The sequence below is a fragment of the Spirosoma utsteinense genome, from assembly GCF_014282275.1.
Taxonomy (GTDB): Bacteria; Bacteroidota; Bacteroidia; order Cytophagales; family Spirosomataceae; genus Spirosoma; species Spirosoma utsteinense.
The window spans coordinates 115343-205898 of record NZ_VFIA01000007.1 but is presented as its reverse complement, the minus strand read 5'-3'; the positions used below and the strand labels follow the sequence as shown (position 1 = coordinate 205898).

54 protein-coding genes and 1 pseudogene (1 of these 55 only partly in view) are annotated in these 90556 nt (G+C 52.7%); 44 read left to right on the top strand and 11 right to left on the bottom strand.

Annotated features, from left to right (window positions below; genetic code table 11):
• Positions 1-273: 273 nt before the first annotated feature.
• On the bottom strand, positions 274-1503 hold the full coding sequence (locus FH603_RS07880) for a multidrug effflux MFS transporter (RefSeq protein WP_186736915.1): 1230 nt from the start codon (positions 1501-1503) through the stop codon (positions 274-276).
• A 754-nt stretch (positions 1504-2257) separates the two neighbouring features.
• On the opposite strand from FH603_RS07880, the gene FH603_RS07875 reads away from it, so the two are divergent.
• The 7 genes from FH603_RS07875 (at position 2258) to FH603_RS07845 (ending at position 12441) form a co-directional block, all read left to right on the top strand.
• On the top strand, positions 2258-2488 hold the full coding sequence (locus FH603_RS07875; protein WP_186736914.1) for a hypothetical protein: 231 nt from the start codon (positions 2258-2260) through the stop codon (positions 2486-2488).
• Positions 2489-2904: 416 nt separating this feature from the next.
• Entirely contained in the window at positions 2905-4092 is a 1188-nt protein-coding gene (locus FH603_RS07870; RefSeq protein ID WP_235985619.1) for a DUF4249 domain-containing protein, read from the top strand.
• 194 nt (positions 4093-4286) lie between these two features.
• On the top strand, positions 4287-4676 hold the full coding sequence (locus FH603_RS07865) for a peptidase associated/transthyretin-like domain-containing protein (protein ID WP_186736913.1): 390 nt from the start codon (positions 4287-4289) through the stop codon (positions 4674-4676).
• Positions 4677-4684: 8 nt separating this feature from the next.
• Positions 4685-8107, top strand: coding sequence for a TonB-dependent receptor domain-containing protein (locus tag FH603_RS07860; protein WP_186736912.1), 3423 nt, complete (start codon positions 4685-4687; stop codon positions 8105-8107).
• Between the two features lie 469 nt (positions 8108-8576).
• Positions 8577-9992 carry a tetratricopeptide repeat protein gene (locus FH603_RS07855; RefSeq protein ID WP_186736911.1) on the top strand — a complete coding sequence of 472 codons (1416 nt, stop codon included), beginning with the start codon at positions 8577-8579 and terminating at the stop codon, positions 9990-9992.
• 271 nt (positions 9993-10263) lie between these two features.
• Positions 10264-11049 carry a bestrophin-like domain gene (locus FH603_RS07850; RefSeq protein ID WP_186736910.1) on the top strand — a complete coding sequence of 262 codons (786 nt, stop codon included), beginning with the start codon at positions 10264-10266 and terminating at the stop codon, positions 11047-11049.
• 288 nt (positions 11050-11337) lie between these two features.
• Positions 11338-12441: a class I SAM-dependent methyltransferase gene (locus tag FH603_RS07845; protein ID WP_186736909.1), complete on the top strand. Its 1104-nt coding sequence runs from the start codon at positions 11338-11340 to the stop codon at positions 12439-12441.
• Positions 12442-12688: 247 nt separating this feature from the next.
• Here FH603_RS07845 and FH603_RS07840 read toward each other — a convergent pair whose 3' ends face one another.
• Positions 12689-13609, bottom strand: a complete 921-nt coding sequence (locus FH603_RS07840) for a helix-turn-helix domain-containing protein (RefSeq protein ID WP_186736908.1) — start codon at positions 13607-13609, stop codon at positions 12689-12691.
• A 12-nt stretch (positions 13610-13621) separates the two neighbouring features.
• A complete protein-coding gene (locus FH603_RS07835) occupies positions 13622-14518 on the bottom strand; it encodes an NmrA family NAD(P)-binding protein (protein ID WP_186736907.1) in 897 nt (298 codons plus the stop codon).
• A 262-nt stretch (positions 14519-14780) separates the two neighbouring features.
• Between FH603_RS07835 and FH603_RS07830 the strand changes: the two genes are divergently transcribed.
• The 29 genes and pseudogenes from FH603_RS07830 to FH603_RS07690 all read left to right on the top strand — a co-directional run bounded on the left by FH603_RS07830 (position 14781) and on the right by FH603_RS07690 (position 68528).
• Positions 14781-15395, top strand: a complete 615-nt coding sequence (locus tag FH603_RS07830) for a Crp/Fnr family transcriptional regulator (protein ID WP_186736906.1) — start codon at positions 14781-14783, stop codon at positions 15393-15395.
• A gap of 57 nt (positions 15396-15452) precedes the next feature.
• Positions 15453-16376 (top strand): DUF4267 domain-containing protein, encoded by a 924-nt coding sequence (locus tag FH603_RS07825; RefSeq protein ID WP_186736905.1) that lies wholly within the window; start codon positions 15453-15455, stop codon positions 16374-16376.
• 811 nt (positions 16377-17187) lie between these two features.
• Positions 17188-17757 (top strand): RNA polymerase sigma factor, encoded by a 570-nt coding sequence (locus tag FH603_RS07820; RefSeq protein ID WP_208493165.1) that lies wholly within the window; start codon positions 17188-17190, stop codon positions 17755-17757.
• Between the two features lie 58 nt (positions 17758-17815).
• The gene (locus FH603_RS07815; protein WP_186736903.1) at positions 17816-18895 is read left to right on the top strand and encodes a FecR family protein; all 1080 of its coding nucleotides are present in this window, start codon (positions 17816-17818) and stop codon (positions 18893-18895) included.
• 194 nt (positions 18896-19089) lie between these two features.
• Positions 19090-22566, top strand: coding sequence for a SusC/RagA family TonB-linked outer membrane protein (locus tag FH603_RS07810; RefSeq protein WP_186736902.1), 3477 nt, complete (start codon positions 19090-19092; stop codon positions 22564-22566).
• Positions 22567-22612: 46 nt separating this feature from the next.
• Positions 22613-24136 carry a RagB/SusD family nutrient uptake outer membrane protein gene (locus FH603_RS07805; protein ID WP_186736901.1) on the top strand — a complete coding sequence of 508 codons (1524 nt, stop codon included), beginning with the start codon at positions 22613-22615 and terminating at the stop codon, positions 24134-24136.
• An 85-nt stretch (positions 24137-24221) separates the two neighbouring features.
• Positions 24222-27752: a VCBS repeat-containing protein gene (locus FH603_RS07800; RefSeq protein WP_186736900.1), complete on the top strand. Its 3531-nt coding sequence runs from the start codon at positions 24222-24224 to the stop codon at positions 27750-27752.
• A gap of 86 nt (positions 27753-27838) precedes the next feature.
• Positions 27839-30304, top strand: a complete 2466-nt coding sequence (locus FH603_RS07795; protein ID WP_186736899.1) for a glycoside hydrolase family 95 protein — start codon at positions 27839-27841, stop codon at positions 30302-30304.
• A 159-nt stretch (positions 30305-30463) separates the two neighbouring features.
• Positions 30464-30766, top strand: coding sequence for a GIY-YIG nuclease family protein (locus FH603_RS07790; protein WP_186736898.1), 303 nt, complete (start codon positions 30464-30466; stop codon positions 30764-30766).
• Between the two features lie 200 nt (positions 30767-30966).
• On the top strand, positions 30967-32649 hold the full coding sequence (locus tag FH603_RS07785) for a glycoside hydrolase family 43 protein (RefSeq protein ID WP_186736897.1): 1683 nt from the start codon (positions 30967-30969) through the stop codon (positions 32647-32649).
• Positions 32650-32808: 159 nt separating this feature from the next.
• Entirely contained in the window at positions 32809-35091 is a 2283-nt protein-coding gene (locus tag FH603_RS07780) for a glycoside hydrolase family 127 protein (protein WP_208493164.1), read from the top strand.
• Positions 35092-35109: 18 nt separating this feature from the next.
• Positions 35110-35643, top strand: a complete 534-nt coding sequence (locus FH603_RS07775) for a VOC family protein (RefSeq protein ID WP_186736895.1) — start codon at positions 35110-35112, stop codon at positions 35641-35643.
• 193 nt (positions 35644-35836) lie between these two features.
• Entirely contained in the window at positions 35837-37432 is a 1596-nt protein-coding gene (locus FH603_RS07770; RefSeq protein ID WP_186736894.1) for a glycoside hydrolase family 43 protein, read from the top strand.
• Between the two features lie 25 nt (positions 37433-37457).
• Positions 37458-39404 carry a glycoside hydrolase family 97 protein gene (locus tag FH603_RS07765; protein WP_186736893.1) on the top strand — a complete coding sequence of 649 codons (1947 nt, stop codon included), beginning with the start codon at positions 37458-37460 and terminating at the stop codon, positions 39402-39404.
• A gap of 92 nt (positions 39405-39496) precedes the next feature.
• A pseudogene (locus FH603_RS07760) lies at positions 39497-40350 on the top strand (sialate O-acetylesterase).
• Positions 40351-40613: 263 nt separating this feature from the next.
• Positions 40614-41507: an alpha/beta hydrolase gene (locus FH603_RS07755; RefSeq protein ID WP_208493166.1), complete on the top strand. Its 894-nt coding sequence runs from the start codon at positions 40614-40616 to the stop codon at positions 41505-41507.
• 43 nt (positions 41508-41550) lie between these two features.
• Positions 41551-43224 (top strand): GH39 family glycosyl hydrolase, encoded by a 1674-nt coding sequence (locus FH603_RS07750; RefSeq protein WP_186736892.1) that lies wholly within the window; start codon positions 41551-41553, stop codon positions 43222-43224.
• 69 nt (positions 43225-43293) lie between these two features.
• Entirely contained in the window at positions 43294-44460 is a 1167-nt protein-coding gene (locus FH603_RS07745) for an esterase (protein WP_186736891.1), read from the top strand.
• Positions 44461-44627: 167 nt separating this feature from the next.
• Positions 44628-46589 (top strand): alpha-L-fucosidase, encoded by a 1962-nt coding sequence (locus tag FH603_RS07740; RefSeq protein ID WP_235985568.1) that lies wholly within the window; start codon positions 44628-44630, stop codon positions 46587-46589.
• 196 nt (positions 46590-46785) lie between these two features.
• Entirely contained in the window at positions 46786-47949 is a 1164-nt protein-coding gene (locus FH603_RS07735) for an esterase (protein ID WP_186736889.1), read from the top strand.
• Between the two features lie 11 nt (positions 47950-47960).
• On the top strand, positions 47961-49040 hold the full coding sequence (locus FH603_RS07730; protein WP_186736888.1) for an esterase: 1080 nt from the start codon (positions 47961-47963) through the stop codon (positions 49038-49040).
• A gap of 171 nt (positions 49041-49211) precedes the next feature.
• On the top strand, positions 49212-50318 hold the full coding sequence (locus tag FH603_RS07725) for an alpha/beta hydrolase-fold protein (RefSeq protein ID WP_186736887.1): 1107 nt from the start codon (positions 49212-49214) through the stop codon (positions 50316-50318).
• Positions 50319-50472: 154 nt separating this feature from the next.
• Positions 50473-51750 (top strand): family 8 glycosyl hydrolase, encoded by a 1278-nt coding sequence (locus FH603_RS07720; protein ID WP_186736886.1) that lies wholly within the window; start codon positions 50473-50475, stop codon positions 51748-51750.
• A gap of 30 nt (positions 51751-51780) precedes the next feature.
• Entirely contained in the window at positions 51781-52923 is a 1143-nt protein-coding gene (locus tag FH603_RS07715) for an alpha/beta hydrolase-fold protein (RefSeq protein WP_186736885.1), read from the top strand.
• A 193-nt stretch (positions 52924-53116) separates the two neighbouring features.
• Entirely contained in the window at positions 53117-55042 is a 1926-nt protein-coding gene (locus tag FH603_RS07710; protein WP_186736884.1) for an alpha/beta hydrolase-fold protein, read from the top strand.
• A 200-nt stretch (positions 55043-55242) separates the two neighbouring features.
• A complete protein-coding gene (locus FH603_RS07705; RefSeq protein ID WP_186736883.1) occupies positions 55243-56355 on the top strand; it encodes an endo-1,4-beta-xylanase in 1113 nt (370 codons plus the stop codon).
• Between the two features lie 32 nt (positions 56356-56387).
• Positions 56388-57044, top strand: a complete 657-nt coding sequence (locus tag FH603_RS07700) for a DUF6624 domain-containing protein (RefSeq protein ID WP_235985567.1) — start codon at positions 56388-56390, stop codon at positions 57042-57044.
• A gap of 401 nt (positions 57045-57445) precedes the next feature.
• Positions 57446-60286 (top strand): ATP-binding protein, encoded by a 2841-nt coding sequence (locus tag FH603_RS07695; protein ID WP_342355213.1) that lies wholly within the window; start codon positions 57446-57448, stop codon positions 60284-60286.
• Between the two features lie 427 nt (positions 60287-60713).
• Positions 60714-68528: a putative Ig domain-containing protein gene (locus FH603_RS07690; protein WP_186736881.1), complete on the top strand. Its 7815-nt coding sequence runs from the start codon at positions 60714-60716 to the stop codon at positions 68526-68528.
• A 198-nt stretch (positions 68529-68726) separates the two neighbouring features.
• On the opposite strand, the gene FH603_RS07685 is transcribed toward FH603_RS07690, so the two are convergent.
• The 4 genes from FH603_RS07685 to kduI are packed head-to-tail and all read right to left on the bottom strand — an operon-like array spanning position 68727 to position 75448.
• Positions 68727-70175 carry a RagB/SusD family nutrient uptake outer membrane protein gene (locus FH603_RS07685; RefSeq protein ID WP_208493099.1) on the bottom strand — a complete coding sequence of 483 codons (1449 nt, stop codon included), beginning with the start codon at positions 70173-70175 and terminating at the stop codon, positions 68727-68729.
• 20 nt (positions 70176-70195) lie between these two features.
• Positions 70196-73279 carry a SusC/RagA family TonB-linked outer membrane protein gene (locus tag FH603_RS07680; RefSeq protein WP_235985442.1) on the bottom strand — a complete coding sequence of 1028 codons (3084 nt, stop codon included), beginning with the start codon at positions 73277-73279 and terminating at the stop codon, positions 70196-70198.
• Between the two features lie 34 nt (positions 73280-73313).
• The gene (locus FH603_RS07675) at positions 73314-74516 is read right to left on the bottom strand and encodes a YyaL domain-containing protein (protein ID WP_186736880.1); all 1203 of its coding nucleotides are present in this window, start codon (positions 74514-74516) and stop codon (positions 73314-73316) included.
• A 38-nt stretch (positions 74517-74554) separates the two neighbouring features.
• Complete coding sequence (gene kduI / locus FH603_RS07670; protein ID WP_186736879.1) at positions 74555-75448, bottom strand: 5-dehydro-4-deoxy-D-glucuronate isomerase; 894 nt, start codon at positions 75446-75448, stop codon at positions 74555-74557.
• 373 nt (positions 75449-75821) lie between these two features.
• On the opposite strand from kduI, the gene FH603_RS07665 reads away from it, so the two are divergent.
• Positions 75822-76856 (top strand): LacI family DNA-binding transcriptional regulator, encoded by a 1035-nt coding sequence (locus FH603_RS07665; RefSeq protein WP_186736878.1) that lies wholly within the window; start codon positions 75822-75824, stop codon positions 76854-76856.
• On the opposite strand, the gene FH603_RS07660 is transcribed toward FH603_RS07665, so the two are convergent.
• Entirely contained in the window at positions 76846-77418 is a 573-nt protein-coding gene (locus FH603_RS07660) for a DUF2911 domain-containing protein (protein ID WP_186736877.1), read from the bottom strand. The two genes, FH603_RS07665 and FH603_RS07660, sit on opposite strands and share 11 nt — an antisense overlap.
• A 63-nt stretch (positions 77419-77481) precedes the next feature.
• Positions 77482-80424, bottom strand: coding sequence for a S9 family peptidase (locus FH603_RS07655; protein WP_186736876.1), 2943 nt, complete (start codon positions 80422-80424; stop codon positions 77482-77484).
• 178 nt (positions 80425-80602) lie between these two features.
• Here FH603_RS07655 and FH603_RS07650 point away from each other — a divergent pair, with 178 nt between their 5' ends.
• The 6 genes from FH603_RS07650 (at position 80603) to FH603_RS07625 (ending at position 87568) form a co-directional block, all read left to right on the top strand.
• Entirely contained in the window at positions 80603-82057 is a 1455-nt protein-coding gene (locus FH603_RS07650; protein ID WP_186736875.1) for a glycoside hydrolase family 88 protein, read from the top strand.
• Positions 82047-83492, top strand: coding sequence for an oxidoreductase (locus FH603_RS07645; protein WP_186736921.1), 1446 nt, complete (start codon positions 82047-82049; stop codon positions 83490-83492). The genes FH603_RS07650 and FH603_RS07645 overlap by 11 nt, the downstream gene beginning before the upstream one ends.
• Positions 83489-84259: a 3-ketoacyl-ACP reductase gene (locus FH603_RS07640; RefSeq protein WP_186736874.1), complete on the top strand. Its 771-nt coding sequence runs from the start codon at positions 83489-83491 to the stop codon at positions 84257-84259. The genes FH603_RS07645 and FH603_RS07640 overlap by 4 nt, the downstream gene beginning before the upstream one ends.
• A gap of 74 nt (positions 84260-84333) precedes the next feature.
• On the top strand, positions 84334-85635 hold the full coding sequence (locus FH603_RS07635; RefSeq protein ID WP_186736873.1) for a Gfo/Idh/MocA family protein: 1302 nt from the start codon (positions 84334-84336) through the stop codon (positions 85633-85635).
• Between the two features lie 48 nt (positions 85636-85683).
• A complete protein-coding gene (locus FH603_RS07630; protein ID WP_186736872.1) occupies positions 85684-86916 on the top strand; it encodes an MFS transporter in 1233 nt (410 codons plus the stop codon).
• A 187-nt stretch (positions 86917-87103) separates the two neighbouring features.
• Entirely contained in the window at positions 87104-87568 is a 465-nt protein-coding gene (locus FH603_RS07625) for a hypothetical protein (RefSeq protein ID WP_186736871.1), read from the top strand.
• 127 nt (positions 87569-87695) lie between these two features.
• Here FH603_RS07625 and FH603_RS07620 read toward each other — a convergent pair whose 3' ends face one another.
• Entirely contained in the window at positions 87696-88721 is a 1026-nt protein-coding gene (locus tag FH603_RS07620; RefSeq protein WP_186736870.1) for an aldose 1-epimerase, read from the bottom strand.
• A gap of 152 nt (positions 88722-88873) precedes the next feature.
• Between FH603_RS07620 and FH603_RS07615 the strand changes: the two genes are divergently transcribed.
• A complete protein-coding gene (locus FH603_RS07615) occupies positions 88874-90232 on the top strand; it encodes a cation:dicarboxylate symporter family transporter (RefSeq protein WP_186736869.1) in 1359 nt (452 codons plus the stop codon).
• Here FH603_RS07615 and FH603_RS07610 read toward each other — a convergent pair.
• Positions 90187-90556, bottom strand: partial view of a TIGR02757 family protein gene (locus FH603_RS07610; protein ID WP_186736868.1) — the 3' end only. Its footprint extends 458 nt past the window's final position; 370 of the gene's 828 nt are visible here — the last part of the coding sequence; its start codon lies beyond the right edge, outside the window — the gene reads right to left on this strand; its stop codon occupies positions 90187-90189. The genes FH603_RS07615 and FH603_RS07610 overlap by 46 nt on opposite strands.

Sequence of the window (90556 nt, the reverse complement as noted above, 5' to 3'; positions counted from 1 at the left end):
TTGGAGTTTCACGGTGGCTACGGCTGAAGATAAACTCAAACGATGGTATGAGCAGGTCAATCCTATGAATAAATCAGATTATTCTAATAATTAAATTGGACAAGTACTAGTAGTATTTGCTCATGGTGACACGATCTAAATTAGACGGTTAAGTGAGCAATTTTGAGCAGGAGAGAGCAATAGCTGTTAGTGGAACAGTTTCATTAAGTGTCAACTTTAATCCATAGCGTATAGATTTTGACAAAAGCTGCTTTTCGTTCTGCTATAGAGCAACTAATGAAATAAGGGGGTATCTGCGTCCTGTTGAACGTCAACCGGAATGGCTATCCTCCTTCGCCCTGTCCATAATACCAGCAGGGCTATTGTGGCAGTGCCAGCCATGCCCATTACCATCGGGAGTGCGGAAGGAACTTCGAACATACTTATGAAAACAGAAATCAACGTTCCCATTCCCATTTGTAAAGCACCCATCAGTGCCGAAGCGCTTCCGGCATTTTTGGTAAAAGGAGCCAGCGATAACGCAGCAGCATTGGGGTTTGTAAAACCGATGCAACAAAGAAACAGGAATAGGAAAACAATGGTGGTAGAAAGCGTCAGCCAACCATTTATGGCTACCGTCAAAAAAGTCAAGGCAATGATTACCTGACAAATCAACGCAACATTAATAATTTGCTCGCTCTTATAGGTTCGAAGCAGGGCTGTATTTACCTGACTTGATCCGATGAAACCGACGGAAAGAAATGCGAATATCCATCCATATACTTTTTCATCGGTATGAAATACGTCCATAAACAAAATCGGCGAGCCGGAAACATAGGCAAAGAGTCCGGAAAAGGCGATGGCGCTGGTAAACGCATAAGTGTAAAATTGGGGTTCACGCAATACAGCCCAGAAGTTGAGCAAAATCGGTTTCGGCCTCAGCGAAATTGATTCGTCTGGTTTGTAGCTGGTAGGCAACCAGAAGAAAACGGCGATCAAAATAGCTATACCTATTCCTGTGAGAATGACAAATACAGTTTGCCATCCAAAGGCAGCGGTGACATAGCCACCAATTGTTGGCGCGATCATTGGTGAAGCACCCACGACCAGCAGTAGAAGAGAGAACACCTTTGCGTTGTCCTTCACCGGAAACAAATCGCGCACCATGGCAACTGATGCTACCGCTGCCGCACAACTTCCAATGGCCTGTATGACACGCATTAAGATCAGTCCATTGATACTGGCCGTAAACGCGCAGCCAGCAGATGCAAGTATGTATAGGATCAGCCCAATATACAATGGGTTTTTTCGCCCAAATCGATCGAGCAATGGCCCATAAAGTAGCTGGCCCAGCGAAATTCCAACGAAAAATCCGGATAGGGAAAGAGAGACTTTCGCAGCGGTTGTATGCAAATCTTTGGCAATGGCGGGAAACCCCGGTAGGTACATATCAATTGAAAACGGCCCTAGAGCCGTTAAACCCCCTAAAATTAGGATAAGAAAGAAATAATTCTTTTTAGACATCAGGCGTCATTAAGGTGAAAGCAATCAGGGATACTGTGGTATAGGATAGCATGCAAACTTGCTAACTGAAGAACCCAACTCATTCTATCCGGTTCAAACTTGCTATGTATACACAAGTTAAGGCTCAATAATTTCAGAAAGCCCCTGCGATTGTTTTGAAATCAGCATTCGTAGTAAGACATAAATGAGGGGAACCAGAATAATAATAGGATGAAGGCGTATGCTATGGATTACCTTTCACAACTATTAAAATTTGCGCACAGGGTCTAGGTTGGAATCGGACGTTTAACCGAACGGTTATCTCCCAGGAGAGGGGTATTGGTAGGCGAAATCACGTTTAATACCTGTCAACTATACTGAGTAACATACGGATTATGCTGAATGCTACTATGTTTTACAGCCGGGCGTAAGGGCGCCGGTTTATGCCAGGTAGATAGGATAGAATAAGAAGTGGCCCCATCAGGCGTTAAAATTTATGACGCCATTCCAACACCGGCAGGCGGCTTAAAGTCCGGTCAACATTAGCTCACCTGAAGGGGTAAGGACACGCGAGAATAAAGAATTCTTGATAGCACGAAACAGAAACAGGATAGGAGTGCTTTAAAGAGTTGACTCATGGGCCTGAACGGAAACCAGCCATACAGGGCTGTCACGTGTCAGGGATCGGCAATCCACCAATAACTCTCCGCCCGCCCCGGATTGAACCCGTCAAGCCTGCCAAAAATTTCCTATTTCATACTGAAACATCAAAGACATGTACACTATTTACTTACACCATCAGAATTATTTAAATCCTGGTCCTGAGATCTCGATGCCCTTTTTACCCCTTATCAACGACTGGATAGAAATGCCTCTTGATATCCAACAAGCTTTCTGGCCTGGCTGTAAGGATACCCTGTTTGTGGTTGAAAAAGAGCATCTATTTGATGAATTGATGAAGTTCTACGGTACAAGACTATATCTCCAGGACTGGGAAGGTAACTAACCTTCATGGTGTTTCTGGTATCCTACAGTTACGGGATTTTTGGTGAAGCAAAAGCCGCTCCAACTGCCCATAGAAAGGGGGAAGGGATAAGATTACGCTCAATAATTCCTCTATATCCATGGATGAACATAATTTCAAATTTATTTTTAGATTGCCTTAAGCCTTTTACGAGTTTGTGGTGTAGAGTTGATGTAGTCCATGCCAAAAAATCTTGAGGTTGGGCCCAGGGTGCCAACACTACAAACGTGGTGCCCAAGCTGCTAAACGAGGATAAATACGGTGTCTGGCCATGTACGCGCTGGGGTCCTGTTGGGTAATAAAGAAATTTTATTTACAAGTAGTTTACCCAATGCAGGCGCGTATTTCTGAATAAGGTGCCCTTAGACGTGGGGAGACCTTTTATTTTTCTTTGGTAGATGGATCGTTTTTGTCTGGATATGCGCTCATTGGCGGTGAAGGTGGTGATTTGTTTAAGCATGGGCTTCAGCCTGCTTACCTGTGTGGATCCGGTTGACTTACCGATCAATAGTTCGCTGGACGTTTTAATTGTTGATTGCACCCTTACCGATAAGGCAGAGACCCAGGTTATTCGGCTTAATCGCTCCAAAGCGGATGTAATTACCGGTCGATTCGGCTACGTGCCCCTCACCGGGGCCAACGTCCAGATTCTCGTTGATTCCCTGAATGTCGTGATCGCCCAGGAAACAACCGATGGCCGCTATCAACTGCCCGCTGACTTCAAGGGGCTAACCGGCCATGTTTACCAACTCAAGTTCACGTTATCGGATGGTACCCGGTACGAATCAACGCCGGAGCAACTACAGCCCGTGGCGCCCATCGGGCAGGTTCGCGCCCAATTTAATCCCACTAGTTTAAGTGGAATTGAACGATTGAATAATGCCTATTCGGCCGCTCATGATTTCTACGTGGACTTTACCGACCCCGGGGATCAAACCAATTATTATCGCTGGGATTGGATTGATTGGGAGCGCCAGGAATGGTGCCGCAGTTGCAACAAGGGACTCTACCAGATCAGAGATAATCAAGGCAATCTGCTGGAAGATTGTGTAAACAATACCTTAAACGCCTCCTTCCCTAATTATGACTACAATTGTCGAACGGCCTGTTGGGAAATCATCTACAGTAACAATCTGGTTTTATTCAGTGACCAGTTCAGCAACGGCAATCCGGTCAAAAGTCTGCTCATTGGCCAGGTACCGCTGTACTCGAAAGAGGCTAGCCTGGTTGAAGTTAGACAAAGCTCGTTAACCAAAAAAGCGTACGACTACCTCGAACGCCTGAATGACCAGACTCAGGCTACCGGCGGTGTGGCCAGTGGTCAGCCGGCTCTGTTAGTAGGCAACGTGCAAAATGTGGCGCAGAGAAATGAACCCGTGGTGGGTTATTTCGCCGTATCAAGTGTCTCTACCGTTCAATACTGGTTAACCCGACGTGATGCGTCGGGTTCTGCTCCCGGCTTATTTCAAGCCCTCAACGGTCACGACCCAATCAATGAGCCTCCCCTGGGTAATCGTCCTCCCTCCGCCGTTTGTGTCGCCAGTGATACCCGCACCCCTTTTAAGCCTGCTGGCTGGCGAAACTGATTTTTAGTATATAAGGGTGGATAGGCCAGGAAACATCTCCAGGATTAGACCCCATCCGGGGCAACTAGACTGGTAGTAAAGCAAGGGTACTCAATACGTCGTGCATAGAGTTAAGCAACCCAGAGTTTTGTCCCTACCGCATTAATTTTTTGACTTGGCATCCAGTAATAAACCTTGTACTATTCAATGTGCCTATGCTATTACGCCTGCTGGTTGGCCTGGTATTTACTCTTTCCCTGAGCCCCGTCGTTGCTCAACCGACTTATACCCTGTCGGGCATCGTCCGCTATTCGGCCAGTGGACAACCCATTGGGCAGGCCGCGGTGGTGCTCGATTATGATAAGGTGACAACGGGCACCTACACCGACGCGCAGGGCTTTCTCGCCACCGATACCCGATCCTGTCTGCCCATTGTGGTGGTGCGCAGCCTGGGCTACCTGCCTTTCCGAACTACGCTCAATCTGCGGGAGCATATAACCCTGACGGTTAAACTGCCTGCCGTTTCCAGCCAGTTCGAAGAGGTGGTCATAACCAGCAAAGGCCCAGATCGAAACGGAAGAATATATAATGCTGAACCCAGTTAAAACTCGTGATGAAATATATAGTATTCGTTCTAGGGTTAAATCTGCTTGCCAGTCACGTCGTCTGGGCGCAATTCGTGAATCAACTGCCCGGCGGCAAAGCACCGGCTTCCGTTAACCGTATCGGAACCGAAGGTGTAATACCGGGCAGCCTGGTGGAAAATAACGTGTTGACTTTGGCAACTGTACCAAGGCTGGCGGTTTTTTTGCCAGACTCAGCACTGGCAACGGGTACTGCCGTGCTTATTTTTCCGAAGATTGGATGGCCCACTCGGTCCGTGGACCAGGAAAGTATGGCTTTGGCCACCCGACTAACCGCACTAGGTATAACGGTTTTTGTGTTGCCTTACAGACTGGCTCAAGACTCCTCGTTGACCGCAGTGAGGCAGGAGCCAGCGTTGAGTCCACAAGATTCGCTGAATGCACTAGCCATGGCCCTTGCTGACGGCAAACAAGCCCTCGGCTACCTGCGCCAACACGCAGCCGAACTTGGCATCAGACCGGATCAGGTTGGCGTACTGGGCGTATCAACGGGCGGGACGCTGGCGCTGCGGCTGGTTTACGACCGTACTAAAACAACCAGCCCTAACTTTGTGAGCCTTCTTCAGGCTGAGGTGGGTACCATAGCCACCGAGTCGGTTCCAGCCGATGCTCCAGTCCTGTTTATTGCCGCTATGTCAGGGGCGACAAGTGAGAATGCCCGCCAGACCGCTATCCAGACCGCTGAATTATACCAACAGTGGCTACGGGCTGGCCGGTCGGCGGAGTTGCATAGTTATGCCCTGAGCAACCAACCCGCTGGTGTTTCCCCGCCATATACAGTCACTGATGCCTGGCTGGATCAATGGATAGGCTGGTTAAACAGGCAAGGCTATTGGCAAAAGCCGGTTGTGGCTCAATCCCATCAGACTGTAGCCCCGGATAATGTGGCCATACCCAATGGGCCACCAGCTGTTCTGCTTGCGTCTCCTCAGCCAAAAACGACGGTGGCCGTAGGAGCCCCGGCAGGAAGCCAACAGTCACCCGCACCAGTCCGGCCTAACGAAGTGAGAACGGTTTATAAAACACCCGGAGAGTCGACCGGCCGCAACGGGCTACTATCGGTTAGCGGTACCGTCCGTGATTCGGCTACGGGTCGAGGGTTGCCTCGTGCTACCGTACTGATCGATTATGAAAAAATCGGCAAAGGCACCTATACCAATGAGCAGGGGCAGTTTTTGGTTAGCCTGCCTTCGGGAAAGCATATCGTCGTCATTCGAAGCGTGGGCTACCTGCCCTACCGAACTACCCTTTACCTGCGCGAAAACACCGTACTGAACGTCAGTATCCCGTCCGTATCGAGTCAGCTGGAAGAGGTGGTCGTGACCAGCAAAGGCTACGATCAAAACGTTCGTCAGCCCCTGTTGGGGGTTAGTCAGATTAACATTTCGACGCTTAAAAAAATGCCCGCAGCCCTGGGCGAGGTTGATATTCTGCGTAGTCTGCAAATGCTGCCCGGCGTGACCAGTGTGGGCGAAGCGGCCAATGGCCTCAACATCCGGGGGGGCACAACGGATCAAAACCTGATCTTACTGGATGAGACCCCCATTTTTAACCCTACCCACATGTTTGGGCTATTTTCGGTCTTTCCGGCTGATGCCGTTAGTGGGCTGGATCTGTATAAAGGCAATGTGCCAGCCCGCTACGGGGGGCGGGCCGCTTCGGTACTCGATATTAGCCTGCGAAATCCTGATCTGAATCAACTTCATCTCAGTGGAGGGGTAAGTTTAGTAGCGAACCGATTCACGCTTGAGACACCCATCGTAGCCGGTAAGGTAGCCCTGCTGGTTTCGGGCCGGGGGGCGTTCAATGACTTTCTGTTACGGGCGGTTTCCTCCCGCTTTGACAACATTCGGGCCAAGTTCGGTGATGGAACGGCCAAGCTGTTCTGGCGCGTGAATGACCGCAACACCGTGACCGCCATGGGTTATTACAGCCAGGATCTGTTTCAGACTGATCTGGTAGGTAGTCTGGCCAATGTGAATGCGGTCAATACGCAGTACGCCCAGCAAACAGCCAACGGTATGGTGCGCTGGTTTCACGCCGTTAACGACCGGGTAAATGTGCAAACGACCGCCCTGGTCGCTCAGTATATTCCCCGCATCCTGTCCACCGAAGATACGACCAACAATCAAGTGGTACTGAAACAGGCGCTGCTACAACGGCAGATCAAGTCGAACCTCAACTACCAGTTAGCTAAGCAAAAGATCGAAGTTGGCCTTAGTGCTACTCATTATCGACTAAACCCCGGCGAGTTGATTCCGGGTACCAGTCTGGCGGTCAATTACCAGCAGACACCAATTGAAAACGCACTGGAACTGGGTATTCATGCCGAAGATGAGATTAGTTTGTCCGATCAGCTGGCCGTATCGGCTGGACTGCGCTACTCCCATTTTCTAAATCTGGGGCCGTCGGTGGTCCGCCAATACCGTAACCCGGCTACGGGTGAGGTGGCCGATGCGATGATGGTAGTAGATTCAAGTGTGTACGGCGCGGGGCAGGTCAGTAAACAGTACGGTGGCCTGGAACCTCGGTTGGGTCTGCGCTACGCCCTGACGCCTAATTCGTCTGTTAAACTGGGTTATAATCTGATGCGACAGTATTTGCAGGTGATCACCAATACAACCACACCCCTGCCGACGGCCCGCTGGAAAACAGCGGACGCGCACATTCAACCCCAGGTGAGCCAGTTGTGGTCTGGAGGTTATTTTATAAATTCGAAGAATAACATTTTCGAACTCTCGGCGGAGGTCTACTGGCGTAGTACGCAGCATGTCCTGGACTATAAGCCCGGGGCTGATTTTCTACTACAGCCCTACCCCGAAACCCAGTTACTGGCTGGTCGTAGTAAAGCCTACGGTACGGAAGTCATGGTGTCGAAGAAGAAAGGGGAATTGACCGGCTGGATTAATTACACCTATTCTCGTACGTTGAATCAGGTAAATACCGGCGTTAACTTTCAGGAGCAAATCAACGGGGGCAACTGGTACCGAGCCAATTATGACCGGCCCCATAGCCTGAACATGAGCCTGACTCTCAATCAGGGGCAACACCACAGCTTTTCGTTCAACTTTGCCTACAGCACGGGCCGCCCCTATACGGCACCGGAAGGCTTCATTCGTTATCAGCGCCGGACGTATCCCTATTACGATGAGCGGAATCAAAACCGGTTACCTGCTTATCATCGGCTGGATTTTGCCTGGAACATCTACAATCCGAGTATGAAGAACCGGCGCTGGCAGGGGCACTGGACCTTTACGGTTTACAATCTGTACGGACGGAAGAATGTGTATTCGATTTTTTACCAAACGGAGGGGCAGGCCACTAATCCTTACCGGCTAAGCATCTTCGGGGCGCCTATTCCGAGTCTGACCTACAACGTTGACTTCAAGTAAGACGGGTTGCTATACCGTTAGGGTCAGGTCAGTATGTATTTGCCGAATGCAGTTGATTATCAGCAGACCAAAGGCAAGCCAGCGGTTCTAAGTGCGTCCGAACGGGCGGGTCGAACCTTCCAGGCGGATCGGTTACAAGCGGCTCGTTGTTGATTGGCTTTTTAAGCTGCGGCTTACCCCCTGGGGAAGGTGTCGCGAAGGAAACCGCCATCGGGGCAGCTAACTAGCCCTACGCGGAACGGGCCAATCTTCGCTACCAAATGAGCGGGGCTATCGGTTTGCCTAGGCGCTTTACTGGGAGGTGACCAGCACGTCACCCTTGCGGAGTGGTCAGCTGTTTCCGTTGTCGGGACAGACCCTTCCCTTACTTGGCTCAACCAAAAGATTACCCGAGCGTTAAGTGGGAACTGATCGCCATCTATAGGCCTGGCTTGCACCGCTGCTTGCCCGCCTTCTTCGCGTTTGTTCTATGAAAATTTTAGGTATTCTACTTTTCTTGCTGGGTTCAGGCACTATGATGGCAACCGCCCAACAAGCCCGCACCACCAAAGAAGCGGTTCATTTGATTAAACTGGCTAATTCGTTTCGAGCACTCGACCGTAGCCCCCAGGCGATTAATTTACTCCTGCGCGCCTTGCCAGCGGTTAAAACTAAAGATCTATACTGGGAAGCGGTTACTTATGAACTGCTGGGACTGGCTCATAATGAGCAACAGAACCGCCCCGAGGCCTTGCGCTATCTCGAACTGGCCCGTACCCGTTATCGAAAGCTTCGGTATGAAGGCTCTGTCTGGGTAGTGGGCGAGTTAATTCGGGAGATTGCCGACAAGAATCTATACGCCGGTATCCAGTTTGGCACCTCCGGCACCAAGCTAGCCATTTTCCAAACAAAACTGGTGAATGGCTTCTACGAGAAAGATATCAAAGCCCGGATCGATCTACCCAATGAAACCGATCAACTTACGCGGGCCGGTAAAGACGCCTTAACTACCTGTATCGATTCGATTCGCCGTTACAATATTCCCAACGAACGCGTTTTTGTTGTAATCGGCAGCGAGATCGGTCGCAGTGTGGTGAAAATGCCCGATATTAATAACAAGCCCAAGCTATACAAGCAGTTGTCGAGTGCGCTCCCCAAAGGGGTTCAGCAAATCGATACTACCCTGACGCCCACGCGCGAAGCCGAACTCTTTACCCTTGGTGCGATTCCGCGCAACGTATGGCCAACGACCTCAGCGCTGGAGATTAGTGGCGGAGGCACCATGGGGGGTTACTTCGACACTAACCGTAAATTCCATGCTATAACCGTTCCCTTTGGGCCCAAAGCTCTGGTCAGCCAGATTGAAGCAAAGCGATCCTTATCCATAACCGCCTTTAAACGGGAAGCGCAACGAGTTGTTCAGGCCATTGCTGACACGGCCCTGGTACCCAAGTTTTATACCCAGAATAAAGGCTTGCAGCAGCGTAAGACCGTTGGGGTGGGTGGGGACATCACCTGGGCGTTGCTTACCTACCTCTATCCCGAGAAGGCAAACGTTACGGCTTTGCCCATTACCCTGGCCGATGTTGCCCGCTTTAAAGAGTTAGCGCTGACAGATTATCAAGCCTTAACCCATCCTGATCTAAACGGCATTAGCGATCCAGCCCTTAAAAGAATGGCTGAGAAGGATGTAAACACGATGCAGAACCTCCTCGATGAAAAGCAGATCATTGCGGGCGCTCTGTGGCTGGATACTATCTTACGGATCTATTCGACTCAAAGTGTCCCTAAACGGGTGGTATTTATTCGCAACTCAGACATCGGTTGGGTAACGGGTAAATTTCTGGAAACCATTAATCAGGAATCTGCCAAAACCATGAACAAGGAGACGCTATCGGCCCAGTAAGACCGGGCTGAATCGGTAATCGGTTCTGAGCCGCATCCTGTGCCCGGTAAACCTGATCAGCGGCTATCTGATTCGTTTAAAACAACCAGAGCAAGTTAAATTGAGCGCAAAGCCATAGGATTCCGTACCCGATGGTTGTCAGCCAGGTTGCAGGCAATAAGCGCGAGGGGAGCACCATCCCCACCCAACCGAAAGTAAGTCAAGCCCAGCCGCTGGGGGGACGCTTGTCGCTTTGACCAAAGCTTTTTGTTTACACCTCAACACACCTTCTATGCGCTGGCTGTACAACCTACCCACCTGGTTTCTGGGGTTGCTGATTGTGACCTTCTTCCTACTGACTGCCCTCGTGGGGCTGGCTATTATCCACCGACGTCTGCACCGAAGTGGAGCCGCCGATTCGATTGATAATGGGACGGTGGGATGGTTCTTTTCCGCCGTATCTCTGCTGTATGGTCTCTTATTGGGCCTGCTGACAGTGGCCGCCTGGGGCAGCTATAACCAAGCTTCCATCATCGCTTCGCAGGAGGCCTCCGCCACCGCGGTGCTCTACCGGGATCTGGCCGCTTACCCTGACGCAGCGCGTGATGCCCTGCGTAAACAGGTACGGAATTATCTCACCGTGATTATTACCCAATCCTGGCCCGCCCAGCGCCGGGGTCTACAATCCGATTCGGAAACGGTCGTGTTGAACCAGTTTCAAAAACGCTTATTCAGTCAAGAGGGCCTTACAAATGAGCAGTTGGTGGTGTATAGCGAAACGATTCGGGCCTATAACACCCTGATTGACCTCCGCCGGCAGCGGCAGGAGGCCCTCAGAGGTGGCGTTCCGGGTGTCCTCTGGCTGGTGGTCTTATTGGGAGCCGTGGCAACCATCGGCTTTTCATACTGCTTTGTGGTCGTGAGCTATCGGCTTCATGCCTTACTAACGGGGGCACTAGCGGGAATGATTGGGCTATTAGTTTTTCTGCTGGTTGTGCTGGACCACCCCTTTTGGGGAGAAATCAGTGTGTCAGCCGAGCCTTACCAACTCGTGTTGAGCACATTGATAGATAGATGACCCGCTGCTATAGCCACTCAGCAAGCAGGGAAAAAGTAAAACGCATGCCACTGAATATCCTTGACAGTTATTAAAGTGTGCGCATGTCTCCTAATCCGAATCGGAAGGTTTCCTGAAGGCAATAGGGGGTAGGAGAAGGATGATTTTTACTGACTGTCCAAGGCATTTCGTCGCCTACCGTTGGTAACTCATAACTGCCAGGCCACATGCTAACTTTTGGTTCAGCTACGCTAACCCAAATAAATACGGGGCGTTCATGGAACTTGAACAAAGCCCTGTGTTTGACTCATGACCTTGCCCGAACGGATTATCCAAAAAATAAAGCAACAGGGACCAATTCCGTTTCAGGAATTCATGGAAATGTGCCTGTACTATCCTGGCCTGGGCTACTATACCTCACCCGCTACTAAGATAGGCCCCACGGGAGACTTTTACACCAGTTCCTGCCTGACCCCCGTCTTTGGGGCTCTAATCGGTAAACAGTTGGAAGAAATGTGGGTCATACTGGGCAAAGAGCCCTTTACCATTGTCGAATACGGGGCGGGCACCGGTGCCTTATGTGCCGATATCCTGTTGTACCTAAAAAACAATGCCAGCCTGTATGACCAGTTACGCTATTGCATCATTGAGAAAAGTCCAGTCATGCAGGCTATTGAACGAAGCCATTTAACCGAAAAAGTAAGCTGGCATGAGTCGATTGAGGATATACCGGATATCAGTGGATGTATCCTCTCTAATGAGCTGGTCGATACATTTGCGGTTCACCCCGTGCTTATGGACCAGCAGTTGATGGAGGTATTTGTTGATTATACGACGAGCTTCCAGGAGGTTTTACAGCCAGCCTCCAGGGAGCTTACCAATTACCTGAACGAACTGGATGTTCGCCTGTCGCCAGGCTATCGCACCGAGATTAATCTACAAGCGGTGCGTTGGATCCAAACCGTAGCCACCGCCCTAAAGCGGGGCTATGTGATGACCATTGATTACGGGTTTGAATCCGCCGATCTCTATAAACCCGGCCGGAGTCAGGGAACGCTGCGTTGTTACCGCAACCATACGACCAATACCAATCTGTACGAGCAGATTGGTAGCCAGGATATAACCACTTACATCAACTTTTCGGCCTTAGCCCATTGGGGGGCCAAACAAGGTTTAACCAAGTGCGGCTTAACCAATCAAAGCCATTTTCTGTTAGCGATGGGCTTGATCGACTCCATTGAGCAGGCCTATGCCGGAGAAACGGATATCGTTCAGGCCGCCCGAAACGTAGCCCGGATACGGCATACCCTATTGGTGGATATGGGGCCTAAATTCAACGTTTTAATCCAACAAAAAGGCGTCGCGGGACAGTGTCTTTCTGGTCTTAGCCTGCTTCGTGAAGCAACGAGCTAAGCCCGCTACTTTTTTGCCGTGAGTCAAAAATGGATTTGGGTAGCCCTTGTTTAAGTTGACCGTTCATGATGACGATAGATAACTCGATTTTTAGGGTTGAAGCGGACGTTTGATTGACCGAATTCAAGCAGGAGCAAGGTATCATTACCGATAATCGGCTTTTACTACCTGTCAACGTTCATTCGATGTACATGACAGGTACATCGAAGAAATTAAGGGTCACTTTTTGATACGACGTCTCTTTGGGTTAGTTGAACGACTGCCGGAACGCCAGCGGGGACAGATGGGTCTTGGTCTTAAAAAACTTGCTGAACGACTGCGGGTGTTCAAAACCTAAGCTATAGGCAACTTCGCTGACCGATAGATCGGTGGTCGAAAGTTTTTCTTTCGCTATTTCAATCAACCGGTTGTGGATATGCTGCTGGGCATTCAGGCCAGTGAGGGTTCGCAACAGGCTGCTTAAGTAATTGGAGGAGATATTCAGGGCGGATGCCAGATCACCTACCGCCGGCAAACCTTTTTCCATCAACCGGTCACTCTTAAAGTTTGCCGTTAGAATTTCTTCAAATCGATCCAGCAACTGATGACCTTGAATTTTCCGCGTAACGAACTGCCGCTCGTAAAAGCGTTCTGCGTACGTCAGTAAGGTCTCCAGCTGACTGGCGATGAGTTCCTGGCTGAACTTATCAATATTGGACCGGTACTCCTGGTCAATAAGGCCGATGATGCTCCTGATGACAGCTTCTTCTTTGTCCGAAAGAAATAAGGCTTCATGTACGGTATACTCAAAGAATGCATAGTTTTTGATCTTCTTAGCCAGCGGAGTACCCCAGAGGAAATCGGGATGGATGAACAGTAACCATCCCGATTGCTCCAACTCTTTGCCTTCTTCGAGTTCTACACTAAGTAGCTGGCCCGGCGACATAAACGTCAGCACGCCTTCATCGAAATCATACGTTGTTTGCCCGTACTTTACCTTGGCGTTAAAGTTCTTCTTGAGGGCAATCGAATAGAAATCAAACACCATGGCTGTCGGCACTCGGCTACCTGAATGCTTTATATCTTCAGCATTAACCAGGCTGATCAGGGGGTGCTCGGGTCGGGGTAGGCCCCGGAAGTGATGAAATTCGCTTATGGTTTTAAACCGCTGCGGTTTGGTGTGTGCCATAGGCCAAGGTAATTAATTCTGAGAATAGGCGGCCGCAAATTCGCTGGCGAAATCCACTATCTTCACCTTACCCATTACCGCCGGCCGGTTTTGTTCATAGTCTGCTGACAAATCTCCCGTATGCTGGCTGGCATACATTTCCACAAGACTCTTCGAGATCAGCGGTGATAGGCCAGCCGACTCCAGCCCGCTTTGCATCTGCTCATCTGAGATGATGATCCATGGCAGATCAGGTTTTCCAATAGCCTTGCCCAGAATTCGGGCTACTTCGTTACAGCTCAATTCATCACTCGCTACGTAGCGTATCTTTCTTCCCGCAAGCGGGGTTACCAACTCGTCGGCAACCGCAGCCGCAATGTCATTTGGAGATACCCAGGGCACTACGTCGTCTGCCCCATAATTAGCCGCGATATAGCCGACTGTTTTGATCATCCCTGCATAACCATACAGGTTGTAATAGAATGAGGTTGGCCGCATGAAGGTGATGGCAACGTCGGAAAGCTGATTCAGAATTTGCTCCACATCATAATGGCAAAGTATGTTGCCTGTATGTTCACTCAGGTGAGCGCCAACGCTGCTCAGGTGCACGATACGTTTCACGCCAGACTGCTCGATTGCCTGTGCATAGTGGTGGGCAATACGGTTGTAGTATGCCCGCAGGTCGAGTGTTGGGTCAAGGTAGTTGCCCGGTGGCACCATGGTATACACGGCATCGGCGCTGGTAAACAGGCGGGTTAAAAAATCGACGTCTTCCAGGGAGCCGATGGCTGCCTTCGCGCCAAGTGCTTCTATTTCTCGTTGTCTGTCCGTACGGCTGCTTACCACCGTGACGGTGTGTCCTTTTTGGACTAACTCCCGGGCTAAGGGTTTGCTAATGTTACCTACCGAACCGGTTACAATAATTTTCATGTCTTCTAATTGTTTTGTGGATACAAAGGTCCTGACCCATCGCCAAAACAAATTAGCCAAATCCACCGGGGGTGTAGTCAAACCGGTTATCAGGAAACTAGCTAGTGGAAAATAATGGACCCATCGTAGTTTGATGCCGCACTAAAGACCCGTTAATACAGCAGATCAGGTATCTTATAGAGGAGCGGTAGTTGAGAACTTACCGATTAAGTCGAGATTTGGATGATTAGCTGGCATATGGCTTGATTATACAACAGAAATAATGTTGAATTACCCGCTGACTACGCTCATCGAGGAGATACGACTGATAGTACCACTCAGTGAAACGGACATTGCCCTATTACACGCCTTGTTCCAGCCCTTGTCTCTGGAAAAGGGAGATTATTTTGTACAAGCAGGTCAGGTTTGTCAACACGTAGGGTTCATCCAGACAGGCTTAGTACGGTATTTTATCAATCAGGATGGGGACGAGAAGATTTATAGCTTTGGTTTGGAAAACGAGTTTGTCTGTGATTATGAAAGCTTTCTTTCGCAACGGCCCTGCCGGCGGGCTATCCAAGCCATTGAGGATTCAGCGTTAGTCATTATCTCATTCCCTAACCTGCAGCGCTTGTTTGCCGAACTGACCTATGGGGAACGGTTTGGTCGCGTAGTGATCGAACAGGTTTTCGTCAAAACGATTAGGCAGCTTACCTCGCTCTATACCGATTCCCCGGAGATACGTTACCAGGCATTTTTAGATGAATATCCCGCCCTTTCGGCCCGCATTACTCAGTATCATATTGCCTCTTATGTGGGAATTAAGCCTCAGTCGTTGAGCCGTATCCGGGCCCGATGGTCTGGTAAAGACTATACCCGTCTTTCTTCACCTGAGTGAATGCAGGCGTTGTGTTTGCTCATCAATTTTGTGCTGTACTTTCAACTGCACAAGGTTATGACAACGCAACGTATTTCGTTCCCGGTCAGGCTGATCAGCCTGCTGATTGGTTTGGGGCTACTCTTCATCGGCGGTCGTTTTCTGCTGGCCCCTGAGCTAGGGGAACAAGGATTTGGCCTTAACTACAAAGAGCCTAACTACGCCTTTCATTCCATCAAAGGCATCCGCGACATCTTCTCCGGATTAATCATTGTCCTGCTAGCCTGGTCTCAGTACCGACGACCCCTGTTTCTGACCTTACTGGCCGGTTCCCTTATTCCCTTCGCCGATATGCTCATCGTGTGGCATACCCCCGGCAGTAATCTATGGGCCATGCTCATTCATGGGGGCACTGTCGTCACCCTATGGATACTTTGTTATTTTTTAGGGCAGTCAACGCCCGAAATAGGTATGAACCCGCCAGAGAGTTACGGAGCCTACGTTAAGCGGATCTCGTCGGCGTCGGAAGGGGGGGACACTATATTGGAATTCAGTATCCTGCCCGGAGAAAGTACACCCTGGCACTACCATCAGTTGTTTTCGGAAACGTTCGAGGTGCTGAAAGGGGAATTAACCGTTGGCCAGGGTGATCAGACGCTCGTGTTACAGGAAGGTCAGATGGCCACAATTCAAGCGGGGCAAAAGCATTTTTTTAATAACCTGTCCGGTAAGGAAAGCCTGGTCAAAGTGACCGTTTCACCCGGAAACCGGGATTTTGAGGAAGCGCTCCTGATCTCAAGAGGGCTGGCTAAAGATGGGTTAGCCAGTGAGAGCGGAACGCCGAAAAAGCTGTCTGATTTAGCGTTGTTTATTCGTTTGAATGATTCGCACATGGTAGGCCTACAAAAAGTAGCTGAACCCCTATTTAGTTTTTTGGACACTCGTGCCACTAAACGAGGCCGATTGGCCTACTTAAAAGAGAAATATGCTGATCGCTGGTAGGGGTCGATCCGTAAGAAAACCAAAGCCGAAAGTGGCGGATTCAGCTATAGGGCAAAGAATACTATATCGGTTTACTTCCTCAAACAGGCTTTTGTCCAGGTGGTGACCAGCAACGGTTTATCGATATCACGTGCGATCGCATAAGCCTCTCGACCAGTGGGAATCTCCACGTTGATCCAATTTGGCAGCAAGTCGGTCTACTTTACATACTTGGTCATTGTTCCATAAGCGCTGGTTGAATAAGTCACGATGATGCATAGGCTCTAATAATGTTAAAATACAGTCTCTATTTGTTAAAAAAAGTAAATGATCTATGATTATATTGCTGTAAAATTGTATTCTTCTTGAAACAAAAAGGTTAACTTACGCTTATAGTTAGTTGTTGTCTGACGCTAAGTCGATTATACAATCTGTAATTTATTGTCTGTCAGAATGCTTTTGCTTGAACAGCTACTGGTACTAGTAGTTGTGGGGCTACGGTAACAGGTAGCACATGTCCTGAATAGTGTCATATATACACAATAAGGTAAACAATTGATTATGAGACACATAAACGTATGGCTGGTGCGCTGGCAGAAAAGAAGCCATAAAATTTATGTTCGCAGAAGTCTTTCTTTATGAAAACTACAGGCATGAACTATGGGTTGCAGCCCATTGGCTTTGATCATACTGGTTTAGCGCCTGGTTAAAAAAGGACACAACTCTTCAAGGCAGGCTTGCGCTAAATGATTACGACTGAATAGAACTATACAAATTTTCACCAACGTGTATTTAAGTGGACGTCAAGACTTCACAAACCCCGGACCAAGCATTGTGGCACTCATACCGCACGGGCGATAAAGAGGCATTAGGCCAGTTGGTTAATCGCTACTATCGCGTGCTGAGACACTATGGGTTAAAATTTATGATCGATGGGGCGGTGGTTGACGATTGTATCCAGGAGCTTTTTCTACAGCTCTGGCAAAATCGCTTGCAGATCAATCAGACCGATTCCATAAAGCATTACCTCTTAAAGGCATTAAGGCATCATATACTCCAATATGTACGCTCTCAGCACCGGCTACCTTTTCAGGAATTGGACTGGGAAATCGCCGTAGCCGACGACACGGACACCGAAGCGTTGATGATTCAACAGGAGTCCTTATCCATTTTAACAAATACGATACAAGCCCAACTGGCCGCACTACCGGCCCGCGAACGGGAAGCCCTGTATCTCCGCTACTACGAAAACCTGTCCATTCCCGAGATCGCCGAAGTCATGGATGTAAACCGCCAGTCGGTTTCCAATTTTTTACAGAAAGCCCTCAGCAAGCTCCGTACGAAATGGCTGGTGCCCCTCCTTTTGATGATCTGCATTTTTCTTAAAAAAAGTTTGCTTTAAGAAGGGTATCCCAAGCCAGAATCTCCATACTATCAATAAAAATATCCAAAAAGTACCAATGCTGCTTCCACCTGGAAATCTTTCTACTATCGAGGATTTTTTAGAAAATGACGCTTTTCGGACATGGGTCCTGGAAAAGCGTACGGAAGACCAGTTGGTCTGGCAGCAGTGGCTGGCTGAACATCCGGAAAAGTTTGATCTCTATGAGCAAGCCGTGGCGGTATTCCTGACCCTCCATGGAAAGGAGATGTCACTCACGGATCAGCAGATAAACGTAAAAACACAGCAAATTCTGGATCAGCTTCCTGATACCTACACGCCGGTTAAGCCATTGATCAGTTGGCAATGGGGACGTTGGGTAGCTGCAGCCAGCATTCTATCTGTTTTGATCTGGTGGCAACTTGATAAACCAACGATTCAGTCGTTAGCAGGCATAGGTACAGAAAGGCAGGCTACACCCACTGGTGAGTGGAAAGTCGTGAAGAATAAGGCTAACCGGTCGATGACGGTCCTCCTTCCCGAACAATCATCGGTACTGCTGTCGGCTAATAGCCAGATTCGATTTCGGATGGGGCCAACGCATGACCTTCGGGAAGTTTACCTTCAGGGTGAGGGTTTCTTTGAAGTTGCCAAAAATCCGGCTAAACCGTTTCTCGTGTACACAAATCGCCTGACGACCAGGGTAACGGGCACCAGCTTTCAGATTCGCTCATTTGCGAATGAATCGGACGCTTTTGTGAAAGTAAAGACGGGGAATGTAACGGTCACGCCGGTTAACGCTCCGGGTTCTTCTCAAAAGGAAGTCCGGCTGGCCGTTAACCAGCAGCTCAACCTGAACGCTAAGACGGATAAGGTTGAAACAAGGGCAACCCAGCCGCTGGAGACAGGGTCGTCAGCTATTATTAGCCAGCCATTCAAATTTGATTTTACACCAGTTCCCGACGTCCTTACCCAGTTGGAGGCTGCGTATCATATGCCAATTGTCTATGATCGTAAGCTTCTCAAAAACTGCACATTTACGGGCCAGCTAAATGATGTTCCATTCCTTGAAAAGATCCGGCTTATATGCCAGACAATAGAATCCAGCTTTGACGTAGTGAATAACCAGGTCATTATTGAAAGCGCCGGATGTAATTAACTATTCCTGAACCCTTAACAACAAAAGCCCGCTATGGTGCAGCGTTAATCTTCTAACGACAAAAGGCGATAGTGCGTCCAACACTATCGCCTGTAAAGTCCCCCATTTCTGTGCTCGTCTAACACATAACCCTTGATAAGGGTAAGGGATTTTCTTGTCCATTCTTCAAAAAGAACAACAACGTAAACAAACTTATGCATTACATTTTACTTCACCGCAGTGTTTGGGTCAGGATCATGAAAATCACAAGTCTACAACTCTTGTTTGCATTTGCCCTGGTCAACATCAGCTTCGCCTTCGATGGCAGAGCGCAGGATCTTTTAGAGCGACGAATTAGCCTCTCCGCTAAAAATCAGGACGTTGAGTCTGTCTTTAAACGAATTGAAAAACAGGCAAACGTTCAATTCCTGTTCAGCCGGGAAATTATTCAATCGAAGCGGAAAGTCACCTATCAGGCTACTAATGAGCAACTTTCTTTACTGCTGGAGCATATTCTGGCACCCCTCAGCTTAAAATATGAGGTTGTTGGTCAGCAGATTCTGATAAAAAGAGAAGCCGTTCCGGTTACTCTCCCCCAGCAAAATTCAACGACTCAGCGTAGCAACGAGGCAGCGCAGGACGTACAACTTACGGGTCAGGTCACGGGCGACAATGGGGAGGGTTTGCCGGGCGTAAACATCCAGATAAAGTCGACGAACCGAGGGACGACTACAGACGTGAATGGTAATTATAAATTGACTGTTCCGGAAGGTTCAGGTACTACGCTGGTTTTTTCCTTTATCGGCTATGGCACCAAAGAAGTGGCTGTAGGTAATCAGTCTGCGATTAATGTTACCCTTATTGCCGACAATAAGACGCTCAATGAAGTGGTCGTAGTCGGCTATGGAACGCAGCGAAAAACGTCACTGACCGGTGCCATCGCTTCGGTTTCCGACAAAGAGATTGGCGTATTACCTGTTTCCAACATATCACAATCGCTACAGGGCCGGGCTGCCGGGGTAACCGTAACCAACAATGGTGCGCCGGGCGAAGCGCCCATTATCCGAATTCGGGGCGTTGGTACGGTAAACAATGCCAACCCGCTGTATGTCGTGGATGGCGTTCCCGTTGGCGACGGGTCCAATGTTGATCCAAAAGACGTTCAGTCGATTGAAGTATTGAAGGACGCCAGTGCTGCCGCCATTTACGGCTCTCGTGCCGCAAACGGGGTTATTCTTATTACGACCAAACGCTCGAACTCGAAGAAACTGAGCGTTACTATCGATTCCTATGTCGGGGTACAAACGGCATGGAGAAAGTTGCCGCTTCTGAACCGGGATCAATACATCGCCTACGGAACGGATCTGCTGAATAATGGAGATATCTACAATGGTAAACCAGCCGGAACGAGTATACCACCTCGCTGGCAAACCGGCTTAGACCAACCTATTTATACGGGCGCTACCCAGACTTTCCGGCAGACCGACACCGACTGGCAGGATGAGATGTTCCGGAACGCGACCATTCAGCAACACAGACTTGAGCTTTCGGGTGGGAATGATGTGTCAAAATTTTATCTCTCCGGCGGCTTCTTCAGCCAGGATGGGATCATGCTTGGCACGGATTATAAGCGGGGTAATATCCGGCTCAACTCGGACCACAAGCTCGGGAAGCGGGTTACGCTGGGGCAAACCCTGTATCTGGCCTATGACAGCCGGCGCATTGAGCAAAATGGTGGTTCGATCGGTACGCAGATCCGGAATATTATCAATACAATACCGTACCTGCCTGTTTATAACCCCAACAACCTGGGCGGATTTGAAGGGTCGAAAAACGTAGATGGGACCGACCCATCGAACCCCGTGCGCAATGTCCTCCTGAACAGCAATACGACACAATCCAATACGGTTTTCAGTACGTTTTACGTAGATGTAGAAATACTGACTGGTTTAAAATATCGCTTTCAGGGTGGCATCAACATCTACAACTCTATTGGCCGTACCGTTAATCCCAGTTACGATAGCGGACCGGGTGGATTTGCCTCGCTCAGTTATGCAAGTATTTCGCAGGACAGAGGACAGTCAGTTGCGCCAATCTACACAAACCAGTTAAGCTATATTAAGGACTTTGGCAAACACACCATCAATGCAACGGCCGTAGCGGAGAAACAAACGTCGGTATTTTCAAATATCAACTTAGGTGGTAATAATACGATCACCAACGCGATTATCGAGCCCACTAACTTAACGAGCCCCCGCATTGGTGCCGGACGCGCAGAATCAGCTATTCTGTCCTACGTTGGTCGCCTTAACTACGAGTATTCGGGTAAATACCTGCTTGGTTTATCGTTTCGTCGCGATGGTTCGTCCAAGTACGCGCCCGGTAAAAAGTGGGGCAACTTTCCGGCGGCTTCGGCGGGCTGGAGAATCAGTGAAGAGAGATTCATGAAAAATATCCCGGCGATCACCGAGCTGAAATTGCGCGGAAGCTACGGCCTGGTGGGTAATAACAATATTGGTGACTACGGTTATCAGGCGACCTTGTCGAGCGACCCTTATTACGAGTTCGATAAGACGACATCCATTGAAAGCCAGGGCTATACGATCCGAAAACTGGCCAACCGGGATCTGAAGTGGGAAAGTGTGGCCATGACCAACGTAGGTATCGATGCTACCCTGTTGAATGGCAAGTTCTCCGTATCGGTTGATTATTTCAATAACCTGACGCGTGACATGGTCCTTAACCGGCCTATTCCACCCTCCATGGGCTACGATGAGGCACCACTAGCCAACGTGGGTTCCGTTCAAAACCGGGGAATTGAATTACAGGCCGGGTACCAATCGAACAAAGGTGCTTTGACCTGGCAGTTGAATGGAAACATCAGCGCCGTTCGCAACAAAGTAATCTCGTTGGGCGACGTGGGGAACACTATTTTTGGTGGCGACTGGTACGGGGATAACATCACCAAGACCGAAGTAGGGCAACCTATTGGTTATTTCTACGGCTACAAAACCAACGGTATCTTCCAGAATCAGGGTGAAGTAGATTCCTGGAAAGCACAATATACCGACGTAGTAGCCGATAAAAATTCGCCCCTGCCCGGTGATATCCGATATACCGATGTAAACGGTGACGGTAAAGTTGATCCGAGTGACAAAGTCAAAATCGGTCAATTCCTCCCCAAGTTTACCTACGGAACGAATTTCACGGCCAAGTGGAAAGGGGTGGATCTTACGCTGTTTATTCAGGGCGTACAGGGCAACCAGATCTACAGCACTGTAAAATATAATCTGGAAGGGATGACCCGGTTGTTCAACGCGGGTACGGCAGTATTAGACCGCTGGGTGAGGGAAGGCCAGGTTACGGACGTACCGCGGGCGGTGGCCGGCGACCCGAATCATAACGCCCGGGCTTCCAATCGCTTCGTTGAGAGTGGCTCCTACATTCGGATGAAGAATCTAACAGTAGGCTATGCGCTGCCTGCAAACTGGCTCGCTCCGCTGGGGACTTCGTTCATAACCAGAGCCCGTGTGTATGTATCTACTACCAATCTGCTAACGATAACCGGTTACAAGAGTGGTTACGACCCGGAGATTGGCTCGTTCGGTGGCTCGTCGCTGACCAATGGCATCGACTACGGGCAGTTCCCGCAGGCAAGAACGATTATGGCCGGACTCCAGATAGGATTCTAGCCGCCAGAAACCCGACTACTGATTTTCAGACAATTCTCGAAAAGACATGAAACGACACGCTATAAAATTCTTTGTGATCAGCACGCTTACGTTTGCTTTTTCCTGCAACAGCAACATTCTGGATAAAGTGAACCCCACCCAATTATCTACGGAGACCTACTTTAAGACGGGAACCGAACTGGTTACGGGCGTTAATGCGGTTTACGCTGGCTGGCAGGGGTTAAACCTGTATGCCCGTGAATATTTCTTTGTCCACGACCTGCGGGGCGATGATATGCAGCCGGGAGGGTCGCAACTCGAAATTCAGCGGGCCCAATTGATCAACGGAAATCAGGACGCTTCCAATCAGGTAGCCAACGATGTCTGGCAGGGGTTATACCGGGTAATTCACCGGGCCAATGTGGTGATCAGTTTTGCACCGGGGGTGACACAAGGCATTACCGAAGAGTTGCGGAACCGGGTTGTAGGCGAAGCCAAATTTCATAGGGCCTGGTGCTACTATGAACTGGCATCACTCTGGGGTGGCGTTCCCTTATACCAAGCATATGCTACCTCTCCGGAAGAAAGCCAGCCCAGAGCCACTGAAGATCAGGTATATGAACTTGTTATCAATGATCTGAAAGATGCCGTTGCCGGTTTGCCGCTGAAGTCAGCTTATTCAGACACGGATATCGGGCGCGTGTCGAAGGGAGCCGCCCAGGCCATGCTGGCACGGGTTTACATGCAGCGGGGCAACTATGCCGCAGCAAAAGAACAACTGGCCGCCCTGATTGCCTCCAACCAATATAAACTGACGGACGCTTATGCCGACAATTTCAGGGAGGAAAATGAATTTAACACCGAATCGGTTTGGGAAATATCCTTCACGGAAGCGTTTGGTGGGTTGAACTGGAGTGGAGATGGCAACGGAATAAACGGAGAAGTTACCATCCGTGGGCAGGAATACGGCCCTAATGCCTGGCGGAACCTGATACCATCGAGTAGCTTACTGGCTGAATTTGAAACGCAGAAAGCGGGTGATGCCAAAGACGACTCGCGTTTTAAGGATTCTTTTTATCAGGTGGGCGATGTGTTTAACAATGGCCGTGATACCCTTAAAGACGTACAGGGGGCTAATCCTAAAATCAGCTGGAAGAAATACCAGAAAATCTACAAGGCTACATCAGAGAACTCACAGTCGGGAATCAATTTCAGGGTTATCCGGTATGCTGAAGTGCTGCTCATGATGGCTGAGTGTGAAAACGAAGTTGGCTCCCCGGCTACTGCCGTTTCATACATCAATCAGGTCCGTGATCGCAAAAGCGTGGCGCTGCCCCATTATCCAACCGCCAAATTTCCGGCATCGACCAAAGCGCAGGTCTTTGACGCTATCGTACACGAGAAGCGGGTTGAACTGGGTGGCGAACAGATTCGTAACCTCGATATTCTGCGCTGGCGAAAACAGAATAAGCTGGCGAAAGAACCAATCACTTATTTCCAGAAAGGAAAACACGAGTTGTTGCCCATTCCCCAAAACGAGATCAACAACAACTCAAAAATCGATCAGAAAGATCAGAATCCCGGCTATTAGCCCGTTCAGGTTCGTATCCCCGCCGAGCGGTCGGCGGGGATATTACGTTGTGTAGAGTGTTACGGTTGTTCATACCCGGTTTACCATGCGAGTAGCGCGTTTAGTGATCTTTTTCCTTATCAGTATCTATGGAGCAAGCGCCTGCCAGTTTGGTAAAAAACCCGTATTCACGCTGGTAAACTCAGCTAACTCGCACGTAACGTTTGCGAATAGGATTACGACAACGGACAGCTTCAATGTCCTGAGTTTCGAATACATCTATAATGGCGGGGGCGTTGGTATTGGCGATGTGAATAACGACGGGCTACCGGATATTTTCTTTACGGGCAATATGGTCTCGTCGAGGTTATTTCTCAATAAGGGCAATTTGACTTTTCAGGACATCACGATACCGGCTAAAGTAGGGACGACCGCCTGGTGTACGGGTGTGTCGATGGTCGATATCAATCAGGATGGATGGCTCGATATCTATATCTCCACCGTCCACCCCAATAAAAATAAATCAGCGCCAAATCTGCTCTACCTCAATCATGGCTTGAACGCAGCGGGCATTCCAACGTTTAGCGAAGAAGCCGGAAAAGTAGGCCTGGCCGATTCAAGTTATTCAACACAGGCTACCTTTTTCGACTACGACCTGGATGGTGATCTGGATATGTATCTGGTTACCAACGCCCTGGAAGATTACAGCAGAAATACGGCCGTTGGTCAGAAACGTGATGGTACGGGCCGCAGTGTCGATAAGTTGTTTCGCAACGATGGTTTGCAAAACAACGCGCTGCCCCGGTTTACCGATGTTTCCCGGCAGGCAGGCATCCAGTCCGAAGGGTGGGGGCTGGGTGTCGTTACGAACGATATTAACCGGGATGGCTACCCCGATCTGTACATTACCAACGATTTTCTGTCGAACGATCTACTGTACATTAACAACCAGGATGGCACGTTCACCAACAAAATTGCTTCGGCTCTGAAGCATCAGGAACATAACGGAATGGGTGTCGATATGGCCGATCTGAATAACGATGGCCTGAACGACATTGTCGCCGTTGACATGCTGCCGGATGATAATCTGAGGCAGAAATCGATGTTTTCCGATATCAACTACGACCAGTTCCAGACCGCCCTCAACAGGGATTACCAACCCCAGTATGTACGGAATACCCTTCAGTTGAACAACGGAGCCGCCGGCAAGGGATTACCAACGTTCAGTGATATCGGGCAGTTGGCCGGCATCGACGCTACCGACTGGAGCTGGAGCCCACTCCTGGCTGATTTCGACAATGACGGCAATCGGGATATTCTGATAACAAATGGCTACCCGAAGGACGTAACCAACCTCGATTTCAGCATCTACTCGAAAGATGCGTCGATGTTCGGGACAACGAAGTCGAAGCTTCGAACCATGATCGAAGCGGTTAACCAGTTAACCGCTGTCGACAAGCCTGATTTCCTATTTCAAAACAAAGGCAACCTGGTCTTTGCTAATGTAGCGGCTGACTGGGGGCTTACCCAGCACGCGGTTAGTAATGGTGCTGCCTATGCCGATCTGGATAATGATGGGGATCTGGATCTGGTGATGAATTCCATCGACAGCGAAGCCCTGCTCTACGAGAACCACATAGAGGATGCCGGCCAAAAATCGACGGCAAATTACCTTCGATTAAAACTCGTTGGGCAGAAGGGAAATCCGGCAGGGCTCGGGGCCAAGATAACCATCTGGACGAACGGACAGCAACAGTACGCCGAGCAGGTTATCCAGCGGGGCTATACGTCCACGGTTGAATCTTCAGTCCACTTTGGGTTGGGAAAACAAGCCAACGTAGACTCTCTGACGATAACCTGGCCTGGTCAAAAAGTGGAGAAGCTGACAAACGTAAAGGCCAATCAGACGCTCAAGCTTTATGAACAGCATGCCCGACTTGACACGTCCCGGCAGTCTGCACAGCAGCCCGCGCTATTTAACGTATTGGAAAATAGTGGTATCCCGCCCTATAAACAGACAGAACTTGACTTCGTCGATTTTAAATGGACCAGTCTGCTTCCCCGGAAATACGCCCAGTCGGGGCCGGGCATCGCTGTGGGCGACGTGAACGGCGATGGACTCGACGATTTCATTCTGAGCGGTTCGGCGGGTAATCCGGCGTCATTATTTTATCAGCGACCTGACCAGACCTTTGCCCTGGCTCATTTACCCGCCAAGCAGGCCGAAGACATGGGCATGCTTTTGTTCGATGCCGATAATGACGGTGACCAGGACCTCTATTGTGTCAGTGGAAGCAGTGAGTTTGGCACCGACGAGAAAGCGTACCAGAACCGGTTCTATCGAAATGCGGGCAAGGGGATTTTTCAGCTGGACACAAACGCGTTACCGGTCGTGTCGGCCAGTGGTAGCTGCGTCGTCGCGAATGACTTTGACAAAGACGGGGACTTGGATCTGTTTATCGGCGGGCGCATTATTCCCGGATCGTATCCGATGGCACCCGCCAGTTACCTGCTCAAAAACGACGGGAAAGGGCATTTTGCCGATGTTACGGATCAGCTCGCCCCCGCACTTCGGCGGGCGGGTATGGTTACGAGTGCGCTGTGGAGCGATTACAATAACGATGGATGGGTAGACCTGGTCGTTGTGGGTGAGTTTATGCCGATCACCTTTTATAAAAATAGTCAGGGCAAATCGCTGGGTAAGGAAACGGTTGTGCTCAACAATTCGGTAGGCTGGTGGAACTCAGTGGTTGGTGGCGATTTTGATAACGATGGTGATATTGACTACGTAGCCGGCAATTTGGGGCTTAACTCCCGGTACCGGGCATCGCCGGAGCAGCCGGTTTGCCTGTATGCCAAGGACTTCGACAACAACGGCCGTATCGACCCCATTCTGTGCCGCTTTATTCAGGGAAAAGAATACCCTACCCATCCCCGGGAAACGTTTAGCACGCAGATGGTGAGTATGCGTCGGCGATTCCTGCATTATAGCGATTACGGAAATGCTACGCTTACCGACCTTATTACGCCCGACCAACTCAACGGCGCGCTGATTTTTAAGGCCACCAATATGGCTTCATCCTATATTCAGAATAATGGAAAGGGGCAATTTGTAGTGAAACAACTGCCTGTCGACGCGCAGTTTTCTCCTTTACTCGGCATGCTTGTAGACGATGTTAACAGCGATGGAAATCTTGATCTGGTGGGTGTTGGTAATGAGTACGGGACAGAAACCCTGACGGGATGGTATGATGCGGGCGTAGGTACCTGCCTGCTGGGCAACGGTAGCGGCCAGTTTTCGGCTGTAAAATCGGGGAAAAGCGGTTTTCTGGTTGACAAGGATGCCAAGGCACTGGCCGAGTTAAGGCTTGCCAGGGGACAAACGCTGTATGTTGCCACGCAGAATAAGGATAGTTTACGCCTGCTCACGAAGTCCACTAAAGATGTAGGTTCGTTGTTTAAGCCACGTAGTTCCGATGCATTTGTAATGACTATACTTCCCAATGGAAAAAAGCGGAAAACGGAATTCTACTGGGGGAGTAGCTATCTCTCGCAATCATCTCGTACGATAACGCTCAATGGCGACAGAAAAAAAAGTTCGATCTCGGACGTTCAGGGCCACCGTCGTCTATTATAACTGTTATGCCAATAGTCGGGATCAATAATTTGGAATTAAGTTGCTGCCTGACAGTGCGTTTTGTGCTGAATTAGACCTTCTAGCTGATGAGACAACTTATTTGTCTGTTTTTATTGGGTGTATCGACCGCTGGCTTTTCGCAAACGAGGTCACCGCTGACACTCTGGTACAACACACCGTCGGGTCAGACCTGGGAAAATGCCCTGCCCGTTGGTAATGGCCGGTTAGGCGCTATGGTGTATGGTAACGTACCCAACGAAATCATACAACTCAACGAAAATACCGTCTGGAGTGGCGGGCCAAACCGGAATGACAACCCCGACGCGCTGGCGGCTTTGCCCGAAGTCAGAAAGCTGATCTTCGATGGTAAGCAGAAAGAAGCGGAGAACCTGGCCAATAAAGCCATGATCACCAAAAAATCGCACGGGCAAATGTACCAGCCGGTTGGCAACCTGAACCTGATTTTCGACGGGCACGAAAACTACACCAACTACTACCGGGAGCTTGATATTGAGCGGGCCGTTGCCAAAACATCGTATACCGTCGATGGCGTGACCTACACCCGTGAGGTGCTGGCATCGTTTCCCGATCAGGTAATTGTTATTCAGTTAACAGCCAGTAAACCGGGCCGATTATCCTTTTCCGCTTCCTATTCCACCCAACATCTCAAACCCGTCATTAAAACGGCATCGACCAATGAACTGACCATCGCTGCCTCAACGTCGGATCATGAAGGCGTAAAAAGCCTGGTCCGGTTTAAAGGCATTACCCGCATCAAAACGCAGGGCGGCAGTGTCTCGGCCAGCGACACCGCGCTGAGCGTACGGGGGGCGAATTCGGCCACCATCTACCTGTCTATTGCCACCAACTTTGTCAACTACAACGATGTCAGCGCCGACGAAAATGCGCGGGCGGCAACGTACCTGAACAAGGCGTATCCGAAAGCGTACGCGGCTATGTTGCCCGCACACATTGCTGCCTACCAGAAGTACTTCAACCGGGTAAAGCTCGATCTGGGTTCTAACGAGGCCGCCAACCTGCCGATAAACGAGCGACTGAAAAATTTCCGGTCGGTCAATGATCCGCAGTTGGTGACGCTTTATTACCAGTATGGCCGCTATCTGCTGATTTCGTCCTCGCAACCCAATGGCCAACCCGCCAACTTGCAGGGTATCTGGAACAACAAAATGCGGGCACCCTGGGACAGTAAATACACGATCAACATCAACGCCCAGATGAATTACTGGCCGGCCGAAAAAACCAATCTGGCCGAGTTGCACGAGCCCTTTCTGCATATGGTTCGCGACATGTCGGAAACCGGTCAGGAGACGGCGCGGGTCATGTACGGGGCACGTGGCTGGATGGCCCACCACAACACCGATATCTGGCGGGCAACCGGCGCTGTCGATGGTGCGTTGTGGGGTATGTGGGTGGCCGGTGGCGGCTGGACCAGTCAGCACCTGTGGGAGCATTACCAATACAGTGGCGACAAGACGTACCTGGCGTCGGTGTACCCGATTCTGAAAGGAGCCGCCCTGTTTTACACCGATTACCTGGTTGAGCACCCCAAATATCACTGGCTGGTTGTCACGCCGGGTACGTCCCCCGAGAATGCGCCTGCTGCGCATAGCGGCTCGTCGCTGGATGGGGGTACCACGATGGATAACCAGATCGCGTTCGATGTATTCACAACCACGATTCGAGCGGCTGAAGTCCTGAAAAAAGATGCTGCTTTTGTCGATACGCTGAAGCAGATGCGCAGCAAACTTCCCCCCATGCACATTGGTCAGCATGGGCAGTTGCAGGAATGGCTGGAAGACATCGACGACCCGAACGACAAACACCGGCACATTTCGCATTTGTACGGCCTATTCCCGTCGAATCAGCTTTCGCCCTACCGCACGCCCGGCCTGTACAATGCGGCCAAAACCTCCCTTGTTCACCGGGGCGATGTATCGACCGGCTGGAGTATGGGCTGGAAAGTAAACTGGTGGGCGCGTTTGCAGGACGGCAACCACGCGTATTCGCTTATTCAGAATCAACTGACGCCCTTGGGCGCCAACAGAGAAGCGGGTGGTGGCGGCACGTACAACAACCTCTTTGATGCACACCCACCGTTTCAGATCGACGGTAATTTTGGCTGTACCTCCGGTATCACCGAAATGCTCATGCAAAGTGCAGATGGTGCCATCCACCTGTTGCCTGCCCTACCCGATGTATGGCCTACCGGCAGTATCAGCGGTATCCGAGCAATCGGTGGCTTCGAGGTCGTGCGTATGGAGTGGAAAGGAGGGAAGCTATCGACCGTTGTCATTAAGTCGAACCTGGGCGGGAACCTACGGGTACGGACGCCGAACGCCCTGACCATCAGCAAGGGAGCCAAGCCGACGGTGGCGTCCGGCCCGAATTCGAACCCGTTTTACCAGATCGAACCAACGCCAGCGCCGATTGTGTCGGAAAAGGCAACAGCGGCAGTACCTGTGTTGAAAGAAACGATGCTTTACGACCTGCCTACGCAAGCCGGTAAACTATATACGCTGGTCGCTCAGTAACGTTATTTTGTTTTTTGTCATCCCGAGGAACGAGGGATCTTCGGACGCAGGCACTTTTGGCTACTAGCGGAGATCCCTCATTCTTCGGGATGACAAAAACAGAATGACAAAAAGCAAGGTAAAAAAAGAGAAATCAAAAAAGCCTAAAAATGTAGTGTTATGCCTGACTATGCCTTTTACGTCTATATCGTAACCAACCCCGAAAAAACGGCGCTGTACACGGGTATGACGAACGATTTAGTCAGAAGGCTACAAGAACACTATGAGTCGCGGGGGCAACCAGAGAAATTTGCGGGTAAGTATTACTGTCACCGGCTGATTTATTGGGAGCATCACCAGTACGTTCGCAACGCGATCTCTCGCGAAAAGGAAATAAAGGGTTGGCGGAGGGAAAAGAAAGTGGAATTGATCAATTCAATAAATCCCGAATGGCGCTTTTTAAACGATGAAATTCAGGCATGAAAAGAAGGTTTGTTACCGGGTTTTGTTTTTGTCATCCGCTGGTTTTGTCATCCCGAGGAACGAGGGATCTTCGGTAGTAGGCATTTTTTAGCATTTACCGAAGATCCCTCGTTCCTCGGGATGACAAAACCAGCGGATGACAAAAACAAAACCCGGCTACAAAAACACAGGATGACAAAAAGTGAAAAGTATAACATCTTATGAAAAAACGAATTGCCTCTTTTGCCTTTGGCCTGTGCTGTTTTGCACTGAGCCATTCCCTATTCGCCCAAACCACGCTGGTAAACCCAATCCTGACGGGCTTTTACCCCGACCCGAGCATTGTGCGGGTGGGAACGGATTACTATTTGGTCAACTCCACGTTTTCGTATTTCCCCGGCATTCCGGTTCTGCACAGCAAAGACCTGAAAAACTGGAAGCAGATCGGCAATGTGATCGACCGCCCCTCGCAGATGGATTTTATGGGCGAGCGCCTGACGCGTGGCCTCTTCGCGCCAGCTATCCACTACTACAAAGGCCTGTTCTACGTTACCTGCACCGACATAGACCACGACGGCAACTTCATCGCCACCGCCAAGAATCCGGCCGGGCCGTGGAGCAACCCGGTCAGAGTGCCGCAGGTCAAAGGCATTGACCCGTCGCTCTATTTCGACGAAGCGACGGATAAGGCATACATCATTTATAACAGCGACGCCCCCGATCGGAAGCCCTTGTACTCGGGCCACCGGACCATTCAGATTTACGAGCTTGATTACAAAACCCTGAAAGTGGTTGGTGAACAAAAACAGCTCGTCAACGGTGGAGTCGATCTATCGAAAAAGCCCGTCTGGATTGAGGCTCCGCACATCATGAAGGTGAAAGATTGGTATTACCTCTATGCAGCCGAAGGCGGTACATCCATGAATCACACGGAGGTCGTTTTCCGGTCGAAATCGGTGTTGGGGCCTTTTGTCCCGTACGAAAACAACCCGATTTTAACCCAGCGTGGATTGCCCGCCGACAGGAAAGACCCAATTACGTCGGCCGGTCACGCCCAGTTTATCGAAGGCCCCGACGGGAAATGGTATGCGATTTTCCTGGCTGTTCGGCCGTATGAAGGTGACTACTACAATACAGGCCGCGAGACCTTCATTGCGCCCGTCACCTGGAAAGACGAGTGGCCCATTGTGGACCCCGACAATAAGGTGATTCCTTATACGTACCCAGCCGCCTGGAAGGAAGTGAAACAAAAAGATGCGTTGCCGCAGTCGGGCAATTTTGCCTATACCCTCCGCTTCGACAAACAGCTCGACCCGTCGTTTCTGTTCATGCGCACCGTGGATAGCAGTTCGTTCTCCCTGTCGAAAAAAGCGGGGTTGACCATGAAATTGAAGCCAGAAACCGTTATGGACCTGAGCAACCCCTCGTTCATCGGGAAACGGCAACAACACCTGTACAGCAGCGCCGAAACTGAACTGACCTTTGCCCCTAAATCGGAGAAGGAGAAAGCGGGGCTTATCATTTTTCAGGACGAAAGCCATTTTTATTACCTGTGCCAATCGATGTCGCAGGGCAAACGTGTGCTGCAACTCCACAAAGGGAAGCCTCGGGAAAAGGCCATGGAGTTGCTGACGGAAGTGCCGTTGACGTCGAAAGCCGGTAAAGTGGGGCTACGGATTTCGTCTCAGGGCGGCACGTACAGTTTTTCGTATGCCGACGACGCTAAAAACTGGAAACTGCTGAAAGACAATGTAGACGCCAAATTCCTGAGTACGAAAGAAGCCGGCGGTTTCATCGGTTGTCTCTACGGCATGTACGCCACCTCATCAGGCGAGCCAACTACAAATTCGGCTTCGTTTGAGTACCTGACATACAAAGGCGACGACCCAATGTATAAGAAGTAAACGGAGCACATTTTTGTCATCTTGTGTTTTTGTCATCCCGAGGAACGAGGGATCTTCGGGAGCAAACATTTTTTAGCACTTAGCGAAGATCCCTCGTTCCTCGGGATGACAAAAAGCAGGATGACAAACCCTCAGTACAAAAAACAAACAACGTTACCATTGAAAACGAACCTATTCCATATCGCTTTTCTGCTCTTAACCAGCCTGTCTGCGTTGGCGCAGATGCAGCCGTTTGCCTTGCAAGAGGTGAAGCTGACGGGCGGGCCGTTCAAGAACGCGCAGGATGTTGACCTGAAATATATCCTGGCCCTTGACCCGGATAAACTGCTGGCTCCGTACCTGATCGATGCCGGACTGCCCCTGAAAGCCCAGCGCTATGGCAACTGGGAAAGCTCGGGTCTGGATGGTCATATTGGCGGGCACTACCTGTCGGCGCTGGCGATGATGTATGCCTCGACCGGTGAACCCGAACTGAAGAAACGGCTCGACTACATGGTGGCTGAGCTGGCTCGTTGTCAGGCGAAAAATGGCAACGGGTACGTTGGGGGTATTCCGCAGGGGCAGTTGTTCTGGAAGCGGATTCACAAAGGCGATATCGACGGCAGCAGCTTCGGACTGAACAATACGTGGGTGCCGCTCTACAACATTCACAAGCTATTTGCGGGCTTGCGCGACGCCTATGAATACGCCGGTAATCAACAAGCAAAGCAGGTGTTGGTTAGCTTGGGCGACTGGTTCGTCGAGCTGATCAAACCCCTGTCCGACGAGCAGATTCAGCAGGTGTTACGCACCGAACATGGCGGCATCAACGAGACTTTCGCCGATCTGTACATCCTGACCAGGGACAAAAAATACCTCGAAACGGCACAACGGATTTCACACCGGGCTATCCTGAATCCACTGCTGGCAAAAGAGGATAAGCTAACGGGCCTTCACGCCAACACGCAGATTCCGAAGGTGATCGGGTTTGAAAAAATCGCCACTTTGACGGGCAAAGCCGACTGGTCGGAGGCCGCGCTGTATTTCTGGCAAAACGTGTCACAGACCCGGAGCGTGGCGTTTGGTGGGAACAGCGTTCGGGAGCATTTTAACCCGACTACGGATTTTAGTCAGGTGCTTCGATCGAATCAGGGCCCGGAGACGTGTAACTCGTTCAACATGCTTCGGCTGAGTAAAGCGCTGTTTCTGGATAAGAACGACGTCAGCTTTGTTGATTTCTACGAACGAACGCTCTACAACCATATCCTGTCGAGCCAGCATCCCGAGAAAGGCGGGTTCGTGTACTTCACACCCATCCGGCCCAACCATTACCGGGTCTATTCGCAGCCCGAAACCAGCATGTGGTGCTGCGTGGGGTCGGGTCTGGAAAACCACACCAAATATGGCGAACTGATTTATAGCCATTCGGCCAACGACCTGTTTATCAACCTGTTCATTCCATCAACGGTGAACTGGGCGGCCAGAAAGATTAAGCTTACCCAGCGTACCGAATTTCCGTATCAGAATCAGTCTGAATTACTCGTAGAAACAGCAAAACCACAGGAATTTTCTTTACAAATACGGTATCCGAAATGGGCCGAAAATCTGGAGGTGCTGGTCAACGGAAAAGCGCAACCTGTTGACGGCAAACCAGCGAGTTACGTAGCCATTTCACGAAAGTGGAAGTCGGGCGATAAAGTGACAATTCGCTTTACGACCACCACCCGCCTGGAACAACTACCCGATGGGTCCAACTGGTCTGCGTTCGTCAATGGCCCTATTGTGCTGGCCGCAAAAACGTCGACGAAAGATCTGACCGGGCTTTTTGCCGATGATAGCCGGATGGGTCACGAAACAAAAGGCAAGCTGTACCCGCTCACCAACGCCTACGCGCTTGTGGGTGATCCGGCAACGTACCTGGCGCAACTCAAACCCGAATCCCGGCTGCGTTTCGCCCTGGACACGCTGACGTTGCAACCGTTTTACGAGGTGCACGATGCTCGCTACCAGATGTACTTCCCGACGTTTACCAAAGCCGCGTTTGCCGAGCAGCAGACTCACCTGAAACAGCAGGAAGCGGAGGCTCTAACCCTGGAAGCCAACACGGTCGACAAGGTGAATTGTGGGGAACAGCAGCCCGAAGTCGATCATCAGTACACCGGTGAAAAGAGCGATTCCGGCTATGACGAAGAGCGATTCTGGCGACGAACCCGTTCGTATATAGCCTACCAATTACAGAACAAAGGGCTAACAGGTAGATACGTTGATATCACCGCTTTAGACGATATCAAGCCAGAGAATGTGAGCTTTTTGATTAATGAAAAACCCGCCGAAATCCTTGTCAATCAGAGGAAAACGATCCGTTTAAAAGCGGACAGTAACGAGGTGGTCACGTTGAAAATCGTGGCCCAAAATGGGAAGAGCTCACCTCGCATAAACCAAATCAGAATTTTAACGAAATAACGAACAATTCTTTTCGATATGAACAAAGCGATAATGACTGTTTATAAATGTGTCAAAATAACACTATTTGTATTTGGGTGCATACTGAGTGCGCAGGCACAGTCCAATTTTAGCAGCAAAGTGATTGGCGTAGGCGTTGTAGTCGCCGACATCGACCGTTCGCTGGACTTCTACGTTAAGGGTATCGGCATGGTCAAAACGGGCAACTTCACCATCAACGAAGATTTCGGGAAACGTTCCGGTCTGACCAATGGCGTAGCGGTGGCGGTCACCATTCTGAAGCTCGAAAACAGCCCCGAAGCCACCGACTGGAAACTGATGAGTTTTGGCAATAAAGCAGCACACCCGAAGCCAAAAAAGATTCAGGACGATACGGGCATGCAGTACATCACCATTCAGGTGAAAGCCCTGCAACCCATCATCGACCGGCTGACGCAGATGAAGGTGCCGTTTCTGGGTAGCACGCCCACACCCCTGAACGACAAAGCGCACTTCGTTTTTGTGCAGGACCCCGACGGCAATTTTATAGAACTGATCGGACCGCTTCAATGATCGGGGGAATCGTAGGTCTGTTTGTTTTTGTCATCCCGAGGAACGAGGGATCTTCGGCAACAGGCTTTTTTAGCATTTGCCGAAGATCCCTCGTTCCTCGGGATGACAAAAACACAGGATGACAAAAAAGCGGATGACAAGAATACAGGATGATGAAAAAACCTTTTCAAAACTCTTACAGTCAACTGATTACATGAAAATCATGTTTACTCGATCTGGTTTGTCGCTTGTGCTACTGCTGTTCATGTGTAGCCTGCCCCACTTTGGGGGGGGTACTGCCCAGGCGCAGACCGCCAAAAATCCGGTCATTTTTGCCGACGTACCCGACATGGCTATGATTCGGGTGGGCAAAACGTACTACATGAGCAGCACCACCATGCACCTAAGTCCGGGGTTGCCCATTATGAAGTCGAACGACCTGATCAACTGGCAACTGGTGGGCTATGCGTATGACACGCTGACGAGTGTAGATGCCATGAGCCTGACCAACGGCAAAAGTACCTACGGGCGCGGGTCGTGGGCCAGTAGTCTGCGCTACCATAACGGTACGTATTACGTGAGCACCTTTGCCCAGACCAGTGGCAGAACCCACGTCTACACCACCAAAAACATTGAAAAAGGCCCGTGGTCAGCAGTGTCGTTCAAACCGTCGTACCACGACCACAGCCTGTTTTTTGATGACGACGGCCGAACGTACCTGATCTACGGCGCGGGCAAGCTCCGGATAGTTGAACTCACGGCTGATGCTACGGGGGTGAAGCCCGGCACGACTGAACAAGTGCTGATCGAAAACGCCAGCACACCGTCGGGCACGGGTGGCGGTCTACCCGCCGAGGGGTCGCAACTGTTCAAGGTGAAGGGCAAATATTACCTGTTCAACATTAGCTGGCCGCGTGGCGGTATGCGGACGGTGGTGATCCACCGCGCCGATAAGCTGACCGGTCCGTGGGAAGGTCGAATTGGCCTTCAGGACATGGGTGTGGCGCAGGGTGGCCTGATCGATACGCCCGATGGAAAGTGGTATGCCTACCTGTTCCGCGATTTTGGCGGGGTGGGCCGCATTCCGTATCTGGTGCCCGTCAAATGGGAAGACGGCTGGCCGGTACTGGGCGAAAACGGCAAAGTGCCCGAAACGCTCGACCTCCCCGCCAGCAAAGGCCTGATTCCCGGCATTGTGCATTCCGACGAATTTACCCGCAAAAAAGGCGATCCGGCCTTGCCGCTGGTGTGGCAGTGGAACCACAATCCCGACAACAGCCTGTGGTCGGTTTCGGAGCGAAAAGGGTACCTGCGCCTGAAAACTGGCCGTACCGACACCTCGTTTGTGATGGCCCGTAATACGCTCACCCAGCGCACCATCGGCCCCGAAAGCACAGGTGCCACCCTGCTCGATGCGTCGAATTTGAAAGACGGTGATTTTGCGGGCTTGAGCCTGTTGCAGAAAAACTACGGGCTGGTGGGCGTGAAAGTCGAAAACGGGAGCCGGTCGATTGTCATGGTCAGTGCCAGTTCGGGGAAGCCGGTGGAAATACAGCGGGTTCCGTTGAGCCAGAAAATGGTCTACCTGAGAGCCGAGTGCGACTTTAAAGCTCGCAAAGACCTCGCCCATTTCTTCTACAGCCTTGATGGCAAAACGTGGACCGCCATTGGCGAACCGCTGAAAATGCCCTACACCATTCCGCACTTTATGGGCTACCGGTTCGGCTTGTTCAATTACGCCAGCAGCCAGACGGGCGGTTTTGCCGACTTCGATTACTTCCGTATTGACGATAAAATCTTCGGAAAATAAAGCATAATCGTTTACGAAAAACAACATGAATTATTCCTTTCTCCTTCTACTATTAACCGCATTTTGGGCAAATGCTCAAACTGGCAATTCAGTTATAAGCAGCCCGGATGGGAAATTGCTGGTAACGGTATCGCTGGAAAATGGCAAGCCAGTGTATAGTGTTTCACTAAATGGTAAATCGTTTTTGACGAAATCACCACTTGGCCTGAAAACAAATGTGGGCGACTTTTCTGAAGGGCTTGTTGCAGGAAAACCGGCGACAAATTCCAAAATTGACAAGTCGTATGAATTGCCAAACATCAAAAAAAGTAAGATCCATTATGTAGCTAACGAAGCCATAATTTCTCTCTCAAAAGAGACCCTGCCCGCTATCGACATTACGTTCAGGGTGAGCAATAACGATGTGGCCTTCAGGTACAAAGTGTATCCGCAAAAAGCGTCTCGTTCGTGCGTCATTAATGAGGAGGTGTCGGGGTTTTTGCTGCCAGCCGGAACAACCACGTTTCTGTCGGCGCAAAGCAAAGCGATGGTGGGTTTTGCCCGAACCATGCCAAGCTACGAAATACCTTACACGGTTGACGATACGCTGGGCAAAAACGGCCGGAATAACGGCTACACGTTTCCCTGCTTATTCAAAGTTAATAACAACGGTTGGGTGCTGATTTCTGAAACGGGCGTTGACAGCCGGTACTGCGGCAGTCGCCTGATGGGTCATGCCAACGGATTATATACCATCGGGTACCCGATGCCGGATGAAAACAACGGCATTGGAACCTCAGCACCGGGCATTCCCCTCCCCGGTGAAACACCCTGGCGGACGATTACCGTCGGCGAAACGCTGGCCCCAATTGTCGAAACAACCGTGCCCTTCGATGTGGTTGAACCCCGTTACGAGGCATCTCAAAAATACGAGTACACAAAAGGGTCATGGAGCTGGATTATTGGAATGGACGGCAGAACGGTCTATAACGAACAGATTCGGTACATCGATTTCAGCGCGTCAATGGGCTATAAAACCGTCCTAATCGATGCGCTTTGGGACACGCAGATTGGCCGCGAAAAAGTAGCCGAATTAGCCACCTACGCGGCAAAAAAAGGGGTGAGTCTCTACTTGTGGTACAACTCAAACGGCTACTGGAACGACGCCCCACAAGGGCCACGGGGCATCATGGACAACACCATTGCCCGGCGCAAAGAAATGGCCTGGATGAAGCGGATCGGCGTAAAAGGCATCAAAGTCGATTTCTTTGGCGGGGATAAGCAGGAGACCATGAAGCTGTACGAAGACATTCTGTACGACGGCAATGACTACGGAATCCTGTGCATTTTCCACGGGTCAACGCTCCCGCGTGGCTGGGAACGAATGTATCCCAACTACGCGGCAAGCGAAGCCGTTCTGGCCAGCGAAAACCTCGCTTTTTCGCAACGAAGCTGCGACATGGAAGCATTTAATGCCACCATACACCCGTTTGTGCGCAACACCGTAGGCAGTATGGATTTTGGCGGTAGTGCGCTGAACAAGTTCTACAACGCGAACAATACCCCCAACCGAGGGTCGAAACGGGTTACGTCGGATGTCTATGCGTTGGCAACGGCGGTCCTGTTCCAGAGTGGTGTGCAACATTTTGCCCTGGCTCCCAACAACCTCACCGACGCGCCGGACTGGGCGATCAACTTCATGAAATCCGTACCGACCACCTGGGATGAAGTCCGGTACATAGACGGCTATCCGGGCAGGTACGTTGTGTTGGCGCGTCGTCAGGGTACGAAATGGTATGTAGCTGGTGTGAATGCCCAAAAAGAACCGCTTAAACTGAAACTGAAATTACCCATGATTGCCGCAGGAACTGAGTTCACACAATACAGCGACGATGCGCAGTTGACGGGCAAAATGACCACGGCAAAACTTCAAAAAAATCAGGAAGTAGACTGGATAATCCCGACAAACGGGGCTGCTCTTCTTGTGCAGTAAAGCCTTTGTATAGGTCAATCCAAGTCAACAAATAGCCGCGCTCAGTTCAGCGTCACTAACAGTAGACGACACTTCCTAAACTGTTTAAACACATGAAAAAGAAACTGAGTAGCTTTCTGTTAATCGGGCTATTGCTGCTGAATCTGAACACGTTTTCGCAGGACAAAAACTTCCATATCTACCTCTGTTTTGGTCAGTCCAATATGGAGGGAACGCCAAAATCGAGCCGCAGGATACGGTCAATGTGAACCCCCGTTTTCAGGTAATGGAAGCGGTCGACTGCCCCACCATCAACCGGACAAAAGGAAATTGGTACACCGCCGTTCCACCTTTGTGCCGCTGTAAAACCGGGCTGACCCCCGCCGATTATTTTGGCCGGGAGTTGGTCGCCAATCTCCCCGAAAAGGTACGGGTGGGCGTGATCAATGTAGCCATCGGCGGTTGCAAAATTGAACTGTTTGACAAGGATCATTACGAATCGTATGTCGCGACGGTGCCGGGCTGGATGAAAAATTTCATTAACGAGTACGACGGCAACCCCTACGCCCGACTGGTCGAGATGGCGAAACTGGCGCAGAAAGACGGGGTCATCAAGGGCATTTTGCTGCATCAGGGCGAGTCGAACACCAACGATACGCTCTGGACGAAAAAAGTGCAGGTCGTTTACGATAATCTGATGAAGGACCTGGATCTGAAACCCAAGAAAGTGCCATTGCTGGCGGGCGAAACGGTTAACGCGGATCAGGGTGGTATTTGCGCGAGCATGAACAGAATCATTGCCTCGCTTCCGCAAACGATCAAAAATGCACACGTGATTTCATCGGCGGGCTGCACCGATTCGGCCGACAACCTGCATTTCAACGCGGCTGGCTATAGAGAATTAGGCAAACGCTACGCTACGCAAATGCTTTCATTGCTGGGTTACAAACCGACCGAGACGAACTAGGAAGGGTGTAAGCGAACGTGATGCTTTTGTCATTCGACGCAGTTTGTCATCCGGCTTTTTTGTCATCCCGAGGAACGAGGGATCTTCGGTAGATGAAAAGAAAGCCTGCTACCGAAGATCCCTCGTTCCTCGGGATGACAAAAGAACCGGATGACAAGAGAGCCGGGATGACAAAAGACAGGATTACCCTAAACCACAGTAAAATGAACCGTTCTAGTTTCCCTAAATTGGTCAGTACCAAGCGATACACGGCCATGAAATCAATGGCCTTGGCCGCCTTATCCGGCTGGCTATTCGCTTCATCTTTTACCGCCAACGCACAGGAAATCATAGCGTTGTATGCTGGAACTGTGCCCAATTCGAAAGCGTCGGATGTGCAGGAGTCGGGGGCAGACAAGGGTGTAATCAAGGGCATTACCAAGCCTACCCTAGAGTACTTTAAGCCCGCACCCGACAAGGCGTCCGGGGCGGCTGTTATCATCATTCCCGGTGGCGGCTATGGCGTGGTTGTGTATCAGGGCGAGGGAATCAATATGGCCAAAGCATTGGCCGAACAAGGAATAGCGGCTTTCATCCTGAAATACCGCTTGCCTAGTGACGCCATCATGCCCGATAAAAAAATCGGCCCGTTGCAGGATGCCCAACAGGCTATCAAACTGGTTCGTGAAGGGGCTGCTAAGTGGGGTATTGATGCCAATAAAATAGGCGTTATGGGTTTTTCGGCAGGCGGCCATCTGGCTTCGACCGCAGCCACGCATTTCGAGAAAGCGTATGTCGACAACGCCAGCAACACCAGTTTACGCCCTGATTTTCAGATACTGATTTACCCGGTCATCAGTATGCGCGACAGCCTGACGCACGGCGGCTCGCATGATGCGCTGCTGGGTAAAAACCCGTCGCAGCAGGATCTCGATCTCTTTTCCAACGAGCTACAGGTACGGGCCAACACGCCCCCAACGTACCTGACCCACGCGGCCGATGATAAACTCGTCGACGTGGACAACAGCATTATCTATTTCGAAAAGCTGAGACACCTGAAGGTGCCCGTCGAAATGCACATCTATCCCAAAGGCGACCACGGCTTTATTTTCCGGCACCCCGGCTGGATGGAGCCGCTGTTCGACTGGATGAAAATTAATCAGTGGATCAAACCCTGAGCCATTCATACACTAACCGCCAGTATAACAAAGCCCTATAGTCATGAAACGTAACCTCTTTCTCTGTTTTCTCCTGCTTAGTTTCCGGGTTGCCTTCGGGCAGCAGGCGCCGGTTTCGATTCGGGTCGATGCCGCAAAACCGGTGGGCGACATGAAGCCGTTCTGGGCGTTTTTTGGTTACGACGAGCCCAATAATACCACCCGGAAAGACGGCCAGAAATTGCTAACTGAATTGCAGCAGTTAAGCCCCGTTCCGGTCTACGTTCGGGCGCACAACCTATTGACCTCCAAAGGCGAAAGCCCCGGTCCCGATCTGAAATGGGGCTTTACCGATGCGTATAAAGAAGATGCATCAGGCAAGCCGATTTACAACTGGGTAACGGTCGACAGCATCGTGGATACGTATATCAAGCGGGGGATGAAGCCGCTGATGGAAATTGGGTTTATGCCCAAAGACCTGTCATCGAAACCCGAGCCCTACGCCCACACCTGGAGTAAGAACGGTACCATCTGGACCGGCTGGACGTACCCACCAAAAGACTACGACAAATGGCGGGAGTTGGTCTATCAATGGGCTAAGCACTCCGTTGACCGCTATGGAAAAAAAGAGGTAGCAAGCTGGCTTTGGGAAGTCTGGAACGAGCCGGACATTGGTTACTGGTCAGGTACGTTCGACGAATACTGTAAGACCTACGATTTTGCCGCCGACGGACTAAAACGCGCCTGTCCCGAATGTACCATTGGCGGGCCGCACACGACCAGTCCACGCAGCGACAAAGCGTACAGTTACCTGACCCGCTTTATCGAACATTGTCTGCGGGGGCAAAATTACGCCACCGGCAAAATCGGTACGCCCCTGCAATACATCGGCTTTCACGCCAAGGGGAATCCGGAGATTGTGGACGGGCATATTCGCATGAATATGGGCGTGCAGTTGAAAGATGTGCAGCGGGCGTTTGAAGCGGTCAATTCATTTCCTGAGCTGAAGAACATCCCGATCATCATCGGCGAGTGCGACCCCGAAGGTTGTGCTGCCTGCTCGGCCACGCGCGACCCCAAATATGGCTATCGCAACGGCACGATGTATTCCAGCTACACGGCGTCCTCGTACGCCCGCATCTACGAATTGATGGATCAGTACAAAGTGAACTTGCGCGGGGCCGTGAGCTGGTCGTTCGAGTTTGAAGATCAGCCTTGGTTTGCCGGTTTCCGCGATCTGGCTACGCACGGCGTGGATAAGCCCGTACTGAACGTGTTTCGGATGTTTGGCAAGATGAACGGCCAGCGACTTTCGGTGCAAACCAGCAAGGGTCTGATGGCCGCCAACATCATCGCCAATGGCGTGCGGGCCGAAAACGATGTTAGCGCCATTGCAAGCAAAGGCAAAAATTCGGTCTGTGTGATGGTCTGGAATTACCACGATGATAACGTACCTGGCCCGGCCGCCCCCGTTGAGTTGACCGTGAACGGACTTGGCAAGAACAAGGTGCAGGTTCATCACTACCGGATCGATGATGCGCACAGCAATTCGTTCGAGGCATGGAAGGCGATGGGTAGCCCACAGCAGGTATCAACCGATCAGTACAAGGCGCTGGAAAAAGCGGGGCAGCTTCAGGAAATGGCACCGCCGACGTCGAAAGCGGTGGCGAACGGAACAACGAAGTTGACCTTCGACCTTCCCCGACAGGGTGTATCACTGGTTCAACTAACCTGGTAGTACCATGAAAAGTAGCCCTATATCTCAGTCACTGCTTACCCATTTCGACCTACCTAAACGCCCTTTCCGATGACTAAGAGCAACCAGTTTATTAATTCAAAAACGCCCGGTTTCCGCCGATTCAGGCTGTACGTGGGCTTAGTCTGTACCGCACTTTTCGTGGCTGGTCCCGTTCTGGCTCAGCCCCCAGGCAGCCCCGTCGTGGTGTCGCCACAGGTCAATGCCGACAATACCGTTACGTTTCGGTTGCTGGCTCCCTCGGCCAAAGAGGTGAAGTTGAATGCCCAGTTCGAAAAAGCGGCCTTGCCCATGACCAAAGACGCGCAGGGCGTTTGGAGCGTTACAACCGGCCCGGTGAAGCCGGATATGTACCCGTACGCGTTCAACGTAGATGGTCTATCGATAGCCGACCCCAAAAATTCTGCGCTCTTTCCAAATGAAGGGTTTCAGAACAGCGTGGTTGAGATAACGGGAAGCGCGCCCCTCGTTCACAGCCTTCAAAACGTACCCCACGGCACCCTGTCGTACCGCTTCTACCAGTCGCCCGAACTGGGGCAGCGGCCCGTATTGGTGTACACCCCGCCGGGCTACGAAACAGACACGAATACGGCCTACCCCGTACTTTACCTGCTGCACGGCACCACCGATACCGAAGAAACTTGGACCAAAGTAGGCCGCGCCAATATCATTCTGGATAACCTGATTGCCCAGGACAAAGCCAAACCCATGATCGTGGTGATGCCCTACGGTCGGGCTTATCCGGCTATTAGCAAATCGTCGGGTAGTTTACGGAACTGGGATAACCTTCAACTAATAAAAAAAGATTTTCTGGTGAATCTCTTTCCGTTTGTCGACAAAAATTACCGGGTGAAAAAGGATAAAGACAGTCGGGCTATTGCCGGTTTTTCCGGCGGTGGTGGAACGAGCCTATTCATCGGTCTGAACAACCCCGACCTGTTTAGCTGGGTCTGCGGCTTTGCACCCGGCATGTTGAAAGACGAATTTGATCGCAACAACGCTACCGCCTTCGCCAACCCTGCCCTCACCAATCAGCGGCTGAAACTATTCTGGATTGGCGTCGGGAAAGACGATGGCCTGTACCCAATTATCGATGAGTATCTGAAGGTGCTCGACGAAAAGAAGATCAAGCACGAAACCCTCATTTCAGAGGGTGGGCATACCTGGATGAACTGCAAATTGTACCTGAGCACGATTGCGCCAAAATTATTCCGATGAGTCTAGTAGGTCTCTTTTCATGTGTAACCAAGCACCCCCAGACAAAAAAACGTTTTTGTCTGGGGGTGAGCCTGCTATTGATCGGTTGCCGCCTTGCCTTTTCACAATCGACACCGCCACAACCCGTTGGCCCCCTGCCCAACGAAAATCAGTTGCGTTGGCAAAAAATGGAGTATTATGCCTTCATCCATTTTTCGATCAATACCTATACCGACATGGCCTGGGGGCTCGGCAACGAAGACCCAAAGCTGTTTAATCCGACAAAGATGGACTGTCGGCAGTGGGCGCGTATCTGTAAAGAAGCCGGGATGAAAGGCATTATTTTTACCGCCAAACACCACAGCGGATTCTGCCTGTGGCCCTCGAAATACACCGACTATTCTATAAAAAATGTGCCCTGGCGAAACGGGAAGGCCGATATCGTACGCGAACTGGCCGATGCCTGTAAAGAATACGGCTTGAAATTCGGCGTGTACCTGTCGCCCTGGGATCGAAACCACGCCGACTACGGAAAGCCCGAATACATCACCTACTTCCGCAATCAGTTAACGGAACTGTTGACCAACTACGGCGATATTTTTGAAGTCTGGTATGACGGAGCCAACGGCGGATCGGGTTATTATGGCGGGGCGAACGAAACCCGGAAAATCGACTCGAAAACGTATTACGACTGGCCGAATACCTACAAACTCGTTCGCAAACTCCAGCCCAACATCGTCATCTGGAACGATGGTGGCGACCGGGCCGACCTGCGCTGGGTGGGCACCGAAGCCGGGTACGTGGGCGAAACCAACTGGAGCTTATTGAATTCGACAGGAGATGTGCCCGAGCAAATGCTGCGGCATGGCGTCGAAAATGGCAATGCCTGGGTTCCGGGTGAGGTAAACACCTCCATTCGGCCGGAGTGGTTTTACCACGAGCGCGAAGACCGAAAAGTGAAAACCCTGCCCCAGTTGATGGATACGTACTACAACTCCGTTGGCCGAAACGGGACGTTGCTGCTCAATTTTCCGATCATGCCCAGTGGTTTGATTAATCAATTGGATGAAAAAGCTGTGCAGAGTTTTGCCAAAGCGAGGAATGAAGCGTTTGCGGTGAATCTGGCCAAAAATGCAACCGTGACGGCCTCACAATCACGCGGAAAAAGCGCGGCTTACGCGGCCAGTAAGACTATTGATGCCGATTTGGACAGCTATTGGGCAACGGATGAAGCCGTTCGTACCGCATCGTTAACGCTCCAGTTTCCTAAACCCACATCGTTCAATCGCTTTCTGGTGCAGGAACCCATTCGGTTAGGGCAACGCGTCAAATCGTTTACGGTGGAGGCTTTCGTCAACGGCAATTGGAAAGAAATTGCAAAAGAAACCACCATTGGCTACAAACGTATTCTTCGCTTCCCGACCGTCGAAGCCACGCAACTTCGCCTGACCATTTGGGACGCCAAAGGGTGCCCGTTGATCTCGAATCTCGAAGTCTACAAGGCCCCGCTGATTCTGACGCCCCCGATGATCACCCGCAATCAGGCCGGGGATATTCTCATCAAAGCCGGTGATACCGAGTCGGAATTGTACTACACACTCGATGGCAGCACGCCAACCGCAAGTGCGGTCAAATACACGGCTCCTGTGAAAACCAGCAGCGGTAAAGTCGACCTGAAGGCGATTGCTTACAATCCGTTTACCAAACAAAGCAGTGTACTCAGCGAAGAAAAATTTGACGTAGCCCGTAGCGCCTGGAAAATCGTGAGCACGGAGTCGAAGTCGGCGTATCAGGCGTTGGATGGCAACCCCGGCACGTCCTGGCATCAGGACAAGAAGCAGCCCATGCCTGCCGACCTGATCATTGATTTGGGGAAAGCGGAAAATCTGACGGGTTTCAAATACCTGCCTGCCCAAAACTGGTGGGAAGAGGCCAGCATCATCACCCATTATGAATTTGAGGTGTCTACCGATAACAAAACCTGGAAGCGGGTCAGTGAAGGTGAATTTTCAAACATCAAAAACAGCCCGTTCTGGCAAACCAAACCATTTGCGCCGATCCGCGCCCGGTACATCAACCTGCGGGCGTTGAAAAACACGCAGGAAGGTTCAGCGTCGGGCTACGCGGAAATTGACATTGTTACCCAGTGAGTGAGTTTTTGTCATACGTCGTTTTTTATCATCCCGTGTTTTTTGTCATCCCGAGGAACGAGGGATCTTCGGTAAATGCTAAAAAATGCCTGCTACCGAAGATCCCTCGTTCCTCGGGATGACAAAAAACACGGGATGATAAAAAACGCTGGATGGCTAAAACAAAAAATAAATTATCCCTAAACCTTAATAAACTATGAACCAACAATTAACGCGTCGAATAGGGCTTTTTTGGGCCGTATTCTGCCTGTACAACGGGGCAATGGCCCAACCGCCCCGTGGCCCGCTGGTGGTGTCGCCACAGGTGAATGCCGACAAGACCGTTACATTCCGGTATCAGGCTCCGCAGGCAAAAGCGGTGGAACTGAGTGCGCAGTTTGAGAAAGCGTCGGTGCCCATGACTAAGGATGCTCAGGGTATCTGGAGCGCAACGGTCGGCCCCGTCAAACCCGACATTTATCCGTACAACTTTCGGGTCGATGGTATATCGGTGATGGACCCGGCTAATGTCGCCTTTTTCCCCAACGAGCGGTTCAAAGCCAGCCTGGTCGACGTACCCGGCGATACGCCCCTGATCCACGCCCTGCGCGACGTACCCCACGGCTCGATCAACTACGAATACTACCCGTCGATGGAGAGGACAACCGGTTCTGTGGTGGTCTATACGCCACCAGGTTACGACCAGAATCAGGCGAAGAAGTACCCGGTGTACTACCTCATCAGCGGCACGACGGATACCGAAGAGACCTTTTTCAAAGTCGGCAAAACCAACCTGATTCTGGATAATCTCATCGCTGAAGGCAAGGCCAAACCGATGATCATTGTGATGCCCTATGGCAACATAGCCGCGCGGGTATCCGAGCAAACCGGTGGCCAGAAACCCGCCGACCCGACCGTGCGCGATGGGGCCGATGCAGTGAAACGAGCCAACGATTTCACGACGGATCTGGTAAGTAATGTCATTCCCTACGTCGAGAAAAATTACCGGGCTATTGCTAACCGCGAGAACCGGGCTATCGGCGGATTTTCGCGCGGGGGAGGGCAAACGCTCCGGGCGGCCTTTAGTAACATGGATAAATTTGCGTGGGTGTGCGCATACAGTTCGTACCTGTCGCCCCAGGAGATGGAGCGCAGCTATCCAACCATCGTCAGCAATGCCGGTAATACCAATAAACAACTCAAGCTGCTGTGGGTGAGCGTGGGGAGCGACGATTTTCTGTACAAAGGCACGGTGGAGTTTATGGATTACCTGAAGGCCAAAAAGGTGAACTACAAAAGCCTGATTACCGGCGGGGGGCACACCTGGATGAACGTCAAAACGTACGTAGCCGAAACGACTTCGTTACTCTTCAACCCCTAAACACCACGCCGATGAAACGCATTTTATTTCTCTTACAAGCCGTTCTGGTACTGGGTGCTACGGGCATGGCCCAGCAACGCCCGCCATCCATCAGTTCGCCCGATGTTCACGCCGATCATAGCATCACGTTCCGGTATTTTTCCCGAAACGCGAAGAAGGTGATGGTTTTCGGTGAGTTTCTGGCGACTCCGGTCGCCATGATCAAAGACACATCGGGCATCTGGAGCGTAACGGTGCCCCCGGTAAAGCCCGACATTTACCCGTATAGCTTTATGGTCGACAGTGTGTCAATGGCCGACCCGAGCAACACCTACATTTTCGCCAACGAACGGTTCAAGCGCAGCATCGTCGACGTACCCGGTGATAAACCGCTGGTGCATTCGCTGCAGAACGTACCCCACGGCAAAATCAGCTACCGCTACTACAAGTCCGGTACGTTGGGTACTACGCGGCAGTTATTGGTGTACACCCCGCCCGGTTTCAACGCCAATGGCAAAACGAAATACCCGGTGCTGTACCTGATTCACGGTGGCTCCGATACTGAAGAAACCTGGACGAAAGTGGGCCGCGCCAACCTGATCGCCGACAACCTGCTGGCGCAGGGAAAAGCCAAGCCCATGCTGATCGTGATGCCCTACGGGAACGTTCGGCCCGCACCCATGCCCGATTTCACAAAAGACATGGTGAACGACATCGTTCCGTTTATCGAAGCCAATTACCCGGTCGTCAAGGAAAGCAAAGGCCGGGCGGTGGCTGGCTTTTCGGTCGGTGGCGGGCAGACGCTGAACATCGGCCTGACAAACCCCGATAAGTTCGCCTATATCTGCTCGTATGCGCCGTATACGGCTACGGATGAGTTCAAAACGAACTTTGCAAACTGGTCGCCCGACGCGGCTAAGCTCAACAGCCAGCTGAAATTATTCACCATCAGCGTGGGCACCGAGGATTTTCTGTACGAGCCCGTAAAGCAGAACATCGCGATGTTTACCGAGAAGAAAATCAAGGTCGAACCGCTCATCGTACCGGGCGGACACACTTGGATGAACTGCAAACTGTATTTGGCCAATACGTTGCCGCAGCTTTTTAAATGAGTTCGTTTTTTTGTCATCCCGGCTTTTTTGTCATCCCGACGACAGGAGGGATCCTCGGTAGATGAAAAGAAAGCCTGCTACCGAAGATCCCTCGTTCCTCGGGATGACAAAAAAAACGCACTCAATGACAAAAAATCAATTCAAACCATATTCCCTTAAACCAATACTCAAATGACCTTTAAGCCACTAGCGGCTCTATTTGTAGCCGCTTTACTCAGCACCACCTGCTTCGCGCAGACAATCCAAGAGGATTTTAAACCCTCCTCCCTAAATCAGCCGGGGCAGGAATACCCGATGGTGAACTCGCAGGGCTACGCCCGATTCCGTATCAACGCACCCAAAGCGGATAGTGTAAAAGTAAGCCTGGGACTGGGCGGCCGGGGAGGCACTAAACTCGCCAAACAGGCCGACGGATTCTGGACAGGCACCACGGAAGGCCCGATGGATGAGGGTTTCCATTACTACAACATCACGATTGATGGCGGGAAATTTAACGATCCAGGTGCGCTGAATTACTACGGTTCCGTTCGGTGGGAGAGTGGCATTGAAATACCGGCGCATGATCAGGATTTCTACGCGTTGAAAGACGTACCCCACGGCAATGTGCAACAGGTTCTGTTTCCCTCGAAAAGTACCGGCACCTCGCGCCGGGCGTATGTGTACACGCCACCAGGATACGAAAAAGATAAGTCGAAAAAGTACCCGGTGCTGTACCTGCAACACGGCTGGGGCGAAGATGAAACGGCCTGGAGTAATCAGGGACACGCCAATCTGATCATGGACAATCTCATTGCCGACAATAAGACAAAGCCCTTCATCATTGTGATGACCTACGGCATGACCAACGAAGTGAAATGGGGCAAAATCCGGGATTTTAAGATCGAACCCTTCCAGACCGTGCTGACCGAGGAACTGATTCCCTACGTGGACGCCAATTTCCGCACCCTCGCTAACCGTGATAACCGGGCGATGGCGGGCCTGTCGATGGGTGGCATGGAAACCAAAACGATCACCCTCAATAAGCCGGAAACGTTTGGGTACTATGGCCTGCTCAGCGGTGGTCTCTATGCGCCGGAGGATATCAAGGGTAAGCCAAAAGCGAAGCTTATTTTCATTAGCTGCGGCAGCAAAGAAAAACCCGATGGCGTAACGAAAGCGGTGGCCGACCTGAAAGGGGCCGGGTATAATGCGGTCTCCTACGTATCCGATAAAACGGGGCACGAATTCCAGACCTGGCGTCGCAGCCTGCACGAGATGGCGCCGTTGCTGTTTAAGTAGCAAGTCTTTTTTTACGCTTGTTTGTCATCCTGTGTTTTTGTCATCCCGAGGAACGAGGGATCTTCGGTAGCAGGCATTTTTTAGCATTTACCGAAGATCCCTCATTCTTCGGGATGACAAAAACTCACCTTAAGTACGATACTCAACCTATTTTATGGTACAATCAATTGGAATAAACCGAAAACGCAGGATCAGTTTGTGGCTGATACTGGCTGCGCTATGTATTGGCCAGGGTGTCGTCCTGGGGCAAAGCAAAAAGACAAATAAGCCAGCCTACCGGAATCTGTTTCGGGAAGCAGGATACAAACAGACCGACATCGACGCCAAACTGGCGAAAGCCTATTTCGACGTGTTTGAAGGTCCGAACAAAGTCTATTTTGAGGTGGGCGACACGATGGCCTATGTGTCGGACGTGAAAAATAAAGACGCCCGGACCGAAGGACTGTCGTATGGCATGATGGTGGCTGTTCAACTGGATAAGAAAGATGTGTTCGACCGGATTTGGCGGTGGTCGAAGAAGTACCTGCAACACCAGAGCGGCCCACGGGAAGCGTATTTTGCCTGGAGCATCAACACGCAGACGATGAAGAAAAACTCGGAGGGGTCGGCGTCGGATGGCGAGTTGTACTACATCACCAGCCTGCTATTTGCGGCCAACAAATGGGGCAACAACACGGGCATCAATTACTACGGAGAAGCCCGGCGGATTCTGGACGCCATGTGGAAAAAAGATGGCACCGGCAACATCTATAACCTGATCAACACCGACGCCAAACAGATTTCGTTTGTGCCCGAAGGCAACAACTATACATGGACCGATCCGTCGTATCACCTGCCCGCGTTTTACGATACCTGGGTGATGTACGCCAAAGACGGGCATGAGCAGTTCTACAAAGAATGCGCCGACACGTCACGCGTATTTCTGCATCGCGCCTGTCACCCCGTCACCGGCCTCAACGCCGATTATACGGAGTTTAGCGGCAAACCACACGACACCCGCTGGTCGCCCTCGGCCTTTCGCTACGATTCGTGGCGGGTGCCCATGAACGTTGCGATGGATTATACCTGGTCGGGGAAAGACAAGGCGTGGCAGGAAGACTATGCCAAACGGTTTCAGGGGTTCCTGCGCTCAAAAGGTATGGATACGTATGACGATCAGTTCAATCTGGATGGTTCGCGGCCCGAGTTTATCCTTCAGGCGGGGCCGGTAAAGAAGCTCCGGCACTCCATCGGCCTGGTGTCTACGTCCGCTACGTTGTCGCTCGTCAGTAAAGACAAGAACAGTCTCGATTTTGTGCATGCCCTATGGAAAGCCAAACTGGAGCCGTTCGAGGATGGCTATTTCGACCCGTATTATGATGGGCTGATGCACCTGTTCAGTATCATGCATTTGAGCGGTAACTACCGGATTATCACCCCGCAGGGTAAGTAGTCATCTCAATAAATGCTTAATCCCCTTATCATGAAAAAGATAATCGCTTTACTCGTCGGCATGGTGGCGCTGGGTGTACAGGCACAGGCCCAAACCCAAACCGCTGGCGTTCCGGCCTCGACCAATATTCCGGGGCAAAAATACCCGCAGATTCTGCCTGACAACCGGGTCGTATTTCGCGTGAAAGCGCCCGATGCCCGCAAACTGCAAATTGATCTGGTGAAGAAATACGACATGGTGAAAGACACCAGCGGCTTCTGGACCGTCACTACGGAGCCCGTCGTGGAAGGCTTCCATTACTACTCGCTCATCGCCGACGGTGTAGCTACCTGCGACCCGTCGAGCCAGACGTTTTACGGCATGGGCCGCATGGCAAGTGGCATCGACATTCCCGATAAAGATATGGACTATTATCAGCCCAAAAACGTCGCGCATGGTCAGATACGGTCGGTCAATTACTATTCCGAGATCACCAAAGCCTGGCGTCGGGCCAACGTGTACACGCCACCGGGTTATGATGAAAGTCCGAAAAAGCGCTACCCGGTGCTGTATCTGCAACATGGCTCGGGCGAAGATGAGACCGGCTGGGCAACGCAGGGCAAAATGGACTTTATTCTCGACAACCTGATTGCCGAAGGGAAAGCAACGCCCATGATCGTGGTGATGGAACGCGGCTACGCAACCAACCCGACCGCGCCCGTCAGCACAACCGGCGGAATGGCCAGCAACGTATTCCCCGAGGTGTTGGTAAAAGAGGTGATCCCGATGATCGACAAATCGTTTCGCACGCTGGCCGACCGCAACGACCGGGCGATGGCGGGGCTGTCGATGGGCGGTTTCCAGACGTTCCAAACTACGATGACTAACCTCGACAAGTTTGCCTACATCGGTGGGTTTAGCGGAGCGGGTCGTCTGCAACCGGGCGCTGATATCAAGCAGGCCTACGACGGTGCCTGGTCCGATGCCGATGCCTTCAACAAAAAGATGAAGGTGGTGTACGTGAGCATCGGTACCAAAGAACCCGAGCGGATGTATACCGGCGTAAACGGATTTCATCAGGCGCTGGAAAAAGCCGGTATCAAACACGTGTATTATGAGTCGCCGGGTACAGCGCACGAGTGGCAGACCTGGCGTCGGTCATTGCGGCAGTACGCGGGACTGATATTTAAATAGTAAGCTGCTTTTTTCTGTCAGTACGTTTTTTGTCATCCCGGTTTTGTCATCCCGACGCAGGAGGGATCTTCGGGTGGGGCAATTTTTAGCATTTACCGAAGATCCCTCCTATCGTCGGGATGACAAAAAAACGGGATGACAAAAGCAGGAGCCATGACAAAAAACTCGCTTGTAATCACAAAACATTCTAACCATGAAACAACTCATCTCCCTACTCCTGAGCCTTGCTTTTCTGCATGGTAGCAGTTACGCCCAGAAAATTGAAAAAGAGGCCCCGAAAGGCTTCGATCAGGTGCGGGCTGGTATCGCCACGGGCAAGCTGGATTCGATCAGTTACCCGTCGAAAACCGTGGGTACGTCCCGCAAGGCGTTGGTATACACCCCGCCGGGCTATACGAAGAAGAAAAAATACCCGGTACTGTATTTGCTGCACGGCATTGGGGGCGATGAAAAAGAGTGGCTGAACGGCGGTAAACCTCAGGTAGTTCTGGATAACCTGTATGCCGAAGGCAAGCTGCAACCCATGATTGTGGTGATGCCCAACGGCCGCGCCATGAAAGACGACCGGGCGGTGGGTAATGTATTCGACAAGGACAAAGTAGAGGCTTTTGCCACCTTTGAGAAAGACCTGCTTACCGACTTGATCCCCTTTATCGAAAAGAAATACCCGACGCTGACCGACCGCGAGCACCGCGCTATTGCCGGCCTGTCGATGGGTGGCGGGCAATCGCTGAATTTCGGGTTGGGCAATCTGGACAAGTTTGCCTGGGTGGGTGGCTTTTCGTCGGCTCCCAACACCAAACGGCCCGAAGAACTGGTGCCGAATCCGGAAGCGGCCAAAAAACAACTGAAACTGCTCTGGATTTCGTGCGGAGATGCCGATGGCCTGATTTCGTTCAGTAAACGTACCCACGACTACCTCTATGAACATAGCGTACCGCATGTGTATTACGTGGAGCCGGGCGGGCACGATTTCAAGGTCTGGAAAAACGGCCTGTACATGTTCTCGCAGTTTCTGTTCAAGCCCGTCGACGGGGCGTCGCTGACAAAATATACCGTGCTGGGAACACCGGCCGCTACCAATATCCGCAATGCCAAATACCCGCAAATTCTGCCCGACAACCGCGTCGTGTTCCGCGTAAAAGCGCCCGAAGCGCAGAAAGTGCAGGTGGATTTGGGCAAGAAATACGACATGGTGAAAGACACCAGCGGGGTCTGGACTGCCACTACCGATTCCATCAGCCGGGGTTTCCATTATTACTCCTTATTGATTGACGGAGTAGCCACCGCCGACCCGGCCAGCGAATCGTTCTATGGCATGAGCCGCATGGCCAGTGGCATCGAAATCCCGGACAAAGACGGTGCTTATTATGCCATGAAGGACGTACCCCACGGCGACATTCGCATCAAGCGCTACCTCTCCAAAGCAACCAATAGCTGGCGCGAAATGTACGTTTACACGCCACCGGGCTACGACAAATCGACCGAGAAATACCCGGTGCTGTACCTGCTGCACGGCGGGGGCGAAGATCAGCGCGGCTGGGCCACGCAGGGCAAGACCGACCTGATTCTGGACAACCTGATTGCCGAGGGTAAAGCCAAACCCATGGTCATTGCCATGCTGGATGGCAACGTAGGCATGACGGGAGGCATGGCAGGTTTCAACGAAAACGTGCTGAAGGCGTTTGAAAATGAATTGAAACTGGGTGCTATTCCCTTCGTGGAAAGTAATTTCCGGGTAGAGGCCGACGCGAAAAATCGGGCTCTGGCGGGACTGTCGTTGGGCGGATTGCAGACGTTATACGCGGGCATCAAAAACACCGGTATGTTCTCCAGTCTGGGTGTGTTCAGCTCGGGCTGGTTTGCCAATAACCCCAAACTGACAGACCCGCAGTATGAATTCATGAAAACCAACGCGGCCACTATTAACGGCAACCTGAAGAACCTGTGGATTTCGATGGGCGGCAAGGAAGATATTGCCTACCAGAATTGCCAGCTCATGATGAAGAAATTCGATGAGATGGGGATCAAGTACAGCTACAGCGAATACGCTGGTGGGCATTCGTGGCCAGTTTGGCGGCACGACATAGCCCAGTTTTCGCAGGTGCTGTTCAAGTAAAGAATGGGCGGTTTTATTGTCACTCGACGTCTTTTGTCATCCCGCTTTTGTCATCCTGCTTTTGTCATCCCGAGGAACGAGGGATCTCCGGTAAATGGGAATAATTGCCTATTACCGGAGATCCCTCGTTCCTCGGGATGACAAAAGCAGGATGACAAAAAGAACTAAAAAAACACTCAACTTCTAGAGCAAAAATCAATATGATATCACACAGAAATATAGCCAAGCTAGGCACGATTGTTCTCGTACTGGCAAACCTGACGCTACCGAATGTCACGTTCGGGCAGCAAATTCCTTCGCTGAGAGACACCTTCAAGAAGGATTTTGGCATTGGTACGGCGCTGAATAACGCCCAGATCGACGAGCGCGATCCCCAGATGACGGCCTTCATTGCGCGTCAGTTCAACATGGCTACGCCCGAAAACGTCATGAAGTCGGAGGTGGTCCACCCCAAATGGGATACCTACGATTTTACAATGGGCGACAAGCTCATTGACTTTGGCGAGAAGCACAACATCAAAATCAACGGGCACACGCTGATCTGGCACAGTCAGTTGCCGTCGTTCATTCGGGGCATCAAGAGTCAGGATTCGATCCGCACATTCTTTACCGACCACATCAAAACCGTGGCCGGGCATTATAAGGATAAAGTGTATTCGTGGGACGTGGTGAACGAAGCGCTCAATGAAGATGGCACGATGCGCAAATCGGTGTTCCTGCAATACCTCGGCGAGGATTTCGTGACGGAAGCGTTCCGGCTGGCGCAGCAGGCATCGCCCAAAACGGAGTTGTATTACAACGATTACAACAACGAGCAACCCAAAAAGCGGGCGGGTTGTATTGAACTCGTAAAGAAGATCAAAGCTGCCGGGGTACGTATCGACGGCGTCGGCATTCAGGGGCACTGGCACGTAGGCAAAGTACCGTTGAAAGATATTGAAGAAAGTATTCTTCAGTATGCCGCCCTAGGGGTGAAGGTGATGTTTACGGAGCTGGACATTGAGGTGTTACCCCGCAACTTTCAGGGGGCCGATGTGGGGCAGCGCATGGTCGCCAACGAACAATCGAATCCATATCCTACCGCCCTGCCCGACTCCGTTCAGCAACAGTTGGCCGCTGATTACGAAGCCCTGTTCAAGCTCTTCCTGAAGCATAAAGACAAGGTTACCCGTGTAACGTTCTGGGGTGTCAACGACGCCAATAGCTGGCTGAACAACTGGCCCATCCGGGGCCGGACCAGCTACCCGCTGCTGTTCGACCGGAAGAATCAGCCCAAGCCTGCTTTCTACTCGGTGATCGGAACAAAAAAATAAGCCTGGGTTCCGGCGACCGCTTGCACACCTGATTGGAAAAATTAACCGCTCAACAATATCCACTCAATCTGATTCAGATGTTGTATCCTGACATAGCAAATGAGTTGATCGAACGACGCAGGCACGACCTTGAGGTTAGAGAACGACTTATTACGGAGGGAAAGCTATTCCGTGGATATAACCCGGAAATGGAAGCGGTGCATCTTGATAATGCCCGGCGACTTCAGGAAATAATTGTTCAAATTGGCTGGCCAGCGCAGGAACAAGTTGGTGAGGAGGCCAGTGAAGCCGCCTGGTTGATTGTTCAACACGCCATCAGCTTGCCTTCATTCATGAAAAGCGCCCTTGCTTTATTGAAAGAGCAGGAAACAGGCCGGACGATCAATCCAGTCAATTTAGCTTTTCTGTCAGACAGGATTGCCCTGTTTGAGAATCGCCCCCAATCGTATGGGACTCAGTTTGTAGACGACGAACAAGGCCGACTTATGCCCTATCAACTTGACGGTTCGATGGGGCAAGTGAACCAACGTCGCCAGACGTTAGGACTCAACACCGTGGAGGAGCGGTTAGTCGAACTGACAGCCCGCATGAATGTTGAGCAGGGAGAACAACCAACGATAAGGGAAAGGCAACTAGAGCAGCAGGAATATGATGCCTGGCGTAGAAAAGTCGGATGGATTTCCACTTAACTTCATCTCCCATACCAGCAGCAGGAAGTACGTTCAAAAAGCAGGTGAACATCCCAATCCGAAGGATAAAGCGAACGCGCCAGGCTGATTTTTACCTTCGATGACAGGGGAAAGTTTGGTCAGTTGATTCAACCAAATGACGCGTATGCCGATGATTGACCGGGCGGATGTCGTAAGTAGAAAACAAATGTAAATCTATAGTATATGTAGATATTTACAAAGGATAGGTAACTAATCATTGCATGTTGTATTTTGTCTACTTTAAGACTAACTACCTCAACATGCGCTTTCTTTATTTACTGATATTTCTTCCTTCATGGCTTCTTGCTCAGCCAAAAAGTGAGTTTCCCAGGCAAGTACCTTCTGGCTTGATTCAATCAGATCTGTCAACCATTACAGTCTTGAACGACACGACCCGATTTCTCTCTGTTGGGCCGCGTATAAACATTCTGGAGGATAAAACGGGCCAACTGACGTTTGAGCAAGTGCGTCAGCGAAGGGATTTCAAACCGGAGAAGTCGGAAAGTTTTCAGTACGGGTTTAGCAGCAGCGCGTACTGGTTTCGCTTCGAGCTGATAAATCGTAGCCAGGAAAACACCAGGCACTGGCTGTTAGGGCTGCTGGATGCCACTACCCTGGATTACGTTGATCTATATCTGGTGTATCCCCAGGGGCACGTCAGGCATGTAACCGGCGGTCTCAAGCGTCCTTATGTCGACCAGGGTTTTTTTGCCATGACTCCGTTTTTTCGTGTTGAATTACCAACCAACGCACGGGTTACGGTATTTTTTCGGATCAAGAGCAGTCTGGCTCTGTATGGCAAAGTAACAGTATGGGATGAGTACTACAACCTGAGCAAAGGCCGGGTCGCTATTTTTGCTATCTGGATGTTTCTGGGTCTGTTCATCTTACGGTCGCTGAATAATTTTGTCCTGGCTCGCTTTATTCCCGACCCTCAATTTCGGTTCTACGCCGTTTGTACGTTTCTGCTGTATCTGTCTACGCTCTCGCGTACGGGGATCTACCCAATTTTATTCTCGGGGTATCCCCGGTTACTGGACTGGATGAACTACGGCATGGGGCGGCTGCTACCCTTGGGTTTGGCCGTCTGGATGTATAACCTACTGGATAATCGACCGGTTTTTAGAGTTCTGAAGTGGCTTCTGCTCGGTGTTATGGCCGTGGAAGGAGCGGGCGTGTTGATCGCCATTTTCGTTCAGACGGACGCTATCGGGCGATTTTTTGCCTACCTGATGACACTTATGTACGGCCTGTTTTTTCTGAACGTATTTCTTATCTGGTTCACCCCTCAACGTACTCGCTACCACTTTGTCTTACCTATCGTATTTTGTGCAATACCTTTCTTTCTATTTCAGCTTCAATCCCTGTCGATTATTTCCTACAGGCCGGTTATTAGCCAGTTAGCGCTGCTGGCCCTGGCGGTTGAGATGGTGTCGATGTCGCTGGTGTTGGGACGTATTGTGCAGACCTATATCAAAGACCGCATCACCACGGCTAATGCGCTGATGCTGGAAAAAGTGGAGGTGGATAAACTTCAGGAGTTAAATGGGGTAAAGACGCAGTTTTTTGCCAACATCAGTCACGAGTTCCGTACGCCACTCACCCTGATCCTGGGGCCACTGGCCGACTTGAAGGAACGCTTTCCGAACGAGTCTATGTTGAACGTGATGGAGCGAAATGGAAATCGGTTGCTAAGCCTCATCAATCAGCTGCTTGATCTGAGCAAGCTGGAAGCCGGTAAACTGAAAGCCGAACCCGAGCCGGGAGATATGGCCTCCTTTCTTCGGACGCTGGCCAGTGCGTTCAATTCCCTGGCCGATAGCCGGGTCATTTTGTTCTCCTTTCAACAGAGTCGGCTCAGTTACTGGGCTAACTTCGACCGGGATAAGATCGAAAAAATTGTCACAAATCTCCTCGCCAATGCGTTCAAGTTTACACCGGATGGGAGCGAGGTAGCCATGACGGTAAGTTACCAGACCGAAGGCATGCCCCACGCATTAGTCATCTCGGTTCGGGATACGGGGATTGGCATCGCTGTGGCTAACCTGCCCAGGATTTTCGACCGCTTTTATCAGGTCGATGGTAAAGCCAATCGTAATTACGAAGGCACCGGGATAGGACTGGCCATGGTCGATGAACTGGTCAGGGTACTGAACGGCACCATTGCCGTAGCCAGCACCGAAGGAGTTGGCACGACGTTTACGGTCACGCTGCCGCTGGTTGGCATCGATCCTCCTCAGCTTGCTGTCTTGTCGCTGGTTCAGCAGGCCACTCAGCCCGACGTACCGGTTATGCAACTGGTGGCCAAGCACGTATCCGAACAGGGAATGGTATTGTCAGCCAGCCAGTTGAGGCCTTTTCCGGTGGACTCGCTTCCCGTAACTGAATTGCTCCCCCAATCAGCGCCCGAAAACCTGCTGCTTGTCATTGATGATAATGCAGATATCCGGGCTTATGTACGGAGTATTTTTGAGGCTGATTACCAGGTTATTGAAGCCATCGATGGGCAGGATGGGCTGGAGCGAGCCACGGTTATGCTGCCCAATATCGTTATATGCGACCTGATGATGCCCCGGCTGGATGGGTTTGGCTTCTGTCGCGCGTTGAAGACAGGGGAGGCCACCAGCCATATTCCGGTGGTGATGCTGACGGCCAAAGCCACCGTCGAGGACCGCATCGAAGGTTTTGAACTGGGTGCCGACGATTACCTGACCAAGCCCTTTAACCGGGTCGAGATTCGGGCCAGAGTGCGCAATCTGATTCAGCAGCGGCAACGGCTCTACCAACATTTTATCGCTAAAGCCCTGCTTCCTGCTGCAACCCAACCAGTTCCCGAACTGGCTGAACCGGCCAAACCAGCCTTACTGGCCGCCGAACAGAAATTTCTTGACCGGCTGACGGCGGTTGTCATGCAGCACCTCGATGATGCCGATTTCACCGTTGAGGCTCTGGCTGAAGGAGTCAACATGAGCCGTACTCAACTACACCGCAAACTGAAAGCCCTGACCGACACCACGGCTACCCTTTTTATTCGTGATATCCGGCTGACGCGGGCGGCCGAACTGCTCCGGACAGGTGCCGACAACGTTTCGCAGGTCGCTCATGCCGTTGGATTCGACAGTCTGTCTTACTTCGCCAAAGTGTTTCAGGAGCGGTACGGTGTGTTGCCATCGCACTATGGCCGGGCTTCGAGCGCCGGTAGTAAGTTAAGTCCACAGTGACACTAAAAAGTTGTTATTTATTGAATATTGGTAGCTAAAAAGTGTCGTTTATTTCCTCAAAGCCCGTAAATCCGGGCTTTTTTTATACCCCTGTAACACCAGCGATAAAGAATGCAACGAGAGCGTCAATGATTGAGCGGGGATTGACGGTACTTGCCGGGGTAATTAGGCGTCCAGAAATGTATTGGTCAACTGGCCCCTTCTCCTAAAATCAACAAGAAATAAGATCAGGATTGCTCAAGCCCGGTAACCGGTAAAACCTTCCTCTTTTTTCTGACTCCGTGACTAGCACGGTCGGTTGCCGACTTTGCTGGTCACGGAGATTACCTGGTTTTATCGCCATTGCTTAGGTGCTGCGTCAGTGCTATCTGCGTTAACTACCTTTTGCTTTACCTGATCTATCCTCCCTTTAATCAGCATTCCAATTATGGTAAACGTCTCCCTTTTAATCCGTCTAATTGCCCGCATCAACGTCTTACTCAATTTCCGACTATCGACGTATCGTCCGTTTCGATCTATGTGGCCGGTGTTGCTGGGGCTGATGCTAATCAGTGTATTGCCCGGCAAGGCTCAGATTTACTATACATTGAGCGACGGATCTGCCACCACCCGAACCGATCAGTTCCGGAAAGTTAACGCCGATGGAACGGGAGATGCGCAGATTGCCACCAGTTTTGCCGATAATCCTGGTGTAATAGCCATCGACATCGCCAACAACCGCGCGTTCATCGCCGAGCAGCGAACAACCGTTGCACCCAAGATTTATTCGGTCAATCTCTCAACCGGTGCCAACAGTACGTTTGTGAGCACCGCCAGTTCGACCAGTTCCTGCTCCAGTCTGGCTATTGACCCGACCAACAGTTACCTCTACTACGTAATCAGCGACGCATACGCAGCCACCAACGGGGATCAACTGAGACGTATTTCTTTGAATGGAACAGGGGACACCCAACTGGCTACCAGCTTTATTAATTTACCCGACGATCTGGCCGTTGATGCCACGAATAACCACATCATTGCGGCTGACAACCGCACCAATACCCCCCGAATTCTTGCTATTGACCGAACCAGTAGCGTAAGCAGCGTGCTGTTTACGCCCCCCGGCACCGGTACGTTCAGTATGCAGGGAATGGCCTTTGTAGCTGCCTGTTCTTCCACCTACACCGTTACCAACACCGACGATGCGGGAGCGGGTAGTTTGCGGCAGGCCATGCTCGACATAGCGGCCACCACTTGTCCGGCACCCTTCACTATTACGGCCACGGCCAGCGGCACCATTAACCTGGCCAGTGCGCTGCCCAGCATCACCAAAAATATTGCCTTTGTGGGGCCGGGAGCCAGCAACCTCACCATTCGCCGAAGTTCGGGGGGCGATTACCGGCTGTTTACCGTTCCCAGTAGTGTGACGGTGAGTTTCGCTGGCTTCACGATAGCCGACGGCTTTGCTTCCGGATCTCAGGGGGGAGCTTTTAATAACGGCGGCACATTAACAGTCTCCAACTGTACCTTTCTGAACAACCGGGCCTCTTTCGATGGGGGGGCTATTCGAAATAATGGAGGCAGTGCGCGGCTAACGGTCACTAATTGCACCTTCACGAGCAATACTGCGGGGGTACTCGGCGGGGGAATCTACCACCAGGGCGCGCTTTTAAGTGTCGTCAACAGTGCCTTTACCAGCAATACCGCCAATGTAGGCGGTGGTATAAGCGTCGAAAGTCCGAATACAACGGTAACGGGTTGTCTGTTTGAAGGTAATACATCAGGAGCAGCCAGTGGCCTGTTTTTACGGGATGCCGCCCTGATTAGTAATTGTACAATCAGTGGTAACACGGGAGATGGTGGCGTTACTACCGAAGGGGGTAGTCAAACAGTGGTCAACTGCACGATCACCCGCAACCGGGGCACGCGTGGTGGAGTGAGAATCAACAATGGTAACCTGTTGCTGATTAACTGTATTATAGCGGGTAATACCAATGGTGCCGGTACTGCGGCTAGTAACATCGCGATTACAGGCACTGGTAGCATTTTGGCTCCGTCTTCGTTCAATGTGATTGGTACAGGTGGCTCGGGGGGCCTGACCAGCGGAGTCAACAACAACCAAACAGGCGTCAATGCCCTGTTGGCTCCCCTTGATAACAACGGGGGATCATTACAAACGCACGCCCTGTTACCCGGTAGCCCGGCTATCAATGCCGGTACGGCCACCGATGCCCCCACCACTGATCAGCGGGGCATCGGCCGGGTTGGGGCAACGGACGTAGGGTCATTCGAGTCACGGGGCTTTACGCTGGCTCTAAGCAGCGGTAACAACCAGTCGGCCACAGTCGGCACGGCGTTTGCCAATCCGTTGCAGGTAACGGTGAGCAGCAGTAACAGCGAGCCCGTCGATGGCGGAGTCGTCACCTACACGGGTCCGGGTTCGGGAGCAGGTATCAGTCCCAGTCCGGTATCGGCCACCATCGTCAGTGGCGTAGCCGGAGCGAGTGTCACAGCCAATGCCACAACGGGCGGCCCCTATATGGTAGCGGCTACAGCTATCGGGGTCTCGCCTACGGTCAATTTCAGTTTAACCAATACCCCCGCAGCACCGACCATTTCGGGCTTTACCACCCTGGACAATACGGTTTGTGTGGGGAGTCCCATCACCTTCACGGCGACGGTAGGTAATGTAAGCCCGCCCTATGCCTACACCCTGTCCAATGGCACGAACAGCACAACGGGTAATACGGCCAGCACAGCCTTCAGTCAAAATCTGACAGCGACAGGCAGTAGCAGTCAGAGTTTCACCCTGACGGTAAGCGATGGCGGACTATCGGCAACGGCTACCACCACGGTCACCGTCAACGCGCTGCCTGTGGCTACTCTAATCAGCAGTGGTGCACTGACCTGCGCTCAAATATCAGTGACCCTGACGGCTTCAGGGGGCACTTCTTATACGTTCACCGCTCCCGGCGGTACGGTGCTGGCCGGATCGGGCAATACCCGCACGGTGAGCAGTCCGGGTACGTATTCGGTGACCATCGCCAACGCCAGCGGCTGTTTGAGTACCACCAGTACCACGGTTATCAGTAATACGGCTGTGATTACCACCAGCAACCCCGCTACCAACACCGTAGGTATCAACACTTCGTTCAATCAGACCTTTACGGCCTCGGGCGGAGTATCGCCTTACAGCTACAGCATCGCCAGTGGCACGCTGCCCACCGGCCTGAGCCTGGCTACAACGGGTATTTTATCCGGCACGCCCACCCAGGGGGGTAGTTTTACCATCACCGTGCGGGGCAGCGATGCCAACGGCTGTTCGGACCTGGGCCCGGCTTATGTACTGACCGTCAACGCCACGCCCACCATTACAGGCTTCGCGGCAACGTCCGGCACGGTCTGTGCAGGCGGCCCCACTACCTTTACGGCTAGTATTGGTAACGTAACCGGTAGCTATTCCTACACGCTCACCAACGGTAGTAGCCTGACGGCGGGTACTAAGTCCGGTGCCTCATTTAGTCAGTTGGTAACGGTCAGCGGCTCCGGGCTACAGACCTTCACCCTGACAGTGGGGAACAATGGCTTTACGGTTACCGCCACCACCAATTTAACGTTAGCCAACAGCCCCGATTACCAGCCCCTGGTTGATCTGTATAATGCAACAAATGGCGCTGGCTGGCTCAGGAAAGCTGGCTGGGGCAACTGCGATCCCTGCACGGGTAATAATGGTGCGCCCTGGAGTGATGTAGTCTGTACGAACGGGCGGGTTACCCAGCTCACCTTATTTTTGAACAACCTGGTTGGAACGTTGCCTGCCAGTTTAAGTGCACTTACAAATCTGGAATCGCTGCAGTTATACAACAACCGCCTGAGCGGTAGCATTCCGGCCAGCCTGAGCGCACTCACCAATCTGCGAACGCTTGATCTGTTCAGCAATGAACTCACGGGTAGTATTCCGGCCAGTTTCAGTGCACTTACTAGCCTACAGTTTCTTAATCTCTACTCGAATCAGTTGAGCGGTACCATCCCGGATGGTTTGGGTGCCCTCACCAACTTAGAATCGATTCAGTTGTACGGAAACACGCTAACAGGTAGTATTCCGGCCAGCCTGGGTGCACTGACCAATTTGCGAACGCTTAACTTTCTTGATAATCAGCTTACAGGCAGTATTCCGGCCAGCTTCAGTGCCCTCACTAACCTGCAAACGCTTAATTTATCTTATAACCAGCTCAGTGGTACTATCCCGCCCGGCCTGGGCTTACTGACGGGTATTCAGACGCTGAACTTCTTTTCCAATGGACTGAGTGGCTGTTTTCCCGCCAGCCTGTCGGCACTGTGTGGTGGTGGCCGTTCTATTACGTTTAATGCAAACGCTGGTTTGCCCGGCTCGGGGGACTTCGCGGCTTTCTGTCAACCGCTCAGCGCCACGGCCAGTACTACCAGTACACAGGTAACCATCGGGAATACCATACGGCTTAACGCGTCCGGGGGAGCGTACTATAGCTGGAGCGGGCCCAACAATTTTACCGCATCGATAGCAAATCCCAATTTTCCGGCCACCAGCACGAATCAAAGTGGAATTTACTCGGTAACAGTGAGCAACGGTCGCTGCGACGTGACGGCCATAGCCAGCGTTAGTGTAACGGTGCTCTCAAACGCGCCAACGCTGACGGGCTTCGAGGCAACCCCTGATGTGGTTTGTGTCGGGAGTCCCCTGACATTTACTGCTACTGTCGGAAATGTAAGCGGCACTTACGCCTATACGCTGACCAATGGTAGTAGTACCACCACTGGTTCGAGCAGCAACACGGCGCTGAGCCTGAACCGAACCGCCAGCGGCTCTGGTGTTCAAAGTTTCAGTCTTACCGTGAGGGATAACAGCTTATCGACGACGGCGATAAGCAGCGTAACGGTCACCGCTTTACCTTTAGCCAGTTTAGTTAACAACGGTCCGCTGACCTGCGCCCAAACCAGCGTTACCTTAACGGCCAGTGGCGGCACGATTGGAGAGCCGTATTCTTACACTTTCGCTAATGCGAGCGGTATACTAGGCGTACCCGGCACCACCAATACGCTGTTTGTCAGTCTGCCGGGCACGTATTCGGTCACGGTCGCCAACGCCAGCGGTTGCACGGCGATGGCCAGCACGAGCGTGTCTAGTTCAACGGCAGTGCCTTCGGTGAGCATCAGCCCCTCATCGGCGACGCTAACCTGCGCCAGTCCGTCGGTCACCCTGACAGCGGTGGGCACGGGGACGGTGCTGTGGAGTACGGGAGCGACGAGTCCTTCGATCATCGTCAGCACGGCGGGCACGTATTCGGTGACGCTGACCAACGGTAGCGGCTGTGTCAACACGGCCAGTAGTGTAATCACCAGTTCAACGGCGGTGCCTTCAGTGAGCATCAGCCCGTCTTCGGCCACACTAACCTGCGCCAGTCCTACAGCCACCCTGACAGCAGTAGGTACGGGCAGTGTGCTGTGGAGCATGGGGGCCACGAGCCCCTCGATCACCGTCAGCACAGCGGGCACTTACTCGGTGACGCTGACCAACGGTAGCGGCTGTATCAATACCGCCAGTAGTGTAATCACCAGTTCAACGGCGGTTCCCTCGGTGAGCATCAGTCCCTCATCGGCGACGCTAACCTGCGCCAGTCCGTCGGTCACCCTGACAGCAGTAGGTACGGGCAGTGTGCTGTGGAGCACAGGGGCCACGAGCCCCTCGATCACCGTCAGCACGGCGGGCACGTATTCGGTGACGCTGACCAACGGTAGCGGTTGTGTCAACACGGCCAGCAGTGTAATCACCAGTTCAACGGCAGTGCCTTCAGTGAGCATCACGCCTTCTTCGGCCACGCTAACCTGCGCCAGTCCCACAGCTACCCTGACAGCGGTGGGCACGGGGACGGTGCTGTGGAGTACGGGGGCGACAACGCCTTCGATCACCGTCAGTACGGCAGGCACGTATTCGGTGACGCTGACCAATGGTAGCGGCTGTGTCAATACCGCCAGTACGAGCGTGTCTAGTTCAACGGCGGTGCCTTCGGTGAGCATCAGCCCGTCGAGCGCCACGCTAACCTGCGCCAGTCCGTCGGTCACCCTGACAGCAGTGGGCACGGGTAGTGTGCTGTGGAGCACAGGGGCGACGAGCCCCTCGATCACCGTCAGCACGGCGGGTACTTACTCAGTGACGCTGACCAATAGCAGCGGCTGTGTCGCTTCGGCCAGTGTGCTCATCGAGCAGGGGCTCGATCCCGAACTTGCCATCATCCACCAACCCATTTCCGCTACCAGCGTATTGGTAGGAGCTACGGTGAGCACGGGCGTCGTTGTTAGTGGTAGCCCGACCGGCTATCAATGGTATAAGAATAACCTGGCTAGTCCGGTGGTAGGACAGACTTCGGCCACCCTTAGCCTACTCAATGTGCAGCTTTCGGATGCAGGGAGCTACTCAGTTGTTATTACGGGTGCTTGTAAGGCCATCACCTCAACGCCTTTCAATCTGTCGGTGAGCAGCCCCGTGATAGACACAAGCCCCTTCGCTATTACGGCCGTAACCACCCTGAATTGTACCCCCATCCAGCCTAACCGGTTCAGTGTCAGCTTTACGCCCCGCTATAGCGGCCTCAACGGTCAGCCCATCACGTTCCGGGTGACCAACGAACTGCTGCCTACTACTGAGTCGGGGCCCTACACTATTCAGCTTTACTCGGATAACCCCGTGATCGGTTTGCGCTCCACCCAGGGGGGGACACCGGGTGAGGCCTTGTTCAGCTACAACTGGCTGGAGGCTTGCCGGGCTTCGGAAGCCACTAACACCCCGCCACGGCTGGTGATGGCCATCCCGCCCCAGTCGGCTACCGTTGGGGTAGGCTTTAGCTATGTCATCCCGCAGGGCACCTTCACCGATGACCAGACGCCGGGTAGCCTGCGGCTGAGTGCTCAGGGCTTACCATTGGGGCTAAATCTATCGGGCTTCACCATCAGCGGAGTCCCTTCTACAGCGACGGGTTCATTTGTCAGCGTGATAATTACGGCGACCGATCCGGATGGCCTGAGCGTGAGTACGAGCTTCGGCTTTATGGTAGAACCCGCTCCCCTGGAGCCACCCCTGCCCAGCCAGCCCTTTGCCCTGACAGGAGTGAGCATGCTGACCTGTACGCCCATCGCCAACCGAATCAATATCAACTTCAGTCCCCGCTATGCAGGGCTGAACGGGCAGGCTATTGCCTTCTCTGTGGTCAATGAACTGGCCTCAACCAACGAAAGGGGTCCATTTAGCCTTACCTTATACCGCGACAATCCTATAATCACGCTGCGAGCCACCCAGACGGGCAGCGTGGGCGAAGCTTCGTTTGTCTATGACTGGCTGGCAGCCTGTGCCAGCTCGGGTCAGGACAACACGGCCCCCCGAGTCATCAGCCCGGTGGGCAACCAGACAGTGGTGGCCGGTTCGCCGGTGAACATAAACCTGTCCAACGTATTTCTGGATCAGGAGACGCCCCAGAACCTGAACCTGTCGGCCCGGGGTTTGCCCCCTGGCTTGACCGTGACGGGGACCGCTCTTCTGGGCGTGGCTTCTACCCTGGCAGGCTCACCTTACTCGGTGACGTTGACAGCGACCGATCCGGGAGGACTGAGCACAAGTACGAATTTTGACATTAGTATAATTAGTCCGGTAGTCTCGCCGACGGTGGGTGAGCCAACTTCCTTTTCGCTGACGGGCGTGCAGACGCTGAACTGCGTGGTTGTCAATGCCGGTTTGCGAACAGTAACCTTCCAGCCCCAGTATGGCGGGGTAACGGGGCAGGCCATCACCTTTGGGGTAGTCAACGAACTCGGGGCGACCTCCCAGCCGGGTCCTTACACGCTGAACCTGTACACCGACAACCCGTCTATCCTGTTGAAAGCGACCCAACGTGGTAGTGTAGGCGAGGCCTCATTTGTCTACAACTGGCTGGCGGCATGTAGTGGGGGGAATGCCCGAAGGAGCGTTGAAACAGTTGCTCCACTGGAGGTATTGGTACTGGGCAACCCGTTATCAAATGGGCAGCTTCGGCTTGAGGTGCACGGGGCCAAGGGTCAATCCTTGCAGTTTATGCTAACTGATGAACGGGGTCGGCTCATCGGGTCGCATGGGGTGAAGGCTGCGGGTGTAGTCGAGACCCACACCTTCGGGCTGGAGCCGCAACCAGCCGGGGTACTGGTCCTGCGAGTCAGCACCCCGGGCCAGACACAAACCGTCAAGGTGCTCAACCGCTAACCGGATACTAGCTGTTCATAAAAGTGGCCTGATCAACTCATGTGATCAGGCCACTTTTGTATGCTGTACTGAGTGCAAACGCTAACGGGGAAAAGACCACAAAGCAGCCGCAGCGATTGCTTTGTGGTCTTTTCCCCCATTATTAACCGATTAAGGCGCTTCAATGGGTGGCCTGTAGCAGCCTGTAAATAGTCGGTATCAATACCCGGGGTTTTGGGTCAGCTTAGGGTTCAGGTCTATCTCACGCTGCGGAATCGGGAAGAGCGTATGCGTTTCCTGCACGTTCGTTTTGCCTTTCGCCTTCGTCACGCTCACCAGCCGACCCGTCCGAACGAGATCGAACCAGCGCTGGCCTTCCGCGTTGAATTCAAGCCGCCGTTCTTCATAGAGTTTCTGCCGGAAGCCATCTTTTCCCAAAGTAGCCGTAAAGTCCTGCGCTGATGGTGCGTTGAGGGGTAAACCAAATGCCCGGCGTCGGATTGGGTTTGCTGCGTTAAGAGCCGCTGGTGTTGGTCCGCTGAGCTCGTTTTCGGCTTCGGCAAACATCAGCAGCACGTCGGCGTAGCGGATGATAGGGAAGTTATTGTTGGCATCGCCGAACGCCCGCGCTGCCGGGTCTACGTACTTATTGAAGTGCTGAAAGGTATTCACCGTCTGGCCCGCCCCATTCACGTAGGATGTAATGAACAGCTCACGTCGTTTGTCGGCCGGATCGAAGCTGTTATAGAGTTCGGTCGTTGGGTAAAACGAGCCGAAGCCTCGCCCTGTAACCGGTGAATTTTCCGGCGCAAAATAGGTTGTCATACCACTTCCCTGCCCGGTTCCCTGTCCCACAAACTGAATCTCAAACACAGACTCACGCCCGTTCTTGTTGGCAATGGCAAACACGTCGGCGTAGCGGTCGAAAAGTCCATACCCATACTTGCTGGCATTGTCTATCAGTTCTTTGCTTTTATCGCGGGCTTTGGTGTAGTCTTTCTGCGTCAGGTACACCCGGGCCAGCATGCCTTTGGCTGCTCCTGCTGTTGCCCGCCCCAGGTCAGCCCCCGTAAATCGGTCGGGCAGGGCTGTCTCTGCATCGGTCAGGTCTTTGGTAATCTGCGCGTAGACCTCTGCGGCAGTGGCCCGTTCCGTGTCGCGGCCCGCGTTCAGGGTCTTGGTTTCGGTCAGCATCAGCGGCACGCCACCATACCAGCGGACGAGGTAGAGATAATAGAAAGCCCGCATGAATTTCGCTTCTCCGATGAGTCGCTTCTTCAGGGATTCGTCCATCGTAATGCCTGGAATGCGTTCGATGGCGCTATTCGCCCGGTTAACACCCTGGTAGAGTATCTGCCACGACTGAGCCACAACGCCGTTGGTCGGGATGGTCTGGAACGACCAGATCTGAACCCGGTCGGCGTTGTTGAGCAACAGATTCATATCGTCGGACGGGATGTCGCCCATGATGATGAAATTGCGGCTCTGGTCGCCCACCTGGTTGGCTATATCGTAGACCGAGTTTACGGCCGCTACGGCATCACTCGAACTGGTGTAAAAATTAGCCGGTGCCAGGGCTGAGGGCGGAACCTCATTCAGCGAGCAGGCCGTCAGCCCCAGCATCAGCAGAGCCGAGTAAATGATCGGTTTGATTGTCATTGGTTTCATAGTTTTGAATAATCAATGATTTACAGGCCCAGTACCAGACCGCCGAGAAAAATTCGGCTACCGGGGTAGCTGCCGTAGTCGGTACCCTGACTGAGGGTGTTCTGCCCAAATCGGTTCACTTCCGGGTCGAAGCCCGTGTAGTTGGTGAAGGTCAGCAGGTTCTGCGCGCTTACATACACCTTCACGTTGTTGATCTTTATCTTCCGGGTCAGCGCCTGGGGCAGGGTGTACGACAGATTTATGTTCTTGACACGCAGGTAGGAGCCGTCTTCGATCTGCCGGTCGGAGATAACATAGGCGTTGCCAACCGCGTTGGCGCGGGGTACTGTATTGCTCGGATTCGTGGGCGTCCAGCGGTCCAGCACTACCCGCGACTGGTTGCTAACCCCCGTCAGCGACTCCTGCTCAAACCGGTTGATGTTAAAAATGCTGTTGCCTGATGTGCCTTGCATAAACACGCTCAGCTCCACACCCCGGTAAGCAAACGTATTGGTCAGGCCACCGTAGAATTTGGGTTGTGCATAGCCCAGAATTACCCGGTCACTCTGGTTGATGACGCCGTTGCCGTCCTGGTCCACATACCGGATATCGCCGGGTTTGGCCGTCTTCTGAGCCGACGCGTCCAGCTCGGTCTGGTTCTGAAATATGCCATTCGATTTGAGGCCGTAGAACAGGCCAATCTGTTCACCTACCCGCACCAGCCCGGAGTTGGGCAGTTGAAGGTGACCACTCGATTCGCCCGAGGGGAACTCCTGCTGAGTGCCCAGGTTCAGTACCCGGTTTCGGTTCGCTGCGATGTTGAAGGAGGTGGTCCACTTGAAGATACCCGTCGTGTTCGTCGAATTGATACCCAGTTCGACACCCCGGTTCCGGATGCTCCCCAGATTCTGAAGCGCCGACGCATATCCCGATGTAAACGGCAGCGGTACCGACAGCAGCAGGTCAGTCGTTTTTTTCTCATATACGTCCGCGGTCAGTGTCAGTCGGTTGCTCCATAGCCCCACATCGATACCAATATTGGTCTGGGCGGTTGTCTCCCAGCGCAGATCGGGGTTAGCCACCCGCGACGGTCCTACACCAATGGCTACCGTATTGTTGAAGTTGGCATTCTGGGTGCCGAGCGTTGCCAGCGACTGGTACTCGCCAATCTCCTGGTTGCCGCTGAGACCATAGCTGAGCCGGAGCTTCAGGTCGTTCAGAACAGAGTTATTTTTCAGGAAAGCTTCTTCCGAAATGCGCCAGGCCACCGACCCCGACGGAAATACGGCCCACTTGTTGCCCGCACCGAACCGTGATGAGCCATCGGCCCGTACGGTTGCTGTTACCAGATACTTGCCGCTATAGTCATAGTTGACCCGGCCGATATAGGAGTTTAACTGCCACAGGGAGGCCGACGATGTGGGAATGAGTGGGGTAGACGCCCCGCCCAGATTGTCGAACGTCAGGATGTCGTTGGCAAACCCCTGCGCTACGGCCCGCACCCGCTCGAACCGGTTGCCCTGCATGGTATAGCCGCCCAGCAACGTCAGGTTATGAACCTTGTTGATCGTTCGGTTGTAGGTCAGCGTGTTTTCGTTCAGCCAGTTCGTCGACTGATCATTCTGAATGGCACCCTGCCCGCCGAGTTGCGCCCCGGAAGCGGTCAGTCGCGAAATGTAGAAGCTGTTTTTGCTGTAATTGATGTCCGATCCGAAACTCGTACGAAACGTCAGGCCGGGCAAAATCCGGTAGTCGACAAATACGTTTCCGATAAGTCGGGTGCCTACCGTGCGGTTCGACGTGCCCAGGGCCTGAGCTACCGGAGAGCCAATCTGGATGCGGCCCGGTGTGTTGAAAACGACCAGCGTACCATCCGGGTTGTATACCGGCTGGGTGGGCGAGAAGTTGAGCGCACCGTACACGACCGAAGCCGAGTTACCCCCGTCGGCATCGGTAGGAACGGCAAACTGACGGCTCCTGACGATGTTGAGGTTGGTGCCAAGGCTGAACTTGTCGTTTAGTTTGTGGTCGAAATTAAACCGTAATGACCCCCGGTCGAAACTGGAGTTGAGGATAACGCCGTCCTGTTTGAAGTAGTTGCCGGAGATAGCATACCGTGTTTTGTCGGTGCCGCCCGACGCCGTTAGCTGGTAATTGCGCATGGGAGCACTACGGAAAATTTCGTCCTGCCAGTTCGTCCCCGCGCCGAAACCCGCCACCTGCTCGTTCGTGAACAGGGGGCCCCGGCCTGCGTTTACCTGCGCTTCGTTCACCAGTTGGGCGTATTCGGTGGCGTTCAGCATGGGAATCTGGCGACGCACCTGCTGAATACCCTGGTAGGTGTCGAACTCGACCCGGCCTTGCCCGGCCCGACCGCGTTTGGTGGTAATGATGACGACGCCGTTGGCACCGCGCGAGCCGTAGATAGCCGTAGCCGAGGCATCTTTCAGGATTTCCATCGACTCAATATCGTTGGGGTTCAGGTTGGGGCCGTTCTCGTTATAAACTGGAAAGCCGTCGATCACGTATAAGGGCTCGTTGCCGGCGTTAATGGAGTTTCCGCCCCGCACCCGTACCGTAACGCCACCGCCCGGCGCGTTCGACCCCTGGGTGACGAACACCCCGGCGGCCCGCCCCTGCAAAGCCTGTCCCACGCCCGTAACGGGAACCGCCCGGATTTCTTTGGCCGTTACAGACGATAACGAGCCGGTCACGTCGCTCTTGCGCTGGGTGCCGTAGCCGACCACAACGACCTCGTTCAGGTTCTGTTCATCGGCAACCAGCGTAACGTTCAGCGACTGCCGGTTACCAACCGTAAGCTCCTGTCTGGCGTAGCCGATGTAGCTGAATACGAGGACTGCTTCCGGACCGGGAACGGCCAGTTGATACCGTCCTGTATTGTCGCTGCTGGTGCCTCGCGTAGACCCTTTTACGGCCACACTCACGCCCGGCAGCCCTTCGCCCCGTTCGTCGGTGATGAGGCCGGTCACCGTAACATCGGCCTGTTCAGTGGCCCGTGAGCGTGGGCCGGTGGCGTAGCTGCTTGCCGAGAGAAACAAGGCCAGCAACAAAACCGGTAGCCACCGGAGCACCCTCAATCTGTTGTTGAAATGTATACTATGCATACCCTTACTTGGTTTATTGGTGTACAGGAATAGATCAATTGAAGACGAGTTTTTTGCCGGTCTTCATTCGCTCATAGCGCAGGAGACCTTCGAGGTAGTAGTAATCGGCGTAGACCAGCGGCACGTCTATCTCCGACTTGCCGGGCTTGTGTCCGACCGAATGTTTCAATAAAAAATGATGATTTTCGCCCAGCGTATTCCTGTAAGCGGGTGTCGACAAACTGGCCAGCATCTTCTCAGCCGCCTGCTGATAGCGTTTGCCGTTTTTGCTGTACTGGCTCAGTTCCAGCAGACCCGATGCGGCAATGGCCCCGGCCGATGCATCGCGCTCTTCGCCTTTGGCCGCAAAATCCCAGTACGGAATGCCATCGGTGGGCATGTTGGGGTGGCTGAGGTAAAAATCGGCGATACGCTCGGCATGTTGCAGGTATTTTCTGTCCTGCGTCAGGCGGTATACGGTCGTGTAGCCATATAGGCCCCAGGCCTGACCCCGCGCCCAGGGCGAGTTGTCGGCCAGGCCCTGGTGGGTTTTGCGAGCCTCCACTTCGCCGTTGGGTCCGTAGCAAACGACATGGTAGCTGCTGCCGTCGGGCCGATAATGATTTTTTAGGGTATTGTCGCTGTGGGTAGTGGCAATTTGCGCCAGCCGGGAATCTTTCCCGTTTTTAGCGGCCCAGTACAGGAGTTCCAGATTCATCATGTTGTCGATGATGACCGGGTAAGCGCATTGTACCCCGTCTTTCGAGGTGAACTTTTCCCACGACTTAATCACGCCCACCTTCGGGTCGAAACGGGTGGCCAGGGAGTTCGCTCCCGTGAGTAGCACGCGCCGATAGGTCGTGTCGCCCGTTAGCCGCAGGCCATTCCCGAACGGGCAGAACAGCATGAAGCCCAGATCGTGGGTGCGGGTGTTGGTCTGTTCTTTCTCGACCGCCATTGTCCAGCGGTGGGCCGCTTCTTTCCATTTCGGATCGTTGGTCTGCTCGTAGAGATACCAGAGTGATCCACCAAAAAAGCCACTGCACCACCACGACGATTGCATGTTGCGCGGGGTACCGTCGGCGTTCATCGACTGGGGGAACTGCGTCAGGTCAGGGTGTGAGGCCAGCATTTTTTCGTACTGCTGAGCCGCCAGTGCAAACTCTTTTGCTACGTCTATTTTCGGCTGGGCCGTACCCAGAAAAGGCATCAATACCAGAAAGCTCAGCCAGAGCCGGGTTATTGTTCGTTGTGTCATAAAATACAAATGGAAAGGGTAAGAAGTGATGCGCTGGCCTACCGGAGCGCGCTGATCGGTATGGCGTCCATATCCGTAAATTCTTTGTTTTCGCCCGCCATACCCCAGATAAACGAGTAGGAACTGGTGCCGCAGCCGGCATGGATGGACCAGGGCGGTGAGATAATAGCCTCACGGTCGGCCACAAGCAGATGGCGTGTTTCGGTGGCCTGCCCCATCAGATGAATCACGCGCTGCTCTACAGGCAGATCGAAATACAGGTAAGCCTCCGACCGCCGGTCGTGGGTATGGGCGGGCATGGTGTTCCAGACGCTGCCGGATTTGAGTGCCGTCAGGCCCATGACCAGCTGACAGCTTTCGGCCCCGCCGTTATGAATGTACTTGTAGATGGTCCGTTGATTGGCCGCTTCTGACGTGCCCATTTCAGTCGGCATGGCGTCTGTACTGGCCACCAGACGGGTAGGGCAGGGCCGGTGCGCTGGTGCCGAGAGCCAGTAAAATTGGGCGGGGCGGTCGGGATCGTAACTGCTGAACGAAACCGTTTGGCAGCCTTGTCCGATGTACAGGCAATCGAGCTTATCCAGCTCGTAGGCAACACCATCGGCGGTAACGGAGCCGGAGCCACCTACGTTGATAATCCCGATCTCGCGCCGTTGCAGAAAAAAATCGGCTTTGAGTTCGCTGTAGTTGGGGAGGTCGAGCGGCTCGTTGATGGGCATGGCACCACCCAGCAACATTCGGTCGTAGTGGCTGTAGGTGGCGGTCACTTCGCCGGATCGGAACACAGACTCGATCAGGAAGTCGTCGCGTAGTTGTGCCGTACTTGCCCCTGTAATCGCCGTAGGGCTACTGGCGTACCGTTGCTGTGGTTGCGGTGGGGTCAGGGAGTCGTGCCCGCCGGTGTTCGTTTCTGTAGGTACTGTTGTGATCATAACTATGTTCTGATTTATTGGATCAGGCTTATGTACTATCATGAATACACCAGGGGCATATCTTAAAAAAGTACAAATTTAGTGGTTTGTATATAGGGGTGTTTATTGATAAAAGCGACCGGCTATTTGTGAATACTGACCTTATTTTGGGCCTTTTTAGAATCATTCTGATAAACTTTATCAAAATAGTATAATTTTGCCTATGCAAACGTTACCGGTAACGTTTGCATGACCAAATATTGTTTTGACGTTTTTTGTTCTATTTATGCAAGTCGTCCGGCGGAGAGGAAAACAGGGCTGGCTATGGGCGTGTAAATCGGAGAGCCCTGTATCGGGCGGGTTCTGTCTTTAATCTAATTTTAATTGATGGTCTATGAAAAGTTCGCCTGTTACGCTTCAGTCCATTGCCCGACATCTCAATATTTCAATCTCTACCGTATCCCGGGCGTTACGGGGTTTGCCCGAAATCAGTCTGGAAACCCGGCAGGCTGTCGTTGATCTGGCAACGAAGTGGGATTATCAGCCCAATCAACTGGCAAGCAGTCTGGTCAATCACCGTACCCGAACCATTGGTGTCATTGTTCCTAATACGGGCTACCCGTTCTTTTCAGCCATTATTGCCAGTATGGAAGAGGCAGCCATCCGGGAGGGATATAGTTTGCTGCTGTCGCAGTCGAATGAATCGTATCAGCGGGAGCTGGTTCATATTCAGAACCTGCTGCGTAGCCAGGTGGAGGGAATCATTATTTCACTGGCGCGGGATACTATCGATGCCGAACATCTGCACCGGCTCGTGCGCCGACAGGTGCCACTGGTGATGTTCGACCGTTATGCTGAAGGGGTTCCGGTGCCTCACGTTATAGTTGACAACCAGCTGGCAGCCCGGCAGGCCGTTCAGCACTTACTGGCGAACGGCTGTCGGCGGATAGCCTATCTGGCTGGGTTGCCCAGCCTGAAAATCAGTAACGAACGCTTGTTGGGGTATCAGGACGCACTCGCCGAAGCCGGGATAAGCTTCGACGATACGCTGGTGCTGCACTGCGATTTTACCCCCGACAACGCCATTCGGCAAACCAATTTGTTACTGGCCATGAAACGCCCGCCCGATGGTATTCTGGCCTTTAGCGACCGAATTGCCATGGCGAGTATGTATGCCCTACGCCAGCAGGGAATTCGTATTCCGGACGAGATGGCGATTATTGGTTTCAATGATGAGCCGACCAGCGCGTTGCTCACGCCGTCGCTCAGCAGTGTGGCGCAACCTACCTACGAGATGGGCCAGTTGACGGTGTCGCTGCTGTTAGCGCAAATCCAGGCAGAGCAGCCGATTCAGAACGCGGTGACACACAGGCTCAATACAACCCTTATGGTGCGCGAGTCGTCGGGTTGCCCGCTTGTTACAGGCTAATAGGGATAGCGACCATGGTGGTATCCCAGCCCATGTACATAGTAGCGGTTTTAGCGTCTTTTTTAGCAAACTGAATCGAGAAATTCTCAATCGCCGTCTCCGATTTCTGAACAGGCACCGTCACGCGGGCCACGTCGAGGGCTTCGTTATAACTGTAGGCACCCCACTGGTCGAGGTCGGAGCTGAAGATCAGGGTCCACTCGGTTTCGGTCGGGATGGTGAGCAGGGCATAGTTGCCCGCTTTTATCCTTTTGCCGCCGATGGTCACGTCCTGGTAAAACTTTATCTCCGGCGCTTCATTGGCCCCCGCCCGCCATACTTTGCCGTAGGGAACCAGTTTCCCAAAAATATCCCGACCATTTTTAGCGGGCCGGTTATACGTAATCCGAACCATCGCCTTGTCGGTGCCTATTTTGGCGGGGGCGAATTTACGGTCGTGGGCGTAGTCGTCCGGGTAATAGGCCATATCCATAGGCGTCTTGTCGAGGCCCCGGAAGGTTTGCGCATTGGCTGTGGTGATAGCCAGAGAAAGTAATCCAAACAGTAAATGGCTCTTTTTCATTGTGTTTTCAGGATAATACGGGAAGACGGTAAAGGTAGGCTATTCAGGCAGACCGGGCGATACTCAATACTTCATCTCGCCCCGGTCTTTCTCTACGGCAGAACGTCCGTCTTTCATCCAGACGGGCATGGGTGCGTCTTTCAGATAGTGGTCGAAGAACTGGTACATGCGGATACTGAGGTCTTTGGCATTGTGCCGACCCGTCAGGTTGTGCCCTTCGCCATTGTAAACGACCATCCAGACGGGTTTGCCCAGTCGGCGCAGGCCGGAGAAAAACTCGATTCCCTGCTGCCAGGGAACAGCGCCATCGGCATCGTTGTGCATGAGCATCAGGGGCGTCTGGATGCGATTGGCGTAAAAGAGGGGTGAGTTTTCGAGGTAGTTCATGGGTTTATCCCACAGGGTTCCTCCGATGCGGCTCTGGGTTTTCTCGTACTGGAACTGCCGGACAACGCCCGTTTCCCAGCGGATGCCGCCATAGGCCGACGTCATGTTCGCCACGGCTGCCCCGGCCATAGCCGCCCGGAACAGATTGGTCCGGGTGATAATGAAAGCCGCCTGATAGCCACCCCAGCTCTGTCCCTGAATACCCAGCCGGCTGCGGTCCACGTAGGGGCGGTCGAGCAGGCTCAGTACGCCCGGCACCACACAGTCATAGGCGTTAGGCCCCGGCTGGCCAGTGGTGTACACGATATCGGGCACAAAGACAAGGTACCCATTGGAGACACAATAGGGGATGTTGATCGTTGAGCGGCTGGGGGCCGGAAAGCGGTAGTCGTTCAGCGTTTCGGCGTTACGTTCGTAGAAGTAGGTTAGCATGGGGTACTTCCTGCCCGCGTTCTGATCGAATCCTTCGGGTTTGAACAGCAGTCCTTCGAGCGGGGTGCCGTTCGTGCCGACCCACTTCACCAGCTCAACGCTGCCCCACCGAATGCTGTCCTGCTGCGGGTTGGTTTTGGTTAGCTGGGTAGGTTTGGCAAAGGTTGTGTCGGTCAGGAACAGATTGATGGGTTCCTGAAAATTTCCCCGGTAAAAGGTCATCGTTGGCGCATTTCTGGCCTTGCCGATCCCAAAATAACGGTGTGCGCTGCTGGCCATGACACTGATCGAAACGGAACCGCTGGCGGGTGGCGTCGCTTTCAACACACCCGTGTGTTTGTCACTCTCCCAGATACCCGTCAGCCACAGGTCTGTTTTGGGGTCGATGGATTTTTCGTCGGGGTCCAGGTCGGCCCGGCGTAACCGGATCCGGTTGGTACGGCCCCAGCCGTTTGTCAGATTCGCCGGTTTCTCACGGCCCGTCGGGTCGATCTGCCAGATGTCGTAGCGGTCGTAGAGCCACAGATAGCGGTCGCCGGTGGTCCAGCCTGCCGAGCCGTAGGAGCCGGGTAGGCTGGGGGTGTCGTGCTCTTCGTCGAAGAACTTACTGGGTAAGCCCCGCGTCAGGTCGATACGACGGCCATCGGCCACCGACCAGGCCCGCCAGAGTGAGTCCCGCTCGTCGAACCAGTAGGCATACTGACCGCCCGGCGACAGTTTCGGGTCCGACGCCATGACGTCGTTGGCAATCCGTTTTTTCTCGCCCGACTGCGTATCGATGAGGTACAGGTCCGTGTGGCCGGGGTCCCACGAAGACTGGACCTGATAGGCCAGATCGCTCAATCCCAATAAATAGCGGGTATTCACTTTAGGGTCGAAGGCCACCGTTGGCACTTCGCGGTTGGCCAGCAGCGCTACCCGCCCGAAGGAAGTACTGGCCGGAGCGAGGTCGACGACGGTGAGGAACCCCCGCTCTTTTTCTTCTTTGAGCCGCTTCTGCTGCATGGGTTGCAGCCGGCTGTCATTCCAGCTCCAGACATCCATTCGTACTTTTTCGTCGTCGGGGGTGAGGGTGTCTTTGGCTGGTTTGACGGCAATGGGCGAGGTCGAGAAATAGAGCCGTCGGCCATCGTCCGAGAATTTGGGCTCCCGGTACTCATTCACCGTCCAGCGGTTGGGTAATGCTTTGGTCAGGGTGTCGGCCAGGGTTCGGTAGGGCGGTTCGACAGGGGTGGGCCTGCCTCGTTTTGCCTTGACCGGTGCGGGCGCAGCCAGGTTCTTGTAACGTAGCGAAAAGACCCGCACATCGGCACCGGCACTGTCGGCAGAGGTCATCCAGGCGAGTTGACGGCCTGCTTTGTCTACCGCCAGGCCTTTGTAAATCTTATTGGTCGAACTACTGTCTACCAGTGTGGTCTGGCCGTTGACCGTGTTGAACAGGAATACGCCGGGGATAACCGCATCGCCGGGCCTGAGCGAATCACGGGCCGACTCCCGGCTGTATACGATCGTCTGGCCATTGTCGGACATGACTACGTTGGAAACGAAGGTCACCGTTCGGCGGGTGCCGTCGGCCAGGTTCAGGAGCGTCAGGTTATCGCCTTTTGGTTTTTTAGTGACGCCTTTCCGGGTAGCGACTGTGGTTATGGACGTGGGTTGGGTAGGAACGAGTGTGTCTTTCCGGGGGCTCACCGTCACTTCTGCCAGGAGCTTCGGGGTGTTGGCGTCCTGGAGCAACGCCAGCCACGAACCGGCCTCTTTACCGAACATAAACGATTTTACGTTGGGTAATTTCGTGGTTTCGCCCGTGGTCAGATTCAGCACCAGCACGCTGTCTTTAGGCATGTCTTCGGCTTTTTTCTTCTTCAGTTTAGCCTTGCGTGTATCGGCCACCGGTACTTTCAGGCGCATCACCAGAAACCGGCTGTCGGGCGTAAACTGCGCCATATAACCGCGGGGAAATACCCGGCCGGGTGTTTTTTGCGACGCGTCGGCTACCTCCAGCCGGCCGTTGCCTTCCTGAGGATCAACCTGGTAGGCGATCCAACGACCGTCCCGACTTAATTTTTCGGATTTTACACTTTCCCATCGGTCGTAGTCGGCTGCGGTGAGCGGGCGTTTGGGTGATTGAGCAAAGAGAAGGGCGTTGATGAAAAAGCAGACTAAGAACGCAGCGATCCGGGCCATGGGTTGTACTTGCTGATGTATGAAAATCGACTAAATATACGGAATCAGTGGCATTGGCCGGGCTTGTACAGGCATCTGGTTTCGATTAAATGAACAACTGAAAGTAGAATCCGCAAAGCGGGTGGTTTTTAGCCTTGAGCCGCATGGCCAGCCTACGTATCCCGTCATTCTAACCCGCATGATTCAACTCGACCCTTCGCTAAAACCGGCTGACTTATCGACAAAACTCCAGCAATTCTGGGAAATCTCTGCCAAAAAAATCAAGCTGATCGAGCAGCAGTATAATCCGGCCCATGGCTCACCTGTTTTTACGATGCAGGGGCGCTATACCACGCGTGGCTGGACCGAATGGACACAGGGTTTCCAGTATGGATCGGCTATTATCCAGTTCGATGCTACGGGGGATACCGAATTTCTGGAACTGGGCCGACTGAAAACCCTCGCCGTTATGGCCCCGCACGTGAGCCATACAGGGGTTCACGATCACGGCTTCAACAACGTGAGTACCTACGGGAATTTGCTGCGGCTCATGCGGGAGGGTAAGATTCCTTTCAATGCCTGGGAAGCCAACTTTTACACGTTAGCCCTCAAGGTTTCGGGCGCTGTGCAGGCCAACCGCTGGACGCCCATCAACAGTAAAACCGAAAGTCCGTTTGGCACAGGCGGATTTATTCATTCGTTCAACGGACCACATTCGCTGTTTGTCGATACCATCCGGTCATGCCGGTCGCTTGTTGTCAGCCATTTGCTGGGCCATACGTCTAAGGGGGAAGGCGACGTACAGATCAACCTGCTGGAACGGGCGCTGCACCATATCGAAGCAACCGCCACGTACTCCGTCTACTACGGGGAAGGCCGGGATTCTTACGATGTCTGGGGGCGCACCGCCCATGAAAGCATCTTCAACGTGACGGATGGCCACTACCGCTGCCCCAACTCGCAGCAGGGCTACACCGGTTTCAGCACCTGGACGCGCGGCCTGGCCTGGGCTATGTGTGGATTTGCCGAATCGCTGGAAGCGTTGCTCCTTATTCCGGATGATGAACTTACTGCGCTTGGCGGACGGGAGCGTCTGGAGTCCCTGATGCTCAAAGCGGCCCGCGCTACCTGTGATTTCTATATCGAACACACCCCCCTCGATGGCGTGCCGTATTGGGATACCGGCGCACCGGATCTGCACAAGCTGGGCGATTACCTCCACCAGCCTGCTAACCCCTACAACGAGTATGAACCCGTAGATAGCTCGGCGGCCGCCATTGCCGCGCAGGGGCTACTGCGGTTAGGGCATTACCTCATGCAGCATAGCCACTCGATGGATGGAGAAGACGCCGAAAAGCCCGGCGTTATCTACTGGCAGGCTGGCCTGACGGTGCTGAATACTCTGCTGGATATCCCTTATCTCAGTACCGACCCGGCGCACCAGGGCCTGTTGCTGCACTCGATCTACCACCGGCCCAACGGCTGGGATTATAGGCCCGAAGGAAGTAAAATACCGTATGGGGAGTCGAGCATGTGGGGCGATTATCATATTCGGGAGGCTGCCCTGTATGTGCAGCGCCTGCTGGATGAAGCGCCCTACTATGCGTTTTTTACCGGGTGTATACGCCAAAAAGACGAGCAGCATGAGTGGTAAATACAAGCCTAAGTACGCCCGAATGGCGCAGTTGAAAACGGCCGGGGATCTGGCAACCTACCTGCAAACGAATGGGATCGACCTGGCGTTCGATGCGTCACTGCTGCCACCGGCTGAGAGCCCTTTCAACCGGCCGATCCAATTGAAGTCGGGCAAAACGATTGGTAACAGCCTGTGCATACTGCCGATGGAGGGCTGGGACGGAACCCCGTCCGGCAAACCCACTGAGTTTACACGCAACCGCTGGGTGAAATTTGCGGAGAGTGGTGCCAAACTGCTGTTTGGGTGCGAGGCCGTAGCGGTCTGTCATGAAGGGAAAGCAAACCCGAACCAGCTGGTGATGAACCGGGAGAACGTAGCGGAGTTCGTTAACCTCCGGCAACTGGTCCTCGACCGGCATACCGAAAAATTCGGGCGTACCGATGATCTGGTGATTGGCCTTCAGCTCACCCATTCGGGGCGGTTTTGCAAGCCCCGCAGCCACACGAAATTTGAACCCCGCATACTCTATGCTCACCCGTATCTTAACCAGAAGTTCGGGATAGCCGCCGATTATCCGACGCTGACCGATGAGGCCATCGACATTATCATTGAGCAATACATACAAGCCGCTGTGCTGGCCCAACAGGCTGGTTTCGACTTCGTGGACATCAAACATTGCCACGGTTACCTGGGCCACGAGTTTCTGAGCGCCGTAAACAGGGCGGGTAACTACGGCGGCAGCTTTACCAATCGCACCCGGTTCCTGCGCGCCATTGTCGACGGTATCCAACAGGCCGCACCCGGTCTGGAGATGGGTATCCGGCTCAGCGCCTTCGACCTGCTGCCGTTCAGGAAAGGGGTAGACGAGGTTGGAGAGCCCGAAAAAGCCGACCGCTATCCGTTTGCGTTCGGTGGGCAGGAGACGGGGCTGGCCATTGACCTCGACGAGCCTAAAGCGTTTCTGGAACTGGCGCAGTCGCTGGGTATCCAGCTGATCTGCATTACGGGCGGCAGTCCGTACTACAATCCGCATCTGATGCGCCCCGCCCTGTTTCCCCCTTCTGACGGTTACCTGCCACCCGAAGAACCACTGCTGGGCGTGAAACGGCAGATCGACGTGACCTGTGCGTTGAAAGAGGCTTTTCCGGAGCTGGTCATTATCGGGTCCGGCTATTCATATTTACAGGAATGGCTCCCTAACGTGGCTCAGTATGTGCTGCGAACTAACATGGCCGACAGCGTGGGGTTCGGGCGCATGGTGCTCTCATACCCGACCATGCCCGCCGACATGACGGCCGGGCGACCACTTTCCCGGAACCAGATCTGCCGGACGTTTTCCGATTGCACAACCGCCCCCCGAAACGGCCTGGTGTCGGGTTGCTACCCGCTCGACCCGCTGTATAAGAAATTGCCCGAAGCCGATCAGTTGAAAGCCATCAAAGAGACACTGTGAAACAAGTTGCATTCATAACCGGCAGTAGCCGCGGTATCGGGCTGGGAATTGCCCGGCATCTGGCCCGCAAAGGATTCGATCTGGCCATCAACGGTGTCCGGGATGAGTCGGCGGTAAGCGAGGTGCTCACAGAACTGCGTAGCCTGGGGGCCACCGTGATTTACTGCCAGGGAAGCATTGCCGATACCGACGCGCGGGCGGCCATACTTGCCAACGTTAACGCTCACTTCGGGCGGCTGAATCTGTTGGTCAACAATGCGGGCATAGCACCCGGCGTTCGCGCCGACATGCTGGAAGCCACCGAAGAAAGCTTCGATCAACTGCTGAATACCAACCTGAAAGGCGCTTATTTTCTGACGCAGGCTGTTGCCAGATGGATGATCGAACAGAAAGCGGGCGCGTCTGATTTTCAGGCGGCTATCATAACGGTTTCGTCTATGTCGGCTACCGTAGCTTCGGTTAACCGGGGCGACTACTGCATTTCGAAGGCGGGTCTGAGTATGGCTACGCAGTTGTTCGCTGTCAGGCTTGGGGAGTTTGGGATTCCGGTGTATGAGGTGCGTCCGGGAATTATCCGGACTGATATGACGGCGGGTGTAGCCGAAAAATACGATGCGCTCATCGCCGATGGGTTGACCGTGCAGCCGCGTTGGGGAATACCCGACGATGTGGGCCGGGCCGTTGCTGCCATTGCCGAGGGGAGTTTCCCGTACTCGACCGGGCAGGTATTTATGATTGACGGGGGCCTCACCCTCGCCCGGCTTTAGCCTTCGATTACAACCGTTCGTTAACCAGTTTTCCTATTCCTGATCTCTTTACTTCCTTTACCTTATCATGTATCATGGAAAATGCCCCTTTTTCCCGGCGTAAATTTATCCAGACCGCTGCCGTCGGCACGGCGGTGCTGGGATTGCCAACGATTATCCCGAGTCGGGCGTTCGGTGCCAACGACCGGCTGCGCGTAGCCGTTATCGGCCTCAACGGACGCGGCAAAGACCACATTGCCGGGTTCTCCAATCTAGCCAATGTTGAGGTAGCGACGCTTTGCGATGTGGATGAGGTGGTGCTGCAAAAAACGGCGTCCGACTTTGCGACCAAATACAATCGGAAGGTCAAAACGGAGGGCGACCTGCGTAAAGTCTATGACGACAAAGACATAGACGCGGTCAGCATTGCTACACCGAACCACTGGCATGCGCTGGCGGCCATCTGGGCGTGTCAGGCCGGGAAGGATGTCTATGTGGAGAAACCGGCCTGCCATAATCTGTATGAAGGCCGGAAACTGGTCGAAGCGGCTGCCAAATACAACCGGATCGTACAGCATGGGGTCCAGTTGCGGAGTTCGGTTGCCATCCAGGAAGCAATCCAGCACCTTCGCGACGGGCTCATCGGTAAGGTGTACATGGCGCGCGGCACCGTTTACAAGTGGCGGGCCGACATTGGAAATCTGGGTAACTCGCCCGTTCCGCAGGGATTGAACTGGGATTTATGGCAGGGACCGGCCCAGGCGCGTGAGTTCAGTAAAAACTACGTTCACTACAACTGGCACTGGTTCTGGGACTACGGCAACGGCGATATCGGGAATCAGGGTATCCACGAAACCGACCTCTGTATGTGGGGTCTGGACGTTGGCTTACCCGAAGTGATCACCTCGGCGGGCGGCAAATTTTTGTGGAACGACTGCAAAGAAACGCCCGAAGTGCTCACCTCGACGTACCATTACCCCAAGCAGGGAAAGATCATCGAGTTTGAAGTGCGCCCCTGGATGACGAACAAGGAGGATGGCGTTGAGGTAGGCAACATTTTCTACGGCGACAAGGGCTACATGGTCATCAACGGCTACTCAGACTATAAGACGTATCTGGGCCGTAACCGGGAACCTGGCCCGGCCCGCAATGCGGGTGGCGATCATTACAAAAACTTTGTCGACGCGGCCCGTGCCCGAGATAAGAAGATGCTGAACGGCCCTGTAGAAACGGCGTATATGGCGGCTTCGCTGGCCCATCTGGGCAACATAGCGTATCGCCTGGGCCGGACCCTCAATTTCGATCCGCAGAAGGAAGTTTTCGTTGGCGACAAGCAGGCCAACGCCATGCTCACCCGCAAATACAGAGCCCCTTACGTCATTCCTACTACCGTTTAATCCGATCGTACCCCTACCGTGACAGGAGAGGGGTACGATTCCGTCCACATGAATGTACCTCTACAGTCGACACGTCAGCATCTGTTTCAACTTCCGGTCTTGGTGGCCGCCCTGGGCTATTTCGTGGATATGTACGACCTGTTTCTGTTTAGCGTGGTTCGGGTGCCGAGCCTGAAGGCGCTGGGCGTAACGGGCGACCAACTGCTACCGGAAGGCGTCTTCCTGCTCAATATGCAGCTGGCGGGTTTGCTGATCGGGGGCGTCTTGTGGGGGATATTGGGCGATAAGCGCGGGCGGTTGTCGGTGCTGTTCGGGTCGATCCTCCTGTATTCGCTTGCCAACATTGCCAATGGTATGGTAACAGATCTGACCCAGTATGCGGTGCTGCGGTTCATTGCGGGCATCGGCCTGGCGGGTGAACTGGGGGCAGGCATCACGCTGGTAGCCGAGATTCTGCCCAGACACCTGCGTAGCTACGGGTCGATCCTGGTGGCAACGATGGGCGTGTTGGGCGCAATTCTGGCGTACTTCGTGGCCGATTTGTTTGCCTGGCGAATGTCGTATTATGTAGGGGGTGGGCTGGGTCTTTTGTTGCTTGTTCTCCGCTTCAACGTATTTGAGTCGGGCCTCTTCCAGCATCTCAAGCTACAGGCGGTAGCGCGCGGCAACTTTCTGAGCCTGCTGACGAACCCGCAGCGTCTGCGTAAATACGTACTGGCTATCGTCATGGGTGTGCCGTTGTGGTTCGTGGTGGGTATTCTGATCACGTTCTCGCCGGAGTTTGGCCGGAATGCCGGTCTGGCCGAACCAATCATTGCCGGTAAAGCCGTGATGCTGGCCTTTGCCGGTCAGTCCCTTGGCGATATTGTGAGTGGCCTGCTAAGCCAGCGGCTGCAAAGCCGCAAAAAGGCGATCCGGGTATTTATTCTCCTGTCGTTTGCCATGATGCTGGTTTACCTGCTGGCACCCGTCCAGAAAACCAGTCAGTTTTACCTGCTGTGCGCCTGTCTGGGTTTTTGCAATGGCTACTGGACCCTCTTCATCGTGCTGGCTGCGGAGCTTTTCGGTACCAACCTGCGCGCTACGGTGGCAACGTCGGTTCCTAATTTCGTGCGGGGCGCTACCGTGCCGCTCACGTCGCTCTTCGTGTGGCTCAAACCAACGCTGGGACTGACCTACGGCCCCTTGCTCATTGGCGGGCTTATCGTCTTCTGCTCGTTACTGGCCCTGCATTTTCTGGAGGAAACCTTCCACAAGGACATGAATTATGTGGAAGTATGAAAACGATCGTCAGGAAGATAAGTAAATACGCAGAATTTAACGGCACTTTATTTGCCATTCCGAGGAACGAGGAATCTTCGGAGATGGCCAGTAAAATCACACTTATCCGAAGATTCCTCGTTCCTCGGAATGACAAATCACTCAATAAAAAAATATAATCTAGTTCTGCTAAACCTGTTTTCGAACGATGAAATTCAACTGCTTACTTAGTTTACTTGCCGTAACGTTTACCGTGGCTGGCTGTGCTAAAAAAGAATCGGCCTTACCACTTATGGGGACCTGGGAGTTAATATCGGCGACAACGACAGAAAAAGACACAACTTTTTCTACGTTCGACCCGAGTCATAAAATGATCAAGATCATCAACCCGACCCACTTCGCTTTCCTGAACCATGCCATCAGTCCGGGGAAAGATTCAGTGGCAAATGCATTTACTGCCGGGGGAGGGAAATACACGGTGGCTGATAGCAATTACACGGAACATCTGGATTACTATATTGATAATAAATGGGAAAACAACACCTTTGAATTCGTCATTAACATTGTGAATGATACGCTTATTCAAAAGGGTATTGAAAAGGTAGATAAGCTGGGTATCGACCGGGTGATCGTTGAAAAATATAAACGGGTCACCCAATCAGCTGACTTATAGCTACGCTGGTAAAACACGTCTTTTCGCTGCGGAATGATAGCGGGCCTTATGTATGAAGCAAATTTCATACATAAGGCCCGCTATTGAATTGTCGAATTCAGATTATCGGCTTGTATCGATGTGCTACTTAATCCAGACGTACCCATATGGTACCGGAAAGCGCATCGCCCGGGTCTATGACGGCCAGTCCGTCGCCGGTGTTGAACGCATTGACGTTAGCCGTCAGAGGTTCAATAGCGACGCTGTCGCGCCGGGGGGGCGTAAAGCAAACGAGGTGATTCAATTTGCCGGGGCCTGTTTCCTGCCCAACGATGAGTCGCATGCCTGCATTTGGCGAGGCCAGGATTGTTTCAGCAAAAGGGTTATCAGTAGGGGGAGAGGCTGGCTCAATGACGAAGGGTGTATCCAGCTCCCGGTCGCGCAACAGAATTGTTCCGGCTGGTTCGGCGGGTTGCCGTCCCTTGGGCAGCATATCGTCGTCGAGTACAATGGCGCTCCGGGCGGGTAGCGAAAGCGTCATGTCGTCGATTGCTTCCTCAGACAAGGTAAAATAAGGATGCCAGCCAAACGCTGCCGGACATGGTTTTGGCCCTGTATTCAGGGCCGAATACGTAATACGCAACGCACACATCCGGTCATTGGCAAGGCTACCAAGCGGTAACTGATCGGCCTGGATCAGTTCATACGTAATAGTCAGGGAGAAAGGAAACGGATAGCCCGGCATCGATCCCGTATAGTCATAACGTAATACCAGTTGCGCGTGGGTGTCGGTGGTTTCCTGACTGATCACCTGGAAGGACTCGCCGTAAACGAAGCCATGCAGAGCGTTATCGTGTTTCGCTTCGTTCATTGGCAGGGCATAGTCTTCCCCGTCGAACCGATAAATACCATGACGAATTCGACTCGGAAACGGATAGAGGAACGCACTGGCATAACTCTCAGCGGCCAGCAGAGCCTGGGGCGAATCAGGCGCTTTTATCAGCATCATGAGCTCCTTCCCTTTTCGTAAAACCAACCGGCGCAGTATACCGCCGAAGCCGGGGAGGATACTCATAAACTCGCCGGTTTCGGTGTGTTCGAGCAAGTACTCGGTAAGGGGCTGAGAGTCGGTTGCCAGCGGACCGAACGGTTGAGTCGATATAGTAAATGGCATAGTCGAACAAATAGGTTAGTACGTTTAAGTAATCGGCCGGGCTATGATTTTGTTCGCGCAACTTAGCTAATGTGGCCATTTTGGACCCTGATTACGCGGCTAATAGCTATCTTGCTGGACTGTTGCATCCATCTGCCGACCTGATTATCTCCATGAAAAGACTGCTTACCAACCTGACGTTCTGGGTACTGACGGCCATTACACTGGGCGTATTGCTGGGCCACTTCAGGCCCGACTTAGCACTGGCACCCATTCTGGATGCTCCACTCAAGGCCCGATTCATGGGGCAGGAGCTTACGCTGGGTGCTACATTCAGTGAATTTTTAAGCGGCTTTTTTATCAGTATCGTCAAGCTCTTTATCAGCCCGATTATTTTTCTGACGATTGCGCTCGGCATCGTCAGCATGGGGGACCTGAAAAAAGTAGGCAAGGTGGGGGCCAAGGCATTACTCTACTTCGAAGTTGTTACGACGGTGGCACTGCTGATCGGTGTGGTAGTGGCCAATATCATTGAACCCGGTGCCGGGGTATCGACAGCGCAACTGAAGGGGGGCGACATTTCGAAATACACAAAGGGGGCTACTGAATTTAGCTGGGTCAGGTTTTTTCTGGATAATGTCACGCTACAGGTGCTGGTAGCGGCCATTGTGGCGGGTATCCTGCTCAGCCGTTACAGCGGCCGTGAGCGCGTCGTTGTCCTGATGAATAAGCTGTCGGTCTACGTTTTCTGGGGGTTGCATAAAGTAATGCTGCTGGCACCCATCGGCGCATTCGGCGGAATGGCCTATACCATTGGCAAATACGGGCTGGGAACGCTGCTGCCGCTGGCCAAACTGATGGGTACCGTATATACCACGATGGCCATATTTATCTTCGGCATTCTGGGGTTGATCCTTCGTTCATGCCGCGTTAGCCTGTGGCAGTTTCTGCGCTACATCCGCGAGGAACTACTGATCGTACTGGGCACGTCGTCTTCCGAAGCGGGCTTACCCTCGCTGATGGAGAAGCTGGAGCGTATGGGCTGCGCCCGGTCGGTGGTGGGGCTGGTGGTACCGGCGGGCTACTCATTCAACCTCGACGGTACTACGATCTACCTGTCGATGGCGACCATTTTTCTGGCGCAGGTGTTTGATGTGCAGCTCGATCTTACCCAGATGCTGACCATAATCGGCATACTCATGGTAACCTCCAAGGGAGCGGCCGGGGTAACAGGTAGTGGATTTGTGGTACTGGCCAGCACACTGACCGCGGTGAAAGCAATTCCGATCGAAGGTCTGGCGCTACTGCTGGGCGTAGACCGGTTTATGTCGGAAGCACGTAGTATCACTAATTTTATTGGCAATGGGGTGGCCACGATCTGGCTGGCGAATAACGAAAAAGCCTTCGATCGGGCCAAAATGCAGGTAGCGTTCGGCCAGGTAGAAGCGAGTGAACAGATCACCCGCGAACCCCTGGATGAGTCCGCTCATAACTCACCTTCGACACCCAGGCCAAACAACGCAAAATCATAGCGGACCGGGTCGGCGGGGTCAAACTGGCGCAGGGTTTCGGTGAGCTCCATGGCTGCTTTCCAGTCGGTTTGCTGGCGGGTAAGCAACCCCAGCAGGCGCGCGACCCGGTTAACGTGTACATCGATGGGGATAACCAGCTGGCTGGGATGCAGGCGTGTCCATACCCCGAAATCGACACCCCGATCGTCCTGCCGAACCATCCAGCGCAGAAACATCAGCAGCCGTTTGCAGGATGAGTTGCGGGCCGGTGTGGCAATGTGCTTCCGGGTCCGGGAAGGAAAGAACGGGTCGCAGCAGAAGCGGTCATGAAAAACAACCAGCGCC

Excerpts from the sequence above, each read along its gene's own strand:
- FH603_RS07880 (WP_186736915.1), bottom strand. The coding sequence starts at position 1,503 with ATGTCTAAAAAGAATTATTTCTTTCTTATCCTAATTTTAGGGGGTTTA.
- FH603_RS07875 (WP_186736914.1), top strand. The coding sequence starts at position 2,258 with ATGTACACTATTTACTTACACCATCAGAATTATTTAAATCCTGGTCCT.
- FH603_RS07870 (WP_235985619.1), top strand. The coding sequence starts at position 2,905 with ATGGATCGTTTTTGTCTGGATATGCGCTCATTGGCGGTGAAGGTGGTG.
- FH603_RS07865 (WP_186736913.1), top strand. The coding sequence starts at position 4,287 with ATGCTATTACGCCTGCTGGTTGGCCTGGTATTTACTCTTTCCCTGAGC.
- FH603_RS07860 (WP_186736912.1), top strand. The coding sequence starts at position 4,685 with ATGAAATATATAGTATTCGTTCTAGGGTTAAATCTGCTTGCCAGTCAC.
- FH603_RS07855 (WP_186736911.1), top strand. The coding sequence starts at position 8,577 with ATGAAAATTTTAGGTATTCTACTTTTCTTGCTGGGTTCAGGCACTATG.
- FH603_RS07850 (WP_186736910.1), top strand. The coding sequence starts at position 10,264 with ATGCGCTGGCTGTACAACCTACCCACCTGGTTTCTGGGGTTGCTGATT.
- FH603_RS07845 (WP_186736909.1), top strand. The coding sequence starts at position 11,338 with ATGACCTTGCCCGAACGGATTATCCAAAAAATAAAGCAACAGGGACCA.
- FH603_RS07840 (WP_186736908.1), bottom strand. The coding sequence starts at position 13,609 with ATGGCACACACCAAACCGCAGCGGTTTAAAACCATAAGCGAATTTCAT.
- FH603_RS07835 (WP_186736907.1), bottom strand. The coding sequence starts at position 14,518 with ATGAAAATTATTGTAACCGGTTCGGTAGGTAACATTAGCAAACCCTTA.
- FH603_RS07830 (WP_186736906.1), top strand. The coding sequence starts at position 14,781 with ATGTTGAATTACCCGCTGACTACGCTCATCGAGGAGATACGACTGATA.
- FH603_RS07825 (WP_186736905.1), top strand. The coding sequence starts at position 15,453 with ATGACAACGCAACGTATTTCGTTCCCGGTCAGGCTGATCAGCCTGCTG.
- FH603_RS07815 (WP_186736903.1), top strand. The coding sequence starts at position 17,816 with ATGCTGCTTCCACCTGGAAATCTTTCTACTATCGAGGATTTTTTAGAA.
- FH603_RS07810 (WP_186736902.1), top strand. The coding sequence starts at position 19,090 with ATGCATTACATTTTACTTCACCGCAGTGTTTGGGTCAGGATCATGAAA.
- FH603_RS07805 (WP_186736901.1), top strand. The coding sequence starts at position 22,613 with ATGAAACGACACGCTATAAAATTCTTTGTGATCAGCACGCTTACGTTT.
- FH603_RS07800 (WP_186736900.1), top strand. The coding sequence starts at position 24,222 with ATGCGAGTAGCGCGTTTAGTGATCTTTTTCCTTATCAGTATCTATGGA.
- FH603_RS07795 (WP_186736899.1), top strand. The coding sequence starts at position 27,839 with ATGAGACAACTTATTTGTCTGTTTTTATTGGGTGTATCGACCGCTGGC.
- FH603_RS07790 (WP_186736898.1), top strand. The coding sequence starts at position 30,464 with ATGCCTGACTATGCCTTTTACGTCTATATCGTAACCAACCCCGAAAAA.
- FH603_RS07785 (WP_186736897.1), top strand. The coding sequence starts at position 30,967 with ATGAAAAAACGAATTGCCTCTTTTGCCTTTGGCCTGTGCTGTTTTGCA.
- FH603_RS07775 (WP_186736895.1), top strand. The coding sequence starts at position 35,110 with ATGAACAAAGCGATAATGACTGTTTATAAATGTGTCAAAATAACACTA.
- FH603_RS07770 (WP_186736894.1), top strand. The coding sequence starts at position 35,837 with ATGAAAATCATGTTTACTCGATCTGGTTTGTCGCTTGTGCTACTGCTG.
- FH603_RS07765 (WP_186736893.1), top strand. The coding sequence starts at position 37,458 with ATGAATTATTCCTTTCTCCTTCTACTATTAACCGCATTTTGGGCAAAT.
- FH603_RS07755 (WP_208493166.1), top strand. The coding sequence starts at position 40,614 with ATGGCCTTGGCCGCCTTATCCGGCTGGCTATTCGCTTCATCTTTTACC.
- FH603_RS07750 (WP_186736892.1), top strand. The coding sequence starts at position 41,551 with ATGAAACGTAACCTCTTTCTCTGTTTTCTCCTGCTTAGTTTCCGGGTT.
- FH603_RS07745 (WP_186736891.1), top strand. The coding sequence starts at position 43,294 with ATGACTAAGAGCAACCAGTTTATTAATTCAAAAACGCCCGGTTTCCGC.
- FH603_RS07740 (WP_235985568.1), top strand. The coding sequence starts at position 44,628 with ATGGAGTATTATGCCTTCATCCATTTTTCGATCAATACCTATACCGAC.
- FH603_RS07735 (WP_186736889.1), top strand. The coding sequence starts at position 46,786 with ATGAACCAACAATTAACGCGTCGAATAGGGCTTTTTTGGGCCGTATTC.
- FH603_RS07730 (WP_186736888.1), top strand. The coding sequence starts at position 47,961 with ATGAAACGCATTTTATTTCTCTTACAAGCCGTTCTGGTACTGGGTGCT.
- FH603_RS07725 (WP_186736887.1), top strand. The coding sequence starts at position 49,212 with ATGACCTTTAAGCCACTAGCGGCTCTATTTGTAGCCGCTTTACTCAGC.
- FH603_RS07720 (WP_186736886.1), top strand. The coding sequence starts at position 50,473 with ATGGTACAATCAATTGGAATAAACCGAAAACGCAGGATCAGTTTGTGG.
- FH603_RS07715 (WP_186736885.1), top strand. The coding sequence starts at position 51,781 with ATGAAAAAGATAATCGCTTTACTCGTCGGCATGGTGGCGCTGGGTGTA.
- FH603_RS07710 (WP_186736884.1), top strand. The coding sequence starts at position 53,117 with ATGAAACAACTCATCTCCCTACTCCTGAGCCTTGCTTTTCTGCATGGT.
- FH603_RS07705 (WP_186736883.1), top strand. The coding sequence starts at position 55,243 with ATGATATCACACAGAAATATAGCCAAGCTAGGCACGATTGTTCTCGTA.
- FH603_RS07690 (WP_186736881.1), top strand. The coding sequence starts at position 60,714 with ATGGTAAACGTCTCCCTTTTAATCCGTCTAATTGCCCGCATCAACGTC.
- FH603_RS07685 (WP_208493099.1), bottom strand. The coding sequence starts at position 70,175 with ATGAAACCAATGACAATCAAACCGATCATTTACTCGGCTCTGCTGATG.
- FH603_RS07680 (WP_235985442.1), bottom strand. The coding sequence starts at position 73,279 with ATGCATAGTATACATTTCAACAACAGATTGAGGGTGCTCCGGTGGCTA.
- FH603_RS07675 (WP_186736880.1), bottom strand. The coding sequence starts at position 74,516 with ATGACACAACGAACAATAACCCGGCTCTGGCTGAGCTTTCTGGTATTG.
- kduI (WP_186736879.1), bottom strand. The coding sequence starts at position 75,448 with ATGATCACAACAGTACCTACAGAAACGAACACCGGCGGGCACGACTCC.
- FH603_RS07665 (WP_186736878.1), top strand. The coding sequence starts at position 75,822 with ATGAAAAGTTCGCCTGTTACGCTTCAGTCCATTGCCCGACATCTCAAT.
- FH603_RS07660 (WP_186736877.1), bottom strand. The coding sequence starts at position 77,418 with ATGAAAAAGAGCCATTTACTGTTTGGATTACTTTCTCTGGCTATCACC.
- FH603_RS07655 (WP_186736876.1), bottom strand. The coding sequence starts at position 80,424 with ATGGCCCGGATCGCTGCGTTCTTAGTCTGCTTTTTCATCAACGCCCTT.
- FH603_RS07650 (WP_186736875.1), top strand. The coding sequence starts at position 80,603 with ATGATTCAACTCGACCCTTCGCTAAAACCGGCTGACTTATCGACAAAA.
- FH603_RS07645 (WP_186736921.1), top strand. The coding sequence starts at position 82,047 with ATGAGTGGTAAATACAAGCCTAAGTACGCCCGAATGGCGCAGTTGAAA.
- FH603_RS07635 (WP_186736873.1), top strand. The coding sequence starts at position 84,334 with ATGGAAAATGCCCCTTTTTCCCGGCGTAAATTTATCCAGACCGCTGCC.
- FH603_RS07630 (WP_186736872.1), top strand. The coding sequence starts at position 85,684 with ATGAATGTACCTCTACAGTCGACACGTCAGCATCTGTTTCAACTTCCG.
- FH603_RS07625 (WP_186736871.1), top strand. The coding sequence starts at position 87,104 with ATGAAATTCAACTGCTTACTTAGTTTACTTGCCGTAACGTTTACCGTG.
- FH603_RS07620 (WP_186736870.1), bottom strand. The coding sequence starts at position 88,721 with ATGCCATTTACTATATCGACTCAACCGTTCGGTCCGCTGGCAACCGAC.
- FH603_RS07615 (WP_186736869.1), top strand. The coding sequence starts at position 88,874 with ATGAAAAGACTGCTTACCAACCTGACGTTCTGGGTACTGACGGCCATT.